Source organism: Stieleria maiorica, from assembly GCF_008035925.1.
GTDB lineage: Bacteria > Planctomycetota > Planctomycetia > Pirellulales > Pirellulaceae > Stieleria > Stieleria maiorica.
This window is the reverse complement of record NZ_CP036264.1, coordinates 3,594,402-3,709,744: the sequence shown is the minus strand read 5'-3', so window position 1 is coordinate 3,709,744 and position 115,343 is coordinate 3,594,402. Positions and strand designations below refer to the sequence as shown.

Below are 115,343 nucleotides of genomic sequence, written 5' to 3'. Positions count from 1 at the left end.
ACGGCAGAATGCCGACCATCCAGCTCAAGCAAAAGCGGTTGTGATAGTCGCCACCGCGGTTGCCCGGCCACTCGTACGTGCCCGTCGCATTCATGGGGAGATTCTTGTACGCCGAATGGTAGTTGTGCAGTGCCAACCCGATTTGTTTGAAATTGTTGCTGCAACTCATCCGCCGCGCTGCTTCACGTGCAGCTTGGACCGCGGGCAATAACAGCCCGACCAAAATACCGATGATGGCGATCACCACCAAAAGCTCAACGAGTGTAAAACCACTTCGTTGAGGAGAACGATTCGTCATTTGCGTCTCCAAAGACATTCATTTCCAGTTGAAAAGGTTTATATGACCTCTGAAGGGCGAACACTGATCGCCCCCAGGCATACGTTGGGTTCCGAGGCTAATTCCGAATCACGTTCCGGACGACAAAACTCGGCATTGCGTCTGACTTAGTTAACTCCAAAGCCGCGTGATCGAATCGCGCGAAACTAAAAATATTTCATAATGTGAATCGCATCGCCTTTATAGAGATGCAACACGTCTTCTCGCCTCTCATCTGGCCCCGAGTGCCTCCCTTGCCAGGGGAACCTTCTTAATGGGGCCCGCAATCCCCGCGGCACCCAACCGGGTCGGTCAAGCTTCGCCGTCTCCGTTCGGGCTAGCGATGCCCGGACAGCTGGGGGGAAACCGCCCGCTAAACGCTGCCGGCTGATCCCGGGAAACACTTCTCAGTTTCTAAGGGCGTGGTTTCCCGGGCGAAGCGAACACTGAAACCGCGAGGCCATCAGCGGGAGGGCGGGACCGGGTGGTTGGAAACCAACCGGGAAAACATGGCGGGCGATGGTTGCAATCGAACCACGACGCTGATTTGGTCAAGGCCGTGCTTGAGCGTCCGAGCGCTAACTTCTACTTCTTTTTAAAGTTCTCTTGCTCTTGCTTCCGCAGCATTTCTTCATAGTCTTCAGCTTCTTGAACTTCCTCCGCGGTTTGGGCCGCTGTATCTTCAATCGTTGCTTCACCGCTGCCGCGACCGCAACCGGGAACAACAAAAACAACGCAAGCCAGTGCAATTACGCACAGTAAAGAGCGGGTCATTTCAATCTCTTTGGTAAAGAAGCCAACATTACTGATTTTCAGAAGTCGAGATCGTATCCACGCGTCTGGTAAAATCAAGTGGCACGTCAAAGACCTTGGCACTGAACATCGTGGCGGCGGTGGCTCCGGACCTTGCCGATCACGGCAACCATGCAAACACCGGTTGCGTTGCAGCACTCCGACTGCAGATCTCCCTCATCGAATGAACCACTCCCCTTCATCACATCCCATTTGGCCGATCGGTCGGTTCTGGATTGATCGCACCGCCATCTTGCATCGGCAACTGCTGACGGTGAAGAAAGCGTTGCGAGTCGCTCCCCATTCGGGTGTCCGCCTCCTGCTTCTTTTGCTGAGTCTGTCGCCGTGCTTGTCCGGTTGCGATCAGCCGGATGAGGCACCAGAGAGAGGCGAAACAAGCCAAACGACGCAACGCGTTTCAAGCGATCAGACCGGCGGCGGTGATCCGACGTCGACAGACTTTGTCGCCCGGTCCTTCGACGCGCTCTCCGCAGGAGACCTTGACGGGGCAGAGGCGGCCATACGGAAGCATCTGTTGCAAGATCCCGAGGACGCCCGTGCGATCGAGCTCGCCGGCGATATCGCATCGCAACAGGGGAACACAGAGACGGCGATAGAAATGTACCAAGGGGCGTTGGCGTCAACGGATTCCCCCAACGAGGCCTTGTTGGACAAACTGACGCACACCTTGGTCGCGGCCGGGCGGCCATTCGATGCGATCACCGTCTTGCAGACGTTTGTGGATCGATTTCCCAATCGCCCCCAGCCGCGCTTTGACTTGATCGGGTTGGCGACCATGGTCGGACGCACGCCGTTGGCCCTGCCGTCGCTGCAGTGGTTGGCCCAGCACGGTCAAGGCGACCCAGAGTCCCTGTTGGTGCTCGCCGACCCGGATCGTGTGGAACCGGACGGAGAGATGTGTCAGTCGATGTTGCAGCGATCCGGTGATGACTTGCGGCCGCAGTATTCTCTGGCTCGACTGGATGCGTTGAAATCGAATTGGCGGTCGGTAGCCGACCGACTGAAACCCGTCCTGCGGCGCCAACGAGATTTTGCACCGGCACACGCTCTCTATGGGCGTGCGTTGGTGGAGCTGGACGAATTCGAATCGATTCCGGATTGGCAGCGGCAATTGCCCGGCAGTGTCGACCAATTGCCCGAATACTGGTTGGTCGCCGGCGATTGGGCTCAGCGACAAGGGCAACACGAACAGGCCGCACGAGCCTACTGGCAAGCGATTCGTCAAAGCAGCCATGCGTTGCCGGCCGCGCTCAACGGACTGTTCCAAAGCCTGACGCTGATCGGCCGTACGGGTGATGCCGACAAGGTTGCCGACCAGATTACCAAGCTAGGCGTGTTGCGGGACACCTTAAAGACACACCTGGAGCGCGGCGGCCGTTCGCAGCGGGCGGCGCTGGAGGTGGCTGATGCGATGTTGGAACTGGGCCGCGTCTGGGAGGCCGAAGGCTGGGCCCGATTCGCGACGACGTTGCCCGAGGAACCGGTGGCGGATATCCGCGACCGGTACATGGCCGTCCGCTCCAAACTGACCACCGGCACGCCCTGGGTGCTGCCGGAAATGGAGGTCAGCCGACAGATCGACGTGGCCAACTTGCCATCGATTTCCTGGAAACTATCGCGGTCCCCTTCAGAGGCGATGGGCGACAGTTTTCAGCGACCGCTGTACTTTGAAAACCAAGCCCAGCGGCGCGGGTTCGTTCATACCTGTGAAATCGCGCCGGAAGCGGTCACCGAAGGCCACTGGATCTACCAAAGCGTCGGCGGTGGTGTGGGCGTGATTGACTACGACTTGGACGGATGGCCGGATCTGGCTGCCGCGATGCTCAACGGCCGCCCGCTGCAGTCCGACTCGTCGTCCAATCGGCTGTTCCGAAATCACGGCGAAACATTTGTCGCGACCGAACGCCCTGCGGCTTACCACGACACCGGATTCTCTCAAGGGATCACGATCGGCGATTACAACGATGACGGCTTCCCCGACATTTTCGATTGCAATTACGGCCAGAACCGACTGTTTCGCAACAACGGCGACGGAACGTTTGATGAGATTTCGATGCCCGCCGGATTGTCCGACCAGTCCTGGACGACGTCGGCGGTGATCGCCGACTTGGACGGAGATGGCATTGCAGACCTGTTCGCGACAAACTACTGCGCCGGCCGGGCACCGTTGGATCGACCGTGCCGCAATGCTGACGGTTTCTCGACCTGCCCGCCGCTGTTGTTCGAGGCCGAACCGGACCGAGTCTGGCGAGGCCGCGGCGACGGGACCTTCGTGGATGTTTCGGCCCGGTGGTTGAAAGATCAAGCCCCCGGTCGAGGGCTGGGGCTGGTCACGGGGCAATTCGATGAGCGGCCCGGGCTGGACGTCTATGTCGCCAACGACATGACCGCCAACCAGCTGTGGTCACCCGAAGTCCGCGAGGGGCAATTCCGGCTGGTCGATTTGGCTGCGACCCGCGGCGTCGGATTCAGCGGAGATGCGCGATCGCAGGCGTCGATGGGGATTGCGGCGGCCGACCCGGATGCCGACGGTGACATCGATTTCTTTCTCACGCACTTTGCCGACGATCACAACACGTATTACGAACAGGTCTCGCCCGGATTCTGGACCGACCGCTCGTTCCAGGTCGGACTGGGGCAGCCGTCGATGAAGCTGTTGGGGTTTGGGGCCGAGTGGGTGGATTTCGACAACAGCGGGTCACTGGAATTGATGGTCACCAACGGCCATGTCGACGACGTCAAGCGTACCGACGTGGCTTATGCGATGCCCCCGCAGACATTCCGCCGCCAGCGGTCGGGACGCTGGGAAGAACTGCCCCCGGACTCCATGGGAGACTACTTTTCCAAGCCGCACCTGGGCCGCGCGCTTTCCTCGGTCGACGTGGACCGTGATGGACGAACCGACGTGGTCATTACCCATCTGTACGAGCCTGTTTCGCTGTTGGTCAATCGAACCGATGACGCAGGCCAGTCGGTCGGTTTGATCCTCAAGGCAACGCGATCACAGCGTGACGCCATCGGCGCGGTGGCCACGGCGACGGTGGAATCCCAAACAGTGACGCATCAATTGACCGCCGGGGACGGTTACATGTGCACCAACCAACGCAGGATTTCGATCGGGCTGGGCGATCAGTCCGCCGCCCAGGCCGTCACCATAAAATGGCCCTCGGGCGCGACGCAGTCGTTCGGTACATTACAAGGCGGCCGCGACTACGTTCTGGTCGAAGGAGAGCAAGAGGCATTTCAGTTACAGGGTCATCGTTGAAGATTCATCGCACGGTTCGCTCGGTTTTGATCCGCGTCATCGGCCTCGGGGTCATCGGCCTCGGGGTCATCGGCCTCGGGGTCGTCGGCTGTGGCGGGGATTCAGAGGAACAACGGGCCGCCGAACTTCTCCAAAGCCAGCGGAGACGCCAGCAGGCACAGGAAGCAGCCCCCAAGTCGGTTGGCCAGCGGATCGATGAAGCGCAAGCGTACTACGACCAGCAGAATTACGCAGCCGCTCAGGACCGACTGCGCCCCCTGTTGGTGGCCGATGATGTCGATGCCGACGCGCTGCTTTTGTACGCAAAGTGTGAAGCGGCGATCGGAGCTCCCCTGGCCGCGTGCGAAGTGCTGGGTACGATCCCGCCGACTGAACCGGTGGTCTTTGCCGACGCCGGACTGCTGGCGGCTGACCTGTACCTTCAGCAGGGCGAGTATGAGAGCGCCGAAGCGAGCTTGATGCGGGTCGTTGACTTGGCGAAAACCGTCGACGTCCCCCGAATCAATGCCGTCTACCATCGCTTGGCGTCGCTACTGAATAACCAAGGACGCCGAATCGAAGCCGCCGAGTACCTGCGTCGACTGCTGCGGGCCGAGGACATCACGGAGAAAGAGCTGTTCGCGATGAATACGTTCGGCGACGCCTTCATCGACGTTTCGATGCCCAAACCCAGTTTTAGCGGAACGCTGCCCCCGGCCGCCTTGGCCGAAGCGAAACGGTTGCGGGGCGATGGGGAGTTGGAACAAGCGAAACTGCTGATCGAACGACTCAGCGCCGCCTTTCCGAAATCGACTCCCATCGCGGCCTTTCGTTGTCGCGTGTACGGTGAAATGAAACTGGATGCCCTTTTGGACGACTATCTAAAATCGGTGCCGGTGGGAATCGAGCGTGAACCTGAGTACTGGTACGCTCTGGGCACGCGGTTGCAGAGTTCCAATCGGGATTCCGAGGCGGTGCGTTGCTTCCTGGAAGCGGTCACCCTGGATCCGACAGACCGCTTTTCCTATCTGGCGTTGGCCCGATCACTGAGGGCACTGGGGAAAAACACCGAAGCCGACTGCGCGAATCAACGTTTTTCGTTACTGCACGAATCTGCCGTCATCACGGCAAAGATCGGTAGCCAGCCAGGGACTGCGGCGGAGCTGAGTCGGTTGGCAGAAATCCTGGACACGTTAAATCGACCTTGGGAGGCGGCTGCATGGCGGGACGTCGCGCTGAAGACCTACGGTGGGAGTCCCGAGTGGCGTCAGCGATTACGGCAGCAACGCGAACAGATTGCCGAAAACGCGACCGCCGCCTCGGATCCTTCCGGCGTCCGATGCGGGCTGGAACTTGACCGATGGCCGCTTCCGTCAACGAAGGAAATTGCGCCCAACGATCTTGTGGATCCGGGTTCCGATCAAACGACCGCCGACAGCCGGACCGAGATCCGCTTGCACGATGTCGCTGCCGACGTCGGAATGGATTTTCATTACGACAGTGGTGACGACACCTCGGACGAAGTTCAGCTTTTGCATCAATTGACCGGGGGAGGGATCGGTGTGATCGACTTTGACTTGGACGGTCACCCCGATGTGTATTTCACACAAGGCGGCGGAGATGCCTTTGACGCCGACGGCTCGAAACCGAACGTGCTGTTCCGCAATCTGCCGTCTGCGCCGTGGACTTCGGTATCCGCCGAAGCGGGAACCGGTGACTTGGGTTACGGCCAGGGCGTTGCCGTCGCAGATCTTAATCAAGACGGTTTCCCGGACATGATCTTGGCCAATATCGGCCCGAATGTAATCTACCAAAACAACGGCGACGGGACCTTTCGACGCCAGTTGATGGCGGCAGTTGACGCTCAAGGCGATTGGACATCGTCGATCGCCTGCGGCGACTTGAGCGGCGATCATCTGCCTGAAATCGTCGAGATCAATTACATCGACGACCCGACTGCGTTGACGATCGGGTGCACGCCCGACAAAGACGCCTGCAACCCCAGCGTTTTCCGACCCGCCGTCGATCGCGCGTGGCAGGTCGGATCCGATGGCGCGGTCTCCCGCTGGGACGGCTGCCAAGCGATGGATGAACGGCCCAATTACGGGTTCGGCGGCGTCATCGCAAATTTCGACGACTCCCACGGCAATGACTTGTTCATCGCGAACGACACCGAGTTCAATCATTTTTGGTTGTCGCAGCGTGACGGCACTTCCGATCCGATCACGCTGCAGGAAAGCGCGCAAATTGCAGGTTGTGCGTTTGGGCTGTTGGGGCAGCGCCAGGGATGCATGGGTATCGCGGCGGGCGACTTCGACCGAAACGGGCTGGTCGATCTGCACGTCACCAACTTTTGGAATCAAGCGGCCGATCTCTACAGCCAGGAAACGCCGGGCGTGTTTACCAACGTCAACGCCAAACGAGGGCTGTACGAAGACACGCGGATGACGGTCGGGTGGGGATCGCAGGCGGTCGATTTTGATCGCAACGGTTGGCTTGATCTGCCCGTGCTCAATGGCAACTTGACCGACCACCGCCAACGCGGTCGCGCCTATCAGATGCTGCCGCAACTATTTCGTGGCGACGCCGGCGGATTTGAATTGCAAAACCCGGCGGATCGCTATTGGTCGACCCCCGCCCTGGGACGCACGATGGCGGTGCTGGATTTCAATCGCGATTTGAAACCCGATCTGGTGACGAACCATTTGGACGCCCCGGCGGCGCTGCTGGAGAACCGCACGGTGACGGAAAACGCACTCCAGCTGGAATTGATTGGGACGACCAGCGAACGCGATGCGATCGGTGCCAAGGTCTCCCTCACGAGCGGAGACGAATCGTGGGTGGGGTGGGTGTTCGGCGGCGATGGGCTGTTGTGCACCAACGAATCGATGCTGGATTTCGGACTCGGTCCATACGATTCCATTGATCGCATCGAAGTGGCCTGGCCATCGGGGACCCGCCAATCTTTCTCGGACGTCAAGGCAAACCGGCGCTACCTGATTGTCGAGGGCGAAGTCGAATTGTTACAGCGTTAACCACCAGCGCACGTTGGTGTTTAGCCTTCAGGCGACTCCCCCTCGCTGCTCCGCAGCGACTCCGAGCGGCTAAAGCCTGAACACCAGCGTGTGTCCCTCTCTCAACGCTCCTCGAGCGCTTCGACGCCTTCGATGGCCAGATAACGGGCATCCGCCTGGACGCTGTCAAACACTTGCGTCGCACCACCCGGCCAACGGATCTGGACCTGGTCGATCGCCTCCGCCGCCCCCACACCGAAATGCACGACCTGCTCGTTGCTGCACATGTAGCCGTCCCCGCCGGTTTGCCAACCGGTCCAGCTCTCTTGATCGGCCGTGATGCGGACCTCGGCACCGATGGCATCGCGTTCACAGTCCACGCCGATCAACTCAATTTGAATCCAGTGCTGCGTCGTCGATTCGTTCTGCAACAGCGCGATAGGCAGATCCAAGTGCCCCGCGACGAGGTCCATTTTTCCATCGCGATTCCAGTCCAACGTTGCCAGGGTGCGTCCGAGTTGCTGCTGTTTCCAGTAGTCGCCGCCGAGAGTACGTTCTTGAAGCCGAAATCCTTCCTGGCCACCTCGGAACAGTTGCGGGACCATTTGAAACGGGATGCCTTCGTCGCGGGCGTCAAACACGTGTCCATTCAAGACGGCTAAATCGAGCCAGCCGTCGTTGTCCAAATCGGCTGCCTGAGTACCGAAACCAAGCACCGAGAATGATGGTTCATGCAATCCGTACCTGAGCGACTCGTCGAAGAAAAATCCAGGAACGTTCTGCGTAAACAGGTTGACCGATTCGTTGTGGAAATTGGTGACATGTAAATCGAGTTGACCGTCGCGATCAAAATCGCCCGAAGCGACGCCCATGCAAGCTTGGCTGTCGCCGCCTTTTCCGATGCTGCAGCCGCGCACCCCGGCGGATTCGACCAACGAAAACGGGGCATCACTCTCATCCTCCGCTGCGGTGCTGACCCAAAAATGGTTCAGGTCTCCGTCGTTGGCGATGAAAAAGTCGTTGCCCAGCTTGCCGTCGAAATTGGTGATCACCAGACCGAACCCCAGTTTGGGGTTGGCACGCATATCGGCCGCCTTGTCCGACTCGGCAAACCCTCCGTCGCGGGCGGACAACCAGACTCGATCCGCCGCGGCGTTGAACCGCTGTGGCTGGCACGGCAAGTGATCGTCGGTGCAACTGACCGTGAACGCCAGCGGATCGTCGATGTAATTGACTTCGATGATGTCTGGCAAGGTGTCGCCGTCCACGTCCGCCAGACCGATGCAGGACGTCCAGTCGGCCGCCGGGGCAGAATACAGGTCGCTTGCATCGCGAAACGTACCGTCGCCCTGGTTCAGATAGATCACATTCTTTCCGATGTTGGCGACCAACAGGTCGGGGAATCCGTCTTGATTGACGTCACCGGCGCAAACGCCTTGTCCGAACCCGCGATCGCCGACGGCCGCGTGCTTGGTGGCCTCTGTGAATTCCCCTTCGGCGCTGAATCGAAACAGTTGATTCGGCTCGGACGAACCCGATTCGACTGGCGTTCCACCGCTCTGCGCCACATAGAGATCACAGCGGCCGTCCAGGTCGAAATCGACCACGGCCAATCCACCGCCGTTAACTTGGTACGGATAGAATCTGCTGCCGTCCGACGCGAATCCACCCACGTACTTGGCGTGAAGCTTCAATTGCGGCGCGACGTCGACCAGGCGCAATTCCTGATCGTTAGCCTCCGCTGGGACGATCGAAGGAGGTTGATTTTGCGTTTGTAATTGCGGCAGGGGCCACTGCTGGATATCAAATCCGAGCAGACGGTCCAGTTTGGCCGTGGCAATTTGGCTGTCCGTCGCGTCTTGTTCCCAAGCGACGATGGCTTGATGGCGCCGATTCAATTCGGGGATCCGCTGTGACATTGCCCCGCTCATCTGAGCTTCTCGCATCAGCCAAGCGCACGACTCCCAGGGGCGAGCGAGTGCCGCCAACTGCTGCGAGATCCACATCGATTGTTCGGCGTCGGCATCCTTGGCGATGCGAAAGATCTGGTCCAGCACGGCGAGCCGTTTTCGCAACTCGGGCGTCTGCGATTCCTTGCCGGTGACGATCAATGACTGAATCATCCCACGCAGCGATTCGCGATCGCCGGGGTCGCGACGCAGAGCTTCTCCGAACGCTCGGATCGCCTCGTCGTGACGATCCTGCAACGCCATCCAACTGCCGATCGCGCTCCAGTATTCCGGTTGATCTTGCGTCCCCGGCGGCAGGTTTTTCGCCCACTCGGCAAGCTCTCGCTGGCGCCCGGTTTCGGCAAGGATGCGGCCGTGCAGCGCAGCCGCCGCGGTATTCGCGGGAAACGCAGCCCTGATTTGATGCATCCGCTGCAGAACGTCCTCCGGTTCGGCGTTGATCCGCGTGTACAGCTCGCGAAGCTGCCCCAAGTCGAACAGTGTGACCGTTTGCCCGGAGACGAATCCCGCGAACGAAACCAGATAGAAGGGACCTTGAAGGTCGATCAGGCTGAGTGTTTCGTTGGGTTGGACGGCGCGAAGTCGGATCAATTGACGCACATGTCGGCTCGCTTCGTAGCGGCGGCCTTGTGCATTGAAAAGTTGCGCCAACAACCGATGGGTCTGAACATTCATGTTGTCCAATTCGACCGCACGCTGCAGATTCGCTTCCGCGGCAGAAAAGTCGCCGCAACGCAGATTCCAATCAAAGGCACGGACCAGAATTTCCGAGCCGCGCGTCGGATCGGCCTCGGCCACGGTGGCCGCCAATTCGGCCGCGCGGCAGTAATCTCCCCGTTGGTTGTACAATTCAATCGCCAAACTTAACGCGTCGACATTGCTCGGCGATCGAATCAGGATCCCTTGCACTGATTCGAGTGCCTGGTCGGTTTTCCCCTGTTGGTAGAGGCGAAACGCCGCTTCGATCCCTTTCGTGTCATCGTCGACTGACGCCCCGACCGAAGATTCGACCGACGATTCGACCGACGACGCCGTGCGATCGTTCTGCCCACACCCGACCAAAGCGAGGGCGCCGAAAACCCAAATGAGGGCGCGCGCTCGACCGGGCCACGATGACGGAGCGACGCTCTCCAGAATGTCGCAAACTCTGGGAACCCACCTCCTGTCGAATTTCGCGACGTTCGAACGGCGAATCACGATGTTACTGGTGCAACCTGGCGCGATCCGGCTAGCCGGCGATCTTGCAATGGAGCGGTGCGGGACAGAAAACAATCGATTCATGTTCATCGTTACGGTCTTCACGGATCGATCGTTCGATCGGGGCTTCACGCGTCCGCCCCGGACACGGTCGACAGAGGCGCAATCGCGCGGTGCTTAGAACCGGCGCTCGACAGCGTCGGCGGGCCGCAGGTTGTTTTCAATGATCTCGTCCCACTCGTCGTCATACAAGTTGGCATTTTGATCCGTCAACGGCCGCGACGGCAACCAGACATCCGGTTGAAATTGCTCCATCCGCAACAGCGTTTTCCGATAGGCGGTTAATCGCCCCTCCGCTTCGGCGAGTTCGCCCATCAGATCCTCCATCTGCGGCTGTAGATCGCCCATGGTCTTGCGTCCCGAAAGCCGGTTCGTCCATACCAGCGACACGTTTCGCGGTACGTCGGGCGTCAACAGAATTTCCCTTCCGTTGGCGGAATACGAATAGCTGACGCCCAGGGGGGTTTCCATGGGCTTCAGCTGAAGCGTCGCCGACACATCCGCGGGCGTGCGGACGTCCATGCCTTCGTTTCGTAACGTCGCGGCAATCGACGCGGGGGCGACCACGACCGTGTTTGCGGGCATCGACTCCAGCCCCGAGCGGTGATCGGGCCGATCCGAGGTCAGCAAGATCATCGCCGGCAGATCGGTCTTCAGCCCCAAAGATTCGAGACGTGCCGATAGAAACGCTTCGTAGGCGTCTCCCCCGGGCGCATTGACCACCATGAAATTCTCTTGATCGAAAATTCCATACACCGCAATGCCGTCCAGGTCGCCCAGGTAGTACAAGCCCGGTTCGATCGGCTTGGGATGGCCATCAAGAAAGTCGGCTCCGTCACGCGCATGCCGCTCGACGATCGACTGCAGTTCGTCGCGAGCCGGGCCAAGCATCCCCTGCCATGTCGCTGGATCCAACCGAATCGATTGCAATTGTTTTTGTTGCCTCGGGTGCCCCGTCAGCAACAGGTCGGGCGGCCCCATTTCCAGCAGCCGGTCGATCGTGGCGACAAATGCGCCGGCGTCGCCTCGGTATTTGGGCGCGAGTTCGGCGGAATACGTGGCGGGACCGAAGTCGATCGACGAAATCACGTCTCCGCAGAAAAGGATCGTCTGGCTGTCTCGGGTCAGCAGGTAGCACGTGCTGCCCGGAGTGTGCCCCGGGGCGGCAATCGCTTCCACCGTGACGCCGCCCAAGTCGATCCGGTCGCCGTCAACCAGTTCACGATCCACCTCGATCGGTGCTCCCGAATAAGGGATGATGGGAAACACGGAGTACAACGCCGGCAAGTCGGGCGTGCGAAGCACCTGACAATCGTCTTTGCCGGCAGCGACGACGGCTCCCGAAAGGGTGCGGATCCGATTGGCCCCAAACACGTGGTCGTAGTGGGCGTGTGTGATCAGCACATAACGCACATCCTCCAGCCGCAACCCCACCGACAGCAATGATTCGCGAACGCCGCGCGCCAGTTCGTCACTTCCCGAGTCGATCAGGATGATGCCGTCGGAGGTTTCGATGGCATACACCGCGCTGGGGCTGAGTTCGCCAAGCACATGCACGCCGGGTGCCACGGTCAGCGTTTTGCCGCCCAGCCACTGTGTCGCGTACTGGCGGGGGCCAGCACCGCTTTGGGCATCGCGGCGAACCAACGTTTCCATCGGTTTGCCGCCGGGCGGAGGTGACGAGGGGCTGCACCCGGACTCCAGGCCAAGGGTCGAAACCGCCGCAATCACGACACAAAACTGGAACAGGGGCCTTGAAAAAGAGTCTCGCGATTCGGCGCGATTACTCTGCGATTTCGCCTTTTTCAACAATGGTCAGCTTTTGGTTCGAAGGAATCGGTCCAGGGACGGTCTGCACGATCCCCGAGGGCCAGGTGACGGTGACCGAATCAACCTGCGTCGCATCCCCCAATCCGACGTACATCGGCATTCTACTTTGCGACAAATAACCCGATTTTCCGTCGTGGACCGAAATCAGATGGTTGTCAGCGACCAGAACATCCACCAGAGCACCGAGCCCGTCCCGATTCGAATCTGTTCCGACCAATTGGACGCTGAGCGCATGGACGTCGTGGCTGTCGGTCAGATTGCTGGTCAACACCATCGGGGTTCCACCGAAGTCGTTGGTCACGATGTCCAGGTCGCCATCGTTTTCGATGTCGAAGACGACGGAACTTCGCGAGCCGGTGGCCCCCCAGACCAACAGTTTGCCGCTACGGCCTTCGCATAACCGGTGTTTCGCATCCACGCCGTCACAATCCAGTTCCATCCAGGGTTGCGCGGTGCCTTTGGCTCGCGGCTCGACTCCCAAAATGAACTCGCTGTCCAGAAATCGTTTTCCATGATCGTTCAAAAGAACGGAGTTGATGCCGTAGCGGAAATCAAAGTTCATGCTGGCCGCGATGAAGACGTCTTCGAACCCGTCGGCATTCAGGTCCGCCACGCTGATTCCCCACGGCCAGTAGTTTTCGGCCCCGATTTCGTCGGACACCTCGCGGTAGGAATCTTTGTCGTCTTTCAGATAAAAAGCGTTTCCGAGGATGTGATTGCCGTCGGTGGCGAGCATCGAGATCGGCAGATTCCGTTGCATTTTCGCCTTCTCGTTTTCCGGCTCCACGTCGTGAACCATGTCGGTGTGCATGTCGGTGACGTAAAGATCCAAGCGGGAGTCGCGGTTGAAGTCAAACACTTTGACGCCCATCGATCCCCAGGCGCTGCTGGGAAACAACTCGTGCCCCTTGCTGACAAAGCCCTTGCCCTGCTGGTTTTCAAAATACTGGTCATGGCCTTGCATGCTGAGCACGTAAATGTCGGGCCAGCCGTCATCATTGCCGTCGATCGGCGTCGCATCCCCGGACCAGGACAGGTCGTTGAAACCGACCTTTTCGTTGACATTTTCAAAACGGGCGTCACCCAGGTTGCGGAACAAGATGTTCGGCTCGGCTCGTTCGGGGAACAGATGCCCGGTAAAGGCGGCTTTGTACGCCAGATAATATCCCCCAGGACCGCGCTGCTCGGTCGTGTATTTTCCGACGTTTGTCAGCAGCACATCCAATAAACCGTCGCGATCGTAATCGAAGAAGACGGCCCCGGAGGAATGGCCGACGTGATCCAATCCCGAGTCCTGGGAAACGTCTTCAAACACGCCTGTTCCGTCATTGAGAAACAATCGATTGGGTGCGCGGACACGCGTGACGTACAGATCCGCGTCGCCGTCATTGTCGACGTCGGCGAATGATGCGCCGGTCGAGACCTCCTCGGCGACCGCGACGCCGGCTGATTCGGTGATGTTCTCAAACTTGCCGCCGCCAAGGTTCCGCCACAACTGATTGCTTCCCAATTGGCAGACGAAGTACAGATCCATCAACCCGTCTTGGTCGACGTCGGCAACCGCCACGGCCGTGCCGTGGTCATAGTGGGCGGCTTTGAAATCTCGCTTTACATCGTCGACCACGTTGTCCTTGAACGTGATGCCGCTGGCGGACAGCGTGTCGGTGAACTGAAAATCGCAGGTCACGTCGTAGCTGGACGCGAGCGCACGTTGGGCCTGGGCACGGGGTTCCAGCCATTTCGGATCACGAACGTCGCGTGGAACGGACACTTCGGTGACCCGGTCCATCCGAGCGGGGTCTTGTTGGTCCAGCAATTCACGTACATCGTCCAAAAGCTTTTTGTTGGCCTCCGGCGACAAACCTTCGTAGTAGCCGCGGATTTTGGAATCTTGATCCACCAGGACGAACAGCGAACTGTGCGCGATCAGATTGCTCGCATCACGACCCGATTGGACATCCAACTTGAAACCGTCTTTGCTTAGATCCCACAGACGGGATCGTTCGCCGGTCAAAAAATGCCAATGTTCGAAATCGGCTCCCGCCTTTTTCCCGTACTCCGTCAGCACCTCGGGGGTGTCGAATTCGGGATCCACTGTGAACGAAACCAGCTGGACCTTGCCCCATTCGTCAGCCCGCTGAAGGGTTTGTTGCAGCTCGCTGAATGCGGCGGTCTGATAGGGGCAGGTCGCCCCGCAACGCGTGAACACAAAGGTGGCGACCCAGATTTTGCCATCCAATCGGCTACGGTCGAAGGGATCTCCGTGCTGGTCCGTCAGGGAAAACGCAGGAATTTCTCCGAAAACCCGCAGCCCTTGGGCTTCTGCGGTTCGCAGTGAGCGGTCCACTTCCGGCGTGGAGTCGCGTTCTTGATCTGCATCGGGGGCACACCCCACATGCACGGCCATGCTCCAAATCACCAGAAAAACCAACGGATTCCAGTGAGACAGGCGAGAAAAAATCATTGAGTTCGGTTTGCAGGTGATGGTGCGGGGGAGAGTTTTCGGACGGTCCGCCTAAAATCCGCCGAATGTTGAACCACGAAATCCCCAATAAGTTCCGGGTGATCGTAGCCACACATCTGGCTTCCCAGCAAAGAGTGCACCCCTGAATCCCCCGTTTCAATCCGGGTTTTAAATTCCAGCCCCGGTGCAGCGACCTCGTAGAGGCCGACTTCGGGGATTTCCACCAAATAAACGAAATCCCGGCTCGTCAGGTTTAGGTCGACCCGAGCATTGGCCGGGGCAAAAAAATTCCGCGTTCCCAGCCGATCATCGCTTGTTCCAAGCACCGAATCGGGGCCGGGATATTGAAAATAGAGGTGGTAATCCAATCCGACCACGTTGACGTCCAGATGCGTCAACGCTGGCTCATTGCGAAATCCCACCCAGCCGATCCACGCCACGATACCGGCAACGATCAAGCCACCGGCGGCCAGGGCCGCCGATCGAGCGCTCGCGCCGATCCGTCGGAGGAGAAAACGGGAGTTCGTCGATGTTGGAGATGAATTCATGAAGTTTTTCGTAGGTCAGGCCATCCATCAGCCGATTTCGCGGCGCGATAAGAGGCGGTACGAAACTATTCACCATCAACCCGATTTGTTCAAGCGGCTTCCCGGCCTGTTGATTTACTAGCCCGCAGCGCTAGCAAGGGGCGGGGCAGATCCACTCGCTAGCGTTTTGCGCTTCATACTGTCCTGTTCTTTCATCGAAAACGATTGAATCAACAGGCCGTTCCGCGACCGGAACTGTCGCATCAGGGAACATCGATCGTCAGCGGCCACCCGGGCACCGGTTCGTTGCTCGGGTTCCGGTCGCCGTCCATGGTATGCAGCTGAAGCGTGATTTGACGTTTCACATTGTCAAACAGCACCATCCCGTACCCGTTATAGCCGTGCGCCGTCCCCGCGACGGTCAGCTTGTTGCCGAAGCGGTCGTGATGGTTTCCCGATCCGACGACGCCGTCGATCTGACCGCCTTGGGCCGGCGCACGAGGTCGCCAACTTCGGTTTTGATTTGACGCGAATGCCGGTAACGAATACCCCCACGGGCCGTCACCCCAGGCGTCAATCCCATGTCGGTGCAACGTGCCGAAGTGAATGTCGCCGCTGATCATCACGGCATTTGCCGGTGCGATGGCGCGGAGCGCGCGGTTGCGTGCCGATTGCGGCCAGCCGTTCGCATCCATATCGCCATAGGTGACGTCGTAGTTTCCGATGTTGACAAACGGTGATTGAGAGAGCACGGCGGCGAGCAGCCGTTTCTGTTTGACCCGCTGGCCCCACACGCCCAAAAACGCCTCTTGCACCTGTCCCAATAATTGCAGGTCCGGTCGGTCCAACTTGCCGGCGTCGAACGCGGGGTCCATGATGACTTCGAGCGTTCGGTTGGGCTTGTCTGTGCGGGGGTCGCCAATGGCCTCGGAAAGGACTTCCGAGGGCGGTGATTTGAACTTGCGATCTTCCAAAATGGCAAAGCTGACGCCGCCGTAGTCGAGCGAGGTGAAGTAGGCGTTGATGCCATCGCCCCATGGCCCGGCGGCAACCGGATCGGGTAGATGCCACATTTGAGTCCGTTCGGCGGCGTTAACCCATGTCGGATGCATCGGGTAACCGCCGGAGGTGCGATCACCCGTCATGTGACGGCCCCCGTCGCCCCACAGATCGTTTGCATATACATCGTGGTCGTCGGTGATCATGACCGACGGGCGATCCTTCAACAGGTCACGAAAGATCATCCCAAAGCGTCTCCACTTGGCCAAATAATTCGCCATCGCTCGGGGAACGTCCGCTTCGGTCTTCGCCTCGACAACCTCGCCCCCGGCGTTGCTCTCGTAGATCTGATCGCCCGCGAAAAAGACCAGGTCGGGATCCTGATCGATCATTTGGGCGACGGCTTCCTCATAAGGAAAGTATTTGTCGTTGACGCATGCGACCGCCATCAACTTTAGCGTCCCGTTGTCCTTCGGCTCGGCGCGGATCGTTCCGGTCCGTTCGCTGCCGCCGCAGGTCACACGGTACTTTTTTGCGACCTTCGCGTCCCACTGCTCGATGCGAAACGCTGCCATCGCAGTCAACGAATCGACGTCAACCGTCGCAACCGGTTGCCACCCCGCGTCCGTTTCCAGCGCGAGCGTTGCCGTAGAATCGGTTGGCCGCGTCGGGTCCGCGTCGGTGTGGGCGGACAGTTTCAATGTGTTGCCCGCGACGCAGTACTGAGTCCAAAGCAGCGTGGTCTGGTCGTTTCCCGCGGCCTCAACGCGTTTGACCGTCGCAAAGTAGGCACCGTGCGTTTGGCCGTCCAGGGTTGTCAGAGTCGTCGTCAACTCGGTCGGACCGGCAGGCAGATTGACCGTGAAATTCGCAGCGGGCATGTTGTCCGGTTCGGGGATTTCAATGGACAACGATTGTCCCCCAATTTCGATCGCCGCCCTTTTTGATTCGATCGGTTTGTTCAGATAGCCCGGCCAACGCGACAACGAGATCACATACGTCCCCGCTGTTGCCACGTCCAAGTACCAGGGTCCACTTGCGATCATCCGTTTGAGCACGTGCCCGTGAGCCCAAGGCGGACTTCCCTCCGGCATCACCCATTCTTGACTGGTCAGGTGTGTCGGGTTTTCCATGTCAGATCCCACCAGGATTCGCGTCGGAATCATCCCGGGCTTCACCGAATCAAACCACTCTTCATGCGCCTTGGTAAGTTCGCCAACCACGTCGGGATGTGCTTCCGCGACGTCGTTGCGTTGTGCCGGGTCGGCGACGATGTCATACAGCTCTCGGCCTTCGACCAACCGCCAACGCTCCGTCAGCACCGCACCGATTTCCCACAGGTCCCCCGGCTTGTGATAGCCGTTGCCACCGTGCATCTGCGTGTGCAGCGTTCGCGGCGGCCAAGACGCTTCGTCGCTTTTTATCAACGGTACAAGTGATCGACCATCCAAGCTGGGCCAAGACGCCGGCCGATCCAGTTCACACAAATCCATCAGCGTCGGCGTGATGTCGAAATGTGCGGCAAGCGTGTCGATGTCGCGTGGCGATCCCAATTGACCGTTGGGCCAGCGAATGAACAGTGGCACGCGATGCCCGCCATCGTAAGCCGAGCTTTTTCCGCCACGCATGTTGGCGTTTTCGGACGGGTCCAACGGCCAGCCATAAATCCGCGTGCCCTTGTCGAACGTGGTCCCCGCCGACGTCCCGTTGTCGGTCATAAAAATGACGACGGTGTCATCGGCCAATCGCTCGTCGTCCAGGAACCGAAGCAATCGCCCCAGGTTCCAATCGAAGTTCGCAACCATTCCTTTGAAACTTGCTTTCGCATTGTTCATGCCCATCTCTAGAAATGGCTGCTTCCACTTCGGTGCGACCAGATAGGGGCCGTGAGGGGCATTGGTGGGCAAATAGACAAAAAACGGCTTGCTGCCACCGGCATCGGAAACGACCGATGTGATGAATTTCATCGCTTCATCAAACCAGACGTCCGTGCAATAGCCTTCAAACGCCTTCCATCGATCACCGACAAGGTAGGTGTCATCGAAATAATCGTTGGTCCAGTAGTCCGAGATCTGCGTCAGTCCCCCACAACGATGCCAAACGCTGCGTTCAAAACCCTTGTCCATCGGCCGCGACGGAGCGCAATCGCCCAAGTGCCACTTGCCGAAGATCCCCGTTGCATAGCCATTGCGGGTGAACAGATTGCCGAGGGTCTTTTCGCGCCGGTGCAGCGACGTCCTCCCCGAGGACGTGCGGTACGCTCCCGTTCGAGCCGGGTAGCGTCCGGTCATCAATGCCGCTCGCGTCGGAGTGCAAAACGGAGCGACATGAAAGTCGGTGAACCGCACCGATTGGGAATGCAAATGATCCAGATGGGGTGTTTTTTGCGTCGGATTTCCATGACACGAAAGATCCCCGTACCCTTGATCATCCGTCATGATCAGGATGACATTGGGAGCGTCCGCCGCAAGCGGCGACGTCAGCAGGATCAATAGCAGTGTTGATGAGACGAGCGTATTCACACGATTCACGGCTTCATTCCTTTGTATCTTGAAGGGAAACACCTCCAACAGTTTAGCAGCCCCAGGATGCAGACGACCTAGGCAACGACCGACTTCACACTGGCTACAATACGAGCGAAAGAGCATGCGGAACTCCTTGGTTTGAAATCAGCCCCCCTTACTCCCGAGGCGAGGTTGCGGGGCGTCTGAGGGCGACGTTGATTGGCCTTCGATAAATCACGGTTCGGTTTAACGCAGCGGTTTAGACAGATCCCCGCACAACGGAAAAGAGAAGACGCATGGCTACGATTGCGGTGTTGGGAACGCTGGACAGCAAAGGAACTGAACATGGTTTTGTTGCCGATCTGATTCGGCAACGCGGCCATGCCCCACTGCTGATCGATGTCGGCACATTGGGGCCGACGCAAATCCCGGCGGACATCAGCCGCGACGAAGTTGCAACCGCCGGCGGAATTGACTTGCCGCCGACGCTGTCTCGGCAAGATCGGGGCGAGTGTGTTGCGGCGATGGCCGATGCGGCAGCGGCATTGCTGCTGAAATTGTCCGACCAAGGTCGTATTCAGGGCGTGATCTCGCTAGGAGGCAGTGGCGGCACCGCGATCGGCACGGCGACGATGAGGGCGTTGCCGATCGGGTTTCCCAAGGTGATGGTGTCGACGATGGCCAGCGGCAACATCGCGCACTATGTCGGAACCAAAGACATCGTGATGATCCCCAGCGTGGTCGATGTTTCCGGATTGAATCGGGTCTCACGGATAATCTTCAGCCGTGCTGTTGGCGCGATCTGTGGCATGGTGGAAACCGAGATCGCGTCCAGCAGTGCCGATCGACCATTGATCGTTGCCAGCATGTTCGGCAACACCACCGATTGCATCAACGCTGCCATCCCCGTGCTCGAAGAAGCGGGCTACGAGGTGCTGGTCTTTCACGCGACCGGTGCGGGCGGAAAAGCCATGGAGGCACTGATCGAAAGCGGGATGGTCGCCGGAGTCCTGGACATCACCACGACCGAGTGGGCGGACGAGTTGGTCGGTGGCGTCTTGTCGGCCGGTCCGCAACGCTTGGAAGCCGCCGGCAAAGCAGGTGTGCCCGCGATTGTCGTTCCGGGTTGTTTGGACATGGTCAATTTCGGCGGCCCCGAAACGATCCCGGACAAGTTTGCCCAGCGAAACTTTTACATCCACAACCCACAAGTCACGCTGATGCGAACCTCGCCCCAGGAGTGTCGTGAACTGGGGAGGTTGCTGGCCGGCAAGATCAACCAGTACTCCGCTCCCGTGTCGGTCTTGATCCCGCAAAAAGCGATCAGCGTGATCAGTGCGGCCGGCGGACCGTTTCATGATGCCGAGGCCGACGAGGCACTGTTCAGCACCCTGGCCGATTCGTTGCGAGACGGAATCGAGGTGCGATGGGAGGATCGGGAGATCAATGATCCCAGCTTCGCTAAACTGTGCGCGCGAACCTTGATGGAAAACATCCGCGTCGACGCCGATTCGAAGTGATCCGATTCGGAAACGGAGCCGAAACTTCTGGTGGCTTGTCGATTTAATCTGATCACATGAGGGATTAGCCGTTTGGCGCGAGCCTACGGGCACCCGGCATGCAGATTTCTCACCGTTGCCCGTAGGCTCGCGTCATACGGCTGATCAGATCGACAAGCCGCTGGCGAGTTCCGATACGAGGAGAAGAGGGCCGATGCGATCGGTAGCGGAAGCTGGGAATGCTTTGGGCATTGTTAGAGGTGCATTTCGAAGAACTCACGCATTTTTTTGGCGTAGGGCACGCCGTAGGTTTCAAACGTTGCTTTGACTTGGTCGTTCGGTTTCCAGTCGAAAAACGCGTGACCGGCCCCTTCGACCTGTTCGTAAACGGCCGATTGACCTTTTGCCTCCAGTGCATTGACAAAGGATTCAACGGATTCATGACGGATGAGAAAGTCCTCGGTGCCGCGCAGCAGGTACTGCGGAACGGACCGAACACTCGCTTCGGGAATGTTTTGCTGTGGAGCGACTGCGGCGCCGGCTTCGGCACCGAGCCCGGGTGAGAAACGCCCGAGCGATTCGGCCGCGAAGACACCGTAACTGGGGGCAGCCGCTTTGACGGACTTCATTAACTGGGCACGGAAATCGTCTGCCGACATCCCGTCGGGAAGATAGGTCGGTTTAAACTGGAATACGCCATCGGTCGCACCGAATCCGCCGTCGCCGATGCGTTCGATCAACAGCGACGCCGACGCGCTGAGGTGTCCGCCCGCGCTGTCTCCGGTCACTCCAACCCGACTCGCGTCGCCGCCGTAGGATTCGGCGTGTTCCAGGATGTGTGCGATCCCGCCGAAAACGTCCTCGATCAAATTGGCCATCGTGTTGGGGGTTTCGTCTCCATCCAGATCGCCGATCCAACGATAGTCCATGCTGGCGACCACGAACTTCCCCCCCTTGGTCAACTCGCGTGCCAGGCCCCGCATGATGTCTTCGTCGTTGGAGGACCAGCCGCCGCCATGGATGATGACGATGATCGGCAACTGTTTCGCACTCTTGGGCGTGTAGACATCGTACTTAAGCGGCTTCTTTCCGGGTTGGGCGTAAACGATACTGTGATGAACGTCGAGATGCTCGACCGCCGAATTCGCGATAAACGACGCGCCGATGTTTTTGTCTTGATCGATGACCACCTCGAACTGGTCGGTGAGCGATTCGTGGTACATCGCGCCCCAGCGCCCGGGGACCGAATAGTAGATGGAGTCCACCGCATATCCGTCAGACGGCATCGACTTGATCTTGATTCGCGTTCCGGCAGCGACCTTTCCGTCATCGGGCAGCGGCGGATCTACGGAGATCGTTCCGCCGGCGATCGGATCGACGATCACCGTAAACATCGACTCCTGCGCGATTGTGTTCATGGCAAATGCACTCAAAAGCGTTCCCGAAAGAATCAAAGACCGAAGATCCATCGTTTTTTTCCAATGTGTAGATTAAGCGTGATTTGCGGATAACGAATGCGGTCGGTTTGCTCTTCTCTCTATTTCTCCCGCTCAAGATTCTGATCATGTCTCGCGATTAGTCAAATCCGTTGCCGGCTTCCCAGTCGCGAGTATGAAAGACCGCTTGCAGTGCGTGGTCGAGTCGATTGATCTGAATCCAGGCCATGATCGTAACGGCGTCAAACTGATGAGTGTTGGCGACCCGGTGTTTTTGAGCAACCCCGATGGACTCGCTGCCACCGGCCGGCGTCGGATGCTGGACGATCTTGCCTGGCAGAATCAGGAAAAGCGTGACGACGATGCCGATCCCGAAATTCACACGCGCATCCAGCAGTACGAACTGGCCTATCGGATGCAAACGTCGGTGCCCGATTTGATCGATTTCTCCGACGAACCGCAGCATTTACTGGATGCCGACGGCCCCGATGTGCAGAATCGTGGTACATAAGCTTACAATTGTCTGCTTGCCCGTCGGCTGGCACAGCGCGATGTTCGCTTCATCCAACTCTTTCACATGGGTGTCGTCCTTCAAACATCAACGGGTCCAGCCTGCCCGAACTCGCGTTCAATCAACCAGTTGGCCACATCAGTATGGCAGTCATCCTGCGACGGACAGAGAACTAGCTGGACAGCGCCACCTTGGCGTAGCTACGTCCGCCAGAGCGTGGATAACCCTGGGGATCCACCTTCTGGCGAAGGTAGCTACGTTCGACTGGCGATTCACGGTGTTTCTTGAGCAAAGTGGCGCAGTCCACTTTTGGCTTTGCTCCTAAACCCGAAGCGGAAGCCGCAAAGTCTTTCGTCGTCCCGAACTGTCGCTTCGCGTCGGTCGGGGCGAGCGCGGCCGCCGGCCCCACGTCGCTGGACAGTTCCAACTCGCCAACCGTCAGAATCAAATCGACAGGAGACCGGAGTTCAGTCCGGGCGTTTTCGATCGCATAGTCGTTCCACCACACCGAGGGGCTCGCGGCGATGTAGGTTTGAAAACACGATGATCGGGTGAACATCGCGTGCAATGCAAACAGCCCACCAAACGAATGACCAAACAAGGCTTGGCGGTATCGATTGATCGAATAGCGTTGTTCGACGTCCCCTTTCAATTCGTTCTGGACAAAGCTCAAAAAATCGTCAGCCCCGCCCCAAGTCGGCCAGCGTTCTCCGCCACGTCGTGGAGGCAAGTTCACCTCATCGGCTGGCGGAGTCAAGTCGTAGGTGCGTCGAACAACGTCGATGCGGGTGTCGATCGGATAGCCGATGCCAACGATGATCGCCTTCTCATTCTGATTCGCCAGTTTGTTTCGCGACTCGACAGCTTGCCCAAAATAGGCATTTCCGTCGAGGACGTACATCACCGAATAGCCTTCACTTGGTGGTGTGCCGTCAGGAACCGAAACGAAAATTCGATAGAGCCGATCGTCATTCGATTTGGTCTCCCATATCTGGGTCGCAAACCGTCCCGGGTCGACACGTTGATTGATTCGCGCCGCCGGCGGTTGCGCGGAAACGCTGTTTGCAATCAACAGCAATACCTGTAGGAGTGCAGCACGATACATGGCAAACTCATGATCCGTTTTCGTCGAAGGCGTTGTTGACTTGGTCGATCGTTTGCTGCAATTGGAGTACGCCGCCGCCGATCAAGTACCAGCCGGTGCCGCTCAGGTAAACGACCTTGCCATTCTTCCACGCCTCGGACTCGGCGATCGCCGGTACCGTGGAAAGCACCTCGCTCGCGTTGGCCCGTTCTCCGAATGCCGAGTTGCGGTCGATGGCGAACATCCAGGCCGGCTCGCGTCGCAAAATTTTCGCAAGTCGTTCACGGGCTGCCGCGTCGTCGACGTTCCGCTTGGCTTGCTGCTCCCGCCCGCGGCGCTCGCCTGTTGGCTCAGCATCCTCCGCAGTCACAGCCGGGGCGATCCCGACAAGCTCGTAAACGATTCCGAATCGCGTCGCCGGTTGCTGAGCGATGACCTTTTCGCCGACACTGAACAGCAACAACCCGCTGCCTTGCTCGCCTGCCTTCGATTGCAGCATTCGCACGTCATTCAGCAGGTCGCGAGTGAGTCGGCTGGCTTCCCTTTCCTTTTCAAAGATCGCTCCAAGGGTCAGCAGATTCCCCACCACACTGGGAATGAAACCTGTTGTTGACGTCGACAGGTCGATCGTCGGTGCGATTTCACTGAGCGATTCGCATTGGCGACTGGAACGCCCACCAACGATGATCAAGTCTGGCTTCAGCGACTTGATCGTTTCTATTTCTGGCTCGAACAATGAACCGACTTTCGCAAACTCATCGCCCGCATACTGCTTTAAGTGTTCCGGCAGCATGTCGACATTTGTCGATGGAACACCAACAACAGGAACATTCAACGCATGCAGGTTTTCCAGAGACGCCAGGTCCAACGTGACGACGCGTCGCGGCACGGAAGGCAATTTGACCGTGCCCTGCATGTGAACGAATTGCCTGGGCGATATGTCGGTGGCCTGACACGATGTCGAGTCAAACCCGACGCTGAGTACGACGATTGCGAGAATCGCGAGACAATTCCATTGTCGGATCGGACCGCAAACAACTCGGTCACAAGCATGGCGAGCAGAAATCGTTGCGAATACAGCGAGGCGAATTGCGATCAAACTGAAAGTTGGCATTCGAAGCAGCCTTTAACCAGAGGAAGGTTTCATTGACGCGCATCGAACTTCGCTGCGCGCAGTAAACGCATGGCTGGCTGGCTGGCGTGTCGACCCTGGTTTGAGGCGGAAGGGACCGAATCGGCGTTCCGAAGAATTTGCGCGGGTTACGGGCTTGCTTGCTTTGCTGGCTCAATTCCTTGTTGCAATTGAGTCGGAACAAAAATAGCGGGACGCCGTGCGGTGTCAATGACGTCACCAAAACAGGTTTGCCGGAACAAGGGCACGGGGCAGACCGAGCGTTCGGTCATCGCCACATCAATGATTCGCTCGTTGGGCTCGCGAACGTTTGCGATGGACCGATCGCCAACGCGTTGGGCCGACGTTGAAAGTTGGCCGAACGGATTGCGCTGCCTGCGGCATCGATTCCTGAGGAGCAAACACAAAAAAAACCGCTGACCAGAGAATGGTCAGCGGCTTTTCGATTTCAAAGGTGGAGGTAGACGGACTTGAACCGACGACCTACGCGCTGCCAGCGCGTCGCTCTCCCAACTGAGCTATACCCCCTTGTTCGGCCCCCACTGGGAATCCGATCAGTGAGATTCTGCACCATTTTGGTGCGATGGGGAAGGATGGTCGAAACCGACAGAGCGGGACGACCGACTGATCATGGGCGGTATTATCAGGGCGGCGAGCGATTCGTCAACCTGTGTTTCGGAAGCATTTTCGAGGTAGGTCGGCGCGGTGGCGGGTCGCGCCTACAATCCGCCTCTGACACACCTCAAATCCCCTAAAAAATGCGTCAGATCCCAAAAACGCGCTCCGAGATCCTGAATGTCCACCCGTCGTCGTGCCCGCGAAATTGTTTTGCAGTTACTTTACGAAGCCGATCTGAACGGCACGCGTGACGCCATTTCCGCGCGCCGGTTCATCAAGTCGCGTCTACAGGGCCGATCGGCGTTAACGGCATTTGCGGAAAAGTTGCTCACCGGCACACTGGAACACCGCCAGGAGGTGGATCGGCATCTGGCGCGGTTGGCCAAGGGATGGGCGCTGGGGCGGATGGCGGTCACCGACCGCAATGTCATGCGGATGGCGGCCTACGAAATCCTGTTCTCCGAAACGCCCGGCAGAGTCGCGGTCAACGAGGCGGTGGTGTTGATCAAACGATACGGCGACAAAAATAGCCCGCGGTTTGTCAACGGAATTTTGGACCGCCTGCTGAAGGAACATGAATCCAACTCGCTCGGTGTTGCAGGTGAAGTAGACGCCGGGCAGGACGACAACGGTTAGGCGCTCGACCGATGCCTGACGTCGCTTCCTGGCTGTTTCCCTGGTTGACCATCACGTTGGTCTTGTCGGTCGGGATCTTCGTCCAGGCGGCCGCCGGATTCGCAGCCGGAATGTTGATCGTGCCGACCCTGTTGTGGCTGGGGTACCTGATTCCCGAAGCCGGCATCGCGCTGCTGGTGGCGACGATCCCGCAGAACATTGCCGGCGTCTATGCGCTGCGAGATTCGATCCGGGCGAAATCGATTCTTTGGCCGGGGATCGGACGTGTCGCTTTTTTTCCGCTCGGGATTCTCGCGTTGATCGCGATCGAAGAAACGTTTCCCCTGGTGCGCATCCGCCAGTTCGTCGGCGGCGTCGTGTTGGCGGCGACGCTGGCGACGATCATTTATCACCCTGTTCCCAAAGCGAAACTCTCACCGATCTGGGCTTGGATTGCGTTCCCCGTTTCCGGTTTTCTGCAGGGGTTGGTCGGGATGGGAGGGCCGGCGATGGTGTTTTGGGTTTCCGCCCACGACTGGAATACCCGTCAAATTCGCGGCTTCCTGTTCGCGATGTATCTGGTCAGTCTGGCTCCGGCCATCGCGATGTTGTTTGCGTTTTTTGGGGATCGATTGGTCGTCCCGGCGCTCAATGCCGGTGCATCCATTCCTGTCCTGTTGTTGGCGACATCGCTGGGACTTAAATTCGGCAACTGGCTCGGGCGAAATCGTCTGCGAGGCGTCACGTTGGGCCTGTTGTTCTTGATGGGGGTTCTCGGATTGGCCGCTCCGTGGATTCGCCCCGGTTAACGCGGCGACACGGCAAGGAATCACCATGATCGCGGAACTCGGGTCCCTCTTCACCGCCGATGCGATCATCGCATTGCTGACGTTGACGATGATGGAGATCGTCCTGGGGATCGACAACATCGTGTTCATCGCAATCATCACCGGACGCTTGCCGGAGGAGAAACGATCCTTCGCCCGGCGATTCGGCTTGGTGCTGGCCATGGGCATGCGGATCTTGTTACTGATGGGCATCGGCTACTTGATGCAGTTGGTCGATCCGCTGTTCCATCTGTCCGACGTGATTCCCATCGAAGCCTTGGCGGATTGGCTGCGCGAGAACGAAGAGGCCGATGTGATCAGCGGCAAAGATATCATTCTGCTCGTCGGCGGGCTGTTCCTGTTGTGGACCGCGGTACGGGAAATCCACCACAAGATCGAAGGCAAAGAGGAGGAGGCCGAAGTCGGAAATTTGCCCGGGGACAGCGGCGGATCGGCCGACGGAATCGCCCCGATCACACCGAAGACGCAGGCCGGCGTGACCGTCGGCGGTGTATTGTTTCGAATCGCGTTCATGGACGTCATCTTTTCGCTCGATTCGGTCATCACCGCCGTGGGAATGGCCAAAGAAATCTACGTGATGGTCGCCGCCGTCGTGATCAGCGTCCTGGTCATGATCGCCTTTGCCAACCAGATCAGCGAGTTCGTCCAGCAGCACCCGACGGTCAAAATGCTGGCCCTCTCGTTCCTGATCCTGATCAGTGTCGTCCTGGTCAGCGAAGCCTCCGGAACGCCGATCCACAAAGGCTACGTCTACTTCGCGATGGCATTCTCCTTGAGTGTCGAATTCTTGAATCTGAGGATGAAAATGAAACGCGTCCGCCCCAGCCGCGGTGAAGGGGAAACCGGAAGCGTGCGGGGCAGGGTCTAGGTTTCAGGTTTCAGGTCACGCATTTTCCTGTCTCTCTTTTTCGCCACGCCCATTTTTCTGTCCTTCATTTTTCTGTCCTCTCCTCCCCTTCCCACCGCGACCTCTTCCCCAACGTCGTTCTCACCGCCCTTTGGGCGTGCGAATCGACTATCCTGTTGGCCTTCCGAATTACCCCCTCCCTCCCTCATTTTTCACGGAAACCATTCATGTCTACCAATCGTCGTCACTTTCTGAAAGCCGCCGCCGCCGGATCGGCTGTCGCTGCAACGGGCACCGGGCTGTCCTTGGATGCACCGCTGATTGCGCAGGACAACGATGCGAAACTGCGTCTTGCATCGATCGGCGTGGGGGGATCTCGGGGGCGGTACAACCGTGGCGGTTCGATCGCCCGCGCGGCGTCGAAGTTTGCCAACATGATCGCGGTCTGTGACGTCGACGATCTTCACGCCGAAGAGTTCAATCAAGAGTTCGGCGGCAAACTGGCGAAGTACCGTGACTATCGCGAGATGCTGGAAAAGGAACAGCCGCAAGTCGTTACGATCGGCACGCCGGACCATTGGCACGTTCCGATCGCCATCGCCGCACTGCGCAGCGGCGCCGATGTCTATTGCGAAAAACCGCTGACATTGACGATCGACGAAGGCAAGCAGATTCGCGCGGTCGTTGAAGAAACCGGACGCGTCTTTCAGGTCGGCACGCAACAACGCAGCAGCAAGGATTTGTTCCTGACGGCGATCGCCATGGTCCACAGCGGCCGACTGGGCGACAACGTCAACGCCTACGTCGCGATCGGCGGCGCGCCTGGCGACGGCCCCTTCGAATCCACCGCAGCCCCCGCCGACTTGGATTGGAACCTGTGGGTCGGGCCGGCTCCGGAGGCGGAATACTGTGAAGAGCGACGACGAATGTTCCGCTGGTACTTCGAGTACTCCGGCGGAAAAATGACCGACTGGGGCGCTCACCACATCGACATCGCCCAGTGGGCCCTCGCACCGGGCGAAGACGGACCGACGCGGATCAAGGGGACCGGTCAATTCCCCAGTTCCGTCCCCAGTGATCTGGACTGGGCCGCGTTCTTGGACGGTGAGATCTCGTTGCCCAACGCCTACAACACCGCGACGAAATTCAGCATCGACCTGAAGTACGACAACGGATCGCTGATCAGCGTGAATGATCGCTACACCCGTGAAAGCGAGAACATTGATTTCCCCAACGGAATCTTGTTCGAAGGCGACAAGGGCCGGATCTTCGTCAACCGCGGAAAACTGCAAGGGTCGCCGGTCGACAACCTGACCGAGAACGACAAAGCCGAACTGAATGAGTACATCGTTGAATTGTGCCACGGCAAGAATCCCGGCAACCACATGGGCAACTTCTTCGAGTGCATCGAGGATCGTGGAAAACCGATCTCCGACGTTTGGTCGCACCACCGCACGATGACGTCCTGTCACCTCTGCAATATCGCGCTGATGACCGGTCGCGAACTGAATTGGGATCCCAAGCAGGAAATGTTCATCGGTGACGATGAAGCCAACAAACTGCTGAGCCGAAAGTCACGCGACTTCGGTTGAGAAACGTCGGTCGGGTAGGATCGCGACCACGCCCCACACCCGTTCCGAGGCATGTTGCCCCCCTCCTTCCAAGGCTCCGCCTTGGAACGCACGGCAAGTGTGGCTCCAGCCACACACACCGCGGGCGTCCGGAGGCGGAGCCTCGGGAAATCCCGTTCCCAGGCGGAGCCCGGGAACGAGGCGTAACCCTCTTGGGATCAGCCGTTTGGCGCCAGCCTACGGGCCTCTATAAACTCAGGGGCCCGAACGCTCAGGGGCCCGAACGCTTGCGCGAACCGGCTGATGTCACTCGTGTTTCGTCGTCCAATGGTTGCCGTGAGTCGACCATCCATTGCGGAATGACTTCGTGTAGACCAGGCGGAGCCCGGGAACGAGGCGGGATGCCAGAGAGGGTCTCCCGACGCGTCAGTGTTTGAAATCGACCCGCTTGGTTTCTCCCCCTGCGCGCACCATCGCGTAGCCCCAGTCTGCGGTGATCGAATTGCCGCTGCCGGCGAATTCGCGGATCAGCCAGCCGCGTCGGGCCGCGGGGGAGTCCGCCGGCGGCCAGCGGCGACGGCGGCGGATTCGTTCCGGGGCGATCAACGCCAGCGACGGGTTCGCTGCAGCCAATCGCTGGAAATATCCGTCGGGCGAGAGTTCGTGATAGCGCAGGTCGGTCTTCCTTTTTTCCAGCCACTCGGCGTGCTCGCCGAGCTGATCGATCATCCAACGCTTGCTCAACCAGTCCACCCTGCCGAGCGCCGGAGTAACGTTCCGCGAATCGCGCCGGAAGGCGGACACGACGTTGATCAGGTCTGACCAACGCTGGACCACCAATTCGGCCTCCCCACGCTCGAGCCACGGCGTCTGGTCGACAAATCGTTTCGCCGCCTTCAAATACCGGCGTTGGATTTCCAATGCACTCAACCGACCTCGACTGGTCATCACTCGTCGCACCAGATTCCAGTCCGACGTGATCTCGTGCAAGGCGGCGACGGAGCGCGAAAGTGTCACGAATTCCTTCGTCGCCCCCGATTCGATCATGTCCAAAACCAGTGAGACCGATCCGAGTTTGACGTATTCGGCCAGCTCGGACAGATTGGAGTCCGACAATCCGATCTGTAATCGTTGACGTCGTGCGAACATCGCCTTGGTCGCCCCGAGTGACAAAAACGATCGTTCGCAAAAGTGCCCCAGCCAATGGCCATAGACAAAGATCGGTCGTTCGCCGCGATAGCGTCCCATGTCGGCGACGACATCAATGGCCATCGCTTTCGCGCTCAATCGATATCGCCCCTCTTCATCCAAATCACCGCTGCCGCAAAGCGCCGTGCGAGAAACCAACAACGCCGTCAGGTATTTCCGCTGCTTTCGGAATGCCACGTGACGGGCGACCATTCGCAAGACGATCACTGTGGGACAGTGGATGAAGCGGAGCAATCCCGTCAGCACCGATTGAGCCCAAGGGGGCAGCGTGTCAAAGAGTTCGGCGGGCGACTGCCCCGCGTTCTGTTCGTCCGAGGATGGCGGTGAATCAGGTGTTTCGTCACCGCCGCAGTGACTGCGGCGACGACGAAATCGAATCCACATCATTGCGCCATAGGCAGCGGCAAGCACCGGCAACGAGACGACCACGCTGACCAACTGCATCATCCATAACAGCAGGATACAGCTGCGATAAACCAATAACCAAACCCCCGTTGCGACCACCGCCTCGTAATTCTCTTGGCAACCGTAAACGTGTCCCAGCGCATCGCTGCTGTTCTTCAGCAGACGCACGTCAAATTCGTTTACCGTTTCCGCCGCATCGGCCACCAGCGCATCGATCGAACGCTGGCAAGCCAACAGTTCATCCGGGCTGGTGACTTCCGGCGTTGCGATTTCGACCAAGCCTCCCGGTAGCGCGTGGAAGGTGGGATGCGTTTCGCAGGTCACCGCTCCACCGCTGGCGAGAAACAGTTGGTGCTGATCAAACACGCCGGGGACGGTCGGTTGATTGCGGCCAATGGCGGCACAGATTCGCGAATAGATCTCCGAAAAACGCGGCAGATCATCGGTCATCAACTCGGGCCGATTCGCCACCAAGGTCGCGTACTCGGTCTCCATCCCCATCAGACGCGTCACCAGCGGCCGCGACGCGGCAGGCTGATGCAAAGAAGCCGATTCCGTCACCAATCATCCCCGAGAAGAGGCGTGAACACTGCCCAAGTAGCGGTTTGCTGGACTGAGCTATCTTGACGTAGCGACGCTCGCCAGAGCATGGCAAGCCATCCACTTAAGCAAAAGCTGCTCGATAACTTGACGTGAGCCAGCAACGCCGCCGTGTGATTGTAACCGATCCGGCACCATTGGAACGCGACCTTTGAGAGCCCCCCACGGATGGCAGAGCGTACCCACGGATGGCAGAGCGTACCCGCGGATGGCAGAGCGTACCCGCGGATGTGTGGCAGAACCGAATCCGCGAGGACACTCCTGTAAGATTCCCGGTTGAGGTCATCGATTGGCAGTCATGGGTCGCAAATAGCGACAACGCCCGTCCGAAACAAGCGCAGCCATGCTTTACCAACGAAGTCCGAATCGCTCGCCGCCGGTTTCGCGGTTGTTGCCGCCCTTGAGGGGGCCTTCATGAGCGGGTTTGACGGCGACTTCACGCTGTGGTTCTTCGACCTCATCTTCTTTCGGCTTCGCATCTTCGGCGACGCTTTGCGCCGCCTTCATCGACAATCCGATCTTCTGGCTGTCGCGATCGAAGGACATGACCTTCACGTCGACTTCCTGGCCTTCGCTGACAAAGGCATCGATTTTCGAGACACGGTGGTGGGCCAGTTCGCTGACGTGCACCAGCCCTTCGACTCCGGCGGTCAAGCGGACGAAACAACCGAACGATGCGATCCGGGTCACGGTGCCTTTGTGGACGCTTCCGATCGCGAAGTCGGCTTCGGCGGTGTCCCAGGGGTTTTCCAGCAGGTCGCGATAGGACAGTGAAATCTTGCCGGTGTCCTTGTCCACCGAATCCAATTTCACCTTCACCTTTTGGCCGACCTCAAGCACTTCGCTGGGATGTTTGATGCGTTCCCAGCTGAGTTTGCTGACATGGATCAAACCGTCCAAGGCGCCCAGATCGACGAAGGCCCCGAAATCTTTGACGCTGCGCACGACGCCTTCCATCACATCGCCGGGCTGGATCTTCTGCAGTTGCTCGGCTCGCTTTTGTTCTCGCTCGCGCTCAAGAATTGCACGCCGGCTGAGCACCAGATTGCCGCGTCGCTCGTTGGCTTCGGTCACCAGGCAAACGAATTTCTGGTCGACGAACTCGCTGGCGTCCTCCACGCGGTACTCGGCGATTTGGCTGATCGGCATGAAGCCGCGGACGCCGCCGACCTTGCACTCCAGTCCGCCGCTGTTGTGGCCGGTCACGACGGCCTCGACCACCGAGCCTTCTTCCAGGTCGCTCCAATCGGCGACATCGATCGTCGATCCGGGCAACGAGCACATGTACAAGCCGTCGTCGCGATTGAACCCGCGCACCATGACTTCGACCGTGCTGCCCACGGCCGGTTCAGCCTCTTTGAATTGTTCGAACGGAATCACACCCTCGTCCGGACCGCCGAGCGCGATGTAAACGCTATCCTGGTGGATCTTGAGCACTTTTCCGGAGATCCGCGTCCCCTCGGCCAGCGCCTCTTTCCGATCCGACATGCCGGCCGACCCGCTGAGCATGGATTCAACGTCCGCCGCAGCCAGTTCGGCCTGCAGCTCTGCCTCCAGATCCTCGCTGAGCGCCCCACGCACCGACGGAACCGCCACACGCTGGGGCTTGTTTGCTGTCGGCGGAGCCGCCGCGGCAGCGGCCGGTTTTTCCTTTTCACCCTTCAATCGCGGCTTGGGGTGCTTTTTCTTCTTGCCCGGTTTTTTTGCTTGCTTCTTCTCAGCCGCCTCGAGCTGCTCGGTGGACACGGTCGGCGAGGCGGGCTTGGCGACCCCCAGGCCTCGGGCGGCCAGTGGGCCCGAACCGCTGCGGGCGGCTTGGGGCGCAGCCCCGGCAGTGCTCTCCGCAGGGGCAGTGCTCTCCGCAGGGGCAGTGCTCTCCGCAGACGAGGTAGCTGCGACGGGGGCAGGCATCTCCGAGGCGGGTGTTTCCGAGGCGGGGGCTGGTTCGGCGGGGGCGGCCGGTTCGGGAGACGCGGCCGAATCTGCCGTGGAGGGGGCAAGGTCGCTGGCGGGTTCGTCCGTCACGGGCTGTGGTTCGTTGCTCATCGAAACAATCGACGTGGGGAAAAGAGACAGGGGATCAATTCGGCAGTCTAGCACCCCGAAAACTTTGTCGGTAGTCTTCGCAGCAGGTTTGTCCGCTTCTGATGGAGAACAGCGCCAGATGCCCGAATTTACCGATTTTGCTCAAACGCTCAGCCAGTCCTTCTCAACCGAACTTCTGTCCGCAATCCAGGCCGCGCCGCTGCCCCCGCTCGGAGACGGCACGCTGCAGAAACCTCTACAAACACTCCTGTCCGGCGGAATCGGAGATCATCTGATCGATGTCCCCGCCGCGCGGCAGATGGAAGTGATGAGCGGATTGTGGCTGGTCGCCGGCGATATTCATCGCAGCCATTCGATCAGCCAGGACCTCGGCAGCGCCGAAGGCAGTTTCTTGCACGGCATCATGCATCGACGCGAAGGTGACTTCGGCAACTCGAAATACTGGTTCCGACGCGTCGGGTCCCATTGCGTGTTCGATCAAATCAACAGCGAAACCGACGGTCACTACGCCGACCCGTTCGAGTTTGTCGATCAATGCCAGCAGGCACAGGCAAGCCGGTCAGACGATCAGATGCAACGGTGCGTCGATTCGCAGTGGATCGAATGGCAGGCGTTGATGATGTATTTGGTTCAGTAGGATTGCGTCTCCAACGTAGCTGCCTTCGCCAGAAGGTGGATCTGCGAATTCCTCCATGCTCTGGCGAGCGTAGCTACGTCGCGGTGGTGTTGGCCAGCTACGGCTGCCCCGCACTGGTTTTCAAACCGCTGAGTGTCAGCGGGCGTTTCGGGTCAGGCTTGGATGCAGTCACGAACACCGCTACCGGAGCCGACTCCGCCAACGACGTCACGCCGATCGTTCCGGTCCGAGTGGTCTCGCCTGACTGGACGAACCAGTGGAACAGGTCAGGCTCGTTGGCGTCGCGTTGGATCGACAGCGTCGTAGAATCACCGGGCGTTTTGATTTTGTCCACCAGATCGCGGCGGACATCGTCGCCACGGTCTCGCGCAAACACTTCAATCGCATTCTTCGCCGAACGCAATCCGATCCGGATTCCATCGACTTGAAATCCGACTTGTGTCTCGCCCCGCATCCCCGCGGACAACGAAGTCGAGACCGCCATCGCCGCCCCCGAGGTCAACGTGAATTGCTTGTCGCGAATGATGAACGATGTGTGTGCTTCGTTCGGAACCAATCGGATCGCTTCATCGGTCGCCTCATACCACTGGAACCCTTGTTCGCATTCAAATCGATCGGCTAACTGGCCGGGGAATTCCGCGACGGCGCGGAGGCTTGCGATCGGATCCACCGAATCGGGAAGTGTCGTGGCCGGACTGATCGACAATCCGCCCAGGGGGCGAAATTTGCCCCGGTTTTCCGATGACGCAGCCTTTGCCGGCATCCCCTCGTCGCCTTGTTTGGCAATGTCGGAAAGCACATCGCCGAACTTATCACCCAGGCCGGCGCCGAGTCCGCTGCCCGTGTCCCGCCGCTTGGCGATCGGTGACCGATGTTGGGCCGGCGGTCCGTCGGCACGGGATGCTTGCGGACTTGCTTTTCGTCCCGTCGTCCCCGCAGCTCTTCGGCCGGCGCCCGATTCGTTGTCTTGATCTGCGTTCCGCTCCGCCCCAGCGGACTGTAAGGACGAACCACGAACGTCGGCCCCCATTTCCTGCGGCCGGGCTTCGGCTGCGCGTCGACCACCGGGATTCCGATTCACCAAAAACACAATGGCGACGATCGTCAGCAAGACCGCGGCGCTGATGCCGTGGTACTTCCAATCGCCGGCGGTGTGCCTGCGACGCTGCACTGCCGTTCCCGTCGCCGTCGTCGATTGTGATTCGACGGTGTTGTCGGGTTGATCGACCTCGACATTGCCTCGATGCGAGTTGTCCGATGACGCATGACCTGACAAGGGCGCTGTTGAAGTTACATTGTCTGCCGACGCGACCGGGGAGCGCAATGACTGGTCATACGCCCTTCGCGATTCGGCGCTCATCAATGTGCGACGCGCGATCGCCACCTGCCCCAGCATTTCCTGGACGATCTTTCGTTGCGGCCCGGCGGCGATCTGGTGCAAATAGGCACTGCGAGACCTTGCCGCCGATTCGATCAATGCTTCATCGGACTCAAAATCGGCGAGCCCCAACAAGGCATAGTGGTTCGGCGGCAACCTCTCCGCCGGAATCTCCAGCCACTCTTGGTACAACGTGTTCAACTCGGCAGGATCGGGAATCGGCATTGCAGATATTCAGGCAGATGAGGACGTCTTGGAGAACGTCCTTTATAACACGGCGATACGCGTGATCGATGTTCCATCGCGGCCACGACACCGCAATGTGAACAGAAAAAAAATTAGCGGCGTTCACTGGTCGGTGGTTCCGCGGGCTCCTGATGAGATGCCACTCGCAGTGCATATCGCGACTTCTGAGACAATTCGCGCTGACGCTGATCGGCGATCAAGCGATCCTGCGGTCCGATCCCGTCAAGCGTCTGCGCCAACGCAAAGGCACCAGCGGCCTGCCAATAACACTTTGACGCCAGATCGGGATTCGCCGCTCGCCGGCCAAACCCCTCCCAGGTGTCGGCCAGCCAAAACAGATCGGCGACCGAAAACTGTACACCTGATGCGTCCAACTGGTTCACCATTTCACTGAACAAATACAACGTGTCTTTTCCGAGAGTCGCCTCCGTTTCCAATTCCCGCGCCTGCAAGTACACCGAACGTAAGAATGAAGACAGCTTTGGCGGCGAGGGGATACTTCGGTGCGCCGATTGAACAACGAGCTCAGGCGACGGTTCCGGGGGTTGGACGTCGTTGGGGGCGTCTCCCCAGGATCTTTCTGGCGAAGTTGGGCTCTCGTTCGGTTGCCGCGGCGTTGCGTTCTCGGTCGTCACCGTGGCTTCGGCCGCAGGGATCGGCAACGGACCGCCCCGCTTGGGTGCCTCGGCGACACCGTTCAAAGCGACGACTGGGAACCCCAAGCGATCTCGGTAAACGAATCCGATTGCGGTTGCCATCAACATCAACGCTGCGGCGACGACGATCAAGTTTCCGGCAAAGTTGGAACGTCGTGGTCGATCGCGATGCCGATTTGCCGTGGGCACACCCGGAGACGCGGTTGGACGGTCAGAACGCTTCTCGAACGCCTCCGCCACCTCGCCTCGGTCGGCAATTACCTTGGCCCCGGTACGGTCGATGGCCAAGGGTTGGTAGGGCATCAAGTCGCTGCACAATGCCGAGTCGAGTGCATCAACGTTCTCTTGCATCACGAATACGAAACCGCACTCGCACTCTGCCGTCTGCCCCATCTCCGCCTTGGTCACCGAAAACTCGCGTCGGCACCCCGGGCAGGAAACCACCGACTCTGGTTCCAAGTCCCCTTCGTCGTCGACCGATTCCGATTCTGAAGCGTGTGGCTCCGATTCGCCGTTTGGGTAGCGGAACTCGCCAAGAGTTTCGCCTGGGGCCTGGTCTTCGCCGAACGTCTCGGCGACTTCCGCCACGACCTCGGGAACCTGCAGCGAATACAACTCCGGCAGCCCCACGATCGGAAGCTGAATCGCTTCGTCGTCGACCGATTCCGATTCTGAAGCGTGTCGCTCCGATTCGCCGTCCGGGTAGCGGAACTCGCCAAGAGTTTCGCGTGGGACCTGATCTTCGTCGAATGTCTCGGCGACTTCCGCCACGACCTCGGGAACCTGCAGCGAATACAACTCCGGCAGCGCCACGATCGGAAGCTGAATCGCTTCGTCGTCGACCGATTCCGATTCTGAAGCGTGTGGCTCCGATTCGCAGTCCGAGTAGCGGAACTCGCCAAGAGTTTCGCCTGGGACCTGATCTTCGTCGAATGTCTCGGCGACTTCCGCCACGACCTCGGGAACCCGCAGCGAATACAACTCCGGCAGCCCCACGATCGGAAGCTGAATCGCTTCGTCGTCGACTGATTCCGATTCTGAAGCGTGTGGCTCCAATTCGCCATCCGGGTAGCGGAACTCGCCAAGAGTTTCGCATGGGACCTGATCGTCGTCGAACGTCTCGGCGACTTCCGCCACGACCTCGGGGACCTGCAGCGAACACAACTCCGGCAGCCCCACGATCGGAAGCTGAATCGCTTCGTCGTCCGATTCCGATTCTGAAGCGTGTCGCTCCGATTCGCCGTCCGGGTAGCGGAACTCGCCAAGAGTTTCGCATGGGACCTGATCTTCGTCGAACGTCTCGGCGACTTCCGCCACGACCTCGGGGACCTGCAGCGAATACAACTCCGGCAGCCCCACGATCGGAAGCTGAATCACTTCGTCGTCGACCAATTCCGACTCGGAAGCCTGTGGCTCCGATTCGCAGTCCTGGTAGCGGAACTCGCCAAGAGTTTCGCGTGGGACCTGGTCTTCGCCGCACGTCTCGGCGACTTCCGCCACGAACTCGGGAACCTGCAGCGAATACAACTCCGGCAGCCCCACGATCGGAAGCTGAATCGCTTCGTCGTCCGATTCCGATTCTGAAGCGTGTGGCTCCGATTCGCCGTCCGGGTAGCGGAACTCGCCAAGAGTTTCGCATGGGACCTGATCGTCGTCGAACGTCTCGGCGACTTCCGCCACGACCTCGGGGGTCGGCTGTTGGGGCAGGTTTGACGCTCCGTCTTCGGCGTCGTGATCGAGATCGACGAGGCTCTGTTCGGAGGCCGTGTTGCCGTCGTCTTTAGCGACCGTGACTCGAACTAGGATGGCGGTCGGGATTTTGACGACTGCTCCACAGCGGCATGGCAATTCTTCACCCGCTGCCGATCGATCGACGACGTAGTTGCTGCCGCAAGCGGTGCATTCGGCCGCGACCTCGGTGGCAGCGGCCAGGCCAGTCGCGATCAACGTCGTGTCGCATTGGCATTCCAGCACGGGTGTTTCCGCCGGCACCACTGCCCCTTCGCAGTGCGCAGCGACCAACGACGCTTCGGTGAAAGCGAGCGTCGTACGGCAAACAGGGCATTGGCCCGACAGCGTCATCGCGGAGCTTTGATAGCAAGACGGCTAGGCGAAGTGGATCGCCGAGTCTAGCAATCTGCCGGGGTAGAGCCCAAGATTGGTTTGCGGTTCGGGCGTCGGAATCGGCAAGCAAACCGGAAGTTTGCGTCTTTAGAGCTCAAATGCCTCGTCGTCCAGGTCTTCCGGCTCCTCGTCATACGGATCGTCTTCGTCGTCGCCCGTCCGCCGCATCAGCACCTCGGGCGGATCGGAGCCGTCGTCCGGGAACCAGCGAATGGTTTCCCGCGGCGGATCGGACAGACTTTCTTCACACTCGATCGCGTTCCAGCTGATGTCGCCGGGGCCATCGGCCACATCCCCCTCCTCGAACTCCTCGTCGGTGCTCATCAGATACAACGAGGCGTTGCGCAAGAACCGCTCGACTTCGGCCGGTTCATAGCGATCGGTGTCGTAGACGGCCTCCATATCCGGCATGTCCAATTGCCCCATCCCGACGGTGTCCATCAACGCCCAGGATTCATCGACGCGGAACAGTCGCACGTTGGTCCACATGTCCAGCGGTGGCAATTCATAATTCCAGGCGTAATTGAGTCCTTGCCGCAACCCATTTTGATCACGCAGCACCTCACCGCCCGGATTGAAATAGCAAATCGCCTGGGGCAAATCCAACAGAGCCGAGACGGCTTTGGTCAGAAATCGCAGTTCCGCGACCGGGTCATAATCATCGGGGATTAGCACGATGTCGTCGGAATCGTCGTCATCCTGTTCGGACTCGTCGGCTCCCAGGACGTAGCTGATCAGCAATCGAATGTGGGAGGTGTGTTGCGTGGGAACATCCTCACCGTCTTCCCAACCCCAAGATTGTTCGGCCGCCCGTTCCAGGCACCCGGGGAACGCCAGCGGTCCGAATTGCCCCAGCGACCAGGCGACAAACACATCGGGTGCCGTTTCGGGGTCGCCCATCTGATCGGGCCACTTGTCGGTCGAGGGCGTGACCAGCAAGTGCCCTCCCACCTCGGGCCGAAAACTCATCACCAACGTTTCGGGCGAGGCTCCATCGACGGCGGACTCTTGCACACCGATCATGTCAAAGTCGGAGAGTTTGTCCTGCAGCTCGGCCAAAGCGACCGGGCTTCGCAGCAACACACACATCCCTTGAGTAAACAAACCCTTTGCCATGATCGCCTGCAATCGCTCCTCTGCCAAAATAAAAATCGGCGGCAAAGATTCGCCGCCGTACTGTGATTTTTACCGCATCGGGCCGGCATGGACGAGTCCAAACGGGCGTCGAATGACAATCCGTCCTTCGAAGACGCGCGAGCGCTATAGTCCAAGATCGCCGAACAGCGGGGTGCTCAAATAGCGTTCGCCCAGGCTGCACATGATCGTGACGATCCGTTTGCCTTTCATTTCTGGGCGAGCGGCGACCTGTGCGGCGGCCCACATGTTGGCCCCGCTGCTGATCCCGCCGACGATCCCCTCTTCCTTGGCCAGCCGACGGCCCCACGCGAATGCGTCTTCGTCGTCGACCTGGACCACGTCATCGATGATGCTGGTGTCCAAGTTCTTGGGGATGAACCCGGCGCCGATGCCCTGGATGCGGTGCTTGCCGGGCGCTCCGCCGCTGATCACCGGCGAGTGAACCGGTTCCACTGCGATCGCTTTGAAGTCGGGGTTCTTTTGTTTCAGGTAGCGGGCCACGCCGGTGATCGTGCCGCCGGTCCCGACACCGGCCACGATCGCATCGATCTGATGGCCGCTGTCCTCCCAAATCTCCGGCCCGGTGGTCGCCTCGTGGATCGCCGGATTGGCCGGGTTTTCGAATTGTTGTGGCATGAAGGCGCTGTCGTCTTGGGAGACCAGTTCGGCGGCCTTGTTGATGGCACCTTTCATGCCATCCCCGGCGGGTGTCAGCACCAGGTTGGCGCCCATTGCGCGAAGCAACGCCCGTCGCTCGACGGACATCGATTCGGGCATCGTCAACGTCAACTTGTACCCTTTGGCGGCACACACGAACGCCAACGCGATGCCGGTATTGCCACTGGTCGGCTCGATCACGTGCGTCGCCGGGGTGATCGTCCCGTCTTTCTCGCCGGCTTCGATCATCGCGACACCGATACGATCTTTCACGCTATTGAGCGGCTGAAAGAACTCGCACTTGGCGAAAACGGTTGCGCCCCCGTCGGGCACCAGACGATTCACCTGGATCATCGGGGTGTCGCCGATCGCTTTCGTTGCGTCTGAGTAACTTTTTCCACGTGGCATGTTCATTCCTCCCTGGAACAACCATTGATTGATGTCATCGTCTGGAAACGGTTCAGTCCACGACCCAGGTATCCCCGGCGTGGAACAATTTAGCTAAATCGCCTTCGCCGCGGGTCTCCTTGGCAAGATCGACCTGGGCGTTGATTTGTTCGTCATAGGTCGCGACGTTGTCGACGTCACGCAAAACCCCGATCGGTTCGGGCATTTCAGGATAACGCATTCGGGCCAACATCATCTGGATCGACGGGTTGGGATCTTTTTCGTCGTGGATCAACAGATCATCGTCCGGCACTTCGCTCCGCTCGACGATTTCCAGGTGTGTGCCGACCAAGCGGATCGCTTTCTCGTTGTTCTTGCCGAACACCAGCGGCTTTCCGTGCTCGAGTTCGACGACGTTGTCGGCACGCTGTTTCTTTTCCTGGGCATAAGCCATCGCACCGTCATTGAACACGTTGCAGTTCTGGTAGACCTCGACCAGCGACGTCCCCTTGTGCTCGGAAGCTCGCTTGAGCACGTCGCCCAAGTGCTTGACGTGGGCGTCCAGGGATCGAGCCACAAAGGTCGCCTCGGCGGCCAACGCCACAGACAGCGGGCTCAGCGGATGGTCGATCGATCCCATCGGCGTGCTCTTGGTGACCTGACCTTCGGTACTGGTCGGGCTGTATTGCCCCTTGGTCAATCCATAGATCCGGTTGTTAAACAGGACGATGTTGATGTCCAGGTTCCGGCGCAGGACATGGATGAAGTGATTGCCGCCGATCGACAACGCGTCGCCGTCACCGGTGATCACCCACACCATCAAATCGGGACGCGTCGATTTCAACCCCGTGGCGAACGTCGGCGCACGCCCGTGAATGCTGTGCATGCCATAGGTGTTCATGTAGTAGGGGAACCGGCTGCTGCAGCCGATCCCGCTGATGAACACAATCTTCTCGCGCGGCACCCCGAGTTCCGGCAGAACCTTTTTCATCTGCGCCAGGATCGAATAGTCGCCGCATCCGGGGCACCATCGTACGTCTTGGTCAGAAGCGAAATCAGCGGCTTTGAGAACAGGCAGGGACATGGCGAAAATGATTGGAAACGGTTTGTTTTGTTGTGACAGAGAAACGGCGTCGGCTGTCGGCCACACGTCATGGCCCGAGCTGGAGTTGCCGACGCCGGCAGGGTCGGGCGGCTAGACGGCGACCGGTGACGGCAATTGCGATTCGATTTGTTGGATCAGTTCGCTGACCGCAAATGGTTTTCCTTGGACTTTGTTGTAACCGATGCAATCCACCAGGAATTCCGCCCGCAACAACATTCGCAGCTGGCCCATGTTCAATTCGGGTACCAAGACACGATCGAACGACTTGAGCAACTGCCCCAGGTTTCGGGGCAACGGATTCAGGTAACGCAAATGGGCATGGCTGACACGGTGACCGGCTTGCTGACAACGGCGGACAGCGGTCAGACAGGCGCCGTAGGTACCGCCCCACGAGACGACCAACAGATCGCCGCTGGTTTCGCCAAAAACGTCTTGTTCGGGAATCCGCTCGGCGATCTTGGCGACCTTGGCCGCCCGCGTTTCGGTCATCAGCTGGTGGTTGGCCGGGTCATAGCTGACGTTACCGGTTTGATGTTCTTTTTCCAGACCACCGACCCGGTGCATCAATCCTTCGGTCCCCGGAATGGCCCAGGGCCGTCCCAGGTTTTCATCGCGCAAGTACGGCAGGAACAGTTCGCCGTCCTCGGCATCGACGGGATGCTGAATCTCAATTTTCGGCAACGCGTCGAGGGTGGGGATCTTCCAGGGCTCGCTGCCGTTGGCGATGTACCCGTCCGACAACAGCATCACCGGAATCATGCACTCGGTGGCGATCCGCCAGGCTTCGATCGCGGTGTTGAAGCAGTCGGCCGGAGACTGGGGAGCGATCACGGGAATCGGGGATTCGCCGTTGCGGCCGAACATCGCTTGCAACAAATCGCTTTGTTCGGTCTTGGTCGGCAACCCGGTGCTGGGACCGCCGCGTTGGACGTTGACGACGACCATCGGCAACTCCAGCATCATGCCCAACCCCATCGCCTCGGCCTTGAGCGCGATCCCGGGACCGCTGCTGGCGGTCACCGCCATGGTGCCGCCGAACGCCGCCCCGATCGTCGCGCACATCGCCGAGATCTCGTCTTCGGCCTGAAACGTGCGAACTCCGAAGTTCTTGTGTTTGGTCAGTTCATGCAGAATGTCGCTGGCCGGCGTGATCGGGTACGTCCCGTAAAACAGTTCTTTGCCGCTCAATTTGCTGGCGGCGACCAGCCCCCAAGCCAACGCCTGGTTGCCCATGATGTTTCGGTACGTCCCGGGCGTCAGCTCGGCGGCTTCGACCTGGTAACTTTCACCGAACGCCTCGGTCGTCTCACCGAACGCCCACCCGGCGCGCAGGGCGGCCACGTTGGCGGCGGCGACATCAGGCTTCTTGCCGAACTTGTTGTCGATGAAACGCAGCGTCGGATCCAGCGATCGGCCGAACAGCCAGTACACCAGCCCCATGGCGAAAAAGTTCTTGCAACGATCGGCGATTTTCGGGCTTAATCCGTGCTCGGACACCGCCGCCCGGGTCAACTGAGTCATCGGCACTTTGATCAACCGATAACTGTCATTGATGACCGTCGCCTCCAGTGGATTCGCTTCGACCTTGGCCAGTTTGAAATCTTTCTCGGTGAACCCGTCTTCATTGGCGATCAAGATGCCGCCCTTGCGCAGGTCCTGGACATTGGTCACCAGGGCCGCCGGGTTCATCACCACCAGCGCATCGAGCGTGTCACCGGGCGTAAAAATCTCTTCCTTGGCAAATTGGACCTGAAAGCCGCTGACACCTGCCCGGGTGCCGCGGGGGGCACGGATCTCCGCCGGAAAATCGGGGAAAGTCGCGACATCGTTGCCGGCCAGGGCACTGGTGTTGGTCAGCTGGGTCCCCAATAACTGCATCCCGTCGCCCGAATCTCCGGCCAGTCGCACGGTGATTCCGGAGACGGATTTGACATGTTTTGTAGTCGTCATGAACTGCATCTTTCGCGTCTTCTGATGGCCTGGCCGAAATCTCTTGGCGGCGTGGCCGAGTTCTTTGGGCGGCGTGGCCGCGGTTTCCACCGCGCTCTCACCGCGGTGTTCCGTTGCCGGGTCTAAAGTTTTAACGGCCCGGAGCGGACTGTAGGGGTTGTATCGAGTGTTCCAATTCGGAAACTTCGTCAAATTCTATAATTCGGCCATCAAAACGTAATGACCGAGAGTGTTGAATCAGGCATTTTGGACCAGAAACGCTCCCATGGGCACCGTTTTGGCTTGCAAATCGGGGGTTTCCGTGCGGTTAAACCGCGACACGCTGTCCGGGGGCGTAACGCACCTCCATCATTTCGATCTTCTGGCGGGTCGCTTGAAGCACCTCAAAAGCGGCATCGCCGATCGTGAACGTGGCGCCGGCCTCGGGGATTTCTCCCAGGTTGCTCAGCACCAACCCCGCGATCGTTTCATAGTCGTCACTTTCGGGGAGCGCCCAGTGCAACCGGTCGTTCAGGTCGTCGATCATCACCCGACCACTGACGATCACCGTTGAGTCATCGACGATCTCGAAGCGAGTTTCTTCGTCTTCGTCGGATTCGTCGACGATTTCGCCCACGATCTCCTCCAACGCATCCTCGATCGTCACCACGCCGGCGGTCTGCTGGAATTCATCCAGGACGATCGCCATGTGCGAACGGCTATGCAGAAACTCGCGCAACAAGGATTCGACGCTGCGATCGACCGGAACGGTCCAGGCGTGGCGCATGATCTCCCCCAGGGAGCGTGCCGGCAGGTTTCCGTCCGAAATCTCCGGCAGCAGATCCTTCACGTACAACACGCCGACCACCTTGTCCAAGTTCCCGTCGTAAACCGGCAACCGGGTGCGGCCGGAATCGATCACCTGCTGCATCACCGCCGGCCAGGTGTCGCCCAGCTCCACCGCGTCGATGTCCCCCCGCACCGTCATGATGTGGCCGACCGTATCGTCGCCCAGGTCCATCACGTTTTGAATCATCTCGCGAATGCCGGGGCCGAAGATGCCTTTGTTGGTTCCCGCGGCGATGATCGTTCGGATTTCATCCTCCAACAATTCTTCGGATTCATCTTCGTTCTCGTCCTGCCCGGACAGCCGGCGAGTCAGCGCCGCGATCACTTCGCCGGGTATCGAAAACGGGTTCATTACCGACGTCAGCGAACGCCAGAAGGGCCAGGTGTGATACAGCACCGGGGCCGAAGCGAATCGGGTGACCGCGGCCGGCAACCAGGCGTGGACGAACATCATCGAGATCGTCGCCAACACGACCCACGCCAGCAGCGGGCCGAGCAGGTCGGCAAGCGCCAGCGAACCACTGCCCTGCTTGGAAATGATCAATGCAGCCGTTCCCGCGATCAAGAACAACACGGTGCCGATCATCCGCAGGTACTCGCTGCTGCGAATCGCGGCGTCCTGGTGTTCCAACACCGATACGAATCGCTCACGACGCTTCTTGACCCGGCAAAACGCTTCCAGCGATCGCCCGGCAAAACAGTCCAGCAATTCCGCGCCCAATCCGCCGATGCTGCTGAGCAAAAAACCGGCCGCCGAGACCATCAGGTGGGGCCACACGTTATCCATCAGCACTGCCTCCCTGTCGGTCACGGCCGGCTTCCTGATCCGGCACCGCAATTCCTAATCGCTGCAAGGCCTGCCGTTCGGCTTGCCGCATGAGCGCACGATCTTCGGCCCGGTGGTCCTCCATCCCGCCGATGTGCAACACGCCGTGGATCACGTACAGCAACACCTCGTTGCCCGTCGGCCAGCCCACGTCCGCGGCGTTCTGCCGGGCCGTTTCGACACTGGCGACCAATTCGCCTTCGATGCGATCCGGGGAATCCGAGTATGGAAAACTGATCACGTCGGTCGGGTAGTCATGCGACAGGTGCCGGACATTGATCGCGTGGATCGTCGGGTCGTCGGTGATCCGCACGCCGATGTGTCCGCGATCGAACCCGCGCAACGCCGCGGCGGCTTGAACCGCTTGTTCGATCCGGGCGTCGGTCAGCCCCAGCCGTCCCTGCCAGTCCGAAACGCTGTCATCCCACAGGAGATCCACCACGACGCCATTCCCCCTGTCTGGGATGTCACAGTCTGGGATGTCACAGTCTGGGCCGTCACTGCCGTTGTGACCGGGTGAAGTTTCGTTTGCGATTTCTCCTGTAGGCTCAGGATCCTCGCTTTCGGGGGCCGCCGGCGGACAAACCGCTTCCGTTTCAGGCTGGCTGTTGGCTGGGGTATTTGACACGTGCGTGATAGATAGCGGTAAGGGACTTCACCAAACTCTTGCGGACCAGATTTAATTGCCGGAACGTCAATCCGCACTCGTCGAATTGACCATCCGCCATTTTCTTTTGCGCGATCTGATCGACCAAGCTCTGAATTCGCGCCGGCGTCGGATCGACCAGGGTTCGACTGGCACTTTCGACGGTATCTGCCAACATCATCACGGCCGCTTCAAGCGTTTGGGGCTTCGGTCCAGGATAACGGAAATCCTTGTCGCTGACTTCTTTTTCGTTCGGATTATCTTCGCTGCGTTTGGCAGCTTCATTGAAAAAGTATTCGACCAGCGTCGTGCCGTGGTGCTGCATGATCAAGTCGATCAAGGGCTGCGGCAGATGGTGGTTGCGTGCCAGATCCGCGCCGTCTTTGACGTGGGCGATGATCACCAGCGTGCTCATCGCCGGCTGCAAGGAATCGTGTTGGTTGACCCCGCTTTGGTTCTCGATGAAGTATTCCGGTTTGAACATCTTGCCGATGTCGTGGAAATAGGCACCGACGCGGACCAGCAATCCGTTGGCTCCGATCGCATCGGCCGCCGCCTCGGCGATCGACGCCACGTTGATGCTGTGGTTGTACGTCCCGGGGGCGCGCTGTGCCAATCGACGCAGCAACGGGTGGCTGGCATCGCTCAAACTCAACAGGCTCAGGTCGGTTTGGACACCGAAGGCCTTTTCGATTAACGGCAACATCGGGGTCAATGCCGCGGCCGAAATCACGATGAAGGCACCCGCACGCAGCCCTTCTTGGGCCAGACCGGCAAGCACCTCCAGGAACGTGACCGTCGTCGGCGCCGACCGTTCCACGCCGGTCGGAATCGTCGTCGTGTCGCCGGTGACGATGCCCACCCCGACCACCGTCAAGAACGTGACCGCCGCGGCAACGCCGCCGACAAACAGCAGATGCCCTTGCGTCCGAACCCGGCCGGTCAGAAGCGTCGACGTGGTGACCGCCGCGGCCAGCATCACCAGATGCCCCAGGCTCTCGTGCAAGAACAGGGTCACGCTGATGATCGCCGCCGACATCAGCAACAGCGATAAATCTCGGCCGTACACGATCGCCGTGATGATCGATGCGATCACCAAGGGCGCCAGTTCGCTCCGGTACTTGTCGCTGGCGACCCAGTAGCTGATTCCGATCGTGCAAACAAACAAGAACAGCAACTTGGAAAGCTTGACTCGGTCGAACACCAGCGAGCGATCGTCGACAAACAGGATGTAGGAACCGCACAGCAGATAAAGTGCCGCGATCATGCCGCCGTAAGCAGCCACGCGCGCGACCCGGTCGATCGCGCCGCGATAATTGGTCCACTCGCGGTGCTCCATCTGCAACAGCCGGAGCTCGTTTTCATCCAGCGGTTCGCCGGCGTCGGCCAATTCGGATTGCCCGGCATAAAACTTTTTCATCACCGGCGGAACGCTGGCGGCGATCTCCGCTCGCGCCTTGCCGCTGGCCTCGTCGTCATACGACAGCGTTTCATATTCCGGCAACCGAGCGTCGATCCAATTGCTGACCAACTGCGCGACCAGGCGATGCTGATCAGTTTCCACCTGACTACCGAACATCGACCGAAACTCCTCGGCCAGCATCGATTCCACCTTGGGTTTCATCAATGCGATTTGAACGTCATCGACGGTCACTTCCACGGCATCGGACGGTTCGGTCGAGTAGACGCGGATGAATCGCTGGCTGCCCTGTTCGGCTTGGTGCTTGATCGCCTGCAGCAATCCGTTGTCGAACACGTCCTTTTGCAAGTTCTTGATCGCGGTGTCCAGTTTTTCCAACTCCGGATCGTTTGCAAAGACCGCCTTCATCGCGCCGAACTGCTGATCGGCCGACGGTTGATCCGCGGTCGCCGATTCCGGCGTCACGGTCGCCAACGACACAAACTCCTCGAACGCCTTGCGCTCTTCGTCGTTCATTTCCTTCAGCGACTGGGCGTCCAAGATGACGAACAATCGGTTCTTCAACCGCGCCCGCAACTGTTCCAACGGCGCTTTCCAATTCCGATAGTACACCGGAACTTCACGCACCTTCTGCAACCGCAACGCCTCGGTCTCGATCTGGTTCTCGACCTCGAAATTGACGCGGGCGATGATGTCGCGTTCGGGGATCATGCCGGTGCGATAGGCGAAGCGGGGCTCCCAGGTTTTGCACACCACCAGCAACGCGGCCGCCGCGGAAAGCCCGATCAGAATTCGGACGGCCCAATCCGCTTTGTCACTGTCGATCCACCATTGAACCATCTTCGGCTTGGGAATCCCAAGCGATTCAATGCGCTCCTGACGCGTTCGAGTCTTGCTTTGGCCGTTCATCTCAGCGGATCCGATTCCTCAGGGTGGGCCCCTATCGATCCAATGTTTCCTCGCCACCGCTTCGCCCCGACAAATCCCCCCCGATCACACGGACGCCCCCGCGCCGCGAACGTGGCGTGGCGCCGGTGTTCTCGGTCTCTTCATAGGCCTCGACGATTCGTTGCACCAAGCGGTGCCGCACGATGTCCTCGCCGGTCAATCGAATCATGCCGATCGCCTTGATCCGATGCAGTCGACGGATCGCGTCTTTCAGTCCGCTGGTCACCCCGCGGGGCAGGTCCAGCTGCGTCGCGTCGCCGCTGACCACCATCTTGCTGCGTTCCCCCATCCGCGTGAGAAACATTTTCATCTGGGCGATCGTCGTGTTTTGCGCTTCATCCAAAATGATGAAGGCATCGTTGAGCGTCCGCCCACGCATGTATGCCAATGGAATCACTTCAATGACCTCCTGCTCCATTAACTCACGCGCCTGGTCATAGTCAACCATTTCACCGAGCGCGTCCAACAATGGGCGCAGATAAGGGTTCAGTTTCGCGCGTAAATCGCCGGGCAGAAACCCCAGACTCTCGCCGGCTTCGACGGCGGGCCGGACGAGCACGATCTTGCGAATCTGGCCCGCCTTGAGAGCCTCGACGGCCGTCGCCACTGCCAAATACGTTTTTCCGCAGCCGGCCGGCCCGGTCGCAAACGTCAAATCGAACTCGCGGATCGCATCGACGTACTTCGCCTGCCCCTCGGTCCGCGGGCGGATGCGTCGTCCGGCGTGCTGAATGGCGATGTCCTCCCCGCCGGACACCTTCAATTTGGCCTTCGCCTCCACGCTGGCCCCCTCCTCGACCGCCGCCGTTTCGACGTCCTCGCCGCCGATCGCCCCCTGTTTTTGGACTTGGTGCAACAGCTTTTCCAGCGTCCGCATCGCCCCGGAGACGCCTTCGTCCTCGCCCGCGATCCTCACGCGACCGTTTCGATGCGTGATCGTGACATCGAACAACTGCCGCAGCTTTCGTAAATGCTGATCTCTCGGGCCGAAAAGCTGCAACAACTCGTCGGGCGCACTGACCGTTAATGTGGCTTCAGTCATTCGGAATTGGCCGACCCCTCGGCCAGATTTTTGGAATGATCCCCCCCGGCAATACCAGCCGGCGGACTCGCGTCCGGGATCAAGGAAGATTCAATCAATCGTATCGACTTCGCCGCAGGAAGACACCGCATTATGGGCCACCAACTCCCGTGGCGAAGCAGAAAAATGCCGGCACACTGGAGGCGACCAGGGAGTCCGTGACGTCCCAAACACCCCCCAACCCGGGGAGCAGGTTGCCGCTGTCCTTGACCCCCAAATCCCGCTTAAACAAGGATTCGGCCAAGTCGCCGAGCATGCCGCAGACCGCCAGCACCGGCCCCAGCACGAGTGCTCCGATCCAAGGTTTCGCCAAAAGTGCGGATAATCCAGTTTTGACGACCGTTTCACTCGTCGCCGTCGTAACGTCTGCCGATCCGCCGGCGGCCCCCGCACCGGCCTGTGATGCGGAGGTTTCCAACAATTCCGGAAACAGGAACGCCAGCGCCAAATAGGCGACCACCGTGGACGCCAAAATGCCGCCGATCGCGCCTTCGACGGTTTTCCCCGGCGACAGCCGCGGGATCAATTTGTGTCGGCCGAGTGCCCGGCCCGAAAAATACGCCCCCGCGTCGGCCACTTTGGTGACCAGGATCGTCGTGATCAGTGCGGCCAGTCCGAACCGCCCGGCGGTCGTTTCGGCGTGCAGCCCGCGAAGCGCGATCAGCATCGCCATCGGCACTCCGACATACACCGAGACGAACACTGCCATCGAGGTTCGCCGCACGGCTTGCCCCGGCGCCGCCCCCGCTGAAGTTTCGGCCGATGTTCCGTAATCTCGCATCTCGGCAATCAAACTCAAAAAAATCGCCGCGGCCACGGCCAACACGACCCAGCCCAATCGGCCGACGGGACAGTCTTGCGGATAAACACTGCCACCGACCGCCCACAGAAACGGGACCGCCGCGGACGAAGCGACCAAGGTGGCGCCGACCACCGCCACACCCAACCGAATCGGTTGGGTGCCGGCGCGCGACATCACCGCGATTTCCCACGCCGTGCCGATCGCAAAGAACAGCAACAACGGCAGCAACCAAACGCCATCGGCTCCGGGAACACGGACGAAATAGTCGAGCGACAACAAGGCGAGAACGACGGCAATCAAGATCGCGCTGGTTCTCAAACGATCACGCAACATCAAGTCTCACCGAACGTTGATTGGACCGGCTGGCCGGAGAGCCCTCCGAACCGCCGATCCCTGGAAGCAAAACTCTCCAGTGCCGCGTTGAACTCCTCGCGACTGAAATCCGGCCAGCACGTTTGCGTGACCCACAGTTCGGCATAGCTGAGCTGCCACAACAAAAAGTTGCTGACCCGCATTTCGCCTCCCGTGCGGATCATCAAATCGACGTCCGGCAAACCTGCCGTGTACAGCCGGCGGCTGATCGTTTCCTCGTCGATCGAATCCATCTCCAACCGCCCGGCTTGCACGTCGCTGCAGATCGATCGCGCCGCCATCGCGATCTCATCGCGCCCGCCGTAATCGATCGCCAAAACCAACTGCGTGCCCGGGTTGTCCGCCGACACCTCGATCGTCTTGTCCATCTCCTCCAAGACGCTGGCGGGCAATCGATCCCGACGCCCGATCACCTTCAGCCGCAAGCCCTGCTTCATGATCAAGTCGCGTTCCTCAACCAGGTACCGCTCCAGCAACTGCATCAGGAAGTCGAGCTCCGCCTTGGGGCGTTTCCAGTTTTCGCTGGAAAGACAGTACAAGGTGACCGCTTCGATCCCGAGTTCTGTGCAGGTCTCGCTGACCATCCTGACCGAGTCGACGCCGCGACGGTGCCCTTCGATTCGCGGCAAGCCGCGCGACTGGGCCCAGCGTCCGTTGCCGTCCATGATGATCGCCACATGATCCGGCAAACGGTCGTTTCCTGCCGCCGGTTCCGCGGCACCGTCGACCTTGCCGTGCATGGATATTGAGTCGGGACTCTCTGCGTTCATCGATCGCTCACGCTCCGACCGGCTGCAAATTCAACTCGTCGGATTGCTTCGTGAAAATGGTTTGGGCACGGTCCGGTCCGACCGACAGCACGCCGACGGGGATTCCGACCAGGGCTTCGATCCGGCGCACATAGGCCAGCGCCCCCTCGGGAAAATCCTCTTCGCGGCGGACGTCATCGACCGGCTGTTTCCATCCCGGAATGGTTTCGTAAATCGGCTTGCAGCGCCGCAGCTGATCGGCGTGCCCGGGAAAACGTGTGATCCGCTGGCCGTCCAGCTCATAGGCGACGCAAATCTTCAGCTCGTCCAGATGCGCCAGCACGTCCATCATCATCAATGCCAACCGCGTCACGCCGCTCAATCGCGCCGTGTAACGAACGGCAACCGCGTCGAACCAACCACAACGCCGCGGGCGGCCCGTCGTCGTTCCGAATTCATTGCCCAGCTTTCGAATCTTGTCGCCCGTCTCGTCTTCCAGTTCCGTCACGAAAGGACCGCCGCCGACACGCGTGCTGTAGGCCTTGCAGACGCCCAGCACCGTATTGATCCAACGTGGCGGCACTCCGGCACCGGCACAGACTCCCACACCGCTGCTGTTGCTGCTGGTGACGAACGGATAGGTGCCGTGATCGATGTCCAACAACGCCCCCTGGGCACCTTCGAACAACATCCGCTTGTCCTGCTCGGCGGCATCCAGCAACGTGTCGGTTGTGTCGGCGATCATCCCTTCCAAACGATTCGCCCACCGCGTGGCCTGGGCGATGACCTTGTCCGCGGCAATCGATTCGAGCTCTTCCTCGGAAGCCCCCATGTTGCGCAAGATCGCCAGTTTCTGTTCGGCAACCGTCCGGATCCGCTCGTCACGGTCACTCTGCACCAAGTCGGTCATGCGGATCGCATGGGTGCGCCCGACCTTGTCGCGATAACACGGGCCGATCCCGCGGTTGGTGGTCCCGATCGACTCGCCGCGCAGTGCGGTCGCATTGATCTGCCGGTCTTCGGCGATGTGCCACGGCATCACCAGGTGCGCCCGCTCGCTGATTTGCAGGTTTTCGTTGCAATCGACACCTCGGGGGGCCAGCCCATCCATCTCGGCGATCATGGTTTCGGGATTGATCACCACACCGGGCGTGATCAAGTTTCTGACCCCGCGATGCAGAATACCGCTGGGGATGTGGTGCAATTTGTAGACCTGATCGCCGACGACCACCGTGTGCCCGGCGTTCGCCCCGCCTTGATAGCGGACGACCATATCAAACTGTGAAGCCAGCAAATCAACCAATTTGCCTTTCGCTTCATCACCCCACTGCAAACCAATGACGCAAGTTCCCGACACCAGAATCACTCCGGAAAAATTGATGAGGCCGGGAAGGTGCTCGTTCCCCGGCGCAGAATCCCAGAGCCTAAGCCCCAGCATCCCGGATGGCAACGGGAGGGGGGAGTTTCGAGTTTCAGGTTTTGAGTCAGTGGGGAGTGGGGAGTTGGGAGTTGGGAGTTGGGAGTTGGGAGTCCGCGGAAAGAGGAGGGCAGAACAGAAAACCGAGGACTAGAGAAAATGTCGGGTGTCGCTGAAACCTGAAACCTGAAACCTGAAACCCACTCTGAAAATCCGCACGCGGCACGTATACTCCCCCTCACTCCCCTAGCCGAGCGAACCTTGGCGGTCACTTAAGTTAGATTCCCCACCCTTACGGCGTCCTGATGTCGGATTACAACCTGACCCACCTCAAGCAACTGGAAGCAGAGAGCATCCATATTTTTCGTGAGGTGGCCGCAGAATTCCAGAATCCCGTGATGCTCTACAGCGTCGGCAAAGACTCCGCGGTGTTGCTGCACCTGGCACGCAAAGCGTTCGCTCCGGCCAAGCCGCCGTTCCCACTGCTGCACGTCGACACGACGTGGAAGTTCAAGGAGATGTATGAGTTCCGTGACAATTATGTCGCCAAAGAGCTGGGGTTGGACCTGATCGTCTACATCAACGAGGAAGGGCTGAAGCTGGACATCAAACCTTGGGAGGACAGCGAACGGCACACCGAAATCATGAAGACCGACGCGCTCAAGGCGGCACTGGACAAATACGGTTTCGATGCCGCGTTCGGTGGGGCTCGCCGCGACGAAGAAAAATCGCGGGCCAAGGAACGCGTCTTCAGCTTTCGCGACAAGGGGCACCGCTGGGACCCCAAAAACCAACGTCCCGAGCTGTGGAACTTGTACAACGCGCGGGTCAACAAAGGGGAATCGATCCGCGTGTTCCCGATGAGCAACTGGACGGAGCTGGACGTCTGGCAGTACATCCACCTGGAAAATATCCCGATCGTGCCGCTGTACCTGTCGACCAAACGCAAGGTCGTCGAGCGGGACGGAATCCTGATCATGCGCAACGACGACCGCATGCCGCTGTTGGAAGGCGAGGTCGAAGAGGAAAAGATGGTGCGGTTCCGGACCTTGGGCTGCTACCCGCTCTCGGGCGCGGTCGAATCCGAAGCGACCGATCTGGTGGACGTGATTCAAGAAATGTTGCTGACGACGACCAGCGAACGACAGGGACGCGTGATCGACAAGGACGAAGGCGGCGTGGGAATGCAAAAGAAAAAGGAACGCGGCTATTTCTAGCCGTCGACTTTCCCCCTGCACTTCGACAACTCGGCCCCGGCCACCCCAAGCGACACCCCACTCAACATCACGTTCATCCATGTCTCACCAGTCCGACCTTATCGCAACCGACATCCACGCCTATCTCAAGCAACATGAGAACAAGCAACTGTTGCGGTTCATCACCTGTGGCAGCGTCGACGACGGAAAGAGCACGCTGATCGGGCGTTTGCTTTATGACTCCAAACTCGTTTACGAAGACGAATTGGCCAAGGTCCAATCGGATTCCGCCAAACAGGGGTCGACCGGCGGAAATTTTGACCCGTCGCTGTTCATGGACGGGCTGAAAGAAGAACGCGAACAGGGCATCACGATCGATGTCGCCTACCGTTACTTCAGCACCGCCAAACGAAAGTTCATCATCGCCGACACCCCCGGTCACGAGCAATACACGCGCAACATGGCGACCGGCGCGTCGACCGCCGACCTGGCGATTTTGATGATCGACGCGCGGCACGGCGTGCTGACGCAAACCCGGCGGCACTCGTTCATCGTTTCCTTGCTGGGGATTCGACACGTCGTCGTCGCGATCAACAAAATGGACCTGATCGATTTCGACGAGGCGAAATACGAGGCGATCTGCAACGACTATCGCTCCTTCGCCACACGCTTGGACCTGCCCGATTTGCATTTCATCCCGATCAGCGCCCTCAACGGAGACAACGTCGTCGATCGCAGCAAATCGATGGACTGGTACACGGGCACGACGCTGATGGGCTTCCTGGAATCGGTCTACATCGGCAGTGATCGCAACCTGCAAGACTTCCGCTTTCCCGTCCAGCTGGTCAATCGACCGAACCTGGATTTCCGCGGCTTCTGCGGCACGATCGCCTCGGGGATCATTCGTCCCGGCGAAGAGATCATGGTGCTGCCGAGCAAACGAAAATCGAAAGTGAAATCGATCGTGACCTATGAAGGAGAGCTGGAAGAAGCTTATGCCCCACTTTCGGTCACGCTGACGTTGGAAGACGAGATCGATGCGTCACGCGGGGACATGATCGTCCGCCCGGGAAACCTTCCCAAGTCGCGCGATTCGATCCAAGCCATGTTGGTTTGGATGGGCGAAGAATCGATGGTTCCCGGCAAGACGTACTTGTTCAAGCACACCACGCAAACCGTTCCCGGCACGATCGACACGCTCAACTACCGCGTCGACGTGAACACGCTGCACCGCAGCCCGGCCCCGGAACTGGAACTCAACGCGATCGGTCGCGTCGGTATTTCGCTGTCCGCCCCGATCCACTTTGATGCCTATCGCCGCAACCGTTCCACCGGCGCGTTCATCGTGATCGACCGCATCACCAATGCGACCGTCGCCGCGGGAATGATCCTGGACAAGTCAGGCGACGGTTCAGCGAAATCGGTTTGGGACGACGAAGAATCCGCCGGCGGCGACGAAAACGCAGCCGTCTCTGCGGTCACCGACGAAGAACGGATCGCCCGCTTCGGCCAACAACCCGCGACCGTCCTGCTGACCGGACTGACCGGATCGGGCAAGACCGCGATCGGCCAAGCACTGGAACGAAAACTGTTCGAAAGCGGCCGCGCCGTCTCGGTCATCGATGGCGAACATGTCCGCAAAGGGTTGTCTCGAGACCTCGGATTTAGCGCCGCCGACCGCAGTGAAAACCTGCGCCGCAGTGCCCACCTGGCGCACACGCTCAACGAAGCCGGATTGATTTGCATCGCCTGCTTCGTCGCCCCCAGCGAAGAGGTGCGTCAAAAGGTGGCGCGCGTGATCGGCGAAAACCGCTTCCTGGTCGTCCACGTCGCCACGCCCGTCGAAGTCTGCCGCCAGCGAGACGAAAAGGGCCAGTACGCCAAAGCCGACGCCGGCGAATTGCTGAACTTCCCCGGTGTCACCGCCCCCTACGACGTCCCCACCGACCCGGATGTCACCCTCGACGCCTCGAAGCAATCCATCGATCAATGCGCGAGCCAAATCATCGACGCACTGAAAGCAAAGGGCATCATCAAGTAGCGCGCTGGTGTCTAGCCTTTAGGCGACTCCCCCCTCGCTGCTCCGCAGCGATCGCACGACCGCCCGGAAGGGCCGTCGTACTTTGGAGTCGCACTTCGGAGAAGCGGCTGCCGAATGCAGGTGGTATGATCGTGTGGTCCGTCGGCCCGCGTCAGTCATGGGGACCGACATGCAACGCCCTGAATCCGTACAGAGATTTCGATGACCCACCGTCTCCGGGCCGCTGTCGTCCCCGCATTTTTTTGCATCCTGCTGCTCATCATCCCCACCGCCCTCTCCGCCGCGCCCCCCGACCTGAACGACCCGGCGACACGCCAGCGGGTTCGATCCCTCGTCCAGCCCTACTTGGACAACGAGCTGGTTGTCGGACTTTCTCTCGGTCTGATCGCGGGCGACAGGGCCGCCACCTTTCACTTCGGCAAGACGTCCCAGGACGGTCCGGCGCCCGACGACCAAACGGTCTATGAAATCGGGTCCGTCACCAAAGTCTTCACGGGGATTTTGCTCGCCGACGCAGTGGTCCAAAACAAAGTCAAACTGGACCAAGACGCCGCAGAGCTGATGCCCGACGGGGCCAGGATGCCGGAGTCCGGTGGCAAGTCGATTACGTTGCTGGACCTGTCGATTCACCGGTCGGGGTTGCCGCGTCTGCCCAGCAACATGACGAACGTCGGCGGCGAAAACCCGTATGCCGACTACACCTCCGATCTCGCCTTGGAGTTCCTCAACGAGTACTCCTTGACGCGGGACCCGGGTGACGCGATGGAGTATTCGAACCTGGCCGTTTCCTTCCTCGGCTACCTGCTTTGTCGACAAGCCGGAAAATCATATGACGAACTGTTTTCCCAGCGAGTGACCGGACCGTTGGGGATGTCCGACACCACGGTCACCGGCAACGACGACGTGCTACAGCGGCTTGCGACCGGACACGATGCGCTTGCCAAACCACGTTCGACCTGGGAGTTCGCTGACATGCCCGGCGCCGGCGGGATCCGCAGCACCGTGACAGACATGTTGCGGTTCGCCAAAGCCAACCTTGATCCGCCCGACAACGATCTTGGCAAAGCGATTCAACTGGCGTGGAAGCAACACCGTGCCGGCGACGCCAAAGACTTTGCGATGGGGCTGGGTTGGCATCTCGCACGAGACGGATCGACGCGTTGGCACAACGGACAAACCGGCGGGTTCCACGCCATGCTGTTCGTCAATCGCCAAATCCCCGCGGCCGTCGTCTTGCTGACCAACACCGCGACCATGGAAGTCGACCGGTTGGCCGAAGACCTGATCCGCATGCTGGCCGGCGCACCGGTAGAGCCGCGGACGTTCGAGTCGGCCGTCAAAGTACCGGTCGTAAAAATGAAACGCTGTGAAGGCCGGTACCAACTTGCCCCCGGAGCGGTGTTCGACATCAATGTGGTCAATGATCGTCTGATGGTGCAGCTGACCGGACAACCTGCCCTGCAGGTCTTCCCCAAATCCGAGACGGAGTGGTTTTACAAAGTCGTCCAGGCGACGCTGACGTTCAAAGACGCAAACGACGGACGATTCGACTCGGTGGAACTCTTTCAAAACGGCGTTCGACTCGTTGCCAAACGCATCGAGCCATCCGACGGCGATTGACGAAGCACTCGGCACCACTCACCCTCGTTCCCAGGCTCCGCCGTGGAACGCAATGGCCGTGTGGCTCCGCCACCTGTTTCCCGCCGGCGCGAGGCGGAGCCTCCAAGGTCAGTGTGTTGCCAGGCAGAGCCCGGGAACAAGTGGATAATGTGGAGGAACGCGATGTCGGCGTGCCTCCGCCGCACACCGCCCGCCGCACACCGCCTGCCGCCACGTGCACCCCTGGTAAAAGCTGCTAAACTGCTACCCGCCAAATACACCTTTGATTTCCCCCCTCGCTCCCGTTGCCTCGCCATGCGATCACTTCTCGCCTGTTGCCTGCTCGCGCTGCTGACCGTTTCCTCCAAAGCAGACGATCGCCCCAATGTTGTCGTCATGCTCTGTGACGACATCCGCTGGAACGCACTCTCCTGTGCCGGGCACCCGCACCTGAAGACCCCCAACATCGATCGACTGGCCGCCGAGGGGATCTATTTCGAGAACATGTTCTGCACGACCAGTCTGTGTTCGCCCAGCCGCGCGACGATCCTGAGCGGGTTGTACGCCCATGCCCACGGGGTCACCAACAACTTCACCGACTACCCTGCCGATCTGGACAGTTTTCCTCGACGGCTGCAGGAGTCCGGATATCAAACCGCCTACATCGGCAAATGGCACATGGGCGAAAAAAGCGACGAACCGCGTCCGGGGTTTAATCACTTCGTCACCCACAAGGGCCAAGGCAGCTACTTCGACACCGAGTTCAATTTCAACGGAAAAGGCCGCCGCGTCGTACCGGGATATTACACCACCGTGGTGACCGACATGTCGATCGAGTGGATCGACCAGCATCGTTCTGAGAATGACTCAAAGCCGTTCATGTTGATGATCGGCCAGAAGGCGCCCCACAGTTTTTATTTCCCCGAGCCGAAGTACGAACACACGTTTGACGACGTCGAAGTCAACTATCCACACTCGTCGTTCAAACTCGATGACAAACCGGAATGGATCACCCAGCGGCTGTCGACGTGGCACGGGATCTACGGACCGATCTTTGATTGGCGAAAGGAGTTTCCCAACGACAAAGCGAGCGGCGTGGTTGATTTTGCCCGCATGGTCCGGGCGTACTGGGGCACGATCCTGTCGATTGACGACAGCGTCGGTCGCTTGGTCGACCACTTGAAAGCGACCGGCCAATTGGACAACACCATGTTCGTCTTCATGGGGGACAACGGATTGTTGGAAGGCGAACACGGGATGGTCGACAAACGAACGGCCCACGAAGCCAGCGCCCGCGTTCCGATGATCATTCGCTATCCCCGCTGGACGAAAGAGTCCGGTCCGATGCGGATCAAACAGCAAGTGCTGACGACCGATGTCGCTCCCACCATTTTGGACGCCGCCGGCGCCGACCAGCTGACCAAGATCCACGGCAGCTCGATCAAACCGCTGATCTCGGGCGATGACAGCCAGTGGCGCACCGAATGGCTGTACTACTACAACTACGAAAAGCAGTTCCCCTACACGCCCAACGTGCGTTCGGTCCGCGGCGATCGATTCAAGTACATTCGCTACCCGCACGGCGACGGATCCCCCGATCGCCACATGGCCGAACTGTACGACATGCAAAACGATCCCGCCGAATCGACCAACTTGATCAACGATCCGTCGCACCAACAAACGATCGCCGAAATGGAGCAGCGGTTGCTGCGGGCGATGAAGGCCGTCGGACTCGCCCCTGGCACCGACACGATGCCCATCGATGCCGGCATCGGAACCGCGCTGCCGGATAAAGCGATCCGCTAAACCCTCTCGGGATCAGCCGTTTGGCGCCAGCCCAATGCCACCTACTTTCGATCGCAAACTGAGCCGTAGGCGCTAGCCTCGGGCGTTTCAAGAGCCGTAGGCGCTAGCCTCGGGCCTTACAAATCTCACAGGGCAATCCAAGGCCCGCGGCTAGCGCCGTCGGCTCATAAAGTAGGTGCCCTTGCGCGCCAGCCTACGGTCCAGCATCGAAGCTGGGGCCCAAACGCTAGACGTCCCAAGCGCAGGGAGCCCGAATGCTTGGGAGCCCGAACGCTTGCGCGAATCGGCTGATGTCACTCATGTTTTGTCGCCCGATGGCGGCTGTGAGTCGACCGTCCATCGCGGAATGCTTTCGCTTGTCTTCTGAACCACCGCAGAATCCAGAGATTGCACAGCCCGGCCGGCCCGGCGACGGAAGGGGGGCTGAACCGACCGCGGGACCGGGCGGTGACACAGCGGTCGGACCGAGATGCTAGGTTAGTGCCTCTTCTCTAGCCGCCGAGGAATTGATCGATGAAGTTCTTGCAGCGTCTCTTGTCCAAACCCGCTCCTCCACGAGTGTTGGCAATCCGATTGTTTGGACCGGGCAACTTTGACATCGAAGTGTCGCCGTTGTCGACGAAAAGTTTAGATGCGTTCTGGAAAGCGACCTCGAACGAATGGACTCGCAAGGATGAGGAACGCCACTTGTACCAGCGGCAGAGCGACGCGGCGTTGGTGTCCGATACCGAACACCGTCTCCCCAACGCCATCCGCGTCGAAATTGCGGGCAAGACCATCGGGCATCTCAGTCATAACGACGCCTTACGTCTGCACCGCCGGATATGCGAATTGGGTTACGACCGCATCCATTCGATCTGCCTGGCCAACCTGGTCGGACGCCCGGGCTTCTGGGACGTGACGCTCGATTTCAACCCCAATCTGGCCGACACAAAACCCGCATCGTCCGAGGCGGGTAGCTGAGCGCGTTCGTGATTCTCAGCGAGCAGGCGAGGTGCCAGGGTTAGCGTCAGCGCTGCGTTCCATGGACGAGTCCCAAAATCTTCCTACCCCAAAACCTTCCTACCCCAAAACCTTCCTACCCCAAAACCTTCCTACCCCAAAATCTTCCTACCCCAAAATCTTCCTACCCCAAAATCTTCCTACCCCAAAATCTTCCTACCCCAAAATCTTCTTCCCGCATCTCGCCTCGCATGCGTTCGCTGCTGCGGTTGCTCAGCACAACCCCCATACCCTATTCTCTTGGGTTGACGCCGCGAGCGGCGGCATTGCGCATTGAAACGCTTGCCGCCCCACGGTTTCCCCTTCACCGTCCCGGACAAAACCCGACAGACAAGGAACGCAGCGCATGGGTGGTTGGTACGTCTTGGGAATCGTCATCGTTTCCCTCCTCTCGTTGGCCGCGATCGCGGTTTACCTGCCCCGTCTGTTCGTCCGCGCCGTCTTTCGACCGATGCTGGCGCTGCTGTACCGCAAACGCGTGATCGGCGTGGAGAATCTGCCCACGTCGGGCGGCTACCTGGTGGTCAGCAATCATGTGTCGTGGATCGACGGCATCGTGATCTTGTGGATGATGCCGCGGAACGTTCGATTCGTCGTCGATGGCTCCAATTTCGGATCGGGTTTTGCCAAGTGGCTCGCCGCGGCCTTTGACACCATTTTGATGCTCGCCAATCCGAAATCGATCATGCGGGCGCTCAAAGCGGCGCGTGAGGCGCTCAAGTCCGGTGATGTCGTCGGTTTGTTTCCCGAAGGCACGATCACACGGACGGGTCAGCTCCAGGCCTTCAAGCCGGGCATGGGCAAGATCCTTCAAGGCCACGATGCGCCGGTCGTTCCGGTCTACTTGGACGGCATGTGGGGAAGCATCTTCAGCTTCAGCGGCGGGAAGTTTTTCTTCAAATGGCCGGACAAGTTCCGTCGACGATTGACACTGTACATCGGCAAACCGCTGCCCAACGACACGCCGATTGAGCTGGTCCGATCGCAAGTCAATCAGCTCCATGCGCGTGCCCAGACGGATCATCGCGACGAATTCCCGGTGCTGGCCGCTGCGGTGATCCGCAGCTGGCGGCATCGCGGCAAACGGCTGCAAATCGCCGACTCGATGGGGACCGAACTTGGCGGCCGCGAGGCGTTGACGCGGGCCTTCGCGCTGCGTCGCGTCCTGCGGCGCGAGGTGCTGTCCAAAGACGAGACCAACGTCGGTGTTTTCCTGCCCCCCAGCGCCGGCGCGGTGATCGTCAACGTCGCCCTGGCGCTCGACCGCCGTGTTTCGGCCAACCTGAACTACACCGTTTCCAGCCCCGTCATCAACCATTGCATCGACGACATCGGCATCCGGCATGTCCTGACCAGCGATCGATTCCTCAGCAAGGTGAACATCGAGATCGATTCAGACATCGTGACCGCGGAAACGCTGCGCGAAAAAGTCACCGCGGCCGACAAGGCGATCGCGTTCGTTCAAGCCAATCTGATTCCGGCCGCCCTGCTGCGACGCATGCTCGGTTTGCACCGGGTCAAAAGCGATGACTTGATGACCGTGATCTTCACCAGCGGATCGACCGGCATGCCCAAAGGCGTGATGCTCAGCCAAGCCAACATCAGCCACAACGTCGACGCGATCAAAAAGGCCATCCGCCTGAATGATGACGACGTCGTCTTGGGAATTCTGCCCTTCTTCCATTCCTTCGGCTACAGCGTCACGTTGTGGGCGGCACAAGTGCTGGGGCCTTGCGGTGTCTACCATTTCAACCCGCTTGATGCACGCCAGATCGGCAAGCTGGCCGAAAAATACGGCGCGACCGTGCTGCTGGGGACACCGACGTTCCTGCGCAGCTACATCCGACGGATCAAACCGGAACAGTTCAAGACGCTCAACACGTGCATCGTCGGTGCCGAAAAAATGCCCGCCGACCTGTTCGATGCCTTCGAAAACACCTTCGGCATCCGTCCCGTCGAAGGTTACGGGACGACCGAATTGAGCCCCCTGGTTTCGGTCAACATCCCGCCGAGTCGATCGCCGGCGGCATTCCAGATTGATCGCGTCGAAGGTTCCGTCGGCCGTCCGCTGCCCGGCGTTTGCGCCAAAGTCGTGTCCCAGGAATCAGGTGACGAGCTGCCGGCCGGGGAAGACGGCATGCTGTTGATCGCCGGTCCCAATGTGATGACCGGTTACGCGAATCAAAAGGAACTGACGGAAAAGGCGATCCGGTCCGGTTGGTACACGACCGGCGACATTGCCAACATCGACGCTCAAGGTTTCATTCACATCACGGGACGACAGAGTCGGTTCTCAAAGATCGGCGGCGAAATGGTCCCGCACCTGAAGGTGGAAGAGGAGATTTCCAAGTCGATCCACCACCCCGCATCGACCGAGCAATGTGGAGCTGCTGCAAACGACGAAGAGAACGCGTTGATGGTTTGCGTCACCGCCGTCCCCGACAGCAAGAAGGGCGAACGGCTGGTCGTGCTCCATCGCCATTTGGAGAAGCAGGTCGACGAGATCTTGGCCGATCTCAAAGCAGCCGGTTTGCCGAATCTGTTCATCCCGTCACGCGATTCGTTCTTCGAAGTCGACCAGATCCCACTGCTGGGAACCGGCAAACTGGACCTCAAGGGCGCCAAAGACCTGGCGCTCCAGCTGACCGGAAGCGCGTAGTTTACGGCCGCTTCGTTTTCGGGTTCGACTGGACAGTCGCCGTCCTCTCCGAGGTCGGCACACGGCAAAGCTTCGCTTTTTCGCGGCCGCACCGAGTTCGGAGAACACGGCGACCCTCGGCACGAATCATCAGCGTCACTTCAACTGCCACTCTGACGTGTCCGGTGCGTCGCCCTTTTCATTCACTTCCCGGATCGATCGCACCAATTGGATAGGCAGTTGGACCAATCCCGCAACGATCAGGCCGACGTAGGCCACCAACAGGAACTGAACCGGCGTGACCCCGACCTGCGGGACAAACCAAACTCCCGCCGTCACAATCCCGATCAAACTGAGCAGTGCCTTGAATTCGGTCGGACCAAATTTTGAAAGCGTGAACTCGCCCACCAGTTTTGCCTTGATGTTGGTCAGCACCGCGATCGCGAACAGGCAAACCACCGCGACGATCGCCAAGTCCAATCGTCCGCACCCGACGCCGATACCGATCAGGTAGTACGCGAAAGACAGCGGGTCGGTGAAATGATCCAGCAGTTCACCGCCATTGCGACACTGACCGGTTCGCCGGGCATGCGTGCCATCCACACAATCTGCCAGATGGTTGCCCAGGATTCCCGCCGCGGCGATGATTCCGCACCACCAATAGGTCGTCGAAAACGCCAACCCGACCGCGCCGATGATCGCCGACAGGTGCCCGACCAAAACGATTCCCTCGGGAGGGAACACTGCCGGAATACGCAGGTACGGATACAGCGATTGCAATTTCGGAGAAATGATCGGGTCGATCAGGCTATGGGAGACACGTGCCGACATCGTTGGGACCTTCCAATGAGAGTCATCTACATTCGCCGAAACCGGCGATCCAATTCAAAGGAGCCCCGACGGGCGAAAAACTCGCGCACGATTAAGACAAAACCCTCCGTGGAAGGGAGGGTCGAGCGCAGCGAGGGGAGGGTCGATTCGTGATGCTTGCGTGCTTACGAGCCAAAACGCCCCTCCCTGGTCGCCCCGAATCCTAAGGACGCTTGATGCCCACCGATGGCAGCGCGAACCCACGGATGGGATGCGGTCGCGGATCCGTGGGCTCGCGCTGCTATCCGTGTTGTTTTTCGATTCCCCCCTGACCACGCTACCCAATGCCCCGCTTTTCAACGCTGTGACAAATCAACCGCGCCCGCGAATCTGCCCGGCTGAGGTTTTTCCCGCACCCCGCTTGCTCGATGACTATTCGGCACCAAAAGTCGGATAGGCAATTCAGACCGACACCGGAGCGTCGCCGAACAAGTGGCGAGAAACACGATGCGATGAACGGATCAACTTCCATTCACAAAATGCGAGTTGGTCTGACCGTCCTGGTTTCCACCTGTTTGATCGCAATCGCCGGCTATGTCGTGGCGGGATGGTCGTACATCGATGCGCTCTACATGGTGGTGATCACCATCTTTGGCGTCGGCTATGGGGAAGTGAATCCGGTGGACGACCCACGTCTGAAGCTGTTCACGTTGGCGGTCATCATTTCGGGATGCAGTTCCGCCCTTTATGTCCTGGGCGGTTTTGTACAGATGATCGCCGAAGGGGAGATTCAACGGGCGATGGGAGCGAGACGGATGAGCCAGGAAATCAACGCGTTGTCGGGGCACGCGATCGTCTGCGGGTTTGGTCGCATGGGCCGAAATCTGATCCATGAACTCGATCACTTGGGCGTCAAGTTCGTCGTGATCGATTGCGATCCTGAACGGCTGGCCGATGCAGAACGACACGGCACGTTGGTGATTGCCGGCGACGCGGCGCAGGAAGAGGTGTTGCAGCAAGCCGGCATCGAGCGGGCCTCGGTGCTGGCGACCGTCTTGCCCAAAGACGCCGACAACGTGTTCGTGACCCTCACGGCGCGTGAGCTGTGCGAGAAAATCCAAATCATCGCGCGCTGCGAGTGCCCGACGACCGAACGAAAACTAATCCGCAGCGGGGCCGATGGCGTCGTGTCGCCGACGATGATCGGAGCGACACGGATCGCCCACCAGATCGCTTGCCCGACGGTCGAATCGATCGTGGAAAACAAGCAAGCCTTCAACCGGCTCAACCAGGACCTGGACGTGTTCGGTTTACAAATGGTCGAGATCGAAATCCACGAGGAATCGATTTTCGTCGGCGCGACGATCCATGATCTGGAAACCAGCGGCGACGGAGCCACGGTGGTGGTCGCCGTCAAACGCGCCAACGGCGACGTCATCAAGAACCCCAAGATGTGCGACGAGATCCGCGGCAACGACAAACTGGTCATGCTGTCCCATCAAGAAGACTTGGCACCGCTGTGCGACGATTCCGTCGGTGATCCGATCCAATCCGCCGAACCGGCGGTCCCGCTGGCGGTCTAACGGGACAGCAACGCATGGGCCGTAGCTACGCTCGCCAGAGCGTGGAACACCCACCGTAGCGAAGCTCGCCAGAGCGGGGAAATTCGGCGATTGAGAAAGCTGCAGTTCCGTACGTTCATCGTACGTTCAGCCGTCTGACGCCAGCCCTCGCCACCCCCATCGTCTTGCCCCCATCATTCTGCCCCGCATCATTCTGCCACTCCCCTCCTGACTCCCACCGACGCAGGAGCGACCGTGCACGAGGCATGTTGACGCAGTTTTTACATCCCGATGCAAAATCTTCCGCGCCCGGATCGGCGGCGTGACAAGTTTCACGCGCCCTCTGCGACTATTTGTCTCCGCTGCAGCCAATTGAAGTCCCGCTCGATCGGCGCCCGCAAGCTCCATCCGGGCGTCGTGTTTCACGGCAAATGCCGCCGACCTTCGATCCGGCACCGATCTTGCACTGCAGTCTGCAAAGAAACTAACACGCAATCAGTCTCCCGGGTTCCGACACCCCTCATCATCGATGGTCTCATGACACGCCGCCTCGTCACCACCGTATTCGCAACACTCTGTTTTGTTTTCGTCGATCAAGGCATCAGCGATGCCCAGTCCGGTTCGGCCGTGACACGGCTGCGGCCGATCGGGTCGGCGAGCGCCGTGGACCGATTTCAAAACCAAAGTTCGGTGCCGGCGACGAACGTTGCGATGCGCGCCCAGCAATCGCGTTCGGCGGTGGTTCGCAATGAGACCGCGTACTGGCAACGCGAGGGTCAGTTGCCCTCCGGCTCGTCTCCGATTCGTCAGGTCTCCACCGGCCCGTCTTCGGTCCGCCAAACCGTCTGGATGCAATCGGGGTTCGATGCGCCTCCGCTGGCCGATTCGGGGATGTCGCTGCCGGGCACGGCGCCCAACGCGGGTCTTCCCCAACCAGAACCGGTCGGGCAACCCAGTCAAAATGTTCAACCCGGACAGGGCGCGGCGATTCCGAATTCGACGCCCTTTCCCGATGCAGCCACCGCGCCGCCGCGTGCCTTGCCCGCGCCAGGCAATCCGTACGCCCCCTCGCCATCAGACCTGGACCAGATCCCCCAGCCCTCGTTAGAAACCAACGCCTTTGCCAGGATGGACAACTGCCGGCTGATCACGCCACCGAGCACCTATATGGCGGCCAGCGCTTTTGACGGCGGCTGCGGACAACTCATGCCGGTGACGTATTCCTCGCCCGGCTGTGGCCCCGTCACGCAGGTTCCGATCACCCAAGCGCCGATCATCCAGTCGCCAGGCACGCTGCCGGCGGAGATTCCCTCGACAGCAACCATCCCGCCGGTTTCGGTGCTTCCGCCGACGACCAGCCAGCCCCTGGCGCTGCCCAGCTCGGCCGCCCCGGCACGCTCGCTGATCACGTTGGGACAACAGAACTACATGGTCCAAGTCGGCCAGGGGCTGTGGGGGCAACCGGTCGCCTACGTCCCCGGCCAAGGCATCCGCAACTGGATCCGTTACCTGTTCCCCTAGTCAGACCGGAAAACTGGCAGCAACGCCCACTCCCGGCTTGCACATTCCCAGCTCACTCGATAATCTACCCGCCGCTGAACGAGTGAACCTCGGCCGACCGAGATCACTCTTCACAGTGAACCAAGCGGATGTGGCGGAACTGGCAGACGCGCTAGATTCAGGTTCTAGTCCTCGATAAGGGGGTGGAGGTTCAAATCCTCTCATCCGCACTCGGTTTTTTTTAAGGGACTCACGCTTTTCGACGTGAGTCCCTTTTTCATGCGCGTTGTCCTAAATCTCGGGTTTGGGGGACGACATCGGGGGCCGCGATCGATAGGACTAATAGGACATAGGGGACCTATAAGTCGTATTGGTCCCATTGAACGATCGCTGCTCCATTCTGGAAGGAATGGCAAAACAATGGGGGCAAAATCTAATAGTTGACGGTGCCGCCGCGGACTGGCTTTTGGCGTTCGTTCTTCCACCAGTGGGCGGGGCCTTCGGATTCGATGTCGCTCCACACCTCAAAAAGCCGCTTCTTCATTGCTTCCGTCTTTTCGGGCATCGCGGAGGCGAGATCGTGTTCTTCCTTCCAGTCTTGACGGATCTGGTACAGCTGAAACTTCGTCAACGTATCGTCACCCACCAGTTTCCAGTCACCGATGCGGAGTGCGACGCGATCGGCCGGCGGCGATACGTGAGTGCGCCAGAAAAGGGGAGTCTTTCGCGTCAGGGGCTTGCCGTCGAAGGCGGGCAGCATGCTGATGCCGTCGATCGTTCGATCCTGGGGCATGGGAATGTCGGTGATGTCCAACACCGTGGCGAAGATGTCCGTGCCGATCACGGGAACATCGCTGACCGTTCCGGGCTTGATCTGTCCCGGCCAGCGCACAACACCCGGCACTCGGATGCCGCCTTCATGGTCACTGCGTTTGCCGCCTCGCAATCCACCGGTCGTTCCCCCAAAATTTGCGACCGGGCCGTTGTCCGAAGTAAAGATCAACAACGTGTCGTCGCTGACCCCTTCGCGGTCCAACGCATCCATCACCAATCCTAACGCATGATCCAGCTGTGTGATGTTGCCCATGTACTCACTATTCGCGTGCCCGTCATAAAGACCGGAGAACTGCAGGTCCGTCGCAATCGGTGAGTGGGGTTCATGGATCCAGATCGACAGAGCGAACGGCTTCGAATCGTCGCGAATCGCACTCAACCAGTGTGCTGCTTCAGCGGCAACCAGTGGTGCTGAGAACCCGGTAAGCTCACCGACGGGTTCTCCATTGCGGACAAAGTTGTTCGGGTTTTTGTGGCTCGGTTCCGCGTTGTTGTGCGTTGCCATCCAATAGTCGTACCCATGATCGCCAGGTTGCGGATATTCGGACGTGTTGAACTGCGGCTTGGAATTGAGATGCCATTTTCCGACGTGGCAGGTTTCGTAACCGATCGATTTCAACAGCTTGGGATACGTGATCTCGCTGCTTCGCAGGTGAGCTTCATGACTGCCTGACAAATGTCGATAGACACCGTTTCGATACGGCGTTCGACCGGTCAAGATCGCCGACCGAGACGGCGAACAGACACCGCAAGCCGAATAGCACTGAGTGAACTTCACTCCTTGGGACGCCAATTTGTCCAGATTAGGTGTTTGGATAAGCTCGTGGCCATACGTCGCCGAGTCCCCCCAGCCCATGTCGTCGGCCAGGAACACGACGATATTCGGTCTGGATGGCGCCGCCGCCCACAAACCGGCCGGCCACAAAAGAAGAAGCAAGGTGAATTGAAAACGAAACATCATCGATCGGACCATTGAAAAGGACATCTGCGAAGGAAACACGATGCGTCGCACCGGTAGTCTGGTTCGCCTATTTCTGACGGTACGCATGCACGTGCGGAACATACTTGCCTCCGACCCAGCGAGAATTTCGAAACATCACCTGCGGATCACTCCAACCTTGCCGTCGGGGCATGGTAATTTCCAGCACACCAATTTCGTTGATTGACTTTCCTAGCGGTTCGTCGGTTTTAGAATTCCTGAATTCCGCACCCGATAGCGTTACCGTTTGCCAGCCATTGTCCCCCTTGATGGAAACTTTGGCGGAATAGGTGCTGAAGTCATCGACCCAGTAATTCTTGTGTAGCTTGACGTCAAAGGTCTCGTCGGAGTCCGTTTTGATTTCGAACTGCAGCGACGCTCCTTCGGGTGCCCGAAATTCCGGGTCACCGGGTGCGTAGTTTATCGGGCTGACCCGAATCGGCGTGAAGCCCGGCTTTCCCTCCGGTCCGACAACTGCCTTCAAACGATGTGTGATCTGGGACGGAAAGGTGTCTGTTTCAACGCCGACGCAGCGACTCTTCGTGCTCCATGAAGTGCCGCAGGAATCGGCCATGTTGTTCGCGATCGGATTCGTCCAATGAGGGTATGCTCCATGAGCACGCCAGAATTGCCGGTATTTCTTTGGAAAATTTGATCGGCCCGCTCTCCTATTGGAGAGATCGCGTCGCCTGCCTTCATGCCGAGCGAATACGGAAGTCGGCGCAAGCATCAGTCCCGTGCCTGCCCCCCGCTCGACCCGCTCTCTCCGGGGTTGCTTGCCCCCTTCCTTCGGAGCATAATGGCCATCTGTCCATATGTGTGAAATGCTCCATTGATGCCGTTGGGTTAGCGCACACCTCGGAAAATTGAGATCAGCCGATGTTGACTCACCTGTGCGTTGGCCTCGCGACCGTGTCCTTGTGGCACTCCGTGGATGCCGCCGGTGCTCACTTTTCCCGATTGGCGGAGAGCAGCGTCGGACAATTCAACGTTTGCTGGTCGACCTCCCCACCTGATTCCGCTTTGAATCGCAAGGCGAGCTCCGGCCTTTCGTTTGCCTGGCAATTCCCAGACGCTCGCTCAGAAACAGGATTGCGTTCACGATGAAAACCCGCCGCAGCCGCACCGCTTCGATCCGACGAATTCGACTGAAACGTCACTTGGAGAAACGCCGGCTTCGATTGGAACCATTAGAAGAGCGGACGTTGCTGGCCGCGTTCACCGACGCAGGAAACAATGACACGGTTTCATCGGCGCAGTTGCTGTTCAATGACACCTCATACACCGTCAACGGACGTCTCGATCAGGTCGATCTCGACTTTTACACTTTCTACGCCAAGACCGGCGACAATCTTAAGGTGACCGCCGCGGCGGTCTTCAATGGCGCTCCCCCAACGGAGGACAAACAGTTTGACCCGATGGTCGCGATCTACGATCCATCCGGTTCGATGGTCCAGCAGGATGACGACGGCGGCGGGACCCAGGCCATTCCTTGGACTGCCGTGTCCAATTACACCGCGACTGAATCGGGGTTCTGGACGGTCGGGGTCACCGACTATCCCGACTTCGACTTCGACGGCACGATCGATAGCGGACCGGGGCTGAACACCGGCAAGTATCAACTGAAGGTCGAAGGGGTTTCAAAATTTGAAATTGACGACAGCAGTGTCACCGCTCAATACGACAACGATTCCGGAAACACAACGTTTGGTGAGTACCTGCCCTGGGTCAGTTTGCAGAACACCTTCACGGTTGATTTGGGGAATGACCTACCAGACGGCTTTCGCCTTGAATACTGGTTCGGCGGATTGAAACAGGATCCGGTTCAAAAAGCCAGTGGTAGTGGCGGCGTTTACACCTTCAGCCAGGACATGGGGCGATTGCGTCCGGAGCATCCCAGCCTAACGATCCAATTGGTCCACAGCGATTCCGGCAGTGTCTTTGACGAGTACACCGCGAGCGTGAAATTTGTCGACGATCTGAGTTACACGTTGGAGTTCGACGGAGTTGCGGCGGACGAATTGCGATTGATCGGTAAGGAAATCAATGAAGGCGAATGGCCCGTCAAAGCGACGATCCCGACCGAGATCGACTTCTTTGACCAATACAAGTTACAAGACTTGTCCCTGCGTCGAAAATCCAAAGGCGCCGGCACGACGACGTCGACCGGCTTGACCGCTCAGGGCGACGGCACGTTCACCGGTACGTTCCCCATTGATTTGCTGACGGACACCGTCAAGGATGGCAAGGACTGGGAAATGGCCTTGATGGGAACCGTCGTCACAGGAAATCCCAAGCCATTCTCCCGTCCTATCGACGTGTTGGTGGTCTCGTATCCCAAGTGGATCTCGCTCTTCACGGTTGATACCGCCGTGTACAGTGAGGGGTGGTATGACATCGCGGTGAACACTTCCAAATGGAAATTGGATGTGACACCGACAGTCCCGCCCGGTGAGGACGGATTGATTGCAGGATTAGTCAAGGGAATCGAAACTGGTGCCAGTCTCGACATTTCTCTCTTTGTTACGGCGTCTCGCAAGTTGGGAGATTCTGAAAAGCCGGAGGCAGAACTCAAAAGCGCCTCCGTATCCACCACGCTACTCGGTGACCGCAAAACCTATACGCTCGACAATCAACTGGTCGTTGCTTCGACCTTGAATGACGAAACACTGGACGTCGAAACGTTCAAGATATCCAATCGCGATCCGATCAAGATCGCCGACAGAATCTTTCCCTCGTTCAATCAAAAATTCAAACTGCCGTCCTACCTGACCGACGCCTTTGGTTATCTAGGCATCGATGCGAATTTAAATCTGAGCGGGAATTCGAGTCCGTTGACTGCGAATGTCGGCTTAGAAATGGGGAAAAACCAAGCCGGAGATTTTGAGTGGAAGAGTTCGGGCACCTATGTTGAGTTTATGGCCGGAGCCTTCGGGCAGGTCACCATTGGAGCCGGCCTCAGTCTATTGTCCCTGAAGAACAAAGGGCTCACAGGGATCCCGGTTCCGGATAAAGGGCTTTTGGATGTCGAGGTGACCGGCCATCTAAAAGCCGCTTTGGCAGCCAAAGTCAGATTTGAGGCATCCGGCAACCTGTTGAAACCCACACCCACGATCAACAAGCAGAAGTCGGGGGCGACCTTGGGTGTCGATTGGTCGATCAATGCGCGAGGTGATGCTTTTTTTGGTTTGTTCGAAGTTTTTGATAAGACGTTCAAGTCGAATGGAATTGAGGTCATCAAATTGCTCGGCGATGCGGATCTGAAGAGCAACGTCACCACGATGATCAAGGATGGAAAAGGCATCGCGCCCGGGACCAAACCATCGGGAGTTCCACAATTTCTCACGCCGCCTTCGAACCTGCAGCAATCAACTCCGATCTCCGCGGTCCCGCCCCCGATCGCTCCCACCGCGCACGTACCGACGCTTCAAGGCTCGCTGCGGCATCTGCAAATCATTCCGTCAACCGTCAGCAACGTCGCGGTGGAGATCCAGTCGTTTGCCGATCGCGCCGATCTCACCGAGGGGGCGCACCGATTGGATGTGGTTTTGGTCGGGCAATCGAATGAACTGACGCTCGGCTCATTCGATCCGGCCCATCAGACGTACGCACCCGATGCGAATCCATTGGGCTATGCGGCGCCGATCCAAAACGTCTCCTACCCCATCGATCCGGCGTCGGTCGATGCCGATGAGTTCTATCATGTGGAATTCCGCTATTTCGCTGACGGTGACGCCGGTGGCGAAGTCGTCGAATACCAGGTGTACGCGGTCGACATCACGATCCCCGAATCGAATTATGATCTCACGGCGCCGCTTGGCAGCCTGGACGATTCGACGTTGACCTTCGGGCCTGAGACCGGCCAATCGGCAGTCGGCACGCTGCTGCTGACCAACACTAGCGATGTCGCTCTGACGGTCAAACAGTTGGAACTCGTCGGCGAAGGGGTGGAAATTCTGTCGCCTGCCGACGGACCGTTCATCGTCGAGGCGGGCCAAGCGGTTGCTTTGGACCTTCGATTGATCGACGAAACCCAGGCTGCTGATGCCACCCTGCGGATCCACTCAAATGCCCCTGGGAAAACAGTTTACGAAGTTGCGTTGGTCTACGACCCCGCCGTTCCGGTCGACGTGACCCCGCCTGAAATGACCGCCCTGAACCTGCGAAGTTCCGCTTGGGAATCCGCTGATCCGTCCTTGCCGGTGACGGGTCCTTTCGGGGCATATGGAAACCTCGATCAAATCGAAGTCGTCTTTTCAGAAGCCGTCGATGTCGTCTCGGATGATGCCCGGCTTGTCGACGCGACCGGCAGCACGGTGGCGGTGTCGGCATTTCATTTCGCCCCCACGACCTTCACCGCGACCTGGACGCTCGCCAATCCTCTGCCGGCAGGGCATTACTCGTTGGAGTGGAACGGGGAGATCCATGACCGGTCGTCCAACGCCTTGGCGCCCCCCGAGCCAACGCCGCTGCCGATCGTCCCCGGTGATGCTAACGGAGACCGGATCACGAACTTTGAAGACTATGTCATCGTCAGCAACCATTTTGGACAGGACACCGACGGCGCCCTCGAAGGTGACTTTAACGGTGACGGCGTCACCGACTTCCTGGATTTCGTCACGCTGTCCAACCAATTTGGCACCGATCAAGCGGATTTGGCAGTGGTCAACTTGGCACCGGTGATTGAATCGATCGATGATCAATGGATGCTGGACGGCCAGACACTCAACCTGACCTTCAATGCCGGCGACGGAAATCCGTCGGACACGCTGACCTTTTCGCTGACCGATGCGCCGATCGGCGCCACGCTGAACGAACAAACGGGCGAGTTTCAATTCACAGCACCGACCGGCCAGGGTTTTGGCGAATACCCGGTCACGCTTCGAGTCACCGATGACGGTCAACCGGTTCGATGGACCGAAGCGTCATTCTTGATTGTTACCCAGCCTGTGAATGTCGCTCCGGTGATCGATCCCGTGACTCCCATGTCGGTTGAGCAAGGCGACCCGTTCTTGTATCGCATGACGGTCAGTGACGGGAACGAGCCGTTTGATACCTTCACATTCAGTTTGGACCAAGCCCCCGAGGGCGCGACGATCGATCCCGAGACCGGAAGCATTCGCTGGGAACCCGGATTCGATGTTCCTCCCGGTGACGTTCCGTTTACTGTTCGAGTCACCGACGGATTGACGCCGAACCTTGGCGACACGTTGACCTTCAATGTGACATTGACGGAATTCAATTTGCCTCCCACCCTGGATCCGATCGAGAACGTTGAGACCGACGAAGGGGAATTGGTCACCTTTACCGCAACCGCGTCGGATCCGAATGCCGGAACCGCCCTCCATTTCAGCCTGGACGGAGCGCCCGATGGTGCGTTCATCGACCCCAAGACGGGAACCTTCACTTGGACGCCCACCGAAGCGCAGGGGGCAGGGGATTATTACATCACGGTCGTCGTCACTGATAACGGCACACAGCCACGCAGCGACAGTGATCAACTGTTGGTTCAAGTCAGGGAACTGAATGTCGCTCCCGAGTTGGCAGCGATCGGGACACAATCGATCGAAGCCGGACAAACGCTCTCGTTTCTTGCAACGGCAACCGATGTGGATGTTCCAGAAAACAATCTGGTTTATTCGCTTGATGCCGGCGCGCCCGATGGGGTCATGATTGACCCGGCAACCGGAGAGATTCACTGGACGCCCGCGTTTGATCAAGTGGGGTCGTATCAAATCACCGTTCGAGTGACCGATGATGCGGCATCGCCGCTGGATGATTTTGAAACGGTTTCGATCGAGGTCACACCGGAAACACAACCACCCCTCATTTCCGCTTATCTGACGGAATCCTATCGAGATCCGAATACGGCGACCGATGCGGGCATCTCGGGGGGGGTGATTGATGTCAGTCCGATAGTGGAATTCGGTGCCGCATTTGGGAATCCACCGATCCAATCTTATGTCGACTTGCTTGACCGGTTGGATCTGGAATCCGAGTTCTATCTCGACGAGACGATTTTAGGGAACCTGAACGGAGCGGCGATCGAAGAAGGCACGCACACGATCCACTTCCGAGCAGTTGATTCACGCGGCAACACGACGCTTTTCGAATACACCTTTACGATCGATCAGACGCCGCCGACGTTGATGCTGGAAATCGATCCGTCCTATGATTCGGCGCCGCTGGGCGATCTGGAAACGAATTTTGAGAGCGTCACGCTGATCGCGCATACCGAACCCTTCGCATCTGTCTACCTGGACACCTCCCTTCCCATCGCCATCGCCGACGAATTCGGGATCATCCGCTACGAAGATTTTCGGTTGGAGTTGGGGCAGCGTGACTTTCAATCTTTTTTGGAGGACGTCGCAGGAAACACGGCGGAGATCGCGATAAGCATTACACGAATCACCGACAACGGCTGTGTTGGTCCCGACGGATTCGGTTACCAGGCCTGTGCAACCACTCCCGAGTTTATTGACATCTCGTCAACGGGAACTTCGGTATTGGCCGGTGCGCATCTGGATTCCGTCGAGCTGACCTCGGTTGACTTGGCTGGATTCCAGTTCGAATTCTATGGCGTCCCGGTCGATAATCTGTTCATCAACTCCAACGGATTGATCACATTCGAGGAAGCGTACACAGAATTCTACTCAGGCACCTGGTCCGGCCAGCAGCTATTCCAAGATCCCAACCAGTCGGCGATCGCGCCACTGTGGAACGACATCACGGTCGCAGGTGGAGTATCCAGCGCTGTTTTTTGGGAGCTCGTCGGTACAACCGGTAGTCGCGAATTGATCGTCCAGTGGGAGGATGTTAAGATCGGCTACAACTATGGTCGGGCAACCTTTCAAGCGGTTCTTCGCGAGCAGGATCATTCGATCCAGTTCAATTACCGGACCTTGACTCCCGGTGTATCGTTTGACCAGCTCCATGATTCAACCGTCGGCATCAAACCGCCGGGGTCCGGCTTGCCGCCGACATTGCGTTTGGCCTATGGATCCCTGCCCAATGAGCTCGTTGCCGAGGGAAGCAGCACGTTGATATCGGTGGTGCAGCCCGACACGATTCCCCCCTTGGTTGTGGTGGGATTAGCGAACGACAGCGGCGAGGACGCGTTCGATTCGATCACCAATGACGCAACGATCGAGGGCGGAATCTATGACTTCAATCCGATCGTCACCGTCGCAGCGGGACTGAACACAACGGTGGAAGCCGAATTCGTCGACATCCTCGGGGATCTACAACCGGACGGTTCGTTCCAACTGGATCTAGCGCGACTGGAGCAAATACTCGGTGGCTCGCTTGAGGATGGGTCACACACGCTAAGGCTTATCGCCGAAGATAGCTTGGCCAATCGCTCGGAGATTGCCTTTTCGTTTGTGTTGGACCGCGTCGGCCCGGTCATTTCCTCGTTGACGCTCGCTCAATCATCCGATTCGGAGCCGCTGGGTGACGGCAGAACGACCTTTCCGTTTGTCGAACTGGTCGGTCGTACCGAACCCGATGCTTTCGTCTCGCTTCCCAGCCATCCTGACCCCTATGGTGATTCCAACGAAGCAAACTCATTCGGCATCGCAAGGTTCTACAACATTTTGTTGCAACTGGGAACAAACGAGATCGTCTTTGAGTCAACGGATTTGGCGGGAAACGTCTCCCAGGAGGTTTTTGCGATTGAACGCGTCCCGAGAGCCAGCATTGGTCCCAATGGTTTTGGCTACGAGGCGTTCACTTCATCGACAAGCTTCGTAGACATCAGCGAGACCGGAACGCTTTTGAATCGCAGCACGATCGATTCAGCAACAGCACTATCGCCGGCCGAGCTGAACGGGTTTGAGTTCGAATTCTATGGGACGACCTACGACAGTCTTTATGTTTCCGACAACGGATTGATTACGTTTGGAAGCCCGAATTCCAATTCGTTCGGGAGTTTGTTTTCTACGGGCATGCCGAGTATTGCGCCATTGTGGGATTCGCTTCGGGTCACCTTCGTAGCCGGCAGCGGACTTTTCTATCAAGTCACTGGAACCGAAGGCGAACAAGAGTTGATCGTTCAGTGGAGCGATTATCAACTCGGCTTCGATGGGGGCGCGATCACCTTTCAAGCGATTCTTCACGAAGCCGATGGATCCATCGATTTCATCTACCCGGACTTGGAGACCTCCGGCCCTGGGCTTGCAGAACGCAACACGGCTGCCGGCATCTCGATCGGCGTTCCCTTCTCGTACGAAGAAGGCGCCCTCTTTTTGCTGCAGCAACAAGAGGGAGAAAACGAGTTTGTTGCGACAGGATCGAGCGTCCGCATCGCTTTGTCAGAACCGGATATTTTTGCTCCCTTGGTTGCGGCGAGTCTTTCCAACGACACCGGCGAATATGATTTCGATGGTCAAACCATGGACCCGTCGGTCAGCGGCTTCACATTAGATTCTAATGACGTCGTTGCCTTGCGTGCCGGTATCGACTCGCTCGACACGACAACCTACACGGACATCACGCCTTACCTTCAGCCCGACGGGAGCTTCGCGTTGGATGCCGAAGCGATGGAGCTGATTTTCGGCTCGACGATTCCGGACGGGATACATTTCTTCTATGTGACCGCTGAAGACGTGTTTGGCAACGTCTCCGATCCATCTAGCGTGCGGTTTGATCTCGATACGACGGCCTCCGCTCCCGCATTAAACATCGTCGCTGACTTCGACACCGAACCCTTGGGTGATTTGCAGACCCTGGCACTGATTGTTCGGATGGAGGGCCAATGGGAACCGTATTCGGAGGTCTATGTCCAGGAAATCGACGAGACGTTTTACCTGGATGATTCGGGTCATTTCGATTTTCGCGCCGAATTAGCCGTCGGACCGAATGGCTTCACCACCGAGTTCACGGATCCCGCTGGTAACGTCGGTACGCAAGTCACGACGGTCACGCGTATCCCACGAACCCAATTCGGTCCCGATGATTGGGGTTACGAAGCACACGCTGTTCAACCCATGTTCAACGACATTAGCGCGACGGGAACGAGTATTCTTGCCGACGCCGATGACGAAGTTCACGAACTCACTCCGACCGATCTCGGCGGATTTCAGTTCACGATGTATGGTTCCACTTTCGACGCCGTCTTTATCGATAGCAATGGAATCATCAAATTTGGATCGCACAACTTCAGTCAGTCCCAGGGTAACTTGCGTTCGACCTCCTTTTTCGGAGCCCCCGCCATCGCTCCGTTGTGGGATGATTTAGCGATTTCCGGCTCGCCAGAAAGTGCTTTGCTCTGGGAAGTCCAGGGAACGCCGGGAAATCGCGATCTGATCATCCAGTGGAACGAGGTCACGTATATGGGTGAAACCGGAACGATCACGTTCCAAGCAGTGCTTCACGAGGCCGATGGTTCGATCGATTTTAACTATCTGGATATCGATAGCGACGGCGCCTCAAGCGGAGGAGCAGAAGCGAATGTCGGGATCAATAGCGATTACGTCTTCGATACCGACGAGATCGTTCAAGCGTTTCGGACAGGGTTGACGCCCGTTTTCCGTGACGGGCCCAACGAGTTTGCAGGTTCGGGATTGAGCACACAGATCCGGCTTGTGAACCCGGATTCAGTTGGCCCCATGATGACCGTAATGCTGGCGAATGATTCCAATGGGTACCGAGGGGGCAACGACGGAATCACCAATGATTCCTCCGTGCGGGGCATCGTCGTCGACGCCAGCGGGATCAACGTTCTGCGAGCGGGGTTCAACGAGACCTTGCCCATAGACTTTGTCGATATTTTGAGTGACCTGCGGGCCGATGGCAGTTTCTTGTTGGATGCCAACCGGATCGATCAGATTCTTGGGAGCGGATTGCCCGATGGCGTCCACACGCTTCACCTCTACGCCGAAGATGCGTTGGGGAATCCCGCCGCGTTTGATCTCCAATTCGAGTTTGACACTCAAGCACCAATTGTCACGGGACTCGGCTTAAGCGCGGCGACAGATTCTTTCCCGCTTGGAGACGATCAAACCACGATTCCGATGGTGGAAATCATCGGCCAATCCGAGTCGTTTCAGTATTTCATCATCGAAGAGAATGGGATTCTTGGATTCGCTGATACCGACGGAAATCTTCAATTCTCCAACGTTCCGATTTATCCCGGTCAAAATGAATTCACGATTTCCGCCACCGACAATTCGGGCAATACGGCGACCTATTCGATCACACTGACTTTGGTGATTGCGGCCGGTCCTGACGGATTCGGTTACGAAGCGTACACCGTCCCCTTCAACTATTATGAAACTGGCTTGAGTTCGTTTCGACGTCTCAGTGATGGGGTGGACAGTTACGCCGAGTACGACTTCGCACCGCACAATTTCGAATTCGAATTCTATGGCGTGACCTACGATCGAATTTATGTCAACGCGGATGGATTCCTTTCTCTCGAGCACCCGGGTGCGGCAGCCTTCAATCAGCCCATCATTTCACCACTCGAGTCGGCTTACGTGCTCGACCAGGAACATCCGTATGAAGGGACCGTCAACTACGGGATGATCGGTGAAGTTGGTTCGCGAAAGGCTGTGATCGAGTGGGAGGACCTCTGGTCGGTCTTCAATAACTCTCTCGAACCAGTCACCTTTCAAGTCGCCTTGCATGAGGCAGATGGGACGATCGAGTTTAATTACAAACGGATGGCTCACGACGATCCCAGTCAAACATTGTTCGGCGACACCTTCATCAAGGCAGACGGTCAACAGCAGTCGGGAGAATCAATTTTGACGCTACGCGAAGGCGGGCCTCCCGATCAATTTGTCGGGAGCGGAAAGAGCATTCTGATCGTTCTGCCTTCGTCGCCCCCTCCCCCTCCAGCGGAAACCTGGACACCGGACACGATCGAGGCGCCAACGACATCCGCCGCCGAACCGCGTCCAGACAAACAGGTGCCAAGCGGCTTCGTGCTCGATAGCCCCACGAGAAAGCGAGCGGACCGGGTCGCCGGCGAGTACGCGGCAGGGTTTGACACCTTCGGCGAAAGCCTTCGCCGGAACCGACCGAGTAATCCATTGCGTTCTGCGGGTCCAGTTTTTGCTCGAGAGCGAGCCGTCGATCAGGTGTTGAGTTCCGCGAATTGGCGCCCTGAGGAAGCGTCTGCCGCAGAGTCACTGTTGGAATTCGTCCAGCTGGAATTGGAAGCCTCTTTCGATCCTTCGGCCGGGCAAGAATGATTGCGTTGCCGCCTCACTCGAATTACGCTCGTGGGCTTCGGTCCACTTGCAGGTCTAAGAATCATCCTTTGAATTGAACCAAATTTGGCAAGTTTCCCAATGATACGTTTGATATTTGGCTTGATCTGTTTCGTCTCGTTGACATTGAGTGGTTCGGCTTTTGCTGCGGTGACGGTACAGCTGTCGCTCCTTGTCGATCGCAGCAGTCAGACCTGGGAAGCGTTTCTGCAAGTCGACGACCCCAACCAGGAAACGTTGGGGCTGGCGGGAATACAAGTGGACGTGGTCGGAAGTGGAGGGGCGACCATTACCGAGTCTTCGGTGCGGCTGCCTAACCCCACCGAAACCTCTGACTTCATGTCCTTCTTTCAGAAGGGATTCACTTCATTCCGATCAAACGGCGCTTCGGGAATTGGGATCTCGGGTGCACAGGACATTTTCAATACGGAGAGCTCAACGGGGAGCGGACGAAACAGTATTTTGGAAGGCGTCGGTGAAATCGCTTTTAGCGAACCCAACGGCTTGCTGGCGAACTGGGACGTGCAGGCTCCCGTGCTGATTGCGTCGGGGGGATACACGGGCAGCGTCGGCACGCTCACCGTCAACGGTTCGCCAGCCACGACCACCCTGTTGCCCGCTTCATTGCCGCCGACGGGAAGCCTGATTCAAACCTTTAGCCCGGCTCAGGTCTCCGGCCAGTCCGTCAGTGTTTCTGCGGTCCCGGAACCGTCTTCTGCGATATTCGTTCTACTGGCGTTTTCTGTCGGCATGATGAGACGTCGCAAAAAATCTTCTTGAGGAATTGATTCGGTCGACCTATGCCAGCAACGACGGCGTCTTGGGGAGGGAACGCGCAGTGAAAACAATGGGCAAAGTTCAGGGTGCACGTCCTGGCCCCCAGGTCCCGCCCAGCTATTTCAGCACCGGTGCATCGATTCCTTGCGACGCCAGGATCGCCAAATACTTTTCCGGTTCGGCTTGAACCCTCCTCACGCACCCTTTGCAGCACAGGAAGATCGGTTTGTCGCCGACCATGACCTTGACCGGATTGCCCATGCTGCCCAGCGGCTCGTCCATCACCGGGCATGTCTTTTGCGCGGCGATCAACGCCGCGTCTTCTTTCGTCGCCGACGAGACCAGAATCCCAGGCGTGCCCGTCAGGTATTTCTCGGGGCTGGCTTTAACCGCATCGACGCAACCGGCACAGCAGACGAAGACGCGATCATCTGTGACGTCGACGGCGACCGGGTCGCCCATGCTGCCGAGCAGTTTGCCGCTGACGGGACAGATTTTCTGACGCGCGATCGCCGCCGCCGCCAACTGCATCTCGCTGGCGGGCACGGTTGCCACCTCTTTGAGTTGAACTCCGCTCCGCGCTAATCCGGGAAGTCCCACCAATTGAAGGTTGATCTCGACCTGGCGTCCGGCGATCTTGGAAAGATTGACCGACGCCGTCAGTCCGCCCTTGCCATCGGGCAGCAAGTCGTACCGGTATCGTTTTGCATCGCCGACGATTCGAAGCGACGCTGCACCGCGACCCGATTGAACCGAATAGGGCTGCCCCGTCGAATCATAAACGTACAGTTCAATGCCGGCTTGTGAAACGACGGTCTCCAGCTGCAACGTGCCGGCCTGCTTTAAAGAACCACCATGTGGCCCCGCCGCGACTTGTCCCGCAACAGACCGGGAAGCCTGCTGCGACACCGCATGCATGTGCCCGGCGTGTCGTTGGTCGGCGGTTTGCTGCTGCGTGTGAGTTTGTTGCGGTGGGTTGGCTTGTTGCGCGGGCGAGGTTGAGACGAGAAGGCCGCCCAGCAGGACGGACAGGATGACAGGACGTTTCATTTCATCAGCTCCATTGAGAGTGAACTGCGAGATTCCGCTCTCGCAGTCGGGTTTAAAGTGACGGTTAAACAGTTGGGTGGAATTCATGTTCCGTTCTTCATCGGATTGCGAAAACACTTTCTTATGCCGCGATGGGCGTTTCCGATGGCGCTGACTCATCGGCGTCGTTCCACAACGGGTCGCTGAGCCCCAACCGCATTTTGCTCTCTAGATAGGCGGAGTAGAGCGTGGGGACGATGAAGGAGCTAAACGGTTCGGCCAGCATGCCTCCGAAAACGGGCAGCGCCATCGCCCGCGCCACGTCCGCCCCACGCCCGGTTGCCAACAAGACGGGGACCAGCGCGGCGAGCGTGGTCACGGTGGTCATCAAGCACGGCCGAATGCGTTTCAGGCCTGCTTCATACACGGTGTCGCGAATGTCTTTGACCGTTTTGATCGTTCGCTTTTTCATCAATTGATGGATGTACGTTGCCATCACGACGCCGTCATCGACGGCCAGACCGAACAGCGCGATAAACCCGACCCAGACGGCCGTGTTGAGCTCGACTTCCATCCAGGCGACCAACACCATCCCGCCGGCAAAGGCGACCGGGATCCCGGTGAAAACGGCAAGCGAAATCGGCAGGTTGCGAAATTCAAAGTAGATCAGCAACAGATTGATGCAGACCACCAATGGGATGATCCACATCAACCTGCGATTGGCCTCGATCTGATTCCGGAAACTGCCGACCGCCTCAAGTGAATAGCCGGCAGGCAGGGACAGATGATTCGGATCCGATTCGGGAAGGGTCTGTGCCCGGAGCAGTTGCCCTTCGATCGCCGAGACCGATTCCAGGTCTCCTTGGATGCCGTTGGTCATGAAGGAGACGTGGGCGACAAGCCGCCCGTTCTCGCTGTTAATGGCCCCCGGCCCCCAGGTCGTTTCCAACGTCGCGAGCTCTTCCAACGGGACCACGGCTCCGCTGTGTGTCACCACGGGCAGACGGCTGAGTTGATCGATCCGTTCCCGAAGATCGCGGTGATAGCGCAGACGCACCGGGTATCGCTCGCGGCCTTCGACCGTTTTGATCAGATTCATTCCCCCCAGCGCCGTTTCAATCACCTGATTAACCGTCGCGGAGTTCATGCCGTAGCGTGACGCGGCTTCGCGATCAACGGTGAATTCGACATACGGCTTTCCCATGACGATGTCGGGGTTCACCGTGCCGGCGTTGATCAACGGCGACTTTTTCAATGCGGCCGCGACATTCATGGCGGCATCGGCCAGCGATTGCAGTTCATCGCCATACACGCGAATCGCCATCGGGGCTTTGATCCCGGATTGCAACATCACGACACGCCCCTCGATCGGCTGCAACGCCGAGGCGGGCGTCACGCCCGGAAGCGTTGCGACACGATTGATTTCGTCCCAGACATCGCGAGCGGTCACGCCGGGTCGCCACTCGTTTTGCGGTTTCAACATGACGTAGGTTTCCACCATCGCCGCGGGGGCCGGGTCGAGCGCCGATTCCGTGCGGCCGATTTTTCCCAACACATCCTTGACCTCGGGAATCTTGCCGATCAACACGTCCTGCGTCTGCAACACTTGCATCGCCTGAGAAAAACTGGCCGCGGGGTAAAGTGTTGGCATGTAGAACCAGCTGCCCTCGTCCAATGCGATCCAGTCGTCACTTTTCAATCCGGTGAAGGTATGTTTCGCTTCGACGTAGCCGGGAAAGTCGTTCAGCTCGGCGCCCAGCCAATTGGCAAACCGTTCGGCCGGTCGCAACACGGTCGGCAACCCGATCCATGCCCCCAGTCCAATGACCAACAGCATGGCGGGGAATGAAAGCGCCAGCACCTTGTGATTGAGCGCATGTCGCAACCGCGCGGCATAGATCCAGCGGACGAACCTGCTGGACGGGATGTCCTCGATCGGGCGGATCCGTTCTCGCATCAAAAACCACCCCAATACGAACCCCAACGCTGCGGCGATCGCGGTCACGATCCAACCGGGCAACTCGAATCGATCCGCAAGGCGATTCCCCCACATGAAATGGCTGGCGACCGCCAGCAACCCCGCCAACGTGATCCCGGACACCGCCGCGGTGGCTTTCCGGTAGGAGGTACTTTTTAGGACCAGACGGCAGAGTGCCGGGACAATGGTCACCGCGGTGACCATGGCCGCGGCGATGGCGAACGTTTTGGTGTACGCCAGCGGCGAAAAAAGTTTGTAATCGCGACCGGTCAGAAAAAAGACGGGCAAGAAGCTGACGATCGTGGTCGCGACCGCGGTGACGACCGCCGGTGCGACTTCGACGGCCGCCTCGTAAACGACCTCGGTCCGTGTCTTGAGCGTCCGCCCCGATGCACTCGGTCGGTGCTCTTGTGCGGACTCCCAATCGGACAGGTGCTGGTAGATGTTCTCGGTGATGATGATGCCCATGTCCACCATCGTGCCGATTGCGATCGCAATGCCGGCCAACGACATGATGTTGGCATCGACATCGACGACGCGCATCGCGATGAACGACATCAGGACGGCGGCCGGCAAACAGACGGCGACGATAAAGCTGCTGCGGAGATGCATCAGGAACAGCAAGATGATGACGGCTGTGATCAGGATTTCGTCACGCAGCGCGTGCGTCAACGTCGCTATCGTCTCGTCGATCAATCCCGTGCGATCATAAACGCCGTGAATCGTCACGCCGCCGAGCGCCGGTTCGATCTGGCTGATTTTGGCTTTCACACGTTCGATCACCGAACGCGGGTTTTCGCCGTATCGCATCACGACGACACCACCGACGGCCTCGGCACCGTTGTAGTCCAGTGCCCCACGTCGAAAGTCCGGCCCCAATTGGACTTTGGCAACGTCGCGGACGCGGACCGGAACACCGCTGCGTTGCAACACGACGGTTTCTTCGATGTCGGCGATGGCTTTGGATTCATCGCCATCGGTGCCCAGAAACCCCTTGCCGCGGACGATGTACTCCATCCCGGTGGATTCGACCGTCTTCGCACCGACATCGACGTTCGAACCCTTGATCGCCGTCGCCAGTTGATCGAGCAAGACGTTGTGAAAACGCAGTTTGTCGGGATCGACCTCGATCTGGTATTGGCGAACGTAGCCCCCGATCGATGCCACTTCGCTGACACCCTCGACCGCCTGCAACTCGTACTTGACGACAAAGTCTTGCAGACTTCGCAGCTCCGCCAGCGTCATGCCCTCCTCAGGCGGCTGTAAAACGTAATAGTAAATCTGGCCGAGCCCGGTTGCATCGGGGCCGAGTTGGGGAACCACACCGTCGGGAAGTTGCGATGCGGCCGTGCCGAGCTGTTCCGAGACACGGCTGCGAGCCCAATAAAAGTCGATCTCATCCTTGAATGTGACTTGGACAAAACTGTAGCCGAACATGCTTTTGCCACGCACCGATTCCGCGCCGGGCACCGCAAGCAGCGACACGCTTAGTGGATACGTGACCTGGTCTTCGATGTCCTTGGGAGAGCGTCCGGGCCACGGAGTCAACACAATGACCTGGTTCTCTCCGACGTTGGGAATCGCATCGATCGGAACAGATTGATAGCTGAACCAGCCGGCAATGCTCAACCCGATCGTCAGCAAGACGACCAGCCAGGGTTCTTTGACGCAAAAACGGATGATGAGGTTAAGCATCGCCCCGCTCCGGTTTGGGAGTGCAGGAGGTGGGAGTGTAGGAGTTGGGAGAAGGGGAGTTGGGAGAAGGGGAGGTGGGAGATGGGGAGGTGGGAGATGGGGAGGTGGAAGATGGGGAGGTGGGAGATGGGGAGGTGGGAGATGGGGAGGTGGGAGATGGGGAGGTGGGAGATGGGGAGGTGGGAGATGGGGAGGTGGGAGATGGGGAGGTGGGAGATGGGGAGGTGGGAGACAGGAGCAGGTGTTGGTCGATTACGGGACAATCACTGTCCAAGTCGTAGCTCGCACTACTCTCCTCCACTCCCGACTCCTCCACTCCCGACTCCTCCACTCCCGACTCCTCCACTCCCGACTCCTCCACTCCCGACTCCTTCACTCCCGACTCCTTCACTCCCGACTCCTTCACTCCCGACTTAAAATCAACGCACCACTTTGACGATCCATGAATCATCGCGACGATCATTCGCAAGATCTCTTCGTAGAACTGGATGGCTTGTTCGGTTGTGTCCGCGTCGAGGTAGCCGTGGGCCGATGCGTATTCGATCCAGACCTGCGTCTCCGCCGCTTCCGCCTCAGCGACGTTCAAAGTGCTGCAAAAATGCTTTTCATAACGTCGCTTTCGCCATGCCTCGGCAACGTTTGCGCTGACACTTCGAGCCGATCGGCGCAACTGATCCGTCAACGAATACATCTCTTCGCGAGGAAACGATTTCGAAAGTTCAAAAATCCGTTTCCCTGCCGCGAATGACTTTTGATAAACGATCAAATCACGATGCGTTCTGATTCTTTCACTCATTTCAAATCTCCTGGTTCCCCATCGATTGACGCCCCAACACACTCTCCTTCACTCCTTCACTCCTTCACTCCTTCACTCCCAACTCCTTCACTCCCAACTCCCCAATTACTTCCCCGCACCTCAGCATCTCAGCGCCCCAATACGGATTGGCCAGTTCGCCGCCGGTTTGCATCCAATCGCCGCCGCCACCGGGAACCATCGGGCAGTAATAGTGAGTCAACCGCTCGGCGGTCTTGGGGCCGCGAGCAACGGTCGCTGCCAGCAACATGGCGTGGCTGACGGTGCGGAACGCACCGCGCGCGGTTTCCAACGAACCATCCATTCGGCCCGCCGCGCTGCGAGCCTTGGCGAATCGCGTCTGAGCCTGGTCGGGGACGTCGGGCAACAATTCCAATCGTGCGAGTGCATCGACCATCGAGTTCAACGCGACGCGGGGCGGTGCCGTGTCGGCCGCCATCGCGGCTTGGATTTCGAAGTAGGCGTTGTAGGCTCGATCAAATTGCACCGCGGAGTCGCCCGTCAACAAAACGGGCTGAGAATCGGGCAGCGAAAGCGGTCCGGGCGGATAGCTGGTCGCCTTGCTGGGATCCAGCAGCGACGGGTTACCGGCAAGCTGCATCTGTGAATCGATGAGAAAGTTGCCGCTGGTCGCGACGACTTCACCGGCAGCGAGTCCTTCGGCGATCACCGCATCGGTGTCGTTCATCGGTCCCACGGTCACGCGTCGGATTTCGAATCGCCCGGGTTCGGTTTCGACGTACAGCACCCCTTGGTCGCCGGCAAGTAAAACGGCGTCGCGAGGTACCGTGACGACCTGCTGACCTTCAACCGGCTCGGGCGAGTATCCGTACTCGGATGTGGGGACCAGCCGCATTCCACACAGCGGACAATCTCCCGGACCGTCGCGAATCACTTGCGGATGCATCGGGCTGATAAACCGATCCGCCAGCGCCGGGTCATACGCTCGATCGCTGGGGATCGCCGGGACGGACAGACGTGCCGTGGCGTAATCGCCGGGCCGCAGCTTGCCGTCAAAATTGATGAACTCGACACGGACGCGAACCGTTCGCGTTTGCTGGTCGACGACGGGATCGATAAACGCAACCCGCCCTGTAAAGACTTCGCCCGGAAGCGATTGAATCTCTGCCTCGACTTGCTGGCCGAACCGAACCAGGGACGCATCGTCGGGAAACAGGTCTAACATCAACCAGACACTGCTGAGGTCGGCGATGCGATAGAGTTTCTGTCCCGTCTTGACATAGTCGCCCTCGACGGCCGACTTCTCGATGACCGTTCCGCTCTGTGGCGACTTGATTCGAATCCGCGACATCGGCTTTCCCGACTCGCGTAACGTCGCGATTTGCTCCTCCGTCATGCCGAGCTCGGACAGCTTTTCCCGAGCCATTTCCTGCATTCCGTTATCGCCGATACTGAATCTGCCCGCCGCTTTACTTTCCAGGCTGGCGACATACTCGGCCTGGGCGGAATACAGATCGGGGCTGTAGACCAGTGCCAGATCTTCTCCTTGATTGACCGTGACGCCGGCATAATTGGCATACATCTTTTCCAACCGGCCATCGATGTACGCGGAGATCGTTGACAATCGGCTTTCTACGAAGTCGATCGATCCGATGGTGCGAATCGTTCGATTCATGTTTGCGGTCTTGCTGACGGCGGTTTGAATTCCGACCAACCGCCTGGCAGCCGGCTCGATCGTGATCGAAACACCATCTCCCTGGCCACCGACGGTTGCCGGCACCAGTTCCATCGCACACACCGGGCAGCGTCCCGGTTCGGTCGATGGCGGCGTGCACATCATCGGGCAGATGTAACGCGTTGGTTCTGCGTTGCCCGTGTCCTCCGCGAGAGCACGGTCACCCGTTGAAAACCCATCGGCCGTCAACCACTGCGTTCGCTGCGCCACGCCAACCATGAACAGCCCCAGTCCGACGACGGCGAGCACGACAGCGGCTTGAACGGCCGTCCGCACCAACCATTCAAATGGACGCTCGCCGTGCCGCGCGGGCGCTGCGTCGTCGGATGAACCCGATGGGGGACCTTGTTCACCCAGCTTCCCGTCACAAACATCGCTGGACACCGCGCCGGGTTCATCGCCCGGCGAGGGGGCATCCGTTTTTGACGTGCTGGTATCTGCTGCCGGAGTGTTCCCGCCACCAACAGACACCTCGGGCACTCGCGTGTTTTCATCGTCTTCCATGTATCCATTCCCGTTTCGAAAAGGGGGGGAATCCAAACCAGACGGTCCCCGCGCAGGGGATCCTGTCGAGGCGTCAAATGGATCAAGCCGAATTGGACGACTGACCGAAGGAGACGGACCTGCGTGGACGTTGCGGATGCGATTCGATTACCGCATCTCACTCCATCAGAGAGACCATCAACGTTGGTCAGAGAAGCAGGAACGCCCAAGACGCAGCGTTCCTATGCGGGGCGCGCTACAACCGCCAAACGCAGAGAGTGCGCTGAGAGAAATGGGGCGCAGCGGTACCGGCACCATGTGCAAAATAGAATCGCCCAGACGCGCTGATCAGGTGCCCCGTCAAATCGCGATCGATCAAGGTTGCGACCAGAACCAAATCACGAAGCTCATTGGCCGGAACGCGTATCGGCGCGGGAATTGCCGGTTCGGGATCCAATCCGCAACGACATCCGCCGACGTTGACGGCCTGTGGATCGAGATCACCCGAGGAGGGAGCGATAAATGCTCCCGCCCCCTGTTTCGACCCGTGTTTTGCCCGGCCGCAGCATCCATCGCTGGTTTCTGACGCTGCCCGACAACAACCACATCGTTCACGTTCGTCGTCAACAACGCAGCACTGGCACGACGGCCCCCCGGATTCCGCACAATCAGGTCGCGTGTCATGGCAACTCTGCTGCGCCCCCGCCACCGGCTGGATCGCCACCAGGACGACCAGGCAAAGATTGAGGACGGTGCGAGTTAGGGGGAAGTTTTGCAAGGAAATCGTCCGAATGGATACACAGGTGCTGTAAACAACTATATGGGAAATCGGGGCAAAGTGTTCAAGAGGAATCCTGACGCCCCTGCTCGAACGTCCCTGGTCCGGCACACCATGAATTGTACTCCACCCCAGGAAACTCGCCATGGAACGGCGTCGATCAGTCATCTCTGGAACGCATTGCTCGCAAACGCTGTTGCTGCTGACGGCCGTGTTCTCGCTTCTCGGCTGCGCCGCAAATCCATCGATCCGTCCGCTCTCGGGGAGACACTTTGGGGGCACGTTGCCGGAGGCAGACGTCTGCGACACTGCGGCCTCTACCCCATCGCCGGCTGATTCCCCGTCGAAAGCCTCTGGCGAGGCTCAAAACGACCCGGTCGATTCTTCTCGGGTCGACCTCGCATCTGCGGTCGCAGAAAACGACGCCGTGGTCGCAACCCGGGAATTCGTCGACCTGCTGCGTGTTGACTCGGCTCAGGAAGACGAGGAAGCCGCCGGACAAGCGACACAGGCGAGTCACGGCGGCGCCCAGTCGGTGGACTATTTCGTCGGTATCGCATTGTCGAGACACCCCAAGATCCTCGCCGCCCGCAACCGCGTCTCCGCAGCGGTGAACTTGATTCCACAGGCCCGCGCGCTGCCCGATCCGATGTTCAGCAACACGTTTTGGCCGATTCATGACCAGGCGCTCCAGACCGCCGCCGGACGAGTCGGGAATCAAATGAGTCTCAGCCAGCAGATTCCGTTCCCCCAAAAGCTCGATGCGAAGGCATCGATCGCGAGCCATGAAGTGCGCATGGCACAAGCCGAGGTCGATGCGATCGAACGTGAGATCACCGAATCGGTGAGGCTAGCGTACTACGAGATCTGGTTCGCCGGACGCGCGATCGAGATTATTCAGGAAACTCGTGAATTGGTCGAAGATTTGACCGAGGTAGCCGAGGCGCGTTACCGAAGCGGTGGTTCCCAGCAAGATGTGCTGCGTGCCCAATTAGAAGCCGATCGCATCGACGACCAACTGGTCACCCTGAGGCAACAAAAGCAGGTGGCTCAAGCCGATTTGGCGGCTTTGTTACAACAACCGGTCGACATGCTGCCCGAGACGAGCGATCAGTTGGAGACCGCAAGCTCTCCCGAACAGCTGGAAGCATTGATTGCGCTGGCCGAGCAATGCAATCCGACGCTTCAGGGGCTTGCCGCCGAGTTCGCCCGGGATCGCAGCAAAGAAAGCCTGGCCTGTTTGCAGCAGTATCCGGACTTGACCGTCGGCATGCACTGGGGGTTGGTCAACGATAACCATGACGTGATCAGCCCGGTCGCCAACGGCCATGACAACATCAGCTTCACCGTCGGCACGACCTTGCCCATCTGGCGAAGCAAGATCACCGCGGGGATTCGCGAGGCTGCCAGTCGCAGGTCCAGCACGGCGCAGCGGCTGGAGGCGGAACGCGATTCGTTGTACGGCAAAGTTCGCCGGCTTGCCGCACAAGCCGATGCGTTGATCCAGCAGCGGTCCATCTACGAGAATCGCATCATCCCCCGCACCGAAGACACGCTCAAACTGGCGATCTCCGATTATCGAGGCAAGCGAGCAGATTTCTTTTCGTTGATCGAGACCTATCGCGAATTGCTGATGTTCGAAACACAACTCGCACGGATCGAAGCGACCCTGGCCGGCACGATCGCACAAATCGACCGAACCGTGGGTTGCCCAGCGAATTGAATCGCTTTGGCGCTCGCCAGAGAATGCACAGTCACGGCGGGTCCGCAACCATCACCGGAAACGGGTTGGGAACGAATGACGCGGGCATCGGCGCTGGTGTTTAGCCTTTAGACGATTCCCGGTCGCTACGTCGCAGCGCCCCCCGGCAACTCGCGGGACCGTCCAGCTTAGGGCGGAGGCGAAACGCGACGAATCCTAATACGCCGGCCGATTGGGTATGAGGTGGTCGGTGGATGGGTGTACGACGTCCTTTCCAGGTCGTCGCGCTGAGCCCCACGGGCGACGGCCCGGAAGGGCCATCGTACTCCAAGAAAAGCATCGACTTAAGCTGGACGGTCCCTTTAGACGATTCCCGGTCGCGGCGTCGCAACGCCCTCCGGTGATTCGCGGGACCGTCCGGCGATGCACCAGGCAACACGCTAATGCGCGTGTCCCTCGTGATCTCCTTCATTGAAGTCCCCTGCGTACGGCGTTTCCTCGATCACACCACTCACGGTTCCGGCGTACTCTTGAACGACGCCTAGCTTTTCGTGGTTGCCGACAAAACGCGAAGCCATTCCCTCCGGGTCACCCTCCTGTGGTGACGCGTTGAGAGTCAGCTGCATCTCGGGATTGGAAATGCTCAACTCGATCGACTCCGCCTCGATCGGAACCGGTGTTTTTTCATCCGGTCCGAGGATGTAGACCGTGGCTTCTTGATTGTCGTGGTTCACAGTGAACTCGGGATGGTATTTTCCACCGCCCCAGTCGGCCACGGTCCCGTCGTGTGGCCCGATGCCGTGGCCGTGCCCCTTGACACTGTGGTCACGTTGATCTTCGTCATCGCTGTGGTCCTGTGCAGCTTCCGCTGAAGTCGCCGGGGTCTCGGGCTCCGTCGAGGATTGGCAACCGGCAGCGAGCAACAGTGCAGGGAGGAACACTAGGAAAGCATACATTTTCATGGGTTCAGTCCATTAAATCGAAGTCACTTGTTCAGCGTCCGCCAAACGCTTGGCGTCTCTTCCGCTGAATTTCCAAAACAGTCCTGGGTGAATCAGGAACTCACAAAAGGTCGATGTGATCAGGCCGCCCAGAATCACCGTGGCGACCGGGTAGAGAATCTCTCTGCCGGGTTCTTGTCCTCCCAGCACCAGTGGGATCAGTCCGATGCCGGCCGTCAACGCGGTCATCAGAACCGGCGCGAGTCGCTCCAGACTGCCCCGGATGATCATTGATTGCGAAAAACTCTCACCTTCTTCTTTCATCAGGTGAAAGTAATGGGTGACCAGCAGAATCCCGTTGCGTACTGCGATGCCACCCAAGGAGATGAAACCGACCAGACTGGCCACGGTCAGGTTCTGCTGGGTCACGACCAATGCGAGCACCCCGCCGATAAATGCGGTCGGCAACGCGTTGAGAATCTGTAAAACGATCCGCACCGAAGGAAACAGGATCATCAACACGCCAAACATCCCGAGGACGGAGACCCCGGCAAGGATCACGATCAATCGTGTTGCATTCTGTTGGCTCTCGAACTGTCCGGCGTATTCCACGTAGTAGCCGACAGGCATCGAGACTTGATCGCCGATTCGCGTCTGAATCTCGGCCACCGCGCCGGCCAAGTCACGGCCTTGGGTGTTGCAACGAATCACAATCCGTCGACGCGCGTTTTCGCGATTAACCGAATTGGGACCAGTTCCTTCGTAGATACTGGCCACGTCGCGCAATTCGATTTGCCCTCTTTCTGTTTGACCGCTTTCGTGTGGCAAATCGATCCGAAGCCGTCCCAGATTCGCATAGTCCGTCCGGTATTCCTCTTCCAATCGAATCAGCAAATCGAAACGACGCTGACCTTCCAAGACCTCCGAGACCACGGTCCCTTGCAATGCCGTTTGCAGCACGTCGGCGACGTACTGGCGGGTCAGACCGAACAGGGCCAAGTCGTCGCCGCGCAATTCGATGTGCAGTTCGGAGGTCATGCGGACCGGTTCAACGATCGGCGGAGTGATTCCCTGGACATCGGCAATGGAATCCTTTACCTGTTCGGAGAGCGCGAGCAACGTGTTCAGATCATCGCCGTGAATCTTGATCGCGATCTGAGCATAGACCCCCGACACCATGTGGCTGATCAAGTGAGCCAGCGGTTGTTCGACTTCGATGTCCACGCCCGGAACTTCGGTCTTAATCCGTTCGAGCAACTCGGCAAGCATTTCCTCGCGTCCCTGCTGGGCGTCGGGGTTCATGCTCAGGATGTATTCCCCAAAGTTGACCGGCGAAGCGTGCTCGTCCATCTCGGCCCGACCGGTTCGGCGGACAAAGTTCAATACCTCGCCGTCCGGGTTGTCCGCGGATTGCTGCATGCTCTTGAACACACCGTCGATCGATTCGGACACCTGATTCGATGCTTCCAGCGATGATCCCGGTGGCAAGGTCACGTTGACCTGGACACTGCCTTCGTCAAACGGAGGCAGGAAGTTGCGTCCGAGCGTTGACAACTGGATCGCGGCAACCGCGACAACCAGCCATGTCACGATCAGCAAACTGCCGGGAATCGCCATGCTGGTTCGAATCAATGGGATCGCCAACGACTTCAGCACGCGGAGCAAGAATCCGTCTTGTTCCCGATGCGTCGCACCAGCCCCCGGCAACAAGTAGAACGACAAAACCGGCGTAAGGGTCAACGAAACAGCGAACGAAGCGAGAATCGAAACGATGTAGGCAAATCCCAACGGTGCAAACAAACGTCCTTCGACACCGGACAACGCGAACAGCGGCAGGAACACTAGAATGACGACGGTGGTGCCGAAAAGGATGGCGCTGCGAATCTCCTTGCTGGCTTCATAGACCACTTGGATGGCAGGTTGCGGTGTTTCGCGGGAATGGTTCTCTTTTAAACGCCTGAAGATATTTTCAACGTCGACGATGGCGTCATCGACCAGTTCGCCCATCGCGACGGCAATCCCCCCCAGTGTCATGACGTTGATAGAAAGTTCACTGCTGCTCAGCCACCCGATGATGCGAAAGACCAGTGTGGTGATGACCAGCGACAGGGGGATCGCGGTCAACGTGATGAACGTCGTGCGGAAGTTCAGCAGGAACAAGAACAGCACGATGATGACCAACGTCGCACCGATGACCAATGCTTCGGCGACATTAAAGATCCCTCGGTCGATAAAGTTCTTCAGACGAAAAAGTTCGGAGTTGATCACGATCTCTGCCGGAAGCGAGGCTTCGACCTCCTCCAAAGCCGCCGCGACATCGTCGGTCAATGTGCGTGTGTCGACATGGGGCTGCTTGACGACGGTAAAGACGATTCCGCCTTCACCGTTGACGCTGCCATCTCCTCGTTTTAGTTCTGGGCCTTCCAGCACCCTGGCAACCTGATCCAGCAAGACGGTTCGCTTGGGGTGTTTCGCGACTGCGATCTTCTTCAAGTCGTCGACGATGTTGCGATTCCCGCTTCCGAGCCGCCCGAGGACTCGGATCGGCCGCTCGGTTTCTCCCGTGATCGCGAAACCGCCGCTGGTGTTGATGTTGCTCTCTCGCAATGCTTTTTCGACGTCTTGCACGGTCACGTCGTATTCCAACAAGGCGGTTGGATCCAGCAAAACTTGGTATTGCTTTCGGTCGCCCCCCTGCATGAAAACCTCGGCAACTCCGGTGACCTTCAGCAATCGCGGTCGGATCACCCAATCCGCAATCGTCCGCAGTTCCAACGATTGTTTGGTTCGAGTGGCGAACAGCACGTCATGCTGTTTTCCGTCAATTTCAAGCCTTGCCGTTCCAGCGAGATCGTTGGTGCTTGCATCGGGGGCATTGGCCCAGTCGAGAAGTTGTGATTCCACAGGTTCCCAGCTGGAAAAATCGTGGCGATCCCCCGCAGACCAGACTCGAATCGTTGGACCATCACCTTGTCCGACGAGTTCTGCGATGGCGTCGGTCCCACCGACCGGCGCCAAAACACCTCCGCCGGGGCCGCGCTGGCGATAGATGCCCGCCACCACGATTTGCCCCATGATCGAGGAAGGCGGCGTCATTTGCGGGCGGATGCCCTCCGGGAGGATTCCCTCCAGAGTGCTCAACCGCTCGCTGACCGTTTGACGGGCGGCGCGTATCTGTGTCGCCCAGTCAAATTCGATATAGATGACGTTCAGCCCGGCCGTGGTTTGGCTGCGCACCGCCTGGACTCCGCTGGCCCCCATCAAGGCGATTTCGATCGGTTGTGTGACCAGCGTTTCGACCTCTTCGGTCGCCAGCCCGGGCGCCTCGGTGATGACCACGACGCGTGGCCGGTCAAGATCGGGAAAGACGTCGATGGTCATTTCGGCCGCCAGATAAGCCCCATAAACCAAGATCACCAAGCTGGTGATCAAAACCAGCGTTCGATAACGCAGTGAAAGTCGGATAATTGAATCAAGCATGGGGAATCACCCGTCAGTGAGCGGCGTGTACGGTTCCATCGGCATGCACATGCAGCCCCGGTTGCTCGCCGCTCGCGGTCTGAGCTTTCAGCACGCGATTGAGTGAGGCAGCCGCGTTTTGTGCGAAGTAGGCGCCCGGCGTCATGCTGCCGTCATTCGCAATCACGACATGGCGGCGGTCTTGGTGCAACACGTGCACCGAGAAGCGGTTGAACAAGTCTCCGTTCTGGCGGAAGACATACGACTCCGATCCTTCGTTGACGACTGCATCGGCAGGCATGACGAATACGTTATCCAGTTGTTCAACCGGGACGTGAATACGTGCTCGTTGGCCGGGGCGAAATCGCCAAACAAGAAAGGTTTCCTCGTTTTTCCTATACGATCGCGACTGGTTGGACAGCGGGACAAAAAAATCGAAGGTGCGACTGTCCGGATCGATCGTGTTGGACAGGTGGCGAATCGAAAACGTTTGCTCCAGGTCGGGCCAGTTCCCCGGTGTGTCGTCGGCAAACTCGATCTCGATGACGCGTCCCTGCTGCGCGGCAGCTTCCAAAAAAACGGCTTCGCGTTTGAACGCATGCCCAACGACATACAACGATTGATGGTTCGAAAGGTCCGCAATCACCTGACCCGCCTGGACGGTTTGCCCAAGCTCCACCCGCAACTGCTGGACTTCATAGGCAATCCACCGGTCCGGTTGATCCGCGACGATAAAACTTGCCTCGACGACGGCCCGATCGTTTCCTTCGGTCGTGACGCGGTCCAGTGACCGGGGCTGCGGCGCGACGATTTCAATCGTCGAGACGAAGTTGCCCGATTCAATTTGCTCGATCTGCTCGTGTCGCAGCCCGCGTGTGAGCAACTCTTGCCGGGAAGCCTGGACTTGTGTTTGCTGTCGCTTGATCTCGTTCCTGAGCTCAATCACGCGGCTGCCAGAGACACCGCCGACGCTGGCGAGTCCGGTGACGCGATCTAGTTCTGCCTGGACAAGCAAGATTTCCTGAGCCGCCTTGAAAAGCGCCGTCTGCGTCGCCTGCAAGTACTCGCTGAAAAGCTGTAACGTCACCAGGGGCTCGCCCGGTTGCACCGTGTCACCGGGATACACGTGAATCTGTGACACGACACCGACGGCGGGTGACGTGACGCCACGGTCGGAGACGCCGGGACGATCCTGAACCATGCCTGGAATCGTTACGACGCGCCAATAGTCGGTGGGCTTCACCGCTTTGGAGACCAGATTCAGATTCTTCCTCGCTTGCGGGTTGAGCTCGAGCACCTCCAATTCGGTCGATGCCGAATCAGAGCTCCCGTCATGAGGTTGGGGCGTCGTCGGCGGTGGAATCAGTTGGGCGCGAAACGCCCACAGCCCGCCCAGACAAACCAGGACCACCGCCGGACCGGCCAGCACGCGAATCGCTTTTTTTATTGACATGATTCGAAACCTCACGCGGATGGCGGACGAACGAAGACGCACGACCATCAACGGCGCAGGGGGAAGCGGTTTCGGCTCAAATCCGGTAACGGATCGAACACCAATGCCGCAGAACGAGGGGAAAGAACGTAGCAATCAGCAGGCGAACAAACGTGCTCGCGGCTGGTCTGGCTACAACCTCAGCGCAGCATGAAGCAGAAAGAGAGGGAGCTGGCCGGTTCGTCGTTCGACGGGCGGATCGACAGCGCTGGCCAATGCTGGAACGAAACGGTCGGTTGCTCCAACAGCGACTCCTTGCAGCAACTCTCGTTGAACATCAACGGGCTTGGCAGTGCAAGCGTAGTCGGAACCGGAAGCGAGATAGACCGCCGTCGAATCGTGGTCCATCGGGACGTCGATCGATTCAACGCTCGGCGACAAGAGCTTCCCGCCACACGTTGTGCCCGTTTGGACGTGAGTGCCGGCTTCGCACTCATGACCATCGGCAGCGTGGCGATGCCCGCCCACATGGATGTGCGGACGAATTGCGTGATCTGAGGGCACAATTTCTCCCGGATGGGAATGCGCGAACGCATTCCCAAAGGTCAAAAATGGCAACAGGACAAACGCAACGAACCGGTTCAAACGCAACTCTCCTCAATAGACGGACAGCTGCAGTATACGCCGCCGGTCGCATCCCGTCCAAGAGCGCTTGCTTGGAATGCGACCTTCCCTGCCGACGTCTCCTCCGCCACGACGTCCTGTGGAGCCGGTGAGATTAGCGGAGAGGGATGCCGGCGGGTCGATTGCGAACCACTCCGGTCGTTGATCATTCGAAGGTCGCACGTTAACAGCGCGAGGAACGCTTGCGATACGCTGGCCCGGCATTTGCGGCGTCAAGGTCTTCGAACCTCCCCGCGGATGACAAGTGAGAAGGGCCTGATGAGCGAATCGAATTCACAAGCCGAAGAATACCAAGAAGACAGTCTCTCCTTGACCGGGTCGGTCGCGATGGGGACCGGCGTGATGATCGGAGCCGGCATCTTCGCTTTGACCGGTCAGGTTGCCGAACAGACGGGGGGGCTGTTTCCATACGCGTTTCTGGCCGCGGCCGTCGTCGCCGGGTTTAGCGCCTACTCCTACATCAAGATGGCCCAGCAGTATCCCTCCGCCGGCGGCATCGCAATGTTTCTGATGAAGGCCTATGGAAAGGGGACGGTCACGGCCGGCATGGCGCTCTTGATGTACTTTTCCATGGTCATCAATGAGAGCCTTGTCGCGCGAACCTTTGGGACGTACACGTTGCAGTTGTTCGATGCCAAAGACAACCAATTCTTGGTGCCTGCCTTGGGAGTCGGTTTGTTGGTCCTGGCCTTTATCATCAATATCCTGGGCAACCAATTCATTGGGACATTCTCAACCGTCACCGCGGTGATCAAGATCGCGGGGATCGTCATCTTTGCAGCCGCTGGACTGTGGGTTTCCGGGCTGACCTTCGAGGGTGCTGGCGTATCTGAAAAATCGTCCGCGGGCGGTTTTTTGTCCGCCACCGCCCTCGCGTTGCTGGCTTACAAGGGCTTCACCACCATCACCAACAGCGGCTCGGAGATCGTGAATCCGGAAAAGAACATCGGCCGCTCAATCATGATCTCACTGTCGATCTGTTTGGTGGTTTACTTGTTGGTCGCATTTGCGGTCGCCGGGAATCTGTCGGTTTCAGAGATCATCGAAAGTCGCGACTTTGCACTGGCAGAAGCCGCTCGCCCGGCGTTCGGCGACGGGGGAATCTACTTCACCGCTGGACTGGCAATCGTGGCGACCATTTCCGGTCTGATCGCCAGCACGTTTGCGGTTTCACGAATGCTGGCGATGCTTAGTGAGATGAACTTGGTGCCGCACCGACATTTCGGGATGCCGGGAAGCATCCAAAAACACACGTTGGTCTACACCGTGGTCTTCGCGATCACGCTGACGCTTCTGTTTGACCTGTCGCGGATCGCGTCGCTGGGAGCAATCTTTTACATCGTGATGGACATGGCGGTCCATTGGGGCGTGCTGAGACGCGTGCGTGAAGAAATCCAAGCCAATCGGTGGATCCCGATCGGCGCGTTACTGCTGGATGCAGTGATTCTTGCCGCATTCGTGTGGATGAAGGCCAACAGCGACATGTTGGTCATCTGGGTTGCTCTGGGTGGGATCGTCGTCATCTTCGTCGGCGAAAAACTGTTCCTGACGTGGAATGACGATGCCGACGATCACGAACACCAGCACGCCTAGTGGGTACGGCCAAAGCTTCGGTTTCCGGTTTGCCGAACCCGGCGCATCTCTCTCGAACGCTATCGTTGACCCTGTAGTATCCATCGATAAGACGCATTTGATGAGCTGCAAATGCGACGCGATGACAATGATCTGCGACATGCAAGGGCGTGCTTTTGCGACGCGATTTTGTTGGACGCTTTGGCTGAGTTTCTTCATGAATTAGACGGCAATATTTTTTTCGCGCCGGGTAGGTGTTTGCACCCCGGTAGCAATCGGTAGCGGCGATGGATCAACCTTAGCTGCGCCTGTTACTTCTGGGGGGCGCGGCTTGCTACTTGAAACGCCAAACGCGCTCGAATTAGTTTCTGCGAGCACGGTCATCTCTGGATCGTGCACGGTCATCGCGTGTTGGGGAAGGCGGCCCCTGGGCGACTTGCTACTGGATTCCTTGTAGCGGTCGGTCATCCGATACGTCTTGTTACTTTTTCTATCCCAACGAATGCTTTCGCTTCGACATTGAGCGAAAGGGAGGATCGGTATGAAGGTCAGAACAACGAAGCGTGGTTTTACGCTGGTCGAGCTATTGGTTGTGATCGCAATCATCGGCATTCTTGTCGGCTTGTTGCTGCCCGCGGTTCAAGCGGCACGTGAAGCGGCGCGACGCATGAGTTGCAGCAACAACTTCAAACAAATCGGACTCGCCATCCACAACTACCACTCGGCGTACAAGCAGTTGCCGCCGCACGGCGGCGGAACCAAGGGGCCGCACGCCGGACGCGCTGCGAGCGATGGACGCAGCAACAACCGCATTGAGCTGTCCGCCCTGGTGGGCTTGACCGCGTTCTTCGAGCAACAAGGACTCTGGGATCAGATCCGAAATCCTTTCCAAACGGTTGACTCATCCGGTGCGACACGGACGTATAACCCGATGGGACCTTGGCCGGGGATGCCTTTGTCGGCGCACTTGTCACAGGGCAACTACGCCCCTTGGTTGACTGAAATTCCGACGCTGCGATGCCCGAGTGATCCGGGGGTGGGGATACCCGCATCCGGGCGCACGAACTACGCGATCTGCACCGGCGATTCCTGTGACACGGGTTTCGGCGGCGCGCTCAATCGTTTGACCGGAATCCGTCAATCCCACGGAACGCCGCCGATGTACCAACGCGTCCTCGCTGCCCAGCGGGGCGCCTTTGCCGTCCAACTGCAGTCCAAATTCCGAGACTGTCTCGATGGGCTTTCCAACACGATCTTCATGGGAGAGATCGCGACGGACCTCGGCGATCGCGACGCGAGGACTCATCTGCTTGATTCGTCCATCAACATCGTCAACCAGGGTGGGAACCTCAACTGCCGGCAAAGCCTGGACCCGGACCGGCCACGGTTCTGGTCGGACAACCCCGCTCCCAACCGCCTGTCCGGCAGTGCGGAAGAGAAACGCGGATTCAAGTGGTCGTCGCTGTTGCCGCTGTACACCCAAGTGTTGACGATCCTGCCACCCAACGCGGAACTGTGTGGCAATTCCAACGCCGTGTCCATCGTCGTCGCCCCGCCCAGCAGCCGGCACCAAGGGGGCTGCCACGTACTGATGGGCGACGGTGCGGTGGTGTTCATCACCGATTCGATCGAAGCGGGAGATCCCAGCCGGGGACAAGTCGGCGTGCATTCACAGCACACCGATCCCAATTCTTTGCCGGGGATCGAGAGCCCCTACGGACTTTGGGGAGCGCTCGGAACGCGAGCGTCCGGCGAAGTCATCCAAGACTTTCAATGATCACGGGTCTCGTTCGTTTGCAATCCGTTTCCCAAACCACCTTCAATCACCACAACATCATGCCCAGAAACTTAATACTCTCGTCACTGCTTCTGTTTCTCGCCTGCGTTTTCGGATGCAGCAAGGACACGCCAACGGTTTCGACCGACTCGAATGAAATCGAAGCTTTCCTTGCCGAGAATCCGGAACTGAACATCAGCATGGAAGAGCTGGATGCACAACCGGAACCCGGCGGATCAATGGAATAGACGCATCCGTGATGCCTGTTGCCGCGTGAATCGGAACATCGAATCGCAACGATGTTCCGTCACGCCGCAACGGCTCGATATCTGAAGCCTGGTGACGTCCGGTGGTTAGGGTTTCACATCATCCATCTCACCGGCGTCCTCGGCTTCCATCTCTCGGACCGACTGTTCGTAGGCTTCGATTTCGCTCAAGTCGACGCCCTCGGTCATCGACTTGGGTTTTGTATCGTCGCCGCAACCTGCCAGGGCGAAGATTGCAATCGACCAGCAGATCGCCAGAAGCGCGCGAGAAATCGTTTTCATCAGAAGTTCCAAGGAGGTTTGAGGTTAACTGACAACGCCGACAGTCGTGACTCACTGGTTGAGTTGCTCTTCGATCGTTTCGCTGTTGGCGCGAGTGCCGAGGGCTCCCCAAAGTCCGTGGGGGCTTTCGCTGCCGGGGGCGCGATTGCCCGTCCCGCCGCTCCAGACGTCGCCTTGGTTTCGGCTGCCGGCTTCAATCGAATCGGTGATGAAGATCACCGCTCCGTCGGCCATCAGGACATGCGCCCCGCCGGTGTGTCGGCTGGACACCGGGGCGGTCCCCGAAAGGTGATTCGAATTGTGCCGTCCACAGTAGGCGCTGTTGGGCGGCAAAATGGTAAAGCATCCCGAGAACATTTGATTCGCATCGGCCCATTTGAACCCACGGGCATGCGTCAGCCGGTCTCCCCCGTTGAGCCAGAATCGCGGGCGGTCGGGATCGATGAACTGGTCACACGTGCCCGGGTTGTCGCGGACCATCCGAATCACAGCGAGGTTGCCGCCCAGTCCCCGGCCGTCTTTCGGAGGACTGGTTGAGATGAAGCTGTCACCCAAGTCCGTCGCGATTTCTCCCATCGCGATCGTGTTCGATAGGCCATCGAGCACGTCACGGAAGCGACCGGTGTCATCGAACGGCTTGTAGAAACCACGGTGCGAGGCGCGCGCTTCGCGACTCCGCCCGGTGTGACGTGGTTCGGTGCGTTGATTGTTCCATGGACCCCACATCGTAAAGTAGTGACTGTCACCGAGGCAGGCGGCGTAGTTCGTTCGTCCCAGCGCCGGCAATCCCACGCCCGGGTCGCTGGGACAGCGGAACGTTGGGATCTCAAGCGTCCAGGGGATGTACTGGATGGTGCCGGGCGTGGGCCCCATGGGCGCCCAAGGGCTGGTGCGAGTTCCTGCGGCTGCCGACTGATCGCCGTCGGTGCGTGTCGCGTTGGGGTTGGAGATTTGGTCCCAGACCGCTTGCTGTTCGACGAACGGTAAAATGCCGACCAACGTGCTCAAGCGTCGATTGTTGACGAACAGACTACTGCCCGCCCCGCTCTCCTGCCACCACGCCCGGTTGTGGCTGGGCGTCGCAACCGTCCCGATGCCCTGGGTGGGGATTCGTTTGTACGCGGCGTGGTAGTTGTGGATGCCGATCCCAATTTGCCTGAAATTGTTGCTACAGCTCATCCGCCGCGCCGCTTCGCGAGCAGCTTGGACCGCCGGCAGCAGCAAGCCCACCAAGATCCCGATGATGGCGATGACGACAAGTAGCTCCACCAACGTGAAACCACGACTGACCCTAGAATCTTTCATCAGACTACCCGAAGCGAGAATGAGTTCGGTGAGAGACACCCGACAAGGAATCCGCGCACTGGGGATGACTGCCCCAAAGGCGGCCGTTGCGGTTAGAATGTACTCCTTTGCGAGAGATTGTCGCATCCCGTATTCACGGGATAGGACTCATCGAGATTCGCGGTTTCGATTGATGCCGATCGATCGGTAACGTTTCCATTGCAAAAAGCCGTGTCCATGTCGCCGCTTCCACGCATCCTTCTGGCGCTTGCCGCGATGGCGACGATCGTTGGCGCGGCGGTCGTGTTTGTGATCAGGGCGCCGGCGGTGGAATCGGACGCGCCGCTGAAGCGTCTCTCGCTCTCGGCGTTGGAGCGGCGTTTGGCGACGCTTGAAGAGCAACTGACCATGCTGGCCAAACCCAGCATGCGAACCGGGGTCGGCGCAGTCGGCTTTCGCTCGATCCCACAAGCGAGGAGTGATCACCCGGAATGGATTCAAATTTCTCTTTCCGAGCAAGCATCGATCGATCAGGTGGTGCTGGTGCCGATGATCTGGCGTGACACAGCCAAAGGGTTCCGCGCCGATGGTTTTCCGCTGGAGTTTTCCATCCGTGTCGGCTCGGATCCAGATCCCAATGGGACAGTAGTGGCACGATTTAACGCCGACGATCAACTCTTGCCCCGTGTGGCTCCGGTCGTCATCTCCTTTCCGGCGACTCAAGCCTCTTGGGTGCGTCTGGAGGTAGCCAGGCTTTCACCACGGGGATGGGACGACAGGCATATTCTGCAGCTCTCCGAGATCCTGGTTTTCAGCGGCCTGGATAACCTCGCCCTTCGGCAGTCCGTCCAAGTCTCTTCATCCGACCAATTGGAGCGTGGATTGCCTCGGCATCAAGACTACTTGGTCGACGGTTTTGTTCCCTATTTGATGGATGCCCATGACGGAGAGCAGAGTTTGGCGTTCGTCAGCCGAACCAGCCTCGGGACGACGCCGGTGATAGAAATCGACCTCCGCCGATGTGTGCCGTTGAGCCGCATCCACCTGCATGCGACAGAATTAAGTGACAACGTTCCGCAAGCCCTGACAGATGATTTCGGGATCCCGCGATCGATGGTCGTCGAAGGTGCGACCGAATCGGATTTTTCGGACGCCGTGCGACTGTGCGACTACCAGATGCATTCGATCTACGATGCCGGGCCGATCATCATGCGTCGGTTTCCCCAGCAGCATTGCCGATACGTTCGATTGATCGTCAACGAGCCGAACACGGATTCCGAAGGAGGCCCAACGCAGGCGCGGGTCGGTTTTGCAGAGATCGAAGTGATTTCCGACGGAATCAATGTGGCGCTCGGTGCGCCCGTCACAGTCAACTTGGATCCGGACCTCACCTCCAGATCGGCGTCCACGCTGACCGACGGCAACAACCTTTTCGGACGGATTTTGCCGATTCGTGATTGGATGAGCGAATTGGCGATGCGGCACGACCTGGAAACGGAGCGGCCACGGATCGCGGCGGAGTTGAGGCTACGTTACCAGCGTCAAAAGGCGATCCTCCGTCGCCTGAGCTGGTTGACCGGGTTGCTCGGATTCATCGCTGTCTCGACTGTTCTCGCCGAACGCTCGATACGGCAACGCGCCGTCTCACGAACCCGCGAACGGATCGCGGCCGACTTGCACGACGAGCTGGGCGCCAATCTGCACGCGATCGGCTTGCTGGGCGATCTCGCCCAAGCGGCCGCCGACTCGCCTGATCGACTGAAACCTTTGCTCCGTCGGGTTCGTGAATTGACCGAGCGAAGTGGCGCCGCAACCCGCTACTGTTCGAACCTGTTAGAATCCGAGGGGTTGTTCGGCGATCTGATGGAGGACATGCAGCGGACGTCGAATCGTCTGTTGAACGACTTGGAACACACGCTGACGTTTGAAGGGGAGGGCTACGTCCGGGAACTCAAGCCGAGCGTCCGGATCGACCTGTTCTTGTTCTACAAGGAATGTTTGACCAATATTTTGAGACACTCCCATGCAACGGAAGTGATCACGCATCTGGCGGCAGATCGCAAGGGCCTGCGGCTGACGATCACCGACAACGGATGTGGTCTCAATGACTCTCAGATCAGCCGGATCCCGGGATCACTCAGCCGCCGCGCCCGACTTGCCGGAGCCCAGGTCTCGGCCAGTCGGCTCGTCGGCGGCGGAACAAAAATCACCCTGAAACTTCGCACCAAGAAGTTTGGCTTGTTATCGTGAAGGGCAAACGATGATCAAAAGCGTTCGCATCATGTTGGTCGAAGACAACCCGGAGTATCGGGAAGCGGTCCGATTGGCGTTGGAACAATCGCAAGGCGTGGAATTGTCCCGGCAATTCGGGACGGCAGAAATCGCCCTGCGCTCGATTCGGAATGCCACGCCGAGCGAACAACCAGATCTGATCTTGCTTGACCTGCGGCTTCCCGGAATGAGCGGCCTCGAGGCACTCGCGGGGTTTCGCGAGTCGGCGCCCCACACCAAGGTCATCATCCTGACCCAGTCGGACAACGAGGAAGATGTGCTGCGCGCGATTGCGCTCGGTGCCTCTGGATACCTTTTAAAATCAGCAACGTTGGATGAGATCGCCGACGGGATCCGGACGGTCATGAGTGGCGGAGCGCCGTTGGACAAAGGCGTTGCCAAGTTCATCCTGGAAAGCCTGCAGACCCGGCTTCCCGCGGACGAAGACCAGGTTCCTCTTTCTCAGCGCGAGCTGGAGATTATTCAGCTGCTTGCCGAAGGTTTGGTCAAAAAAGAAATTGCCCGTCAACTCGGCATCGGCTACAGCACCGTCGATACGCACGTCGCACACATCTATGAAAAACTGAATGTCTCCAACGCGCCGTCGGCAGTGAACCAGGCCCATCGACTGGGGCTTTTCCACGCCAGCAAACAGCGTTCGGGACAGTAACGTCGCGTGCAGTAGGAGCCTAACAGCAATTTGCCGTCCTTTTTCTGGTTGCTTACGATGTAAGGAGTGGAGTGGTAGGAAGATTTTGGAGGTAGGAAAATTGACCAATCCCAATGGAGGTTGTATTTCATCATCTTCTTACCCCCGAAATCTTCTTACCTGACTTCCGTAGATGGCCAATTAACGAGGCCACTTACGGAACCGACTGATGTCGACCGAGTTTTCCTGCCTGGCTACACCCTAGTCGTCTTTATTGATCGTAGAGACGATTCGGGAATCTTTGCGATAGGACGTCCCGCGATCTCGCACAGCCCATGCGGCGTGATCTACTGAATCTCCTGCTGAAAAGCCTGCAGGTGGTGTCCCTCGGTCCCGTAAACACCGGATAGCCATCCGCCGCTTGCGTGCCGATAATCGCGTCCCCACACCTCCAACCCTCTTTTCATTTCCCGACCGCTAATGACTCTCATCCGTCGTCTGTGCTTGACCTCTATCGGTCTATTCATTTACGGATCGCTCGCAGCGGCCCCTCCCAACGTCGTCTTTGTCATCAGCGATGACCAAGGGTACGGCGACCTCGGTTGCACCGGCAACCCGATCATCAAGACACCGCACATCGATCAATTGGCATCAGAAAGTTCTGGGCTGAGCGATTATCACGTCGCTCCGACCTGCTCTCCCACACGATGCTCGCTGCTGACCGGGCACTGGACCAACCGCACCGGCGTTTGGCACACGATCATGGGCCGATCGATGTTGCGCGAAAACGAAGTCACCGTCGGCCAAATGTTTTCCGACGCCGGCTACGAAACGGGCATGTTTGGAAAATGGCATCTCGGCGACAACTACCCCTATCGCCCGGAGGACCGCGGGTTCACGGAGGTTTACCGACATGGCGGCGGCGGAATCGGCCAAACCCCCGACGTTTGGGACAACGCCTACTTTGACGGGTCGTACTTCCACAACGGCGAGATCGTTCCCGCAAAAGGCTTTTGCACCGACGTTTTTTTTCAGCAGGCCAACGCGTTTATCAGCAAGTGTGCCGAACAGGGAAAACCGTTCTTTGCGTACATCTCGACCAACGCACCGCACAAACCGCTTCATTGCCCGCCGAAGTATCTGAAGATGTACGAGGGGCAATCCGATAGCATCGCCGCGTTTTACGGCATGATCACCAATATCGACGACAACGTCGGCAAGACGCGCCGGCTGGTCAAAGACCTGGGAATCGCCGACGACACCATCTTCGTCTTCACCACCGACAACGGGACGGCCAGCGGGGCAAAGATCTACAACGCCGGGATGAGAGCCGGCAAGGGTAGCCCGTACGAGGGCGGCCACCGGGTCCCGTTCTTCTTGCATTGGCCCTCCGGCGGACTGAACCAACAACACGACGTCAATGAGCTGACGCACGCGGTCGACATCGTCCCGACCCTGCTTGACTTGACCGGTGTGAAGAAGCCGGCGGATGTAACCTTCGATGGCGTTTCGATCGCCGATCTGCTCGATCCCAAAAAGGAGATAGATTGGCCCAAACGCTTTGTGATCAGTGATTCCCAGCGTGTTCGCGATCCGATCAAGTGGCGCAGTTCCTCGGTCATGACCGGCAAGTATCGGCTGGTCAATCGCAAAGAGCTGTACGACGTGAGCGCCGACCCCGGCCAGAAGAACAACATCGCCGACCAACACCCGGAAATCGTGGCAGAGATGCGAGCGTTCTATGAACAATGGTGGGCCGAGCTGGAACCGACCTTCGCGCAAACCACCGAGATCCACTTGGGACACCCGCAACACCCGGTCGTCAGCCTGACCGCCCATGACTGGATCCAAAAGGTCTATCCCCCCTGGCACCAAGGGTCCATCCGCGCCGCCGACCGCACGCATGACGGTGCCGAAAAACTGGTCCACCGAGGCCATTGGGCGGTCAAAGTGGTTCGCGACGGCAAGTACCAGATTTCGCTCCGCCGCTGGCCGGCCGAATCGGGGGCGGCGATCAATGCGTCACTACCCGCAGGAGAAAATGTCCCGGGTGCCACCGCAGCCTTTCGATCGGTGCCCGGAAATGCCATCGGCGCCACCCACGGGGTGCTGCGGATCGACAGCGAAGACCTGGACCGGAAACCCGTGCAAGAGGGTGCCCAAGAGGTCACGTTCGTCACCGATCTGAAACGAGGGTCCTATCAACTGGCTCCATTTTTCGAAATCAGTGAAGGCGAACTGGGGGCGTATTACGTGACCGTCACAAGCCTCGACTGAGCCCGTCCCGAATGGCACGGGCTTAAGCCAAAACGCTGAGCCGTAGGCGCTAGCCTCGGGCCTTACCGCCGTGTTCAAGGCGCATCAAGACCCGCGGCTAGCGCCGTCGGCTCACTAAGCCCGTGCCATTCAGCCCCGTCCCCTTATCGTCCAGTTAAGAACAATTCGTTTCCCACGTACGACCGTCCTTCCGGGCCGACGCCGCGTACGACAGCCCTTCTGGGCTGTCGCCACGTACGATGGCTCTTCCGGGCCGTCGCATGCAAAACTCCGCACAACAGATCGTTCACTCAAGGAGTCCGAAATGTCATGCACCAAATCGCAGTCATGAGAAATCTTGGTCTTCGCAACCTCGCCGTCACTGTCGTGTTGCCCATCGTCATCCTGACGGGCACGGCACCCGGGTTTACTCAATCGCCAGGAAAAACGGATCACTATCCCGCGTTCAGTTGGGAGACCGTCCCCGTCGGATTTCATTTCGGCAAGGACGGTCCTTTGATGACGGCGACGGAGGCCGAATTTGTCGCCTCACATGCGAGTTTCATCTGTTTGGAGAAAGGCCACGCCGGCAAACAGTTCGATCACACCGAGGACGGGATTGAGTATGAAGCGAGGCAATTAAAACGGTTCAACCCTGACATCAAGGTGATCTTCTATTGGAACACGTTTCTCGACTACAGCATGTTTCGAGCGCATGATGACTATCAGAAGCATCCCAAATGGTGGCTACGAACGCTGGAGGGGAATCTGGACAAAAAGAGGGGCAACCTGATGCGTTACGATCTGTCGAACGCGGAGCTCAGGCAGTGGTGGAGTGACGTTGCCAAAAAGGCGGTCGTCGATGGCAGCTGTGATGGAGTATTCATGGACGCGTTTCCACAAATCGTTTCCGAAGCCAATCGCGCGATTTGGGGCGACGCGAAATACCACGCGATCCAACAGGGGCTGGTCGAAATCGTCAAAGAAACTCGCGCCAAAATCGGACAGGACAAACTGATCTTTTACAACGGTATTCGAACGACACCGACGAAGCATCTTGGAAACGACTTTATCGATGACACCGATGCCGTCATGATCGAGCACTTCGGTCATTTCAACAGTGATTCCAAGGAATGCATGTTGAAGGACATTCAGGCGATGGCTGAGTCCGGAAAACAGGGCAAAATCGTCGTCTTCAAAGCGTGGCCCGGTTTTGCCTGGACCGACAACGAGGCGATGGCAATGCCCTTGGCAAGAAAAAGACAACTTGCAGCGGAGAACATCACTTTCCCACTGGCTACGTATCTTGTCGGTGCCCAAGAACATTCTTACTTCATTTACAACTGGGGCTATCGCATGAGGCATGGTTGCTTGGAGTGGTATCCGGAATTCGACAAGAAACTCGGGCCGCCCCTTGCCGACGCCAAGCAAACCGGGTGGGTGTTGGAGCGTGATTTTCAGCATGCCCACGTTTGGGTCAATTTGGAAACCAAACAAGCCAAGATCGATTGGCACGAACAGAGGAAGCCATCCGAATGAATCTCCCACGAAACATGTCCAATCTCCTTTTCACCGCGATCTCACTGACCCTCGTGTTTGCCAGTGCCGCGACGGCAGCGACCGCGGATGACCGACCGCATGTGGTGATCGTGGTCGGCACGTTGCACTATTCACCAGAACTGACGATGCCGGTGTTTGCCGAAGAGTTGGAACGATTCGGGTTTCGCACGACCGTGGTGATGGGCGAGGGAAATCCGGAGAAGAAAACCGAAAACGTTTTGCCGGGTATCGATGTTTTAGCGGACGCCGACCTGGCGATCTTCTTCATGCGTTTCCTGAAGCTGCCCGACGACGAATTGCAGCCGATCCTGGATTATCTAACGTCAGGAAAACCGGTGATCGGGCTGCGGACCGCCAACCATTCGTTCAAGTACCCGGCCGGACATCCGAACCAGCCATGGAACGATGGCTTCGGTCGACGCGCGCTGGGCACTCCCTACGTGGTGCATCAAACCAGTGAAACAAAAATCAGCGTTGTCGAAGAAAACCTCGACCACCCGGTCATGACCCACGTGACCAAGAAACGCTGGGTTTCACCCGGGACGCTCTATCTGACGCGGCTTGAGCCAGACTGTTTGCCGTTGGCGACGGGATCGGGCGAGGGCCGTTCCCGCACACTCAAACGAGCGTTCGGGACCGTCGAAGTGAAACCGCAAGAATCGGATGTCGTCGCCTGGGCCTGGCAGAACGAATGGGGCGGCAAGGTGTTCGGTACCTCGTTCGGGCATCCCGGCGATTTCGCCGAGGAGTCGTTTGTGCGGATGTTGGTCAACGCGGTCCATTGGGCTGTCGATCGTCCGCTCCCCAGTGCCGACCAGCAGGTTTCGACCTGGAACATCGAACGTGTCGACAAAAAGCCCCGAAAGTAGTCTGAAGCGATTTTCTATCGATCTAATCATTCGGCCCCATGCTCAGAATCCTTTTTCCCGCGTCGTTTACCCTGTGGTTCTTGGTCGTTTCGTTCGCATCCGCCGAGCCGCCCATTCGACCCGGCGACCGCATCGCGATCATCGGCAACACGTTCGCCGATCAATTGAGGATCCACGGCTACCTGGAAACGATGCTCTTGCAGCATACTCGCGATAATCCCGTTTCGATTCGCAATTTGGGATGGGGTGGAGACATGCTGTCGGCACGCGATCGCCCGACAGGATTCCCGACCGAGGAATCGACGCTGACCGACCATCAGACGGATGTGATCATCGCCTGCTTCGGCATGGGCGAATCCTTCAATGGCGAACAGGGCGTGGAGCGATTTAAGAACCATTTGAAGGCCCTGATCGATTCGCACATTGGTAAACAATACAACGGTCATTCGGCAGTCCGGCTGATCCTGGTTTCACCCATCGCATGCGAGGATCTGGGAAAACGAACACCGGATCGGGCGCGGCAGAATCGCGAACTCCAGACGTACACCCATGCGATGCGCGAGGTGGCGACGGACGCCAATGTCCCCTTTGTCGATCTGTTCGAAGCGTCGCGTTATCTGATGGATGAGCCGGCGGGACCGAATTTGACCCACAACGGAATCCATCTCAATCCGTATGGTTATTGGGCCATCAGCCACACGTTCTTTGATCAGTTGACGGCCGACGACCGAGTCCCCCATCAACCCAATTGGCTGATGCGGATCGATGCGGCAACCAAGTCGGCGGAGGCTCAAGGAGTTGAGGTCACCGAATTGGAAACCGATGGGGCGGAGTTAGGATTTCAGGTCAGCGAAACATCTGCACCGAGGCTGCGCCCGCCGACCGACCAGCCGCTTCCGCCACAACTGGAATTCATTCGAGACACTTTGGTCGTCGAAAATCTTCCGCGCGGCACCTACCGACTGACGGTGGATGACCATCCCGTTGCCACCGCGTCCGCTCAAGCCTGGTCTCAAGGCGTGGCCATCGATTCATCCCCGGCCCACGAAACGGCCCAGACATACCGTGCGGTGGTCAATGACAAGAATCTGCAATTCACGTACAGCTGGAAGGCACTCAATCAAGTCCACATCGTCGGCGAGCGCCGCGCGTCCCCCAGCGGCAAATCGCTTCCCCAAGAAGTCATCCAATTCAACCAGCTTGCCATTGAGCTGGATCGACAGCTGAGCCGAGGGATGGAGCTCAAGACACGGTCCTGGCGTCTTTCTCGAATTTCAAAACCGAATTAGTTCTCCGATCGCACGGCGCAGGCACCGAGTTGGTGTTTAGCCTTTAGGCGACTCCCGGTCGCTGCGTAGCAGCGACAGCGGGCGGCTAAAGCCTGAACACCAACCCGATCCACCAACAACGCCGGATCATTGATGATGAAAACCATGAATCGAACTGGAAATCTGTTGCCTTGCGTCGGCTTGCTGCTGGCGGGATTGGCACTCGGACACACGGCATCGGGACAGGACGCAACGGGCATCAAGATCGCGAACCTGAAAGGCGCGGATCTGGATTTGATCAACAATCATGATCCGGAGTCGCAGCGAGAAAACTTCGATTTACTGCCGGGTTACCAAGTCAACCTGTTCGCCGCCGATCCGATGTTTGCCAATCCGGTCCACATGCACTGGGACTCGAAAGGACGACTTTGGGTCGCCTGTTCGTGGGCCTATCCCCAACTCAAGCCGGGCGAGGTTGCCAACGACAAAATCATCATTCTGGAAGACACCGATGATGATGGTGTGGCCGACAAGTCGACGGTCTTCGCCGATGGTTTGTATCTTCCGACCGGGATCGAACTTGCCAACGGCGGCTGTTACGTCGCGCAATCGCCCGACGTCTTTTTCTTGAAGGACACCGATGGTGACGATGTCGCCGATGTCAAGGAATTGGTGTTGACGGGGTTCGGGATCGAAGACAGTCACCACAGCATCAGCGCCTGGCGTCGCGGCCCGGGAGGCTGGATCTATTTCCAAGAAGGCATTTTCCTGCATTCACAAGTCGAAACGCAATACGGCGTGGTACGCAATTTCAACGGAGGGGTTTATCAATTCAACCCTCGCACGCTTGAGCTGCAACTGTTCTGTCGCGGCACCGGTGGCAACCCTTGGGGGCACGTCTTCGATCGTTGGGGGCAGTCGTTCATGGTGAACAACCCCCGCATCATGCATTTGTCCCCGGCGACGGGAAACAGCGGCGAAGCGGTTCGCGTCAAACCGCTGATCAGTACCGAAAAACAGTGCGGCGGCGATCTGGCGACCGGCAGCCACATCGGGGAAGACATCCGAGGACAATTGCTGACGGGGCGTTTTAAGAGTCGCACGGTGGTCCGGTATGAACTGATCGAGGACGGTGCCGGGTTCAGCGCGAAAGTGCTGGCCCCGTTGATCAGCTCCAGACACCCGAACTTCCGTCCGGTCGACGTGAAGATCGGCCCTGACGGCGCCGTGTATGTTGCCGACTGGTACAACTCCATCATCAACCACGCCCAGCATGACTTTCGCGACCCTCGCCGTGATCACGACCACGGCCGCATCTGGCGGATCACCCACACCCAGCGCCCGCTTGCGAAAAAGCCGACGCTGGTTGGGATTTCCGTCGACGCGCTGATCGACCACCTGAAAAGCCCCGAAGCGTGGACGCGTCATCAGGCCCGAAAGGAGTTGAGTGAACGAGACCCGGACCTGGTGCTCGCCGCGTTGGAATCCTGGGTGGAATCGCTCGATCCCGATACCCCGGATCACGATCATCATCTGGTCGAAGCGATGTGGGCGTGCCAGAACGTCGAACGTGTCAGCGAAAACATTCTTATTCGAGTACTTGCCGCAAGCGATGGGCATGCCCGCAGTGCCGGCGCGCGAGTGATCCGGTACTGGCACGACCAGCTTTCCGATCCGGTGGGCATGATCACCCGCGCTGCCGCGGATCCATTCCCTCGCACACGAATGGAAGCCGTGCTGTCGGCCGGGTTCATTCCCCGTGCGGAGTCGTTCGTGGCGGCCTTGAATTCACTCGATCATCCCGGCGACCCCGTGTTAGACCTGGCACTTCCCCAGACGATGAACGCCTTGGAACGCTACTGGCGTCCAGCGATGGACGCAGGGACATTGCAATTCGCCAAGCCGAGTCATCGTGAGTTCGCCGAGCAGAACGCGGGGATCGGATTGCAGCGTCGACTGGCGGTGTTTCTAAAGGCAAGTTCCCCAACGGAGCAAGACATCACCGCCATTGCGGCACAGTTACGCGAGGCCGCAACCGAGGATGACGTACTGACGATTGTCGCGGCGATCAGCACGGACGGAGGCTTAAAGTCCGAGGCGGCAACGATCGCGATGCTGGAAACCTTGCAGCAGATCGCCGATCCCGATGCCCCCCGGTCGTTGAAACGCGCGTTTCGCGGGTTCGAAAAACTGCTCAGCCACGAGAACGAATCGATCGCCGTTCTCGCCGCCGAAACGCTAGGCGCGTGGGGAGTGGCCGGTCGCAATCAGATCGCGGCACTTCAAGGTGACTCGCACAGTGCCGCGGTCAAACTCGCTCTGGCCGTGGCACTCGCCAAAACCAGCAGCAAACGTTACGAGGCAACACTGTCGGATCTTTCCCAGACCGCTGACCTGCCGACACGTTATGCCGCGGTAGCCGGACTCGCCCAGGCGAATTTGGCTCGCGGCGTCGCTGCGGCCGCCGAACTGTTGACCGAAGATCCGCAGGGGGTCGATCCGGTGCCGCTGGTCAAAACGCTTTTGCAATACCAGACCGGCGGCGAACTGCTTGGCAACGCACTGCGGAATACCCGACGGCAGGGTGGCGAGATTCACCCGGCGGTCATTGAGAGCGTCAGCCGGTTTCATCGCGACACCGGTCTGCTTTCCGATCGTCTGGCAGAATTGTTTCGCCGGTCAGCAACGACGGGTTCCCTGAGTGCTCAACTGCTTGCCGAAGACCTGGAAACACTCACCGCGGACGTGGAATCACTTGGTGATCCGGCGCGTGGCGAGCTGGTTTATCGCCGCGAGTCCGTCTCCTGCACCCGCTGCCACGCGATCGGTTCGGCCGGCCCAGTGATCGGTCCGAACCTGGTGGCTGTGGGAACCGCAGCGAAAACGAATTATTTGGTTCAGTCGATTCTTGAACCCAACGCCGCGATCGCGGAACACTACGAAACGCGGACGTTTTTACTCGACAGCGGTCAAGTGCAAACGGGCATCGTGACCTTCCGAAACGAAAACGAAGTTGTCGTCCGCGACTCGGCCGAACTCGGCAAAGAGGTGCGTCTGGACGCCGATGAGATCGAAGCCGAGGTTCCGGCAAAGTCGCTGATGCCCTCGGGGCTGGCCGACCAGTTGCAAAACCGCGGCGAGTTCTTGGATCTGGTCAAGTTCCTCTCCGTTTTAGGCGAACCCGGCGTGTACGCAAACGATGAAAGCCCGGTCATTCGAAAGTGGCGCGTGATCTCGGCGTCCGGCGCGTTCGTACCGCCACCAGACGACGCCAACTGGTTGCCGGCCTACAGCAAGGTCAGCGGAGAATTGCCAGCCGATGAGCTCCCGCCCGGCGGAGCGGTCTTTGCCCGCGGTTTCGTCAATGTGCTAATCGCCGGGACGGCCGGCTTGGAAATCAACTCCATCGATGGACTGACGCTCTGGCTGGACGGAGAATCAATCGACGACCTTACCGCTCCAATCCAACTGGCCAAAGGACGGCACTCCTTCACGTTCGGGCTCGATCCCGATCGACTGAATCACGGTCTGCGGGTCGAATTGAAAGCGATGGATCCCGCCATCAGAATTCAGCCCGAAGGTGGGATGTAAGCCATGTGTTCGCCCCGGCAATGTGACGGCCTGTTGATTTACAAGCCCGCAGCGTTAGCAAGGGGCACAGCAAATCCCCTCGCGAGCGCGTCGGGCTCGTAGTGTACTGTTCGTTCATCGAAAACGATTAATTCAACAATCCCGTGAAGCTCTAGTGATCGGAGAAGGCAGCACACTACGCGGCAGAACAATGACAGCCCCCATCCTCCTCCGCCCATCATCTTGCCCCCATCATCTTGCCCCCATCATCTTGCCCCCATCATCTTGCCCCCATCATCTTGCCCCCATCATCTTGCCCCCATCATCTTGCCCCCATCATCTT

General features: G+C 58.8%; 68 protein-coding genes, 2 tRNA genes and 1 pseudogene (1 of these 71 only partly in view). 33 read left to right on the top strand and 38 right to left on the bottom strand.

Going from position 1 to position 115,343, the window contains the following annotated elements; translation table 11 throughout:
- Both Mal15_RS12785 and Mal15_RS12780 read right to left on the bottom strand, forming a co-directional pair.
- On the bottom strand, positions 1-298 hold the start of the coding sequence (locus tag Mal15_RS12785) for a DUF1559 domain-containing protein (protein ID WP_147868121.1). 920 nt of this gene lie to the left of the window's left edge; 298 of the gene's 1,218 nt are visible here — the first part of the coding sequence; it begins with the start codon at positions 296-298; the stop codon falls past the left edge of the window.
- Positions 299-901: 603 nt separating this feature from the next.
- Positions 902-1,090, bottom strand: a complete 189-nt coding sequence (locus Mal15_RS12780) for a hypothetical protein (protein ID WP_147868120.1) — start codon at positions 1,088-1,090, stop codon at positions 902-904.
- A gap of 202 nt (positions 1,091-1,292) precedes the next feature.
- Between Mal15_RS12780 and Mal15_RS12775 the strand changes: the two genes are divergently transcribed.
- Both Mal15_RS12775 and Mal15_RS12770 read left to right on the top strand, forming a co-directional pair.
- Positions 1,293-4,394, top strand: coding sequence for an FG-GAP-like repeat-containing protein (locus Mal15_RS12775; protein ID WP_147868119.1), 3,102 nt, complete (start codon positions 1,293-1,295; stop codon positions 4,392-4,394).
- Positions 4,391-7,408, top strand: coding sequence for an FG-GAP-like repeat-containing protein (locus Mal15_RS12770; protein ID WP_167546765.1), 3,018 nt, complete (start codon positions 4,391-4,393; stop codon positions 7,406-7,408). The genes Mal15_RS12775 and Mal15_RS12770 overlap by 4 nt, the downstream gene beginning before the upstream one ends.
- A 101-nt stretch (positions 7,409-7,509) precedes the next feature.
- On the opposite strand, the gene Mal15_RS12765 is transcribed toward Mal15_RS12770, so the two are convergent.
- The 5 genes from Mal15_RS12765 to Mal15_RS34035 all read right to left on the bottom strand — a co-directional run bounded on the left by Mal15_RS12765 (position 7,510) and on the right by Mal15_RS34035 (position 18,965).
- Positions 7,510-10,419, bottom strand: coding sequence for an FG-GAP-like repeat-containing protein (locus Mal15_RS12765; RefSeq protein WP_167546764.1), 2,910 nt, complete (start codon positions 10,417-10,419; stop codon positions 7,510-7,512).
- 312 nt (positions 10,420-10,731) lie between these two features.
- Positions 10,732-12,270, bottom strand: coding sequence for an MBL fold metallo-hydrolase (locus Mal15_RS12760; RefSeq protein WP_147868116.1), 1,539 nt, complete (start codon positions 12,268-12,270; stop codon positions 10,732-10,734).
- Positions 12,271-12,397: 127 nt separating this feature from the next.
- Positions 12,398-14,908, bottom strand: a complete 2,511-nt coding sequence (locus Mal15_RS12755; protein ID WP_147868115.1) for an FG-GAP-like repeat-containing protein — start codon at positions 14,906-14,908, stop codon at positions 12,398-12,400.
- Positions 14,905-15,366 carry a cytochrome c oxidase subunit II gene (locus tag Mal15_RS12750; RefSeq protein ID WP_147868114.1) on the bottom strand — a complete coding sequence of 154 codons (462 nt, stop codon included), beginning with the start codon at positions 15,364-15,366 and terminating at the stop codon, positions 14,905-14,907. Before Mal15_RS12750 ends, Mal15_RS12755 begins: the two co-directional genes overlap by 4 nt.
- 332 nt (positions 15,367-15,698) lie before the next feature.
- On the bottom strand, positions 15,699-18,965 hold the full coding sequence (locus Mal15_RS34035) for a sulfatase-like hydrolase/transferase (RefSeq protein WP_167546763.1): 3,267 nt from the start codon (positions 18,963-18,965) through the stop codon (positions 15,699-15,701).
- A 269-nt stretch (positions 18,966-19,234) separates the two neighbouring features.
- Between Mal15_RS34035 and Mal15_RS12740 the strand changes: the two genes are divergently transcribed.
- Positions 19,235-20,458, top strand: a complete 1,224-nt coding sequence (locus Mal15_RS12740) for a Tm-1-like ATP-binding domain-containing protein (protein ID WP_147868113.1) — start codon at positions 19,235-19,237, stop codon at positions 20,456-20,458.
- A gap of 233 nt (positions 20,459-20,691) precedes the next feature.
- On the opposite strand, the gene Mal15_RS12735 is transcribed toward Mal15_RS12740, so the two are convergent.
- Positions 20,692-21,855, bottom strand: a complete 1,164-nt coding sequence (locus Mal15_RS12735) for an alpha/beta hydrolase (RefSeq protein ID WP_199773856.1) — start codon at positions 21,853-21,855, stop codon at positions 20,692-20,694.
- 256 nt (positions 21,856-22,111) lie between these two features.
- On the opposite strand from Mal15_RS12735, the pseudogene Mal15_RS12730 reads away from it, so the two are divergent.
- Positions 22,112-22,456: pseudogene (locus Mal15_RS12730) on the top strand (DUF1501 domain-containing protein); the annotation flags it as partial.
- A gap of 100 nt (positions 22,457-22,556) precedes the next feature.
- On the opposite strand, the gene Mal15_RS12725 reads toward Mal15_RS12730, so the two are convergent.
- The 3 genes from Mal15_RS12725 to Mal15_RS12715 all read right to left on the bottom strand — a co-directional run bounded on the left by Mal15_RS12725 (position 22,557) and on the right by Mal15_RS12715 (position 25,128).
- Positions 22,557-23,489 carry an alpha/beta hydrolase gene (locus tag Mal15_RS12725; RefSeq protein ID WP_147868111.1) on the bottom strand — a complete coding sequence of 311 codons (933 nt, stop codon included), beginning with the start codon at positions 23,487-23,489 and terminating at the stop codon, positions 22,557-22,559.
- Between the two features lie 7 nt (positions 23,490-23,496).
- The gene (locus Mal15_RS12720) at positions 23,497-24,384 is read right to left on the bottom strand and encodes a siderophore ABC transporter substrate-binding protein (RefSeq protein ID WP_167546762.1); all 888 of its coding nucleotides are present in this window, start codon (positions 24,382-24,384) and stop codon (positions 23,497-23,499) included.
- A gap of 671 nt (positions 24,385-25,055) precedes the next feature.
- Positions 25,056-25,128, bottom strand: a tRNA-Ala gene (locus Mal15_RS12715).
- A gap of 267 nt (positions 25,129-25,395) precedes the next feature.
- On the opposite strand from Mal15_RS12715, the gene nusB reads away from it, so the two are divergent.
- The 4 genes from nusB (at position 25,396) to Mal15_RS12695 (ending at position 29,120) form a co-directional block, all read left to right on the top strand.
- Positions 25,396-25,854, top strand: a complete 459-nt coding sequence (gene nusB / locus Mal15_RS12710) for a transcription antitermination factor NusB (RefSeq protein ID WP_147868109.1) — start codon at positions 25,396-25,398, stop codon at positions 25,852-25,854.
- Positions 25,855-25,865: 11 nt separating this feature from the next.
- Positions 25,866-26,642, top strand: a complete 777-nt coding sequence (locus tag Mal15_RS12705) for a sulfite exporter TauE/SafE family protein (RefSeq protein WP_147868108.1) — start codon at positions 25,866-25,868, stop codon at positions 26,640-26,642.
- 25 nt (positions 26,643-26,667) lie between these two features.
- Positions 26,668-27,549: a TerC family protein gene (locus Mal15_RS12700; RefSeq protein WP_147868107.1), complete on the top strand. Its 882-nt coding sequence runs from the start codon at positions 26,668-26,670 to the stop codon at positions 27,547-27,549.
- A 206-nt stretch (positions 27,550-27,755) separates the two neighbouring features.
- Positions 27,756-29,120 carry a Gfo/Idh/MocA family protein gene (locus Mal15_RS12695; protein WP_147868106.1) on the top strand — a complete coding sequence of 455 codons (1,365 nt, stop codon included), beginning with the start codon at positions 27,756-27,758 and terminating at the stop codon, positions 29,118-29,120.
- Between the two features lie 405 nt (positions 29,121-29,525).
- Here Mal15_RS12695 and Mal15_RS12690 read toward each other — a convergent pair whose 3' ends face one another.
- Together Mal15_RS12690 and Mal15_RS12685 are read right to left on the bottom strand one after the other, a co-directional pair.
- Complete coding sequence (locus Mal15_RS12690; protein WP_167546761.1) at positions 29,526-31,274, bottom strand: proteasome accessory factor PafA2 family protein; 1,749 nt, start codon at positions 31,272-31,274, stop codon at positions 29,526-29,528.
- Between the two features lie 387 nt (positions 31,275-31,661).
- A complete protein-coding gene (locus Mal15_RS12685; protein ID WP_147868104.1) occupies positions 31,662-33,359 on the bottom strand; it encodes a S1 RNA-binding domain-containing protein in 1,698 nt (565 codons plus the stop codon).
- A gap of 118 nt (positions 33,360-33,477) precedes the next feature.
- Between Mal15_RS12685 and Mal15_RS12680 the strand changes: the two genes are divergently transcribed.
- A complete protein-coding gene (locus tag Mal15_RS12680; RefSeq protein ID WP_147868103.1) occupies positions 33,478-33,996 on the top strand; it encodes a hypothetical protein in 519 nt (172 codons plus the stop codon).
- Positions 33,997-34,093: 97 nt separating this feature from the next.
- Here Mal15_RS12680 and Mal15_RS12675 read toward each other — a convergent pair whose 3' ends face one another.
- The 13 genes from Mal15_RS12675 to Mal15_RS12615 form a co-directional block, all read right to left on the bottom strand.
- Entirely contained in the window at positions 34,094-35,599 is a 1,506-nt protein-coding gene (locus tag Mal15_RS12675; protein WP_147868102.1) for a hypothetical protein, read from the bottom strand.
- A 113-nt stretch (positions 35,600-35,712) separates the two neighbouring features.
- Positions 35,713-38,358, bottom strand: coding sequence for a hypothetical protein (locus Mal15_RS12670; protein ID WP_147868101.1), 2,646 nt, complete (start codon positions 38,356-38,358; stop codon positions 35,713-35,715).
- Positions 38,359-38,487: 129 nt separating this feature from the next.
- The gene (locus Mal15_RS12665; protein WP_147868100.1) at positions 38,488-39,516 is read right to left on the bottom strand and encodes a DUF4261 domain-containing protein; all 1,029 of its coding nucleotides are present in this window, start codon (positions 39,514-39,516) and stop codon (positions 38,488-38,490) included.
- Between the two features lie 144 nt (positions 39,517-39,660).
- Positions 39,661-40,608 carry a cysteine synthase A gene (gene cysK / locus Mal15_RS12660; protein ID WP_390623510.1) on the bottom strand — a complete coding sequence of 316 codons (948 nt, stop codon included), beginning with the start codon at positions 40,606-40,608 and terminating at the stop codon, positions 39,661-39,663.
- A gap of 46 nt (positions 40,609-40,654) precedes the next feature.
- Positions 40,655-41,665, bottom strand: coding sequence for a 2-oxoacid:ferredoxin oxidoreductase subunit beta (locus Mal15_RS12655; RefSeq protein ID WP_147868098.1), 1,011 nt, complete (start codon positions 41,663-41,665; stop codon positions 40,655-40,657).
- Between the two features lie 111 nt (positions 41,666-41,776).
- Positions 41,777-43,636 carry a 2-oxoacid:acceptor oxidoreductase subunit alpha gene (locus Mal15_RS12650; protein WP_233903425.1) on the bottom strand — a complete coding sequence of 620 codons (1,860 nt, stop codon included), beginning with the start codon at positions 43,634-43,636 and terminating at the stop codon, positions 41,777-41,779.
- A gap of 307 nt (positions 43,637-43,943) precedes the next feature.
- Positions 43,944-45,251, bottom strand: coding sequence for a hemolysin family protein (locus tag Mal15_RS12645; RefSeq protein WP_147868097.1), 1,308 nt, complete (start codon positions 45,249-45,251; stop codon positions 43,944-43,946).
- Positions 45,244-45,732, bottom strand: a complete 489-nt coding sequence (gene ybeY, locus Mal15_RS12640; protein WP_167546760.1) for an rRNA maturation RNase YbeY — start codon at positions 45,730-45,732, stop codon at positions 45,244-45,246. The genes Mal15_RS12645 and ybeY overlap by 8 nt, the downstream gene beginning before the upstream one ends.
- 154 nt (positions 45,733-45,886) lie before the next feature.
- Positions 45,887-48,265: an HD family phosphohydrolase gene (locus Mal15_RS12635; protein WP_147868095.1), complete on the bottom strand. Its 2,379-nt coding sequence runs from the start codon at positions 48,263-48,265 to the stop codon at positions 45,887-45,889.
- Positions 48,266-48,296: 31 nt separating this feature from the next.
- The gene (locus Mal15_RS12630) at positions 48,297-49,346 is read right to left on the bottom strand and encodes a PhoH family protein (RefSeq protein ID WP_147868094.1); all 1,050 of its coding nucleotides are present in this window, start codon (positions 49,344-49,346) and stop codon (positions 48,297-48,299) included.
- 130 nt (positions 49,347-49,476) lie between these two features.
- The gene (locus tag Mal15_RS12625) at positions 49,477-50,520 is read right to left on the bottom strand and encodes a phosphatidate cytidylyltransferase (protein ID WP_147868093.1); all 1,044 of its coding nucleotides are present in this window, start codon (positions 50,518-50,520) and stop codon (positions 49,477-49,479) included.
- Positions 50,520-51,299, bottom strand: a complete 780-nt coding sequence (locus Mal15_RS12620; protein ID WP_233903542.1) for an isoprenyl transferase — start codon at positions 51,297-51,299, stop codon at positions 50,520-50,522. The genes Mal15_RS12625 and Mal15_RS12620 overlap by 1 nt, the downstream gene beginning before the upstream one ends.
- A 37-nt stretch (positions 51,300-51,336) precedes the next feature.
- Positions 51,337-52,665 (bottom strand): adenylosuccinate synthase, encoded by a 1,329-nt coding sequence (locus Mal15_RS12615; protein ID WP_199773855.1) that lies wholly within the window; start codon positions 52,663-52,665, stop codon positions 51,337-51,339.
- A 365-nt stretch (positions 52,666-53,030) separates the two neighbouring features.
- Here Mal15_RS12615 and cysD point away from each other — a divergent pair, with 365 nt between their 5' ends.
- The 6 genes from cysD (at position 53,031) to Mal15_RS12585 (ending at position 63,028) form a co-directional block, all read left to right on the top strand.
- A complete protein-coding gene (gene cysD / locus Mal15_RS12610) occupies positions 53,031-53,942 on the top strand; it encodes a sulfate adenylyltransferase subunit CysD (protein ID WP_147868091.1) in 912 nt (303 codons plus the stop codon).
- A gap of 79 nt (positions 53,943-54,021) precedes the next feature.
- Positions 54,022-55,962 carry a sulfate adenylyltransferase subunit CysN gene (gene cysN, locus Mal15_RS12605; RefSeq protein WP_147868090.1) on the top strand — a complete coding sequence of 647 codons (1,941 nt, stop codon included), beginning with the start codon at positions 54,022-54,024 and terminating at the stop codon, positions 55,960-55,962.
- A gap of 201 nt (positions 55,963-56,163) precedes the next feature.
- Entirely contained in the window at positions 56,164-57,582 is a 1,419-nt protein-coding gene (locus Mal15_RS12600) for a serine hydrolase (protein ID WP_147868089.1), read from the top strand.
- A gap of 294 nt (positions 57,583-57,876) precedes the next feature.
- A complete protein-coding gene (locus Mal15_RS12595; protein ID WP_147868088.1) occupies positions 57,877-59,367 on the top strand; it encodes a sulfatase family protein in 1,491 nt (496 codons plus the stop codon).
- Positions 59,368-59,880: 513 nt separating this feature from the next.
- On the top strand, positions 59,881-60,330 hold the full coding sequence (locus Mal15_RS12590; protein WP_147868087.1) for a hypothetical protein: 450 nt from the start codon (positions 59,881-59,883) through the stop codon (positions 60,328-60,330).
- Between the two features lie 385 nt (positions 60,331-60,715).
- On the top strand, positions 60,716-63,028 hold the full coding sequence (locus Mal15_RS12585; RefSeq protein ID WP_147868086.1) for an AMP-binding protein: 2,313 nt from the start codon (positions 60,716-60,718) through the stop codon (positions 63,026-63,028).
- A 135-nt stretch (positions 63,029-63,163) separates the two neighbouring features.
- Here the strand turns inward: Mal15_RS12585 and Mal15_RS12580 are convergent, their stop codons facing one another.
- Positions 63,164-63,838: a CDP-alcohol phosphatidyltransferase family protein gene (locus tag Mal15_RS12580; RefSeq protein WP_147868085.1), complete on the bottom strand. Its 675-nt coding sequence runs from the start codon at positions 63,836-63,838 to the stop codon at positions 63,164-63,166.
- Positions 63,839-64,356: 518 nt separating this feature from the next.
- Here Mal15_RS12580 and Mal15_RS12575 point away from each other — a divergent pair.
- The 3 genes from Mal15_RS12575 to Mal15_RS12565 all read left to right on the top strand — a co-directional run bounded on the left by Mal15_RS12575 (position 64,357) and on the right by Mal15_RS12565 (position 67,109).
- Complete coding sequence (locus Mal15_RS12575; RefSeq protein ID WP_167546759.1) at positions 64,357-65,400, top strand: potassium channel family protein; 1,044 nt, start codon at positions 64,357-64,359, stop codon at positions 65,398-65,400.
- 516 nt (positions 65,401-65,916) lie between these two features.
- Positions 65,917-66,900 (top strand): hypothetical protein, encoded by a 984-nt coding sequence (locus tag Mal15_RS12570; RefSeq protein ID WP_147868083.1) that lies wholly within the window; start codon positions 65,917-65,919, stop codon positions 66,898-66,900.
- Between the two features lie 124 nt (positions 66,901-67,024).
- Positions 67,025-67,109 (top strand) — tRNA-Leu (locus Mal15_RS12565).
- A 203-nt stretch (positions 67,110-67,312) separates the two neighbouring features.
- Here Mal15_RS12565 and Mal15_RS12560 read toward each other — a convergent pair.
- Both Mal15_RS12560 and Mal15_RS12555 read right to left on the bottom strand, forming a co-directional pair.
- The gene (locus tag Mal15_RS12560) at positions 67,313-68,650 is read right to left on the bottom strand and encodes a sulfatase family protein (RefSeq protein ID WP_233903424.1); all 1,338 of its coding nucleotides are present in this window, start codon (positions 68,648-68,650) and stop codon (positions 67,313-67,315) included.
- A gap of 91 nt (positions 68,651-68,741) precedes the next feature.
- On the bottom strand, positions 68,742-69,422 hold the full coding sequence (locus tag Mal15_RS12555) for a hypothetical protein (protein ID WP_147868081.1): 681 nt from the start codon (positions 69,420-69,422) through the stop codon (positions 68,742-68,744).
- A gap of 373 nt (positions 69,423-69,795) precedes the next feature.
- Between Mal15_RS12555 and Mal15_RS12550 the strand changes: the two genes are divergently transcribed.
- Positions 69,796-79,890: a putative Ig domain-containing protein gene (locus tag Mal15_RS12550; protein ID WP_147868080.1), complete on the top strand. Its 10,095-nt coding sequence runs from the start codon at positions 69,796-69,798 to the stop codon at positions 79,888-79,890.
- An 84-nt stretch (positions 79,891-79,974) separates the two neighbouring features.
- Positions 79,975-80,688: a PEP-CTERM sorting domain-containing protein gene (locus Mal15_RS12545; RefSeq protein ID WP_147868079.1), complete on the top strand. Its 714-nt coding sequence runs from the start codon at positions 79,975-79,977 to the stop codon at positions 80,686-80,688.
- Between the two features lie 114 nt (positions 80,689-80,802).
- Here the strand turns inward: Mal15_RS12545 and Mal15_RS12540 are convergent, their stop codons facing one another.
- The 4 genes from Mal15_RS12540 to Mal15_RS12520 form a co-directional block, all read right to left on the bottom strand.
- A complete protein-coding gene (locus Mal15_RS12540; RefSeq protein ID WP_233903423.1) occupies positions 80,803-81,735 on the bottom strand; it encodes a hypothetical protein in 933 nt (310 codons plus the stop codon).
- A gap of 121 nt (positions 81,736-81,856) precedes the next feature.
- A complete protein-coding gene (locus Mal15_RS12535; RefSeq protein WP_147868078.1) occupies positions 81,857-85,387 on the bottom strand; it encodes an efflux RND transporter permease subunit in 3,531 nt (1,176 codons plus the stop codon).
- A complete protein-coding gene (locus Mal15_RS35010; protein ID WP_199773854.1) occupies positions 85,380-86,183 on the bottom strand; it encodes a four helix bundle protein in 804 nt (267 codons plus the stop codon). The genes Mal15_RS12535 and Mal15_RS35010 overlap by 8 nt, the downstream gene beginning before the upstream one ends.
- Before the next feature lie 64 nt (positions 86,184-86,247).
- Complete coding sequence (locus Mal15_RS12520; RefSeq protein ID WP_147868077.1) at positions 86,248-88,401, bottom strand: efflux RND transporter periplasmic adaptor subunit; 2,154 nt, start codon at positions 88,399-88,401, stop codon at positions 86,248-86,250.
- Between the two features lie 902 nt (positions 88,402-89,303).
- Here Mal15_RS12520 and Mal15_RS12515 point away from each other — a divergent pair.
- Complete coding sequence (locus tag Mal15_RS12515) at positions 89,304-90,881, top strand: TolC family protein (RefSeq protein WP_147868076.1); 1,578 nt, start codon at positions 89,304-89,306, stop codon at positions 90,879-90,881.
- Positions 90,882-91,300: 419 nt separating this feature from the next.
- On the opposite strand, the gene Mal15_RS12510 is transcribed toward Mal15_RS12515, so the two are convergent.
- From Mal15_RS12510 to Mal15_RS12500, 3 genes are read right to left on the bottom strand one after another with little or no spacing between them, the layout of a single operon-like run.
- Positions 91,301-91,822 carry a hypothetical protein gene (locus Mal15_RS12510; RefSeq protein ID WP_147868075.1) on the bottom strand — a complete coding sequence of 174 codons (522 nt, stop codon included), beginning with the start codon at positions 91,820-91,822 and terminating at the stop codon, positions 91,301-91,303.
- A 12-nt stretch (positions 91,823-91,834) separates the two neighbouring features.
- Positions 91,835-95,281, bottom strand: coding sequence for an efflux RND transporter permease subunit (locus Mal15_RS12505; protein ID WP_147868074.1), 3,447 nt, complete (start codon positions 95,279-95,281; stop codon positions 91,835-91,837).
- Positions 95,282-95,294: 13 nt separating this feature from the next.
- The gene (locus tag Mal15_RS12500) at positions 95,295-96,713 is read right to left on the bottom strand and encodes an efflux RND transporter periplasmic adaptor subunit (RefSeq protein WP_147868073.1); all 1,419 of its coding nucleotides are present in this window, start codon (positions 96,711-96,713) and stop codon (positions 95,295-95,297) included.
- Between Mal15_RS12500 and Mal15_RS12495 the strand changes: the two genes are divergently transcribed.
- The 5 genes from Mal15_RS12495 (at position 96,712) to Mal15_RS12475 (ending at position 100,973) form a co-directional block, all read left to right on the top strand.
- The gene (locus tag Mal15_RS12495; RefSeq protein ID WP_147868072.1) at positions 96,712-96,906 is read left to right on the top strand and encodes a hypothetical protein; all 195 of its coding nucleotides are present in this window, start codon (positions 96,712-96,714) and stop codon (positions 96,904-96,906) included. The two genes, Mal15_RS12500 and Mal15_RS12495, sit on opposite strands and share 2 nt — an antisense overlap.
- Complete coding sequence (locus Mal15_RS12490) at positions 96,903-97,250, top strand: hypothetical protein (protein WP_147868071.1); 348 nt, start codon at positions 96,903-96,905, stop codon at positions 97,248-97,250. The genes Mal15_RS12495 and Mal15_RS12490 overlap by 4 nt, the downstream gene beginning before the upstream one ends.
- A gap of 384 nt (positions 97,251-97,634) precedes the next feature.
- Complete coding sequence (locus Mal15_RS12485) at positions 97,635-98,969, top strand: APC family permease (RefSeq protein ID WP_147868070.1); 1,335 nt, start codon at positions 97,635-97,637, stop codon at positions 98,967-98,969.
- 520 nt (positions 98,970-99,489) lie between these two features.
- Positions 99,490-100,725 carry a DUF1559 domain-containing protein gene (locus tag Mal15_RS12480; protein WP_147868069.1) on the top strand — a complete coding sequence of 412 codons (1,236 nt, stop codon included), beginning with the start codon at positions 99,490-99,492 and terminating at the stop codon, positions 100,723-100,725.
- Positions 100,722-100,973: a hypothetical protein gene (locus Mal15_RS12475; RefSeq protein WP_233903422.1), complete on the top strand. Its 252-nt coding sequence runs from the start codon at positions 100,722-100,724 to the stop codon at positions 100,971-100,973. The genes Mal15_RS12480 and Mal15_RS12475 overlap by 4 nt, the downstream gene beginning before the upstream one ends.
- Before the next feature lie 105 nt (positions 100,974-101,078).
- On the opposite strand, the gene Mal15_RS12470 is transcribed toward Mal15_RS12475, so the two are convergent.
- Together Mal15_RS12470 and Mal15_RS12465 are read right to left on the bottom strand one after the other, a co-directional pair.
- On the bottom strand, positions 101,079-101,273 hold the full coding sequence (locus Mal15_RS12470; RefSeq protein WP_147868068.1) for a hypothetical protein: 195 nt from the start codon (positions 101,271-101,273) through the stop codon (positions 101,079-101,081).
- 51 nt (positions 101,274-101,324) lie between these two features.
- Positions 101,325-102,578, bottom strand: a complete 1,254-nt coding sequence (locus Mal15_RS12465; protein ID WP_147868067.1) for a DUF1559 domain-containing protein — start codon at positions 102,576-102,578, stop codon at positions 101,325-101,327.
- 216 nt (positions 102,579-102,794) lie between these two features.
- Here Mal15_RS12465 and Mal15_RS12460 point away from each other — a divergent pair, with 216 nt between their 5' ends.
- The 7 genes from Mal15_RS12460 to Mal15_RS12430 all read left to right on the top strand — a co-directional run bounded on the left by Mal15_RS12460 (position 102,795) and on the right by Mal15_RS12430 (position 115,021).
- A complete protein-coding gene (locus tag Mal15_RS12460; protein WP_147868066.1) occupies positions 102,795-104,807 on the top strand; it encodes a histidine kinase in 2,013 nt (670 codons plus the stop codon).
- A 10-nt stretch (positions 104,808-104,817) separates the two neighbouring features.
- The gene (locus tag Mal15_RS12455; protein ID WP_147868065.1) at positions 104,818-105,498 is read left to right on the top strand and encodes a response regulator; all 681 of its coding nucleotides are present in this window, start codon (positions 104,818-104,820) and stop codon (positions 105,496-105,498) included.
- Between the two features lie 459 nt (positions 105,499-105,957).
- The gene (locus Mal15_RS12450; protein ID WP_147868064.1) at positions 105,958-107,754 is read left to right on the top strand and encodes an arylsulfatase; all 1,797 of its coding nucleotides are present in this window, start codon (positions 105,958-105,960) and stop codon (positions 107,752-107,754) included.
- A gap of 327 nt (positions 107,755-108,081) precedes the next feature.
- Positions 108,082-109,272 (top strand): putative glycoside hydrolase, encoded by a 1,191-nt coding sequence (locus Mal15_RS12445; protein WP_167546758.1) that lies wholly within the window; start codon positions 108,082-108,084, stop codon positions 109,270-109,272.
- Between the two features lie 14 nt (positions 109,273-109,286).
- On the top strand, positions 109,287-110,162 hold the full coding sequence (locus Mal15_RS12440) for a ThuA domain-containing protein (protein ID WP_147868062.1): 876 nt from the start codon (positions 109,287-109,289) through the stop codon (positions 110,160-110,162).
- 38 nt (positions 110,163-110,200) lie between these two features.
- On the top strand, positions 110,201-111,451 hold the full coding sequence (locus Mal15_RS12435) for an SGNH/GDSL hydrolase family protein (protein WP_147868061.1): 1,251 nt from the start codon (positions 110,201-110,203) through the stop codon (positions 111,449-111,451).
- 144 nt (positions 111,452-111,595) lie between these two features.
- Entirely contained in the window at positions 111,596-115,021 is a 3,426-nt protein-coding gene (locus Mal15_RS12430; protein ID WP_233903421.1) for a PVC-type heme-binding CxxCH protein, read from the top strand.
- Positions 115,022-115,343: the final 322 nt, after the last annotated feature.

Excerpts from the sequence above, each read along its gene's own strand:
- Mal15_RS12580 (WP_147868085.1), bottom strand. The coding sequence starts at position 63,838 with ATGTCGGCACGTGTCTCCCATAGCCTGATCGACCCGATCATTTCTCCG.
- Mal15_RS12645 (WP_147868097.1), bottom strand. The coding sequence starts at position 45,251 with ATGGATAACGTGTGGCCCCACCTGATGGTCTCGGCGGCCGGTTTTTTG.
- Mal15_RS12780 (WP_147868120.1), bottom strand. The coding sequence starts at position 1,090 with ATGACCCGCTCTTTACTGTGCGTAATTGCACTGGCTTGCGTTGTTTTT.
- Mal15_RS12725 (WP_147868111.1), bottom strand. The coding sequence starts at position 23,489 with ATGTATCGTGCTGCACTCCTACAGGTATTGCTGTTGATTGCAAACAGC.
- Mal15_RS12510 (WP_147868075.1), bottom strand. The coding sequence starts at position 91,822 with ATGAAAATGTATGCTTTCCTAGTGTTCCTCCCTGCACTGTTGCTCGCT.
- Mal15_RS12655 (WP_147868098.1), bottom strand. The coding sequence starts at position 41,665 with ATGTCCCTGCCTGTTCTCAAAGCCGCTGATTTCGCTTCTGACCAAGAC.
- cysK (WP_390623510.1), bottom strand. The coding sequence starts at position 40,608 with ATGAACATGCCACGTGGAAAAAGTTACTCAGACGCAACGAAAGCGATC.
- Mal15_RS12450 (WP_147868064.1), top strand. The coding sequence starts at position 105,958 with ATGACTCTCATCCGTCGTCTGTGCTTGACCTCTATCGGTCTATTCATT.
- Mal15_RS12505 (WP_147868074.1), bottom strand. The coding sequence starts at position 95,281 with ATGCTTGATTCAATTATCCGACTTTCACTGCGTTATCGAACGCTGGTT.
- Mal15_RS12775 (WP_147868119.1), top strand. The coding sequence starts at position 1,293 with ATGAACCACTCCCCTTCATCACATCCCATTTGGCCGATCGGTCGGTTC.
- Mal15_RS12555 (WP_147868081.1), bottom strand. The coding sequence starts at position 69,422 with ATGCTTGCGCCGACTTCCGTATTCGCTCGGCATGAAGGCAGGCGACGC.
- cysN (WP_147868090.1), top strand. The coding sequence starts at position 54,022 with ATGTCTCACCAGTCCGACCTTATCGCAACCGACATCCACGCCTATCTC.
- Mal15_RS12490 (WP_147868071.1), top strand. The coding sequence starts at position 96,903 with ATGAAGCAGAAAGAGAGGGAGCTGGCCGGTTCGTCGTTCGACGGGCGG.
- Mal15_RS12650 (WP_233903425.1), bottom strand. The coding sequence starts at position 43,636 with ATGACGACTACAAAACATGTCAAATCCGTCTCCGGAATCACCGTGCGA.
- Mal15_RS12475 (WP_233903422.1), top strand. The coding sequence starts at position 100,722 with ATGATCACGGGTCTCGTTCGTTTGCAATCCGTTTCCCAAACCACCTTC.
- Mal15_RS12695 (WP_147868106.1), top strand. The coding sequence starts at position 27,756 with ATGTCTACCAATCGTCGTCACTTTCTGAAAGCCGCCGCCGCCGGATCG.
- Mal15_RS12460 (WP_147868066.1), top strand. The coding sequence starts at position 102,795 with ATGTCGCCGCTTCCACGCATCCTTCTGGCGCTTGCCGCGATGGCGACG.
- Mal15_RS12705 (WP_147868108.1), top strand. The coding sequence starts at position 25,866 with ATGCCTGACGTCGCTTCCTGGCTGTTTCCCTGGTTGACCATCACGTTG.
- nusB (WP_147868109.1), top strand. The coding sequence starts at position 25,396 with ATGTCCACCCGTCGTCGTGCCCGCGAAATTGTTTTGCAGTTACTTTAC.
- Mal15_RS12575 (WP_167546759.1), top strand. The coding sequence starts at position 64,357 with ATGCGAGTTGGTCTGACCGTCCTGGTTTCCACCTGTTTGATCGCAATC.
- Mal15_RS12520 (WP_147868077.1), bottom strand. The coding sequence starts at position 88,401 with ATGGAAGACGATGAAAACACGCGAGTGCCCGAGGTGTCTGTTGGTGGC.
- Mal15_RS12675 (WP_147868102.1), bottom strand. The coding sequence starts at position 35,599 with ATGCCGATTCCCGATCCTGCCGAGTTGAACACGTTGTACCAAGAGTGG.
- Mal15_RS12440 (WP_147868062.1), top strand. The coding sequence starts at position 109,287 with ATGTCCAATCTCCTTTTCACCGCGATCTCACTGACCCTCGTGTTTGCC.
- Mal15_RS12485 (WP_147868070.1), top strand. The coding sequence starts at position 97,635 with ATGAGCGAATCGAATTCACAAGCCGAAGAATACCAAGAAGACAGTCTC.
- Mal15_RS12760 (WP_147868116.1), bottom strand. The coding sequence starts at position 12,270 with ATGGAAACGTTGGTTCGCCGCGATGCCCAAAGCGGTGCTGGCCCCCGC.
- cysD (WP_147868091.1), top strand. The coding sequence starts at position 53,031 with ATGTCGGATTACAACCTGACCCACCTCAAGCAACTGGAAGCAGAGAGC.
- Mal15_RS12665 (WP_147868100.1), bottom strand. The coding sequence starts at position 39,516 with ATGGCAAAGGGTTTGTTTACTCAAGGGATGTGTGTGTTGCTGCGAAGC.
- Mal15_RS12495 (WP_147868072.1), top strand. The coding sequence starts at position 96,712 with ATGATTCGAAACCTCACGCGGATGGCGGACGAACGAAGACGCACGACC.
- Mal15_RS12480 (WP_147868069.1), top strand. The coding sequence starts at position 99,490 with ATGAAGGTCAGAACAACGAAGCGTGGTTTTACGCTGGTCGAGCTATTG.
- Mal15_RS12680 (WP_147868103.1), top strand. The coding sequence starts at position 33,478 with ATGCCCGAATTTACCGATTTTGCTCAAACGCTCAGCCAGTCCTTCTCA.
- Mal15_RS12595 (WP_147868088.1), top strand. The coding sequence starts at position 57,877 with ATGCGATCACTTCTCGCCTGTTGCCTGCTCGCGCTGCTGACCGTTTCC.
- Mal15_RS12620 (WP_233903542.1), bottom strand. The coding sequence starts at position 51,299 with ATGCACGGCAAGGTCGACGGTGCCGCGGAACCGGCGGCAGGAAACGAC.
- Mal15_RS12445 (WP_167546758.1), top strand. The coding sequence starts at position 108,082 with ATGAGAAATCTTGGTCTTCGCAACCTCGCCGTCACTGTCGTGTTGCCC.
- Mal15_RS12600 (WP_147868089.1), top strand. The coding sequence starts at position 56,164 with ATGACCCACCGTCTCCGGGCCGCTGTCGTCCCCGCATTTTTTTGCATC.
- Mal15_RS12535 (WP_147868078.1), bottom strand. The coding sequence starts at position 85,387 with ATGCTTAACCTCATCATCCGTTTTTGCGTCAAAGAACCCTGGCTGGTC.
- Mal15_RS12630 (WP_147868094.1), bottom strand. The coding sequence starts at position 49,346 with ATGACTGAAGCCACATTAACGGTCAGTGCGCCCGACGAGTTGTTGCAG.
- Mal15_RS12435 (WP_147868061.1), top strand. The coding sequence starts at position 110,201 with ATGCTCAGAATCCTTTTTCCCGCGTCGTTTACCCTGTGGTTCTTGGTC.
- Mal15_RS12515 (WP_147868076.1), top strand. The coding sequence starts at position 89,304 with ATGGAACGGCGTCGATCAGTCATCTCTGGAACGCATTGCTCGCAAACG.
- Mal15_RS12635 (WP_147868095.1), bottom strand. The coding sequence starts at position 48,265 with ATGAACGGCCAAAGCAAGACTCGAACGCGTCAGGAGCGCATTGAATCG.
- Mal15_RS12550 (WP_147868080.1), top strand. The coding sequence starts at position 69,796 with ATGAAAACCCGCCGCAGCCGCACCGCTTCGATCCGACGAATTCGACTG.
- Mal15_RS12700 (WP_147868107.1), top strand. The coding sequence starts at position 26,668 with ATGATCGCGGAACTCGGGTCCCTCTTCACCGCCGATGCGATCATCGCA.
- Mal15_RS12670 (WP_147868101.1), bottom strand. The coding sequence starts at position 38,358 with ATGACGCTGTCGGGCCAATGCCCTGTTTGCCGTACGACGCTCGCTTTC.
- Mal15_RS12570 (WP_147868083.1), top strand. The coding sequence starts at position 65,917 with ATGACACGCCGCCTCGTCACCACCGTATTCGCAACACTCTGTTTTGTT.
- Mal15_RS12465 (WP_147868067.1), bottom strand. The coding sequence starts at position 102,578 with ATGAAAGATTCTAGGGTCAGTCGTGGTTTCACGTTGGTGGAGCTACTT.
- Mal15_RS35010 (WP_199773854.1), bottom strand. The coding sequence starts at position 86,183 with ATGAGTGAAAGAATCAGAACGCATCGTGATTTGATCGTTTATCAAAAG.
- Mal15_RS12455 (WP_147868065.1), top strand. The coding sequence starts at position 104,818 with ATGATCAAAAGCGTTCGCATCATGTTGGTCGAAGACAACCCGGAGTAT.
- Mal15_RS12540 (WP_233903423.1), bottom strand. The coding sequence starts at position 81,735 with ATGAAACGTCCTGTCATCCTGTCCGTCCTGCTGGGCGGCCTTCTCGTC.
- Mal15_RS12430 (WP_233903421.1), top strand. The coding sequence starts at position 111,596 with ATGAATCGAACTGGAAATCTGTTGCCTTGCGTCGGCTTGCTGCTGGCG.
- Mal15_RS12470 (WP_147868068.1), bottom strand. The coding sequence starts at position 101,273 with ATGAAAACGATTTCTCGCGCGCTTCTGGCGATCTGCTGGTCGATTGCA.
- Mal15_RS12735 (WP_199773856.1), bottom strand. The coding sequence starts at position 21,855 with ATGAACACAATCGCGCAGGAGTCGATGTTTACGGTGATCGTCGATCCG.
- Mal15_RS12755 (WP_147868115.1), bottom strand. The coding sequence starts at position 14,908 with ATGATTTTTTCTCGCCTGTCTCACTGGAATCCGTTGGTTTTTCTGGTG.
- Mal15_RS12740 (WP_147868113.1), top strand. The coding sequence starts at position 19,235 with ATGGCTACGATTGCGGTGTTGGGAACGCTGGACAGCAAAGGAACTGAA.
- Mal15_RS12590 (WP_147868087.1), top strand. The coding sequence starts at position 59,881 with ATGAAGTTCTTGCAGCGTCTCTTGTCCAAACCCGCTCCTCCACGAGTG.
- Mal15_RS12720 (WP_167546762.1), bottom strand. The coding sequence starts at position 24,384 with ATGCAGGGCACGGTCAAATTGCCTTCCGTGCCGCGACGCGTCGTCACG.
- Mal15_RS12685 (WP_147868104.1), bottom strand. The coding sequence starts at position 33,359 with ATGAGCAACGAACCACAGCCCGTGACGGACGAACCCGCCAGCGACCTT.
- Mal15_RS12625 (WP_147868093.1), bottom strand. The coding sequence starts at position 50,520 with ATGTTGCGTGATCGTTTGAGAACCAGCGCGATCTTGATTGCCGTCGTT.
- Mal15_RS12585 (WP_147868086.1), top strand. The coding sequence starts at position 60,716 with ATGGGTGGTTGGTACGTCTTGGGAATCGTCATCGTTTCCCTCCTCTCG.
- Mal15_RS12500 (WP_147868073.1), bottom strand. The coding sequence starts at position 96,713 with ATGTCAATAAAAAAAGCGATTCGCGTGCTGGCCGGTCCGGCGGTGGTC.